This is a genomic window from Rhizobium grahamii CCGE 502, assembly GCF_000298315.2.
In the GTDB taxonomy this organism is placed as follows: Bacteria; Pseudomonadota; Alphaproteobacteria; order Rhizobiales; family Rhizobiaceae; genus Rhizobium; species Rhizobium grahamii.
Genome location: NZ_AEYE02000022.1, coordinates 1 through 115,343 on the forward strand (window position 1 = coordinate 1; position 115,343 = coordinate 115,343).

Annotated in this window: 93 protein-coding genes, 1 tRNA gene and 8 pseudogenes (1 of these 102 running past the window's edge); 44 read left to right on the forward strand and 58 right to left on the reverse strand. The window is 58.0% G+C overall.

The window, feature by feature from the left end; genetic code table 11:
- Nucleotides 1-359: 359 nt before the first annotated feature.
- From RGCCGE502_RS18235 to RGCCGE502_RS18245, 3 genes are all read left to right on the forward strand, one after another.
- On the forward strand, nt 360-1,340 hold the full coding sequence (locus tag RGCCGE502_RS18235; RefSeq protein WP_016555660.1) for a L,D-transpeptidase family protein: 981 nt from the start codon (nt 360-362) through the stop codon (nt 1,338-1,340).
- Nucleotides 1,341-1,625: 285 nt separating this feature from the next.
- Entirely contained in the window at nt 1,626-2,036 is a 411-nt protein-coding gene (locus RGCCGE502_RS18240; RefSeq protein ID WP_016555661.1) for a response regulator, read from the forward strand.
- Nucleotides 2,037-2,059: 23 nt separating this feature from the next.
- Nucleotides 2,060-2,506, forward strand: coding sequence for an NUDIX hydrolase (locus tag RGCCGE502_RS18245; protein WP_016555662.1), 447 nt, complete (start codon nt 2,060-2,062; stop codon nt 2,504-2,506).
- 106 nt (nt 2,507-2,612) lie between these two features.
- Here RGCCGE502_RS18245 and RGCCGE502_RS34590 read toward each other — a convergent pair whose 3' ends face one another.
- On the reverse strand, nt 2,613-2,942 hold the full coding sequence (locus RGCCGE502_RS34590; protein WP_019280121.1) for a helix-turn-helix domain-containing protein: 330 nt from the start codon (nt 2,940-2,942) through the stop codon (nt 2,613-2,615).
- A gap of 236 nt (nt 2,943-3,178) precedes the next feature.
- Nucleotides 3,179-4,714, reverse strand: coding sequence for a cyclic nucleotide-binding domain-containing protein (locus RGCCGE502_RS18255; protein WP_016555664.1), 1,536 nt, complete (start codon nt 4,712-4,714; stop codon nt 3,179-3,181).
- Between the two features lie 231 nt (nt 4,715-4,945).
- On the opposite strand from RGCCGE502_RS18255, the gene RGCCGE502_RS18260 reads away from it, so the two are divergent.
- Nucleotides 4,946-5,470, forward strand: coding sequence for a response regulator (locus RGCCGE502_RS18260; RefSeq protein WP_081647272.1), 525 nt, complete (start codon nt 4,946-4,948; stop codon nt 5,468-5,470).
- A gap of 82 nt (nt 5,471-5,552) precedes the next feature.
- Here the strand turns inward: RGCCGE502_RS18260 and RGCCGE502_RS18265 are convergent, their stop codons facing one another.
- Nucleotides 5,553-6,452, reverse strand: coding sequence for a LysR family transcriptional regulator (locus tag RGCCGE502_RS18265; RefSeq protein WP_016555666.1), 900 nt, complete (start codon nt 6,450-6,452; stop codon nt 5,553-5,555).
- A 113-nt stretch (nt 6,453-6,565) separates the two neighbouring features.
- Here RGCCGE502_RS18265 and RGCCGE502_RS18270 point away from each other — a divergent pair, with 113 nt between their 5' ends.
- The 6 genes from RGCCGE502_RS18270 (at nt 6,566) to RGCCGE502_RS18295 (ending at nt 12,492) form a co-directional block, all read left to right on the forward strand.
- Nucleotides 6,566-7,498, forward strand: coding sequence for a VOC family protein (locus RGCCGE502_RS18270; protein WP_016555667.1), 933 nt, complete (start codon nt 6,566-6,568; stop codon nt 7,496-7,498).
- A gap of 136 nt (nt 7,499-7,634) precedes the next feature.
- The gene (locus tag RGCCGE502_RS18275) at nt 7,635-8,321 is read left to right on the forward strand and encodes a hydrolase (RefSeq protein WP_016555668.1); all 687 of its coding nucleotides are present in this window, start codon (nt 7,635-7,637) and stop codon (nt 8,319-8,321) included.
- Nucleotides 8,322-8,384: 63 nt separating this feature from the next.
- Nucleotides 8,385-8,657 carry a XapX domain-containing protein gene (locus RGCCGE502_RS18280; RefSeq protein WP_019280122.1) on the forward strand — a complete coding sequence of 91 codons (273 nt, stop codon included), beginning with the start codon at nt 8,385-8,387 and terminating at the stop codon, nt 8,655-8,657.
- A gap of 88 nt (nt 8,658-8,745) precedes the next feature.
- Nucleotides 8,746-10,623, forward strand: a complete 1,878-nt coding sequence (locus RGCCGE502_RS18285) for an amidohydrolase (protein ID WP_016555670.1) — start codon at nt 8,746-8,748, stop codon at nt 10,621-10,623.
- Nucleotides 10,624-10,902: 279 nt separating this feature from the next.
- A complete protein-coding gene (locus RGCCGE502_RS18290; protein WP_016555671.1) occupies nt 10,903-11,739 on the forward strand; it encodes an alpha/beta fold hydrolase in 837 nt (278 codons plus the stop codon).
- Nucleotides 11,740-11,820: 81 nt separating this feature from the next.
- Complete coding sequence (locus RGCCGE502_RS18295) at nt 11,821-12,492, forward strand: YoaK family protein (RefSeq protein ID WP_016555672.1); 672 nt, start codon at nt 11,821-11,823, stop codon at nt 12,490-12,492.
- A gap of 94 nt (nt 12,493-12,586) precedes the next feature.
- Here the strand turns inward: RGCCGE502_RS18295 and RGCCGE502_RS18300 are convergent, their stop codons facing one another.
- Nucleotides 12,587-12,892 (reverse strand): BA14K family protein, encoded by a 306-nt coding sequence (locus RGCCGE502_RS18300; protein WP_016555673.1) that lies wholly within the window; start codon nt 12,890-12,892, stop codon nt 12,587-12,589.
- A gap of 465 nt (nt 12,893-13,357) precedes the next feature.
- Here RGCCGE502_RS18300 and RGCCGE502_RS18305 point away from each other — a divergent pair, with 465 nt between their 5' ends.
- The 6 genes from RGCCGE502_RS18305 (at nt 13,358) to RGCCGE502_RS35455 (ending at nt 22,395) form a co-directional block, all read left to right on the forward strand.
- Nucleotides 13,358-14,056 (forward strand): AfsR/SARP family transcriptional regulator, encoded by a 699-nt coding sequence (locus RGCCGE502_RS18305; protein WP_016555674.1) that lies wholly within the window; start codon nt 13,358-13,360, stop codon nt 14,054-14,056.
- A 215-nt stretch (nt 14,057-14,271) separates the two neighbouring features.
- Nucleotides 14,272-16,632 carry a hypothetical protein gene (locus RGCCGE502_RS18310; RefSeq protein ID WP_016555675.1) on the forward strand — a complete coding sequence of 787 codons (2,361 nt, stop codon included), beginning with the start codon at nt 14,272-14,274 and terminating at the stop codon, nt 16,630-16,632.
- On the forward strand, nt 16,613-17,902 hold the full coding sequence (locus RGCCGE502_RS18315) for a hypothetical protein (protein ID WP_016555676.1): 1,290 nt from the start codon (nt 16,613-16,615) through the stop codon (nt 17,900-17,902). Before RGCCGE502_RS18310 ends, RGCCGE502_RS18315 begins: the two co-directional genes overlap by 20 nt.
- Nucleotides 17,895-18,263 carry a hypothetical protein gene (locus RGCCGE502_RS18320; protein ID WP_016555677.1) on the forward strand — a complete coding sequence of 123 codons (369 nt, stop codon included), beginning with the start codon at nt 17,895-17,897 and terminating at the stop codon, nt 18,261-18,263. The genes RGCCGE502_RS18315 and RGCCGE502_RS18320 overlap by 8 nt, the downstream gene beginning before the upstream one ends.
- Before the next feature lie 16 nt (nt 18,264-18,279).
- Nucleotides 18,280-19,419, forward strand: a complete 1,140-nt coding sequence (locus RGCCGE502_RS18325) for a hypothetical protein (protein ID WP_016555678.1) — start codon at nt 18,280-18,282, stop codon at nt 19,417-19,419.
- A 27-nt stretch (nt 19,420-19,446) separates the two neighbouring features.
- Nucleotides 19,447-22,395 (forward strand): peptidoglycan-binding protein, encoded by a 2,949-nt coding sequence (locus RGCCGE502_RS35455; protein WP_016555679.1) that lies wholly within the window; start codon nt 19,447-19,449, stop codon nt 22,393-22,395.
- Nucleotides 22,396-23,236: 841 nt separating this feature from the next.
- Here the strand turns inward: RGCCGE502_RS35455 and RGCCGE502_RS37350 are convergent.
- Both RGCCGE502_RS37350 and RGCCGE502_RS18335 read right to left on the reverse strand, forming a co-directional pair.
- Complete coding sequence (locus RGCCGE502_RS37350; RefSeq protein ID WP_019280124.1) at nt 23,237-23,377, reverse strand: hypothetical protein; 141 nt, start codon at nt 23,375-23,377, stop codon at nt 23,237-23,239.
- 103 nt (nt 23,378-23,480) lie between these two features.
- Nucleotides 23,481-24,017 carry a response regulator gene (locus RGCCGE502_RS18335; protein WP_016555680.1) on the reverse strand — a complete coding sequence of 179 codons (537 nt, stop codon included), beginning with the start codon at nt 24,015-24,017 and terminating at the stop codon, nt 23,481-23,483.
- Between the two features lie 591 nt (nt 24,018-24,608).
- Here RGCCGE502_RS18335 and treZ point away from each other — a divergent pair.
- From treZ to RGCCGE502_RS18380, 11 genes are all read left to right on the forward strand, one after another.
- Nucleotides 24,609-26,384, forward strand: a complete 1,776-nt coding sequence (gene treZ / locus RGCCGE502_RS18340) for a malto-oligosyltrehalose trehalohydrolase (protein ID WP_016555681.1) — start codon at nt 24,609-24,611, stop codon at nt 26,382-26,384.
- Complete coding sequence (gene treY / locus RGCCGE502_RS18345) at nt 26,381-28,831, forward strand: malto-oligosyltrehalose synthase (protein WP_016555682.1); 2,451 nt, start codon at nt 26,381-26,383, stop codon at nt 28,829-28,831. The genes treZ and treY overlap by 4 nt, the downstream gene beginning before the upstream one ends.
- A 200-nt stretch (nt 28,832-29,031) precedes the next feature.
- Nucleotides 29,032-29,178 carry a DUF1127 domain-containing protein gene (locus RGCCGE502_RS34980; RefSeq protein WP_016555683.1) on the forward strand — a complete coding sequence of 49 codons (147 nt, stop codon included), beginning with the start codon at nt 29,032-29,034 and terminating at the stop codon, nt 29,176-29,178.
- Between the two features lie 290 nt (nt 29,179-29,468).
- A complete protein-coding gene (locus tag RGCCGE502_RS18350) occupies nt 29,469-30,467 on the forward strand; it encodes an extracellular catalytic domain type 1 short-chain-length polyhydroxyalkanoate depolymerase (protein WP_016555684.1) in 999 nt (332 codons plus the stop codon).
- Nucleotides 30,468-30,731: 264 nt separating this feature from the next.
- Entirely contained in the window at nt 30,732-31,214 is a 483-nt protein-coding gene (gene msrB, locus RGCCGE502_RS18355; protein ID WP_019280126.1) for a peptide-methionine (R)-S-oxide reductase MsrB, read from the forward strand.
- Between the two features lie 291 nt (nt 31,215-31,505).
- Nucleotides 31,506-32,168 carry a peptide-methionine (S)-S-oxide reductase MsrA gene (gene msrA, locus RGCCGE502_RS18360; RefSeq protein ID WP_016555686.1) on the forward strand — a complete coding sequence of 221 codons (663 nt, stop codon included), beginning with the start codon at nt 31,506-31,508 and terminating at the stop codon, nt 32,166-32,168.
- An 860-nt stretch (nt 32,169-33,028) separates the two neighbouring features.
- Entirely contained in the window at nt 33,029-34,675 is a 1,647-nt protein-coding gene (locus tag RGCCGE502_RS18365) for a phosphoethanolamine transferase (protein WP_019280128.1), read from the forward strand.
- A gap of 46 nt (nt 34,676-34,721) precedes the next feature.
- On the forward strand, nt 34,722-35,075 hold the full coding sequence (locus tag RGCCGE502_RS18370; protein WP_016555688.1) for a response regulator: 354 nt from the start codon (nt 34,722-34,724) through the stop codon (nt 35,073-35,075).
- Nucleotides 35,076-35,200: 125 nt separating this feature from the next.
- Complete coding sequence (locus RGCCGE502_RS38035) at nt 35,201-35,536, forward strand: class I SAM-dependent methyltransferase (RefSeq protein WP_244441739.1); 336 nt, start codon at nt 35,201-35,203, stop codon at nt 35,534-35,536.
- A gap of 133 nt (nt 35,537-35,669) precedes the next feature.
- Nucleotides 35,670-35,960 carry a class I SAM-dependent methyltransferase gene (locus RGCCGE502_RS38040; protein WP_244441740.1) on the forward strand — a complete coding sequence of 97 codons (291 nt, stop codon included), beginning with the start codon at nt 35,670-35,672 and terminating at the stop codon, nt 35,958-35,960.
- An 11-nt stretch (nt 35,961-35,971) separates the two neighbouring features.
- Nucleotides 35,972-36,721, forward strand: a complete 750-nt coding sequence (locus tag RGCCGE502_RS18380) for a methyltransferase family protein (protein ID WP_051158704.1) — start codon at nt 35,972-35,974, stop codon at nt 36,719-36,721.
- A gap of 1,303 nt (nt 36,722-38,024) precedes the next feature.
- Here the strand turns inward: RGCCGE502_RS18380 and RGCCGE502_RS18385 are convergent.
- Nucleotides 38,025-38,141, reverse strand: a complete 117-nt coding sequence (locus tag RGCCGE502_RS18385; protein WP_019280130.1) for an entericidin domain-containing protein — start codon at nt 38,139-38,141, stop codon at nt 38,025-38,027.
- A 1,051-nt stretch (nt 38,142-39,192) separates the two neighbouring features.
- Entirely contained in the window at nt 39,193-39,474 is a 282-nt protein-coding gene (locus RGCCGE502_RS18390; RefSeq protein ID WP_016555691.1) for a DUF982 domain-containing protein, read from the reverse strand.
- A 291-nt stretch (nt 39,475-39,765) separates the two neighbouring features.
- Here RGCCGE502_RS18390 and RGCCGE502_RS18395 point away from each other — a divergent pair, with 291 nt between their 5' ends.
- Together RGCCGE502_RS18395 and RGCCGE502_RS37355 are read left to right on the forward strand one after the other, a co-directional pair.
- Nucleotides 39,766-40,038 carry a BON domain-containing protein gene (locus tag RGCCGE502_RS18395; protein WP_016555692.1) on the forward strand — a complete coding sequence of 91 codons (273 nt, stop codon included), beginning with the start codon at nt 39,766-39,768 and terminating at the stop codon, nt 40,036-40,038.
- A gap of 208 nt (nt 40,039-40,246) precedes the next feature.
- Nucleotides 40,247-40,411 carry a hypothetical protein gene (locus RGCCGE502_RS37355; RefSeq protein WP_019280132.1) on the forward strand — a complete coding sequence of 55 codons (165 nt, stop codon included), beginning with the start codon at nt 40,247-40,249 and terminating at the stop codon, nt 40,409-40,411.
- A 342-nt stretch (nt 40,412-40,753) separates the two neighbouring features.
- Here the strand turns inward: RGCCGE502_RS37355 and RGCCGE502_RS39225 are convergent.
- A pseudogene (locus RGCCGE502_RS39225) lies at nt 40,754-41,001 on the reverse strand (hypothetical protein); the annotation flags it as partial.
- A gap of 85 nt (nt 41,002-41,086) precedes the next feature.
- On the opposite strand from RGCCGE502_RS39225, the pseudogene RGCCGE502_RS39230 reads away from it, so the two are divergent.
- Together RGCCGE502_RS39230 and RGCCGE502_RS18410 are read left to right on the forward strand one after the other, a co-directional pair.
- Nucleotides 41,087-41,288: pseudogene (locus tag RGCCGE502_RS39230) on the forward strand (Nramp family divalent metal transporter); the annotation flags it as partial.
- A 303-nt stretch (nt 41,289-41,591) separates the two neighbouring features.
- Nucleotides 41,592-41,921, forward strand: a complete 330-nt coding sequence (locus RGCCGE502_RS18410; protein ID WP_244441742.1) for a response regulator — start codon at nt 41,592-41,594, stop codon at nt 41,919-41,921.
- A gap of 469 nt (nt 41,922-42,390) precedes the next feature.
- Here RGCCGE502_RS18410 and RGCCGE502_RS18420 read toward each other — a convergent pair whose 3' ends face one another.
- From RGCCGE502_RS18420 to RGCCGE502_RS18435, 4 genes are all read right to left on the reverse strand, one after another.
- Complete coding sequence (locus RGCCGE502_RS18420; RefSeq protein ID WP_016555696.1) at nt 42,391-42,666, reverse strand: hypothetical protein; 276 nt, start codon at nt 42,664-42,666, stop codon at nt 42,391-42,393.
- Nucleotides 42,667-42,736: 70 nt separating this feature from the next.
- A complete protein-coding gene (locus RGCCGE502_RS18425; protein WP_016555697.1) occupies nt 42,737-43,117 on the reverse strand; it encodes a DUF6481 family protein in 381 nt (126 codons plus the stop codon).
- A 31-nt stretch (nt 43,118-43,148) separates the two neighbouring features.
- Nucleotides 43,149-43,373, reverse strand: a complete 225-nt coding sequence (locus RGCCGE502_RS18430; RefSeq protein ID WP_016555698.1) for a hypothetical protein — start codon at nt 43,371-43,373, stop codon at nt 43,149-43,151.
- 121 nt (nt 43,374-43,494) lie between these two features.
- Nucleotides 43,495-43,704 carry a cold-shock protein gene (locus tag RGCCGE502_RS18435; RefSeq protein WP_016555699.1) on the reverse strand — a complete coding sequence of 70 codons (210 nt, stop codon included), beginning with the start codon at nt 43,702-43,704 and terminating at the stop codon, nt 43,495-43,497.
- A 795-nt stretch (nt 43,705-44,499) separates the two neighbouring features.
- Here RGCCGE502_RS18435 and RGCCGE502_RS18445 point away from each other — a divergent pair.
- Nucleotides 44,500-44,691: a hypothetical protein gene (locus RGCCGE502_RS18445; protein WP_016555701.1), complete on the forward strand. Its 192-nt coding sequence runs from the start codon at nt 44,500-44,502 to the stop codon at nt 44,689-44,691.
- Nucleotides 44,692-45,615: 924 nt separating this feature from the next.
- Here the strand turns inward: RGCCGE502_RS18445 and RGCCGE502_RS18450 are convergent.
- The gene (locus RGCCGE502_RS18450; protein WP_019280137.1) at nt 45,616-45,942 is read right to left on the reverse strand and encodes a DsbA family protein; all 327 of its coding nucleotides are present in this window, start codon (nt 45,940-45,942) and stop codon (nt 45,616-45,618) included.
- A 3-nt stretch (nt 45,943-45,945) separates the two neighbouring features.
- Between RGCCGE502_RS18450 and RGCCGE502_RS37370 the strand changes: the two genes are divergently transcribed.
- Nucleotides 45,946-46,806: a sensor domain-containing phosphodiesterase gene (locus RGCCGE502_RS37370; RefSeq protein ID WP_016555703.1), complete on the forward strand. Its 861-nt coding sequence runs from the start codon at nt 45,946-45,948 to the stop codon at nt 46,804-46,806.
- A 374-nt stretch (nt 46,807-47,180) separates the two neighbouring features.
- A pseudogene (locus RGCCGE502_RS18460) lies at nt 47,181-47,717 on the forward strand (IS21 family transposase); the annotation flags it as partial.
- A gap of 240 nt (nt 47,718-47,957) precedes the next feature.
- Here the strand turns inward: RGCCGE502_RS18460 and RGCCGE502_RS18465 are convergent.
- From RGCCGE502_RS18465 to ugpB, 7 genes are all read right to left on the reverse strand, one after another.
- Nucleotides 47,958-48,743 carry an HAD-IIB family hydrolase gene (locus tag RGCCGE502_RS18465; RefSeq protein ID WP_016555705.1) on the reverse strand — a complete coding sequence of 262 codons (786 nt, stop codon included), beginning with the start codon at nt 48,741-48,743 and terminating at the stop codon, nt 47,958-47,960.
- On the reverse strand, nt 48,740-49,513 hold the full coding sequence (locus tag RGCCGE502_RS18470) for a DeoR/GlpR family DNA-binding transcription regulator (RefSeq protein ID WP_040675011.1): 774 nt from the start codon (nt 49,511-49,513) through the stop codon (nt 48,740-48,742). Before RGCCGE502_RS18470 ends, RGCCGE502_RS18465 begins: the two co-directional genes overlap by 4 nt.
- Nucleotides 49,514-49,532: 19 nt before the next feature.
- A complete protein-coding gene (locus tag RGCCGE502_RS18475; RefSeq protein ID WP_016555707.1) occupies nt 49,533-50,282 on the reverse strand; it encodes a glycerophosphodiester phosphodiesterase family protein in 750 nt (249 codons plus the stop codon).
- A 46-nt stretch (nt 50,283-50,328) separates the two neighbouring features.
- Nucleotides 50,329-51,390: a sn-glycerol-3-phosphate import ATP-binding protein UgpC gene (locus tag RGCCGE502_RS18480; RefSeq protein WP_016555708.1), complete on the reverse strand. Its 1,062-nt coding sequence runs from the start codon at nt 51,388-51,390 to the stop codon at nt 50,329-50,331.
- A gap of 2 nt (nt 51,391-51,392) precedes the next feature.
- On the reverse strand, nt 51,393-52,241 hold the full coding sequence (gene ugpE / locus RGCCGE502_RS18485) for a sn-glycerol-3-phosphate ABC transporter permease UgpE (RefSeq protein WP_016555709.1): 849 nt from the start codon (nt 52,239-52,241) through the stop codon (nt 51,393-51,395).
- Nucleotides 52,242-52,253: 12 nt separating this feature from the next.
- Entirely contained in the window at nt 52,254-53,138 is an 885-nt protein-coding gene (ugpA, locus tag RGCCGE502_RS18490; protein WP_016555710.1) for a sn-glycerol-3-phosphate ABC transporter permease UgpA, read from the reverse strand.
- Between the two features lie 66 nt (nt 53,139-53,204).
- Nucleotides 53,205-54,533, reverse strand: a complete 1,329-nt coding sequence (gene ugpB / locus RGCCGE502_RS18495) for a sn-glycerol-3-phosphate ABC transporter substrate-binding protein UgpB (RefSeq protein WP_016555711.1) — start codon at nt 54,531-54,533, stop codon at nt 53,205-53,207.
- A gap of 580 nt (nt 54,534-55,113) precedes the next feature.
- Here ugpB and RGCCGE502_RS18500 point away from each other — a divergent pair.
- Nucleotides 55,114-55,563, forward strand: coding sequence for a hypothetical protein (locus tag RGCCGE502_RS18500; RefSeq protein WP_016555712.1), 450 nt, complete (start codon nt 55,114-55,116; stop codon nt 55,561-55,563).
- Between the two features lie 75 nt (nt 55,564-55,638).
- Here RGCCGE502_RS18500 and RGCCGE502_RS18505 read toward each other — a convergent pair whose 3' ends face one another.
- The 5 genes from RGCCGE502_RS18505 to RGCCGE502_RS18525 form a co-directional block, all read right to left on the reverse strand.
- Nucleotides 55,639-57,273: an FGGY-family carbohydrate kinase gene (locus RGCCGE502_RS18505; RefSeq protein WP_016555713.1), complete on the reverse strand. Its 1,635-nt coding sequence runs from the start codon at nt 57,271-57,273 to the stop codon at nt 55,639-55,641.
- Between the two features lie 55 nt (nt 57,274-57,328).
- On the reverse strand, nt 57,329-58,057 hold the full coding sequence (locus RGCCGE502_RS18510) for an SDR family oxidoreductase (protein ID WP_016555714.1): 729 nt from the start codon (nt 58,055-58,057) through the stop codon (nt 57,329-57,331).
- 20 nt (nt 58,058-58,077) lie between these two features.
- Nucleotides 58,078-59,340 carry a sugar ABC transporter permease gene (locus tag RGCCGE502_RS18515; RefSeq protein WP_016555715.1) on the reverse strand — a complete coding sequence of 421 codons (1,263 nt, stop codon included), beginning with the start codon at nt 59,338-59,340 and terminating at the stop codon, nt 58,078-58,080.
- Complete coding sequence (locus RGCCGE502_RS18520) at nt 59,337-60,158, reverse strand: ATP-binding cassette domain-containing protein (RefSeq protein ID WP_016555716.1); 822 nt, start codon at nt 60,156-60,158, stop codon at nt 59,337-59,339. The genes RGCCGE502_RS18515 and RGCCGE502_RS18520 overlap by 4 nt, the downstream gene beginning before the upstream one ends.
- Nucleotides 60,159-60,227: 69 nt before the next feature.
- Nucleotides 60,228-61,277, reverse strand: coding sequence for an ABC transporter substrate-binding protein (locus RGCCGE502_RS18525; RefSeq protein ID WP_016555717.1), 1,050 nt, complete (start codon nt 61,275-61,277; stop codon nt 60,228-60,230).
- 262 nt (nt 61,278-61,539) lie between these two features.
- Here RGCCGE502_RS18525 and RGCCGE502_RS18530 point away from each other — a divergent pair, with 262 nt between their 5' ends.
- Together RGCCGE502_RS18530 and selD are read left to right on the forward strand one after the other, a co-directional pair.
- Complete coding sequence (locus RGCCGE502_RS18530) at nt 61,540-62,619, forward strand: LacI family DNA-binding transcriptional regulator (protein ID WP_016555718.1); 1,080 nt, start codon at nt 61,540-61,542, stop codon at nt 62,617-62,619.
- Between the two features lie 247 nt (nt 62,620-62,866).
- Nucleotides 62,867-63,916, forward strand: coding sequence for a selenide, water dikinase SelD (selD, locus tag RGCCGE502_RS18535; RefSeq protein ID WP_016555719.1), 1,050 nt, complete (start codon nt 62,867-62,869; stop codon nt 63,914-63,916).
- Between the two features lie 632 nt (nt 63,917-64,548).
- Here selD and RGCCGE502_RS18540 read toward each other — a convergent pair.
- From RGCCGE502_RS18540 to RGCCGE502_RS18630, 19 genes and pseudogenes are all read right to left on the reverse strand, one after another.
- Nucleotides 64,549-66,459, reverse strand: a complete 1,911-nt coding sequence (locus tag RGCCGE502_RS18540; RefSeq protein ID WP_016555720.1) for a hypothetical protein — start codon at nt 66,457-66,459, stop codon at nt 64,549-64,551.
- 2,300 nt (nt 66,460-68,759) lie between these two features.
- Nucleotides 68,760-70,199, reverse strand: coding sequence for a DUF1254 domain-containing protein (locus RGCCGE502_RS18545; protein WP_016555721.1), 1,440 nt, complete (start codon nt 70,197-70,199; stop codon nt 68,760-68,762).
- Between the two features lie 292 nt (nt 70,200-70,491).
- Nucleotides 70,492-70,587: transfer RNA gene (locus RGCCGE502_RS37375), tRNA-Sec, on the reverse strand.
- Nucleotides 70,588-72,528 carry a selenocysteine-specific translation elongation factor gene (gene selB / locus RGCCGE502_RS18550; protein WP_016555722.1) on the reverse strand — a complete coding sequence of 647 codons (1,941 nt, stop codon included), beginning with the start codon at nt 72,526-72,528 and terminating at the stop codon, nt 70,588-70,590. It lies immediately after the preceding tRNA gene.
- Nucleotides 72,525-73,305, reverse strand: a pseudogene (locus RGCCGE502_RS18555) (tetratricopeptide repeat protein). The gene selB and the pseudogene RGCCGE502_RS18555 overlap by 4 nt, the downstream one beginning before the upstream one ends.
- Nucleotides 73,292-74,691 (reverse strand): annotated as a pseudogene (gene selA, locus RGCCGE502_RS18560) (L-seryl-tRNA(Sec) selenium transferase). Before selA ends, RGCCGE502_RS18555 begins: the two co-directional pseudogenes overlap by 14 nt.
- Nucleotides 74,692-74,694: 3 nt before the next feature.
- A complete protein-coding gene (gene fdhE, locus RGCCGE502_RS18565; protein ID WP_016555723.1) occupies nt 74,695-75,612 on the reverse strand; it encodes a formate dehydrogenase accessory protein FdhE in 918 nt (305 codons plus the stop codon).
- A gap of 33 nt (nt 75,613-75,645) precedes the next feature.
- On the reverse strand, nt 75,646-76,338 hold the full coding sequence (locus RGCCGE502_RS18570; protein WP_016555724.1) for a formate dehydrogenase subunit gamma: 693 nt from the start codon (nt 76,336-76,338) through the stop codon (nt 75,646-75,648).
- Nucleotides 76,335-77,306 carry a formate dehydrogenase subunit beta gene (gene fdxH / locus RGCCGE502_RS18575; RefSeq protein ID WP_016555725.1) on the reverse strand — a complete coding sequence of 324 codons (972 nt, stop codon included), beginning with the start codon at nt 77,304-77,306 and terminating at the stop codon, nt 76,335-76,337. Before fdxH ends, RGCCGE502_RS18570 begins: the two co-directional genes overlap by 4 nt.
- On the reverse strand, nt 77,303-80,398 hold the full coding sequence (fdnG, locus tag RGCCGE502_RS18580; protein WP_081647275.1) for a formate dehydrogenase-N subunit alpha: 3,096 nt from the start codon (nt 80,396-80,398) through the stop codon (nt 77,303-77,305). The genes fdxH and fdnG overlap by 4 nt, the downstream gene beginning before the upstream one ends.
- Before the next feature lie 241 nt (nt 80,399-80,639).
- Nucleotides 80,640-81,530, reverse strand: a complete 891-nt coding sequence (locus tag RGCCGE502_RS18590) for an EamA family transporter (protein ID WP_016555728.1) — start codon at nt 81,528-81,530, stop codon at nt 80,640-80,642.
- A 51-nt stretch (nt 81,531-81,581) separates the two neighbouring features.
- Nucleotides 81,582-82,484, reverse strand: a complete 903-nt coding sequence (locus RGCCGE502_RS18595) for a LysR substrate-binding domain-containing protein (protein ID WP_016555729.1) — start codon at nt 82,482-82,484, stop codon at nt 81,582-81,584.
- Between the two features lie 75 nt (nt 82,485-82,559).
- Nucleotides 82,560-83,948 (reverse strand): argininosuccinate lyase, encoded by a 1,389-nt coding sequence (argH, locus tag RGCCGE502_RS18600; RefSeq protein ID WP_016555730.1) that lies wholly within the window; start codon nt 83,946-83,948, stop codon nt 82,560-82,562.
- On the reverse strand, nt 83,945-85,345 hold the full coding sequence (locus RGCCGE502_RS18605) for an MmgE/PrpD family protein (RefSeq protein WP_016555731.1): 1,401 nt from the start codon (nt 85,343-85,345) through the stop codon (nt 83,945-83,947). The genes argH and RGCCGE502_RS18605 overlap by 4 nt, the downstream gene beginning before the upstream one ends.
- Nucleotides 85,335-86,234 (reverse strand): polysaccharide deacetylase family protein, encoded by a 900-nt coding sequence (locus RGCCGE502_RS18610; RefSeq protein ID WP_016555732.1) that lies wholly within the window; start codon nt 86,232-86,234, stop codon nt 85,335-85,337. Before RGCCGE502_RS18610 ends, RGCCGE502_RS18605 begins: the two co-directional genes overlap by 11 nt.
- Nucleotides 86,231-87,124, reverse strand: a complete 894-nt coding sequence (locus RGCCGE502_RS18615; protein WP_244441743.1) for a polysaccharide deacetylase family protein — start codon at nt 87,122-87,124, stop codon at nt 86,231-86,233. The genes RGCCGE502_RS18610 and RGCCGE502_RS18615 overlap by 4 nt, the downstream gene beginning before the upstream one ends.
- Nucleotides 87,125-87,234: 110 nt before the next feature.
- Complete coding sequence (locus tag RGCCGE502_RS18620) at nt 87,235-88,065, reverse strand: ABC transporter substrate-binding protein (protein WP_016555734.1); 831 nt, start codon at nt 88,063-88,065, stop codon at nt 87,235-87,237.
- A 40-nt stretch (nt 88,066-88,105) separates the two neighbouring features.
- Nucleotides 88,106-88,867: an amino acid ABC transporter ATP-binding protein gene (locus RGCCGE502_RS18625; protein ID WP_016555735.1), complete on the reverse strand. Its 762-nt coding sequence runs from the start codon at nt 88,865-88,867 to the stop codon at nt 88,106-88,108.
- The gene (locus tag RGCCGE502_RS18630) at nt 88,867-89,754 is read right to left on the reverse strand and encodes an amino acid ABC transporter permease (protein ID WP_040675054.1); all 888 of its coding nucleotides are present in this window, start codon (nt 89,752-89,754) and stop codon (nt 88,867-88,869) included. Before RGCCGE502_RS18630 ends, RGCCGE502_RS18625 begins: the two co-directional genes overlap by 1 nt.
- An 86-nt stretch (nt 89,755-89,840) precedes the next feature.
- Between RGCCGE502_RS18630 and RGCCGE502_RS38045 the strand changes: the two genes are divergently transcribed.
- The 5 genes and pseudogenes from RGCCGE502_RS38045 (at nt 89,841) to RGCCGE502_RS18655 (ending at nt 92,629) form a co-directional block, all read left to right on the forward strand.
- A complete protein-coding gene (locus tag RGCCGE502_RS38045; protein ID WP_040675014.1) occupies nt 89,841-90,179 on the forward strand; it encodes a hypothetical protein in 339 nt (112 codons plus the stop codon).
- A 184-nt stretch (nt 90,180-90,363) separates the two neighbouring features.
- Nucleotides 90,364-90,645: a type II toxin-antitoxin system TacA family antitoxin gene (locus RGCCGE502_RS18640; protein ID WP_040675056.1), complete on the forward strand. Its 282-nt coding sequence runs from the start codon at nt 90,364-90,366 to the stop codon at nt 90,643-90,645.
- Nucleotides 90,642-91,168: pseudogene (locus RGCCGE502_RS18645) on the forward strand (GNAT family N-acetyltransferase). Before RGCCGE502_RS18640 ends, RGCCGE502_RS18645 begins: the two are co-directional and overlap by 4 nt.
- Before the next feature lie 623 nt (nt 91,169-91,791).
- Complete coding sequence (locus tag RGCCGE502_RS18650) at nt 91,792-92,283, forward strand: Hsp20 family protein (protein ID WP_016555740.1); 492 nt, start codon at nt 91,792-91,794, stop codon at nt 92,281-92,283.
- A gap of 46 nt (nt 92,284-92,329) precedes the next feature.
- Nucleotides 92,330-92,629 carry a DUF982 domain-containing protein gene (locus tag RGCCGE502_RS18655; RefSeq protein ID WP_016555741.1) on the forward strand — a complete coding sequence of 100 codons (300 nt, stop codon included), beginning with the start codon at nt 92,330-92,332 and terminating at the stop codon, nt 92,627-92,629.
- A 1,102-nt stretch (nt 92,630-93,731) separates the two neighbouring features.
- On the opposite strand, the gene RGCCGE502_RS18665 is transcribed toward RGCCGE502_RS18655, so the two are convergent.
- The 8 genes from RGCCGE502_RS18665 to RGCCGE502_RS18700 form a co-directional block, all read right to left on the reverse strand.
- Nucleotides 93,732-95,837 (reverse strand): beta-galactosidase, encoded by a 2,106-nt coding sequence (locus RGCCGE502_RS18665; protein WP_016555743.1) that lies wholly within the window; start codon nt 95,835-95,837, stop codon nt 93,732-93,734.
- A 107-nt stretch (nt 95,838-95,944) separates the two neighbouring features.
- Entirely contained in the window at nt 95,945-96,820 is an 876-nt protein-coding gene (locus tag RGCCGE502_RS18670; RefSeq protein ID WP_016555744.1) for a 2-hydroxy-3-oxopropionate reductase, read from the reverse strand.
- 1 nt (nt 96,821) lies between these two features.
- A complete protein-coding gene (gene otnI, locus RGCCGE502_RS18675) occupies nt 96,822-97,607 on the reverse strand; it encodes a 2-oxo-tetronate isomerase (RefSeq protein WP_016555745.1) in 786 nt (261 codons plus the stop codon).
- Nucleotides 97,608-97,619: 12 nt separating this feature from the next.
- Nucleotides 97,620-99,329 carry an ABC transporter ATP-binding protein gene (locus tag RGCCGE502_RS18680; RefSeq protein ID WP_016555746.1) on the reverse strand — a complete coding sequence of 570 codons (1,710 nt, stop codon included), beginning with the start codon at nt 99,327-99,329 and terminating at the stop codon, nt 97,620-97,622.
- A gap of 10 nt (nt 99,330-99,339) precedes the next feature.
- Nucleotides 99,340-100,530 (reverse strand): ABC transporter permease, encoded by a 1,191-nt coding sequence (locus RGCCGE502_RS18685; RefSeq protein WP_016555747.1) that lies wholly within the window; start codon nt 100,528-100,530, stop codon nt 99,340-99,342.
- Nucleotides 100,531-100,540: 10 nt separating this feature from the next.
- Nucleotides 100,541-101,527: an ABC transporter permease gene (locus RGCCGE502_RS18690; protein ID WP_016555748.1), complete on the reverse strand. Its 987-nt coding sequence runs from the start codon at nt 101,525-101,527 to the stop codon at nt 100,541-100,543.
- Between the two features lie 105 nt (nt 101,528-101,632).
- Nucleotides 101,633-103,741, reverse strand: a complete 2,109-nt coding sequence (locus tag RGCCGE502_RS18695; protein WP_016555749.1) for a family 10 glycosylhydrolase — start codon at nt 103,739-103,741, stop codon at nt 101,633-101,635.
- An 86-nt stretch (nt 103,742-103,827) separates the two neighbouring features.
- Nucleotides 103,828-105,753 carry an ABC transporter substrate-binding protein gene (locus RGCCGE502_RS18700; protein WP_016555750.1) on the reverse strand — a complete coding sequence of 642 codons (1,926 nt, stop codon included), beginning with the start codon at nt 105,751-105,753 and terminating at the stop codon, nt 103,828-103,830.
- Between the two features lie 146 nt (nt 105,754-105,899).
- Here RGCCGE502_RS18700 and RGCCGE502_RS18705 point away from each other — a divergent pair, with 146 nt between their 5' ends.
- Nucleotides 105,900-106,901, forward strand: a complete 1,002-nt coding sequence (locus tag RGCCGE502_RS18705) for a LacI family DNA-binding transcriptional regulator (RefSeq protein ID WP_016555751.1) — start codon at nt 105,900-105,902, stop codon at nt 106,899-106,901.
- 246 nt (nt 106,902-107,147) lie between these two features.
- Here the strand turns inward: RGCCGE502_RS18705 and RGCCGE502_RS18710 are convergent.
- Both RGCCGE502_RS18710 and RGCCGE502_RS18715 read right to left on the reverse strand, forming a co-directional pair.
- Nucleotides 107,148-107,735: pseudogene (locus tag RGCCGE502_RS18710) on the reverse strand (hypothetical protein); the annotation flags it as partial.
- Between the two features lie 204 nt (nt 107,736-107,939).
- Entirely contained in the window at nt 107,940-109,574 is a 1,635-nt protein-coding gene (locus RGCCGE502_RS18715) for an arylsulfatase (RefSeq protein WP_016555753.1), read from the reverse strand.
- Nucleotides 109,575-110,281: 707 nt separating this feature from the next.
- On the opposite strand from RGCCGE502_RS18715, the pseudogene RGCCGE502_RS38050 reads away from it, so the two are divergent.
- A pseudogene (locus tag RGCCGE502_RS38050) lies at nt 110,282-110,395 on the forward strand (porin); the annotation flags it as partial.
- Between the two features lie 225 nt (nt 110,396-110,620).
- Here the strand turns inward: RGCCGE502_RS38050 and RGCCGE502_RS18725 are convergent.
- The 3 genes in view from RGCCGE502_RS18725 to RGCCGE502_RS18735 are tightly spaced (at most 11 nt apart) and all read right to left on the reverse strand, a layout consistent with a single transcriptional unit that may run on beyond the window.
- Nucleotides 110,621-110,938: a hypothetical protein gene (locus RGCCGE502_RS18725; protein ID WP_016555754.1), complete on the reverse strand. Its 318-nt coding sequence runs from the start codon at nt 110,936-110,938 to the stop codon at nt 110,621-110,623.
- Nucleotides 110,939-110,948: 10 nt separating this feature from the next.
- Entirely contained in the window at nt 110,949-114,188 is a 3,240-nt protein-coding gene (locus tag RGCCGE502_RS34605; protein WP_016555755.1) for a DUF6519 domain-containing protein, read from the reverse strand.
- A gap of 11 nt (nt 114,189-114,199) precedes the next feature.
- Nucleotides 114,200-115,343, reverse strand: partial view of a hypothetical protein gene (locus tag RGCCGE502_RS18735; protein WP_016555756.1) — the 3' portion only. The gene runs 1,097 nt beyond the window's last position; only the last 1,144 of its 2,241 coding nucleotides appear in the window; the start codon falls outside the window, past its right edge; the stop codon is at nt 114,200-114,202.

Genomic DNA, 115,343 nt, shown 5'->3' on the forward strand with positions numbered 1-115,343 from the left:
TTTTGCCCCGCTAACCGCCAGGCTGAATACGCCCGTCATTTTGCTATCTCCTCCGGGAAGGGGAGGGAGCTATTCTACCGGTGAGGGTCTGGCCATTCGAGGCGCAACCGCAGGTGCCAGGCGACTGCCCAACGCAAGTGCGATGCGGCTACAGAAACGCTGAAGCAGGTCATGGGAAAGCTATTTGGCGTCGCGAACTCGTCCGCTGTCCAACAAGGCAACGTCGCGGCAAGGCTGACATAGCGTGAGCTTCGTCAAGCCAATCGAGCCAAAAGGCCCTCGTCGTGTTGAGTAGCCAGCGAACGGGATCAATCGCGGCAGGAGTTGGAACAAGTTAGCGCGATGTCGATTTTGAGGTAATGATGAAGACAATCGTTCTCGCCACATCCATTGCTCTCGTATTATTAAGGACCGCGGGTGCCGTGGACCTTACGCAAGAGGCTATAAACTCCGCGTCGCTGCAGGCGATATCGCCTGAGCGCCCCGCCCAGGAAGCCGCGCCTCAACCTGACCCCGCCATTGTCCGCCTGCAAGTTCTTCTTGACCGCGCGGGCTCGTCGCCGGGGGTAATCGACGGCCATTATGGGGAAAACGTTACCAAGGCGGTCGCTGGGTTCGAGCGGTTGCAGAATCTGTCGCCGGACGGAAAGCTCAATCCGGACGTTGTCCAACGCCTTTCAGATACTGCGCCCGCCATCCAGGCTTATCGAATTACTGAGAAGGATGCCGCCGACCTGGTTGACAAAATTCCGAAGGACTACGCCAACCAGGCCAAAATGAAGCACCTCGGCTACACCAGTATCGCCGAAAAACTGTCCGAACGTTTCCACATGGACATAGACCTGCTTAAGGCACTGAATTCTGGCGTAGGATTTTCCGTCGGGGCAACAGTTCTCGTTGCGATGCCGGGTGATCCAAGGACAGGCGCGGTCAAACATATAGAGGTCCATAGAAAGTCTGGACAGGTACTCGCCTTTGCGGCAGATGGGACCCTAATTACTGCATATCCGGCTACCATTGGAAGCGAAGAGACGCCGTCACCTTCTGGAACGCACAAGGTCAAGGGCGTCGCGCGGATGCCGCCCTATATCTATAATCCTAAGATCAATTTCCAGCAGGGCAAGAACAAGAAGATCTTGAAACTGCCGAGCGGGCCCAATGGACCTGTAGGGACGGTATGGATTGACCTGACCGAGCCGACATATGGAATCCACGGTACGCCGGAACCTTCACTTATCGACAAGGTAGGCTCGCACGGCTGCGTTCGGCTGACCAATTGGGATGCGGAGGAACTGGCCGGAATGGTCAAGCCTGGTGTTGTGGTCAAGTTCTCCGACTGATGAACCTGGTTTTGGGTATTTGGTCTATTCTCGCTAATCAGCTGGTAAACGTCGGGAGGGCTTGGGTGCTTCCCTTGCCGCGATTATTCTGTGTGCCGGTATCCGGGTTCCCCACGGCGGTTGCTGCGTTCGAAAGTCCGATTGCCGGCAAGGCGCAAATACAAGCCGAAGGCCATTTCGCTCATTTGTATTTTGTTAAGCATAAATCGAAATACTGGTCGGACTGCCTGTGCCAATTTGATCCACGTTGCGTTTTGCCATCGTCTGACAATGGAGACACCGAGAATGGCAAGAATCCTGGTTGTGGAAGACGAACCCCTGATACGCTTTGCACTCGCCGACGAACTGGCCGATGAAGGCCATGTCGTTATTGAATGCTGTAACGTGCTAGAAGCGGTCGCGGCCCTGGGCATGAATGACTGTATTGACGCTGTCGTCACCGATGTTGACATGCCTGGTGGCTTGAGCGGTGTGGATTTGGCCCGAATGCTGGCCATCGTCAGGCCATCCGTCCCAGTGTGGATGACGTCCGGGCGCGACGTGGACGTTTCAGAATTTGGTGAAACTGTTGTCTTCATGCCGAAGCCCTATGACCTTGCGGCGCTTAGGAACGGAATTTCCACGCGGCTTCGAGCCAATGAGAAACTTAAAGCCCGGACGCTTGCTCTCGTTCGTTCACGCTCCACTTCGTTCTGATGAGCGGCAATATCGTGACGAGAATGGCTGATTTTACCGAGACCCTTCTCTATGGGGAGGCAGCGAAACAGATGGGCGCTATTTGCTACAGGAGGGGTGATTCCGGGGTAGAGGTTCTTTTGATCACCACACGCGAAACTGGGAGATGGACCATTCCAAAGGGATGGCCGATACGGGGTCTGAAGTCACATAAAGCGGCCGAGCAGGAGGCTTGGGAGGAGGCTGGCGTTAAGGGGCGGGCTCGAAGGAAGGTCTTCGGGAAATTTACATACGTTAAAACCCTAGTAACTGGAGTGAACGTCCGTGCAACGGTCGACGTCCACCTCCTGGATGTTCGGCGGACCAGGTCACGCTTTCCGGAGCGCGGCCAGCGGAAGCTCAAGTGGTTCCGTCCGTTGGACGCAGCCTCACGGGTGGACGAGACGGAACTCAAGATCCTGCTATCGAAGGTCGCAAAGAGGTTTTCGTGATTCATAAAAAGCACATGAACGCGCCCAGACTGCCCTAACGTTCGGCAGCTTGCGGAGGTGGGCATTGTCGTGCGGAGGTTTCAGTTTGGCCAAGGCAGACCGTCATCTAACTAACTATCGTCTTGATTTGCCCCAGCCTGTCCTCTGCGTCCTTCAGACGCCTCATGAGCACATCCATGGTGCTGAGACCGTCGACATCATCGAAATAACCGCCTACGAATTCAAGCGGATGAATGTCGAGGGTCCTGCAGATAACGATCAGGCTTGAAACCGACAATCTGCTGATGCCGCGTTCATACTTCTGTATTTGCTGAAAGGTGACGCCTACTGCCGACCCAAGCTCAGTTTGGCTAAGTGCCTTCATTTCCCTCAAGAATCTGAGACGTTCCCCAATCTCCTTGTCTATTTGCCCTGCGCGCCTTGCTGCGTGATTCATCAGCCACCCCGTGGTCCTTGACTTTGAGACTGGGCCCAACCCCGCCAGGAAGGCAAGGCCGCTTTTCGGCGTAGCGGTATGTGTCCTTTCGTACAGTTGCCAACTGTTCAATAACCAGCCCGGCCGCCAGAAAAACAAGATCAGACCTGCACCCGCTGCGGACGAAGGGAAGCGAGAACGTCGGGCGCTCGGATGAACGCAAAAGCACGCCGCGGCCGTCGCCGATTGTGGAATTCTTAGCCGTCCGGAGCGGTCGCCACTTGTTTGTGACGCAGCACATGAGGAATTTCGAAAAGGTGGCGGATCCTTGCCGTCAACGTGGACGGGTGCAGCGAATCGGGAGACATGCCTTCGTGAAAGAGATGTTTCTCGGTTTCGATGCGCCGCGACAGCAGCAGGCCGAGTTCATCAGCCAAGGAAACGCGCTCCTGCATCACACTTGCAAGTTGATCCTTTGCGATTTCATAGGCAACCACGTAGGTCAACGCCCGGATGTTGCCCGGCTCGAGCGCTCCCATAAGAACGCCACGCTCTCCAAATAGATCACCGGGAGCAAGCCGTGTCAGCTCGATCGCTCCTTCACCGGTATGACGCTCGACGACAGCAACGCCGCTCCGCACGACCATGAGCGATGTAAGGGACGTCTCCTGGGCGGCGATCAGTGTTCCCTTGCGAAACGTCAGAGGTTTCATGCCGGAGACCAGGAGCTCTTTTTCGTTTTCAGTCAGCGTGGCAAAGAGCGGCAGGGCATTTATCAGGCGCCAGGCAGATCCTGGATGCTTCGCAGCGTCCTCGGATTGGCCAACGGCAAGATCGACGGGCGAAGATCCAGGGGGAGGCGACAATTGAAGTCCGGCGGCCTTGGTATGTCTGAAGACGAGATCATAAACCTCGTTTTTTGCCTCGGAGATCTTACTGAGCCCAGCGACACGGAACGACAGTTCCGCCTCCACGGCATTGCTGTCCAAGGCAACGATGTTGACCGAAGGTGTCGGCTCCTTAAGGACCACATTGCTGCTTAAAAGCACTTCGCGCATCGTTTCTTCGATCGAGGCCGGTGGAAGTGTCGGTAGCAGACGAATGCTGATCGTCACCCCATGCGCTGCGTCAGGGCTGGTCAGATTTGTCAGGCGCCTCTTTGCCATTGTGCTGTTGGGAACAATGGTGACATCGTTCGAGGCATTGAGCAGATGTGTGGAGCGCCAGTTCGTCTCAATCACCCGGCCCTGGACGTCATCTTCGAGAACGATCCAGTCGCCCACCGTGTAAGGTCTGCCGAGATTCAACGCAATGCCGGAAAATACGTCGTTTAATGTGCTCTGGAGAGCAAGGCCGAGCACGATGGCAAAGACACCAGACGTTGCAATCAGTGTTCCAACGGGAACGCTGAACACGTAGGCGATCACCGAAAGGCTGGCGCCAAGGTAGATGATCGCGACGACCAGGTCTTGAAGGAGGCGACCTTCCCGCGGCTTTCGTTCCAGGATCAGGAACAATCTCACGAAGCTGACAAGCACCATCGCTCCGCCGATCCACCAGACAGCCTTGGCGATACCGACGAAGATGCGCCGGTACAATTCGTCTCGGATGATATCCGGTGCGTAAGGCTGGATGTCATGCGCAAGCAGCACGACGGTCAGCAGCGCGAAGAAAAGCAGGTTCGCAACAAGTCGCAGGCTCGGATTTTTTCCGAAAACCATTCGCGCGGCGGCGCTCAGGACAACGAGGACAACAAACTGGAAAATAGGATTTTTGAGAATTTCGGTCGACATGACCACATTCCTACTCTGCGCACGAGCCTGGACTGTTGCCCAAAACGATCAGCCACCATGCCAATATCGCGGAGCAATGAGGGATTGCAAGTGATCTTGACCTACCGCCGGTGAGCTGCGCGAGGGGCGGTCGAGCACAGTCGGAGATCGCGCCAGGCAAAATCTGACACACGATATCTCACGCCGCAGTCGGACGATCCGCCCGCAGGGCGGTGTTTTGTACGCGACGTCATGTGTCCGGACTCTTTTCGTGCGGAACACACCTCAGCCAGAGGGATTATCCCCCTGCAGGAGAAACAAAAGGAGGGACCTATGTCCTTCAATGTATTAATTGTCGAAGATCAGCCGCTCATCGCGCTTAACTTACAGGACACAATCGAGGGCCTGGGACATCACTCGATCGGCATCGCCAGCAACATGCATCAGGCCTTTACCTTGGCTGATGAAGCAGACATCGCCCTGGTTGACGTGAACCTGGATGACGGCCCGACCGGCCCGATCGTCGGCCAGACCCTCGCCGAGGCAGACGTTGCCGTGCTGTTCATGACCAGCGACCCGGGTGCACTTGGTGGCGGAATTCCTGGCGCCATCGGGGTGATCCAGAAACCAATACCGGACGCCGACCTCATCGACGCAATCCAATATGTCGCCGATCGTCGTGCAGGGCGATACGACATGCCGCCACCGCGCGGCCTCGTTGAGTTCGATGCAGAGGTTGCGACTGCCCAAGGACCGCAGAATGCGCTTGCCCGGTGACGGCAATGATGTGGCTCTGCTCGAGCCAACGGATCGCGCCGGATAGTGCCATCAACGTTTTTCTTCACAAGCTTGCGATTGGCTAGTCCAGTATCACCATGTGGGCGGGCAGTTGCTCTTCGAAGAACTTCGAAAATGTCGCGATGCGTGGCGGTAGGGCTTGATAGGGCGGATAATAAAGCGTGAGCCACAGGTCGGGAGGCGACCAGTCGCGCAGGACATGGATGAGTCGGCCGCTACGGATATGCTCGGCGATATGGAACCCCGGCAGCATTGCGATACCCGCGCCGTCGGCTGCCATATCGGCCAAGACTTCGCCGTTGTTGGCGCTGAATGCTCTGCCTGCCGAAATGGAGACGGTGGAGCCGCCATCGGAAAGGACCCAGGTCTCCCGCCGGCTTTCGCCGCTATAGGCAAGGCAATCGTCCGGGCTGAGCTCACTTGGGTGCTCCATGTCGGCAAATCGGCTTCCGGGCGCTGCCACCAGAATTCTTCGCACGATCCGGATTTTGCGCCAGATCGTGAACTTGTCGGAGGGCGCCGCCGAAATGCGGATCGCAAGATCATAGTCGTCGTCTACGATGTTGACCAAGCCATCCGACAAAGAAACCTCGAAGCTCATCTTCGGGTAGAGCTCCCGGAAGCCTGACAGGATCGGCGGCAGCACCGTCTTGCCGAGCCAGGTCGGCGCACTGATCCTCAAGCGCCCCTGGTCGGCCTTATGAGCGTTTTTGACATCGCGGCGCGCATTCTCAAGCGCTTCGACAGCTGGCTGGATTTGGGCGGCGAAGACGGCACCATCGGTCGTCAAGGAGACCTGTCTCGTCGTGCGCACGAAGAGCTGAACGCCAAGATCTTCTTCGAGCGCGGCGATCGCTCGACTGACACCCGCTGGCGTTATATCCAGTTCGCGTGCGACCTGCGCAAAATTACGCTTCTCCGCGGCCATCAAGAATGTTTTCAGGGCTTTGTAATCGTTCATGCCTATTATTTCAAAAAGCGCAACTCATTCGAGAGAAATATTGCAATTCCGCGACGCAATCAACCTGGTTACCTTCTCCTTATGGAAGCGGACATCATCGAAAGGATTAAGCCGTGATCAAGGATATCAAGGGACTGCACCACGTCACCTCCATGGCATCGGATGCGCAGCGCAACAACGCATTTTTCACGGATACTCTCGGCCTACGCCGCGTGAAGAAGACCGTCAATTTCGATGAGCCTAGCGTCTATCACCTCTATTATGGCGATGAGAGCGGCACACCTGGCACGGTTATGACCTACTTTCCGTTTCCTCATATGATAACGGGCCGCCGCGGCGTTGGAGAGGTCGGCGAAACCCAATTTTCCATTCCTGTAGGTTCACTTGCCTTCTGGAAAGAGCGTCTCCTTGACAAGGGCGTGTCCAAACTTCGCTCCGACGCGGTGTTTGGTGCCAATCGGCTACGTTTTGTTGCCCCGGACGGTGACGAATTCGCACTTGTAGAAACGATTGATGATACTCGTGCTCCGTGGCTCGCAGCTGGCATTTCCGCAGACACTGCCATCCGCGGCTTCGCCGGCGCCCGCTTCGATCTACATGAGACCGCTGCAACCGAGGAGCTTCTCCGGTTCATGGGTTACGAGCGCGCCGAAGCTGAAGGCAACATTACGCGCTTCATCATTCCTGGCGGCAACGGCGCGGACACGATCGATCTGGCAGCTCTTCCGAAAACTCCCTTTGCGCGCCAGGGGGCAGGCTCGGTCCACCATATCGCATTCGCCGTCGAAAATCGTGAAAGGCAGCTCGAGGTTCGCAAGGCGCTGTTGGATACTGGCTACCAGGTTACTCCTGTCATCGACAGGGACTATTTCTGGGCGATCTATTTCCGGACGCCTGGTGGCGTTCTGTTCGAGATCGCAACGAACGAGCCTGGGTTCAATCGCGACGAGGACACGGCCAATCTTGGTCAGGCACTCAAACTTCCAGCTCGCTATGAACCGTTCCGCAGCAAGATCGAGGCTGATCTGGTTCCGCTTGCTGCATAGAGCTGCAAGTGGGATCCTAATGAACCAAACCAATAGATTCTCGCCCACGGCCACCTCCGGCAGGTAGCCGGCCGGCGAAGGCTACCCGATTTTTTATTGTCTCAAATCGTCGTCAAAGACCAAAGGGAGTGCTCAAATGTCCAAGCTTGAAGTCCTTACCCCCGCAAACAGCCAGCTCATCTTCATCGACCAGCAGCCGCAGATGGCCTTCGGCGTGCAGTCGATTGATCGCCAGACGCTGAAGAGCAACGTCGTCGGCCTCGCCAAGGCTGCCAGGATCTTCGACATTCCGACGACAATCACCAGCGTAGAAACAGAATCCTTCTCCGGCCATACCTATCCCGAACTCCTCGCCGTATTCCCGGACAACGACATTCTCGAGCGCACGTCGATGAATTCCTGGGACGACCAGAACGTTCGAGATGAGCTGGCGAAGAATGCTCAAAACGGTCGCAAGAAGATCGTCGTATCCGGCCTCTGGACAGAGGTTTGCAACACCACGTTTGCGCTCTCCGCCCTCAATGATACCGACTACGAAATCTACATGGTCGCCGATGCGTCGGGCGGCACCTCGGTCGATGCCCACAAATATGCAATGGATCGTATGGTGCAATCAGGCGTCATTCCGGTCACGTGGCAGCAGGTCCTGCTGGAGTGGCAACGTGATTGGGCCCGAAGGGAAACCTACAATGCTGTCACAGCGCTCGTTAAGGAGCATTCGGGAGCTTACGGCATGGGCATCGATTACGCCTACACGATGGTTCATAAAGCGGCCGAGCGCGTTACTCACGGCAGGCGGATTGGCCCCAACCCCGCAAAATAGCACTCAACCAGCCGCTTTGGCGCACCGCCGGAGCGGCCACTTAAAAAATTGAGGAGAAGCGTCGTGAGACTTTATCTGATGTCGTTGGCTGCTGGTCTGCTGGTTGGTGTCGTCTACAGCCTTCTGAACGTCCGTTCGCCGGCTCCGCCAGTGATCGCGCTCGTTGGCCTTCTTGGCATCCTCGTTGGCGAACAGGTTGTTCCCTTTGCCAAAAGCCTGTGGAGCAAGGAGCCAACGGCAATCTCCTGGATGAACCAGATCAGGCCGCACATGTTTGGCCACTTGCCAGAGGGAGCGAAGGAACACCGCAGGTCGCCAGGCCCAAGCCAACTCTGATAGCCAATCCGATGGAAGCCCCGTCTGATGTCTTTAGCCGACTAGACGAAATCATATTTCGATCCAACTGAAGCCTGGAGCCGCCCTCATGTTCGCCGACCTCATTCTTCACCATGGCATGTTCACTACACTCGATCGCACAAATCCAATTGTCAGCGCCGTTGCCATCAAGGACGGAAAATTTCTGGCTGTCGGCAGCGACAGGGAGATCATGGATCATGCCGGAACGCAAACCAGGATCGTCGACCTGAAGGGCAAGCGCGTCCTGCCTGGTCTTATCGACAATCACACCCATGTCGTCCGCGGCGGGCTTAATTTCAATATGGAGCTGCGCTGGGACGGCCTGCGCTCACTTGCCGACGCCATGGACATGCTGAAACGGCAGGTAGCGGCAACCCCGGCGCCGCAGTGGGTGCGCGTGGTCGGGGGATTCACCGAACACCAGTTCGTCGAAAGGCGTCTCCCGACAATCGAGGAAATCAACACGATTGCCCCCGACACGCCGGTCTTCCTGCTGCATCTCTATGACCGGGCCTTGCTGAACGGCGCGGCGTTGAGAGCGGTCGGCTACACCTCGGCCACACCCAATCCCCCGGGAGGAGAAATAACGCGTGATGCCAATGGCAATCCGACTGGTCTTCTTCTTGCCAAGCCAAATGCCGGAATACTCTACTCGACGCTTGCTAAGGGACCGAAGCTCCCGCTCGATTATCAGGTCAATTCGACAAGGCATTTCATGAGGGAACTCAATCGCCTTGGCATTACTGGCGTCATCGATGCAGGCGGCGGCTTTCAAAACTACCCCGACGATTACGAGGTAATCCAGAAGCTTGCCGATTCCGGTCAAATGACTGTTCGACTTGCCTATAATCTTTTCACCCAGAAGCCGAAGGCCGAGAAGGAAGACTTCCTGAACTGGACGTCTTCCGTGAAGTACAAGCAAGGCGACGACTATTTCCGCCACAACGGCGCCGGCGAGATGCTCGTCTTCTCCGCCGCTGATTTCGAGGATTTTCGCCAGCCGCGACCTGACATGCCGCCGGAAATGGAGGGTGAACTCGAGGAGGTCGTACGGGTTCTTGCGGAGAACCGATGGCCCTGGCGCATGCACGCCACCTATGACGAGACGATTTCACGCGCGCTCGACGTCTTCGAGACAGTTAACCGGGACATTCCGCTGGACGGCCTGAACTGGTTCTTCGACCACGCTGAGACGATCTCTGAGCGCTCGATCGATCGCATCGCAGCGCTCGGTGGCGGCATAGCGACCCAGCATCGCATGGCATATCAGGGAGAATATTTCGTGGAGCGCTATGGACATGGGGTCGCCGAAGCAACGCCGCCGATCGCGCGCATGCTGGAGAAAGGCGTCAATGTTTCTGCCGGAACGGACGCGACCCGCGTTGCCTCATACAATCCCTGGGTTTCACTTGCCTGGATGGTCACTGGCAAGACCATCGGCGGCATGCAGCTCTACCCACGTGGCAACTGCCTTGATCGCGAAACAGCACTTCGCATGTGGACCGAGAAGGTGACCTGGTTCTCAAATGAAGAAGGTAAGAAAGGCCGGATCAAGTCGGGCCAATTCGCCGATCTCGTTGTTCCGGACAAGGATTATTTCTCCTGCGCCGAGGACGAACTCTCATTTCTTACGTCAGAACTGACGATGGTGGGCGGCAAGATAGTCTACGCGGCCGGAGATTTTAGGACACTGGATCAAAGCGACATTCCGCCAGCCATGCCCGATTGGTCGCCTGTTCGACAATTCGGAGGCTACGCCGCCTGGGGAGAGCCGGACGGTGCAGGAAGGAACTCGCTCCGAAGGACTGCCCTTGCTTCCTGTGGCTGCTCGAGCGATTGCGGCGTCCATGGCCACGATCATGCAGGAGCCTGGACCGCAAAACTTCCGATTTCCGATCTAAGGGGCTTCTTTGGTGCGCTGGGCTGCTCTTGCTGGGCCGTCTAGGCCGCATTCAGACCGCAAGTTCCGTCCTAGCCAATGGCGCTCTTGGCCGGCCGCCGCTTGGACCCCGTGGGAATAGACAACGCGACCTCGGGAACAATTGCGAAAATCACAATTGAATATGGATTATTCTTACAATTGTAAGCCGGTTTTTTTCCGGTCAAATTGCATTCAACAGACACCATTCATCTCCATTAACCACAAGTGACCGTCCGCCAATTCACCGCTTTCAGCTTTTCAAACCCCTTTACCAAACGCCATTCCATTGAAGGAAACAAGACAATGAGCTTTATCACCACGAAAGACGGAACCGAGATTTTCTACAAGGACTGGGGTCGGAAAGACGCTCGGCCGATCATGTTTCACCATGGCTGGCCGCTGTCGTCAGATGACTGGGACGCTCAGATGCTGTTCTTTCTGTCAAACGGCTATCGTGTCGTCGCTCATGACCGCCGCGGTCACGGCCGATCCGCCCAGGTCGCGGATGGCCATGACATGGATCACTATGCCTCGGACGCGTTCGCTGTCGTTGAAGCGCTCAATCTGAGGAATGTCGTTCATATCGGCCATTCGACAGGTGGCGGGGAGGTCGCGCGCTACGTCGCCAAATACGGAGAACCCACTGGCCGCGTTGCCAAGGCGGTTCTGGTTTCGGCCGTACCGCCGCTTATGCTGAAGACCGAAGCCAATCCGGAGGGCCTGTCGATCGAGATTTTCGACGGCTTCCGCACCGCCCTTGCCACAAACCGCGCCCAGTTCTTCCGCGATGTTGCGGCCGGACCGTTTTATGGTTTCAATCGCGATGGCGCTAACGTGCAGGAAGGTATTATCCAGAACTGGTGGCGTCAGGGAATGATGGGTAGTGCCAAGGCGCACTATGACGGGATCAGGGCCTTCTCAGAAACGGACCAGACGGCTGACCTCGAGGCGATTTCTGTCCCGACATTGGTCCTCCATGGCCAGGACGATCAAATCGTACCCATTGCAGACTCCGCCCTGAAATCTGCGAAGCTTCTGAAAAACGGTACGCTCAAGACTTATCCGGGCTTTTCGCATGGCATGCTGACCGTGAATGCCGATGTGCTGAACGCCGACCTTCTTGCCTTCGTGAAAGTTTAACCCAAGATCCGTGGTCTGCCGACGATCCTCCGTCGGCAGACCGGTCTCCCATAAAGACTTCAATTTGATCGGATAGACCAAATGAAACTCCCGACCCTCCCGCTTCTCTTGAGTTTCAATGGCGGCTACGTCGACACGCTCGGCTTCCTCGCTCTTTCGGGCCTCTTTACCGCACATGTGACCGGCAACTTCGTAACCTTTGGCGCGACCGTTGCCCTCGGCACTGCCGGTGCACTTCCTAAGCTCCTCGCATTGCCGGTCTTTTGTGTCGTTGTTTTCTTGACCCGTTTGGCCGGACTTTGCCTCGAACGTCGGAATTTGCCGGTGTTGAAGCCGCTTCTGTCCCTCAAGCTGCTTTTGCTGTCGGCCGTTGCCGCATTTGTACTCTGGCACGGTCCGCTCGTGGTAACCGAGAGCGATGTGATGCTCTGGCTTGGCATGACACTCGTCGCCGCGATGGCGATCCAGAACGCCGTGCACCGAGCACATCTGCCAAAGGCGCCCCCTTCGACGCTGATGACCGGAACAACGACCCAGATCATGCTCGATCTGGCCGACATAGTGGCAGGGGTGAAAGGCGAGCAGACCGCAGCAGCGTCCTCTCGTATCAAGCGAATGGTGGTCGCTGTCATTGTGTTTGCAGCTGGTTGTGGACTTGGAGCACTCGCTTTCGTTGCTGCGCCGGCTGCCGCCTTCGTCCTGCCCGCGATCGTCGCTGCACTCGGGCTGCTTTCTCCCGTCTCTGACGCGTAGCAAAGGTCGAGCGGGCAGGAGGGGAGGGAGGTGTCCGGCGGTCGATCAAGCCATCAGCAGTCTGATCGACTTTATGCCTCACAGCATCAGGAGCTCAGTCCGGCGAGCGACATTCCGCTCGGGCTCCCTCCGGCATCTCGTAGGTATTATCGGTTGCATGGTAAGAAAGATAGCGTTTGGCGCACCACCTGACGTGGGCGATCTCCTTCTTCGACAGCAGAAAGATCTCACCACGTTCACCCTGAGCTCCCGAGGCAAAAGCCGTCATAGCGCCCTGATCATCGGGTTTGACCTGTGCAGCAGGTGCAATGAGGCTGAGAGCCTGCGCTGGTGACAAAGACGATACATGAAGCACGCAAGTAACGCCGAGCACAGACGCCAGTTTGATTGCCTTTAACATCGGGATATTCCGTTTGATCGTTCAGAAGGGCAACGAGTTCTTCATCGATTCTGTTCCGGACACCAGTTTGGACGCAGGGACATCATCCATTATGGCCTCTGACGATCAGGTTCGTGCGATCGAGTGATCTGGAGGCCAAATGTCGGCTAAAGGCTCAACCTTCACGCAAGTCGGTTTCTTCAAGCCGTCGGCACAAGACGCTCTACCGCTTACCAGAGATTGCGCCAAGGACGCTGCGCGCACGTGTGGATTTATTGTCAACCTCTCAAAAACAAGGGACTTTATCTTGAGGGCATGATGCCTTGCCCTGGAAGCTCGCTGTAAGGTTGTGCATCCCGGGCGCAGCTTTCGTTGATTTCATACCTTGGCCCTGGTGCAGCCCTCTGTCCCTGGGCAGCGCTACCAAATCAGCTCGACCCTCAGCCCTGGTGTTGGCGATCGAGCGGCGATCGCTGGGAGAATGGCATGGGGCGAAAGGTGGGAGGATCGACCCCGGAGCTCCGCAAGATCTGCGTTGTCGGCGGTCTCGTCATCGACCCGCCGCTGCAATTGTCGCTCGCGGCACGCCGGGTCGTTGCTTATCTGGTCATCAAGGGCCATCCAGTTTCACGCCCCGTTGCCGCGGCCGAGCTTTGGCCGGATGTAATCGAGAGCGCGGCGCGCGCGAACCTGCGCAGGGCTCTCTGGCGATTACCGCCCGGCTGGGTGAACTGTGTGGGAGACGACTTGACGCTGCACGTTGAATGCGACCTTGCTGAAGCAAATCGCGCATCCAATCTTGCGTTGAACGGCGAGGCTCTGACCCTCGAGCAGATCCAGCTTCTGTCCGGCGACATTCTGCCTGGCTGGCTGGATGACTGGATCCTTCTTGCCCATGAGGGCTTCCGGCTGCTTCGTGTTCAAGCGCTCGAAGCAGCCTGCAGAACAATGATCTCGAAAGGAGCATTCGCTCTTGCTACGCAGGCTGGCGCGGCGGCGTTTGCTGCCGAACCGCTGCGTGAATCGGCAGCCGAGGCATTGATTGAAGCGCATTTGGCGCAGCACAATCGCTATCAGGCCGTCCAGTGCTTCCGCGAGCTCGCCAAACGTCTCTCCGTTGAGCTCGGTGTCGATCCTGACCCGTCTCTCACAGAGCGCTTAAGCGCCTTATCCTTGCAATTGTAGCTCGACCGGACAGGAATGGACGCTGCGGCGACGCCGCAGAGACGGTCGAGCCCTGTAGTGTGAACAATTGGGTTAAGGCGCTCGGACACCACGGGTCCCATTGAGCAACGCCTCAGGAACGCTGCGGCACGATCCGGGTAGACGCCGATGGACGGTCAATGTGGTCTATTGTCCAGACACGCGAACCCGTGAAGCGACAATAATGGAGTCGCCCGATGCAAGACGCGCAATTCCCGCAGGAATGGACCGCCGAACACCTCGAAAGTCCCTTTGCCGAAACCGTGCTGGAACAGAGCACGCCGACCCCTTCAGCGGTCGAGCAACTGAGCGAGACCGTTTCTCCCTTCGCCGAAGCCTTCGCCGACCTGCAGGCCCAGTTCGAAGAGCACGGTGACTTCGAAGACATATTGGGCGAGCTTCACGACGAAACGTTCAACGAGGCGTTGGCCTATCTCGCAGACGAGACAGAACGCGACATTTGCGAGCGTTTTGCCGGTGAGACGGGACAGTTTCAATCCGAGCGGGAACGCTACGGCGAGGCCCGGCTGGCCGAGGTTCGCTACGAAGCCGAACATTACCTGGATACGCTTGCCGAAGCGCTCGCAAATCAGGACCTCGGCTCATTAGGGGAAGACCGGCTTTCTGAAGTGCTGGATCGGTTCGATCCGGCTTTAAGCGAGACCACGCCGGCCGGTGAGGAGTTCATAGGCGCGCTCGTGCGAAAGGCAAAAAAAGTCGTCAAGACCGTCGTCAACACGGCAAAAAAGATCGGATCCCTCGCTAGCCCCCTGCTTGCCCCGGTGCTTGCAAAGCTCCGAGGACTGGTCCAGCCGTTGCTTCGCCGTGTGCTCTCATTCGCAATCGGTCGTCTGCCAGCCCAGCTTCAATCAGCCGCTCGCCAGCTGGCTTCACGTATGAAACTTGAAGCCGAACTGGAAGAGCCGGAAGCCACAACGTCGCCAGCCAACCTGATTGACGTCGAGGCGCTCGCCGAAGGTTTCGATGCAGCCCTGGCGGAGGCGGTGTTCGCGCCGGCCGCCGAAGATAACGAATATGGCGAGATCGACGAAGCAGATCATGGAAACAGCCTCGCCGCGTTGGCTGAAGCCAGGGGGATGCTTATAGACAACCTCCGCGAAGCAGGTGAAAAGGACAACCTTGCTCCGGCAATCGAGCAGTTCGTTCCTGCGCTTCTCGGCGCCCTTCGCCTCGGCATCCGGCTGGTCGGAAGACCGAAGGTCGTCGGCTTTCTGGCGGGTTATCTGTCGAAGTTGATTGGCCGCTGGGTCGAGCCGCGGGCCTCTGGCGCGCTGTCGAGCGCCATTGCCGATGCGGGGCTAAAACTCATGACCCTTGAGGCTGAGGATCGTTCCGCGCAAGAGGCTGCAGACAGGGAAGCAGCGCCCGTCGCTCTCGCGACGGTCGTGGAAGACACCATCCGCCGTCTGGCCGAGCATGAGGAATTCGTGTTCGACAACGAGGACCTGATGCAGCTGGCCGCGGCAGAATCGTTCAGCCAGGCAATTGCCACGCACTTTCCCCCACGATTTGTCCGCGCGGATCTTCAACGAGCACCAACCCTCGATGGGACGTTCCTCGCTCGCCGCCCTCGAAATTTGCGGGCGTATCGCAAGTTCAGCAGGGTGCCGGAAGTCGACGTCACGTCGCAGCTCGCCGATGAGGTGCCAACATTCGGGGGAGCCACCCTTGGTTCGACGCTTCGCGCTGCCGGAGCCACCCTGCCAATGCGTGCGCGCATGCATATTTACCAGGCTGCTCCCGGTACCACGCTCGCCTCCATCGGCCGCCTCGACCGGACACTTGGGAGCATACGGGGAGCTCTTTCGCCAGCAAGCTTCCATCCGTTGACACCGCAGGCGGCAGGACTGCTTCTGCGTGAGCCGAAACTCGGAACATCCGTTTCAAAGGCGTTTCTTCGGACACCAAACCGGATTGGCGCCGGGCAACGCTTCTACGTCCTACAGCCGGCCGACGGTATGTCGGCTCTTCCTGTTGCCGGCAATCCCGGGACATTGCAACGATTAGCGCCGAGCCGCGCCTGGCTCGCATTCAACGGCCGCAAAGGCACTGCCCTCGTTGGAATCTATTTTTCCGAATCCGAAGCCCAGCAGACCGTTAGCGCGATCCGAAAGGGAAATAAGACAGCGGCGCTTCTTCGTGCGATTGTGGACGCCTGCGGAACCATCGGACTTTCGCTTCCGTCCCGCTTGGCCGAGCAGGAACGCGTCGAGGTTCATGAGGAATTCGCTGGCAAGATGGCACGGCTCATTCCGCCCGATCTCAAACACCTCTTTCGGAGGCGTTTGGCTTCGTGGGTGCTTCCTGCGATTTCGAATTGGACCAAGGCGAATGGCGAGACATTCGCCCGTGCGGCGGGGCACCCCGATCCGGGCGTAACCATCAGGATCAGAATTGAGGCCCCGCTGTTTGCACAGATCCCGCAGGCCATCAAATCCGGCGGTCTGGCAGTGCTGTTGCGGGGTGCGCGGGCAACGCCATCGATTTCCATTTCGGTCACTCCGGGAAGGCGGCGAAATGACAGTCTCAGCAATTGAAAATCCGGCACTCGTCGACGATCTTGAGCGCCAACTCGCCCATTGGCTCGCCGCCGCGAGGACATTTCGTGATGCCGAGGAATTCGCCTCGAGCGAGGCATGGCGTTCGGTGGAACGCCAGATTGGTGCCCCCTTGCGTCAGCAACTGAACACGATCGTAGAGGAACTTATCTCGCTTGGGGAAGCTGCCGGGCGATTGATCGCGGTGTCCCGCAGCGATCCTGGACAGGTCGCAAAGGCACAGTCTGCGGTGCAGACGTTTCGCCGCCGTTATATCCAGGTTGACACGACCCTCGACTACATAGGCGATGCCGTCAATTCTCGGACCAGCCCGCTCCTGCGCATCGCGCTCTCGAACCTCGACCGGCTTGCGGTGGACAGCATGACGTCGGTGCTGGCGCGCGCCGGCAAACCGATCCCGCGGGTTCTGGTCTATCAGGACAAGGGCACTGGCGCATCCATTCTGAGAGCCGGCGTGCGCCTGTGGGTCCCAGGCGCTGTAATGCCTGTGGCCGCTATCAAGATCGTCAGGCACAATCTCTATCGACCAACGTCGCTGTTCCATGAAACTGGTCATCAGGTGGCACACTTGACGAACTGGGTTCCATCAGTGCGCAAATGCCTGGAAAGTGCATTAGCCGGAGACCGCGAATTACAGACCATGTGGACAGCCTGGGCACCGGAAATTGCTGCCGATGTCTACGCATTCCTGCACACCGGTTACGCCTCTGTCGCGGCGCTCTATGACGTCGTGGGCGACATCAATACGATTCTGCGCTGGCCAGTCGGCGATCCGCATCCTGTCGGATGGCTCAGAACGGCGCTGGGCTGCGCATTTTCTGCCTTCTGTTTTGGGACCAAGGGACCGTGGGTCTCGCTGATGGGTGCAATGAGGGCCCATCATCCACTGGAGCGCGCCGAGCCAACCTTGCAGCCGCTGCTGGCCAGGTCGATGGAGGCGATCGAAAGGATTGCCGCAGCTTGCCTGACGGCTCCCGTGCCGGCATTGGACGGCAGGCCGATGACGTCGGTCCTTGCTCCAGCGCGCGTGTCGCCTGCCGCATTGAAGGACCTCGAACGAACTGCCGGACCAGCTCTTTGGACGTCGGCGCACTGGCGAATGACGGAAGGCATAAGGATCGTCGCGCTTGCGGGATTGCGCGAGGCTGAACGACCGGCGACCGCGACCGATTGGATCAATCGCGCACGAACCTGGCTCACAATGGAGCCGCAGCATCAGCGCACTCTCAGGGAGCTCAGCAATGCCTAGTAAACAGGGAGACGACAAGGCTACCGGCGCCGACAAGCAGCCGGAAAGCACGGTTCCAAGTGAGGCCGCCATCATGGACGCGCTCATTGTTCAGCACATGGAACGGCGCGATAGCCTGCTTCAGCGCGAAATCAATCAGCTTCGGAGCCTCGTGGAACAGGTTGCCGGAGCGAATGCGCTGCAATGCGTGATCGAAAACGGAATCGCCGAAGTGGTGGACAAGCTCAGCGGGTTGACGGGTCGCACAGCAGAACTCGGGCCGGAACAGATCGAAATCCTCAACAGGATAGAACGGGAACTTCGTCGACCACCTGATACCGACCTCTTCATGGTCGCAACTCAAGGCCGGCCAACTTACTAGCAAAAGGGAGCGTCCCATGATTCCGCAGCTCGTTGAACGCATCCGTGTCGGCGCGCCGCTGCCGATCGACCAGGCTCGGGAAGCCGTTCTCACCGCCGATCCGCTCGACATCGTGCTCCATCTGGAGCAGGTCTGGGCATCCTACGATCCGGCGGCGATCGGCCCCCTGCCCATTGCTCCGGCGCGTCGAACGTTGATGATGTCGGGCCAGTTTGCACCCTTTGCGCCGGGCGCGAACGAACGGGCATGGGATCATCTCGGGTCAAGTTATGTTCTGGAAAACACACGAGGCGTGCAAATCTTCAAGCGCATCGTGCGTGAATACAGATCAGGGGTCGCACTTGGAATTCCGTCTCCGGCGACCTTGCGCTGGCTGGATGCCACAGAAGCGCTGCTCTTCGGCGCAGCCAATCCATTTTCCGGCTGGCTAAGCACCAGTCCGACGGGTGCGGACGGAGAGATGGTGCGTCGTCGCTCCTATTGGCAGCTCTTTGGGCTCGACCTCGCCTTCGGCACTGACGACAATCGCCCACCTGTTTACGACAAGGGCACGGCTGCCAACACCGGCTTCGTCGGCGTGTTTGAAGAGCTTCTGTTCGAACTCTGGCAAGCGATTACAAATCTCAAGAACTTCTCAGGGGTCAACAGCTCGGATGACGACAGGATCTTCAGACTGACGGAGGCGTTGATGTTCATGCTTCGAGCACGCCGGCAGGGACCGCTCAACACCGCGGGGACCGTCCTTCTGAGAGAAGAACTCGCAGCCGCCACGGTCCTTGGCTGGATTGACCTTACATTGAGCAGCAACAGTTCGCTCGTGATGGACGCGGGAGCCCAGGCGACAAGCGCGGCCGGTCGCCTGTCCAACCTTGGCGCGAAGGTGGGCCTCGCTGCGCATAGCCGCTCGACGTCTCTTTTTGAAATGGCTGCCGAGCTGTCGAAGATTCTCAGGGTTATCGAGTCGGGCGTCGTAAGCGGACCGGAATACTCCTACATCCTTTACCGCGAGACCCCCCCGGTTCCCGGTGTGAAGGTCTATGGCGCCGAAGCGCGCCGGGTCATCACCGAATGGGCAGCCGCAACTGGCAAGGATATTAAAGCGCGAGGCAAGCCGGTGGAAACGGCGCGCAGGGCAAGGCTGGTTGCCGTCCAGTAATACTCCGCCAGAGCGGAAGGCGCGGTTATGGAAAAGATAGAGCAGGTGCGTACTAGTGGTTTCGATCCACTCGGGCTGGAGTTGGCTTTTCAGCCGCCGCCGGACCGGGAGTATTTTGAGAACGCGGTTCAATCATCCGCGTTCGAGTTGCTCGATGATCCTTTCGCGAAAGACCACGATTGGGAAACGATGGCCGAGAACCTTGAAACGGAAGCCGGCTCGGCGCATTCGTTCAAGGGCTGCACCGCGTCAGAAAAGAACATCCTGATCGATGCGGCAGACAGGTCGCTGCATGCCGTACGACATGCGGCATCCTTCATAGGAAGTGCGTATGGACGGCCGGACAGAATGTCGGCCGATACGAAGCGGCTGCTCCTCGAGCATTTTCACACGGTGAAACACGACGATCTCAGATTTATCCTTACCCGGCTAATGCGAATAGCGAAGGCTATCGAGCATGGCATCGCCTTCAAAGCTGAGCGAAGCTGCCCCGCAACTCCATCCGGAATGGAGTGCGGCTATGCGAACACATCCATGTGGTTTGGAGGCAGCGGGGATGTCAGGCTCTGCTTCGATACACGGCCAGGCCATTGCAACTTCGCCTCCTCGGCCGCCCCGCGGCAGGAACGGATCCTCATTCACGAGGTCTCACATCGTTACGTCGGCATAAACGACAAGGCATACCACCATCTCCCCGCCTACAAGACACTGAGCCCGTCACAGGCGATGGACAACGCCGACAGCTATGCCTTCTTCGCGGTCGATGCGAGGGCAACCCTTTCCGAGGCAGAAGATCTGGACATGACCGCAGAGGCCCTCGAAACCCAGGATTTTGACGAGTCGGTCCACAGCGAGGGATCTGACGAGACGCTGGAGGAGAGTGGCCTTCTTGACGAGGAATGGTTCGACGAGGAAGGCGACACATTTTCGCCCCAGCAGGAAGACTTCCGTGACCGGGTGCTTGCTGCTCATATCGCCTCGAAAAAGCGCAAGCCGTTTAGCGACCTTGATCCGGGCCGCCTCGCCAAAATTCCCGGCACCGATGTCGAGACGTTGGCATCGACCGCGGAGGCGGCCGGCCGCATCCTGACGGCAGCCAACGCCGCCCTTCGCGAGGCTCAAGCTCGCGGCGACGCCGACGCCTTGCGCACCCGCCACATCGGGATCAGCAGCGGTTACCGGTCGTTTGCGCACCAACGTCGACGCTGGATGGAGCTCTTCCCAAAATACTATCGCCAGTCCCAAGACTTTCGCCGAACGTTGCCAGGTGGAGAACATTCCGCCGCGGCGGTCGCCTATATGCTGCGTCCGCGCAAGGCCGGTGGTTTTGGCCTGGCTGGAAATATCGGAGCACCGGGCTACAGCAACCACCAAAGCGGCATCGCTGTCGATTTCTTTCAGCACAGGACGCCGGGACATGCGATTTCCAACAGCACGGCCTCCGCGGCGAGAGCAAGGTGGCGGGCGAGCTGGTTTTATCGATGGCTCAAGGAAAACGCGCAGCGGTTCAACTTCAAGCAGCTTGAAACGGAGGAATGGCACTGGGAGTATCAGGGCGGCGCTTTGCCAGCGCAGGCCAACCGCGTCGCTGTCAACTCATCCGAGGCTGGGGGCGCTAAACTTTGGACCTATCAATCGGCTATAATCCGCGCCCCGGTTTCCCTGTTTCTTCCGCCCGCCGCGCTCGGTAGCGGTCAACTGAAAGTATTGCTCTACGTTCATGGCCTACTCGGGCCGTGCCCGAAACTTTCCTCGGTCCCCGACGGCTTCATCAGCGGCGAGCAGTTTGCGCTCGGCAAGATCGTGACCGGGTCCGGACTTCCGATGGCGGTTATCGTCCCGCTCCTTCAGGAGGGGAAGGATCGAAACTGGCAAGCGAGGGGGCTGGACACTCCGGGGCAAATCAATGCTCTGATCGACGAAGGAATGACAGAGATAACCCGGCGCCTCGGTCGACCGGCACGTCTTTCCGATCTCGTCATCGCCGGTCACTCGCGTGGATTTGGAGTGATCTATCCGCTTGCTCGCTCCCGAGATCCGGCGAGAAGGCAGGGGGCTCTAGCACAATTGAGAGGTCTTTGGATGCTCGATGCCAGCTATGGCACAGTTCCGTTGCGCGAACTTTACGCCTTGGCATCCGTTCCCGGTGGACCTGAGGTCAAAATCGTTTATCGCACTGGCTCACCGACAGACAAATTCCAGGGGAAGAAAACCGGGGGAAGGGCACAGCTCATGCCGGTTCCTTCGTCCATAAGTCACTGCGCCCTGCCGGCAAAATTGCTGGGGTCCCTTCTCGCCGGGCTGCCGGTTGTTAAGGGCTCTCCGAGAGCAGAAGAAATCGGAAGATATGGCACATGGGAAAACGAGCCATGGACGGCAACCGAATGGACCGAAGCTGGACTGGACACAGAGAACGAAAATTCTGGTGGGCCTTATGATTTCGTCGAACCGGAAGAAGACGACCGGGAGTCAGATTACGAGATGCAGGGTAGCGATGAAATGGATTGGCTCGACTATGAGGCCGATGCCGGGGAGGCGCACGAGGATGCTGCGTACCAGGAGGCCTTTGCGGGCCAGATGGATGAAACTATGGAGCAAGAGCGACACAAACGCATGTCTTTCATGGGCGAAGAGACCTCGGGAATGGGCGACGAAGTGCTCGATTCCCTCAACCAGTTCCTGGAGCACGAGGCAGGCTCCGACGTCAGCCTTGCGGGCCGGCTGAAGGGATCGGCCAACTTCCTCCTGGGGCCAACCTTGCACCAGGGCGCACGGGGGAACGGGGTGATAGCGCTTCAGCGTGCACTTGTATCGCTCAGTTATCCCGTTGTGATAGACGGGAACTATAGCGCGCAGCTGGAAAAGGCCGTCCGCCAGTTTCAGTTACGCACCGCTCTTTCGGCAGATGGTGTCGTTGGACCGAAGACCAAAGCTGCAATCGCAGCGGCGTTGGCAAGGCAATGGAGACGAACGTGATTTTTTATCAGCTGGATGCGATTGCCCCGATCTGGATGGTCGGGACGGCCAAGCCAATCGGTGCTTGCACGTGCCATGTCATATATTGTCGGCCAGGCTCGGGCTGACAACAATGACGGTTCGCTTTGAATCGGCTCGGCCTAAACCCGGCTATCCTGGATTTCGCCTCGACTTCGCGTACCGTTCCTGACCGATCGGAAGGGCCCCGGTCCGCTGTGACATCCGGCGCCTGCCTTGCAGCGCCCAACAACACCCGATTTGACTCGAATAAGGGTCTCGTTCGGCATTTTAATCGTCCGCTGGTAAGCGGTTATACTTCTATTGAGGTAAGTGCATGCGTCGGCTGGTTGTGCTTATATGAACCCGGCCACAACTGGCCTCTTCTGTGATAGTGCTCAGGGTCCGCATGAACACCCCTCGCGGACCCGCACTTTTCCTCCCGCCTCATCAAATTGATAAGCCAATCATCCAAACGACTGGGTCACGTTTCGGCCACAAAAGGTTATGCTAGGGGGGTTCCAGGTTTCCTCTGCGAGCAGGGCCTGCGCCAGGCCCGACATGCCCCAGTCGGTTCTGTCACATCTCTGTCTACAGCCAGGCCGCTGCATGTGCTGCGGCCTCGGCTTTTTAGGCGTTCCATCAAGCTTCCCTCGCGGATCAACATTCCCGGGCCAGCCGTTGAATTCCTGCCTCCGAAGACGGTGCCGCTTGACAGACAGTCAGCCCGCATCGCGCGGTGATATGGGTTACGGCATCATTTTGAGGCAGCGGCCATCAGGACAGGGAACCCTGAGCTATCTGGTGAAGGAACCGGAAGCGGCAGGCGCGTGCCCGCGTACTATCAGCCGTCAATCATGCTCCACCAGCCGTAGACTGAGGCGCTGGCGTTAAGGATGCATGCACCCGCTGCTGCCCATTTCGTCGGATGCAAGATCACAAGCGCGGCGGAGATCAATGCAATGGCTGAGATAGTGTTGCTCATGGCATCCTCTTTGGTGTTGATACGACACGAGTGGCGAGTGGCCAAGCAGAGAGCGGATCGTGTCTCACCGAGAGCGGTCCGCTTGCAAGGTCACAACGCGCCCTCATGCAATAAGCTTCAAAAGCTCCTCGCTGGCCGCAGGCTTTGCGATAAAGAATACGCCGCTCTCGAGGTCCTGATGAGAGAGTTTTATGAGGCCAGACGTGACGATTAATTTCGTAGACGGCCATTTTGACCGCACGGTCCTGACGAGACCAAGTCCATCCATCGTTCCCGGCATGTCGATATCAGTGAAAAGCGTGGTGACGGGATTTGTCTTAAGAAGGACCATTGCTTCGTCCGCGTTGGCTGCCTCCAGAACCCTGAACCCAGCCTGCTCGAGAACATCGACGGTCTCAAATCGAATGAAATGTTCGTCCTCGACGACAAGAACGCTGGGACTGCTCGTGCCCCGCGAACGGGACGACAGAACATGGTCCATGACGTCCTGGCCGTCGGTAGACGCGCGCGTCTGCTCCAGGAGATCGCGCTCGAGCACTGCCTGCTCCCAGTGAGCCTGATCTTGCCATAAGGGTTTTCCCGCATGCTCCCACAACGCATAGGCCCGCGCCGCGATCCACTCATTCCGGTTGTCGTTCATGAGAGCCTCCAATGAAAGAACACAATGGGAAAACACCTCCGGTCGCCGGCTTTTCCTCGGGTTCGGTTACGCTTTCGACCGGCTTTCGTACCGGTCGGCTAAGCCGTGCTTGCCATAGGACAGATCGCGTTGCTGTCCTCGGCTCTAAACATTCTTCAATGTGTGACCTTTGCCTGTGGCTCCGGTCACAGGGCGGTGTGCACCTCCCGGTTTCCTAACCGTTGATTGAGTGCAGCCCAACTGCCGGGCTCGCCGGGCGATCATCAGGATATCCTCCGCGCCTTCCTCTTCGTTAGTGCGGCTGTAGCTCTCATGCCAGCTCCTATCCCTACAGTGGGCTCCGACCGGGAAAACGAGCTCGACAGTTTGCAATTGACCGCGCTCTGAAACGACAAATCGGCGCTTCGGTTCCTAGCCGAGACAAAAATTTCGCACGCCCCATTCCTCGGGAACCAATCCGCCGCAGCGACATTAGAATGGCTCTCCTTGAGACGAAGGGGCATGTCGCCAAAATGCGGCAATGATAGGCGGTTTCAAAGCTGGTATCGCTCGGTGTACATCGACCGGGCAAGCCACCACCAGGAGGCAGATTTGAGGGAGCTTGATTTTGGGCCTTCCATCCGTGGTGGCGGGTCGGTTGTCTTTCGGCTATGGGCGCCACTGCAGGACGTCGTCCGATTGGATGTGAAGGCGAGGGATTGCGTCGAGATGGCGCGGCGGGAGGATGGTTGGCACGAATGCGAGGTTGCCGACGTTCTGCCCGGCTCACGCTATTCGTTCATCCTGTCCGACGGACTTGCCGTCCCCGATCCCGCGTCACGTTTTCAGCCGCATGACGTTCATGAGGCAAGCGAGGTGGTCGACCTCACATCCTACCGGTGGACCGCAGACGACTGGCATGGTCGACCATGGGAGGAGATCGTACTTTACGAGCTTCATATCGGAACGTTCACGGAAGAAGGAACATTCCTTGCTGCGATCGATCGGCTCGACCATCTGAGAGAGCTTGGCATTACCGCGATCCAGATCATGCCGGTCAGCGATTTTCCCGGTCGGTGGGGATGGGGCTACGATGGCGTGCTGCCCTATGCTCCAGACAGCAGCTATGGTCGGCCCGAGGAACTACAAAAACTCGTCGATGAAGCTCATCGACGTGGTCTCGCAGTCATTCTCGATGTCGTCTACAACCATTTCGGCCCCGACGGAAATTACCAGGCCGAATACGCGCCGCTGTTTACGGACCACCATCAGACCCCCTGGGGCGACGGCATCAACTATGATGGAGAAAAATCGCGGCCGATCAGGGAGTTCGTGATTCAGAATGCCATCTACTGGATTACACGCTTCAGGCTTGATGGTCTGCGTCTCGACGCTGTCCACGCGATCCAGGATGACTCTGACGGACACATCCTTGCAGAATTGGCGCGCAGGGTCCGATCAGCTGTCGTCGAGCGACACATTCACTTGATCGTGGAAAATGAGAACAATGACAGCGATCTGTTGGTGCGCGACAGCGACGGGCGGGCTTCCATCTTCACCGCGCAATGGAACGACGACATTCATCACGTGCTGCATTCTGCAGCGACCGGCGAAGCGTTCGGTTACTATGCGGATTACGCCGGTGACCCGCAAAAGATCGGCAGGGCGCTCGCAGAAGGCTTTGTCTATCAGGGAGAGTTCATGCCCTTTCACGGGGAACCGAGAGGCAAGTCGGCTTCAGGATTACCTCCAACCGCCTTCATCTCGTTCATTCAAAACCACGATCAGATTGGTAACAGGGCCGGAGGCGACAGGAAAATCGCCTCGCTCCCCGACGATGTTCTCAAGGCTATCGCGGCGATCTATCTGCTTGCTCCTCAAGTCCCGATGCTGTTCATGGGGGAGGAATGGCGGGCTGGTGAGCCATTTCCCTACTTTTGCGACTTCAATGACGATCTGAACGAGAAAGTCACGGTTGGGCGCAGAAACGAGCTTTCGAGACTGCCTGGATTCGATACCAAGGACCTTCCGCATCCGACGGCAGAATCGACCTTCAGGTCTGCAAAGATCGATTGGTCGATGCTTTCCGCGCCATCATCGATCTCGTGGCTCTCTTTCTACAAGCGTCTCCTCAAAGCCAGGCAAGAACATGTCATTCCTCGTCTAAGGAGGATTTCGAAGAGTGGGACCTTCCGGACACTCTCCGACGATGCTCTTTCGGTCGAATGGCGCGTTTCAGATAGTGAGAAACTGAAGCTCCTCTGCAACCTGAATGACAAAAGCGTATTCCTCGGCGACGTGGGGCAGGACCCTACCTTCTTTTCAACCGGATCGCTGACGTCCGGCTTGCTCACGCCCTGGTCCGTCCTCTGGAGCATTGGTCAATGATCGTTCCTACCTCTACCTACCGAATACAGTTTCGCAACGGTATGACGTTTGACCGGGTGGTCAAAGCAGTGCCCTGTCTTCGCGATCTCGGTGTGAGCCATCTCTATGCCTCTCCGATTTTCACCGCGGTGAAAGGCTCGTCTCACGGCTACGATGTCACGAACTGCAACGAGATCGATCCGGATCTTGGCGGGAGACAAGGCTTCGAACGCCTCTCGGAAGCGCTGAAACATGAAGGCATGGGTCTTATCCTCGATGTCGTCCCAAACCACATGGCTGCCTCGGTCGAAAATCCCTGGTGGACGCACGTGCTTAAATTCGGAGGGAGCAGCCGCTACAGCAACTATTTCGATATCGACTGGAGCGAGCGGCTCACTCTTCCCGTTCTCGGCAAAGCTTTCGACCAGGCACTCGCGGACGGAGAGATTGTCCTGCGGCCGGACCAATCGACCAGCGAATGGCACCTCGCCTACTTCGATACTCTCTTGCCGCTCAACCCGGCGAGCGTCACGTCCGTTGCCGACCCGGCTGACCCTCGAGAAATTGCAAACGTTCACAATGCCCAGGCTTGGCGGCTGATCCATTGGAAGGACGCAGCCTCTCATCTCAGCTACCGCCGGTTCTTCGAAGTGACGGGTCTCGTCGGGTTGAGGGTGGAGGAAGATGATGTATTCGACGCGAGCCACGCTTTGATCCTCGACCTCGTACGCTCTCGCCAGGTTCAGGGTCTGCGGCTTGATCATATCGACGGGTTGACCGATCCGACATCTTACCTTCGTCGGCTTCGAAAGAAGATAGGGCCTGATGTCTTTCTCGTGGTGGAAAAAATCCTCGGGAAGGCTGAGACCCTGCCGTTTGACTGGCCAGTTCAGGGAACGACCGGCTACGAATTCATCACGGCTCTTTCAAATCTCTTCATTGAACCTGAGGGAGCGGGCGCGATTGGCGAGAGCTATGCCAGCATTGCCGGCGCATCGTCAAACTACAGGCAGGGTTTGCGCGAGGCCAAAAGCCTAATGGTGGAACAGAATTTCAGGGGTGAGACGCGGCGATTGATAAGGCTCGCCAGGAGTTCGCGCACTGATCTGTCGGAAGACGAAATTGGAAAGGCTATCAAGGAAATCCTGGTGGCTTTCCCGGTCTACCGCACATACGGACAACAGGGTGCGCTCGACCAACAGGATGCGGCCGTTCTCCAAAGGGTGCTCGTCGAAGCCGCCCAACATCTGGAACACCACGATGCCCTGGATTGGATAGGATCCGTACTCCTCGACGGGAGCCAACCGGAGTTTCGTGCCCGTCTTCAGCAGTTGAGCGGGCCCATCATGGCCAAGGCTGTCGAGGACACTTTATTCTACAGGTTCAACCGGCTTCTCGCCGCCAATGAGGTGGGCGGTGATCCGGGTTCCGATCCAGGAGGGATCGAGGCGTTTCATGAGCTGATGATGGAGAGGCAAAAGCGCCAACCGACAGGATTGTCGGCGACCTCCACCCACGATACCAAAAGAGGCGAGGATGCCCGCGCTCTGTTGTATACTCTGAGCGAAGACCCGGATGACTGGACGGCAGCTGTCGCGCGCTGGCGTAGCTTGAACGCAAGATACCTGACCGATCTATCCGGCAGGACCGTGCCGGAGCCTGATGTCGAGTGGATGCTTTATCAGGCTTTAGCCGGTATGTGGCCAGGCAATGGCCCCGATGCGGAGAACACTACGCGGCGATTTACCGAATACGTTGAGAAGGCGGTCCGGGAGGCGAAGCTCGCCACAAGCTGGACCAATGTGGACGAAGCATATGAAAACGCCGTCAAGGCTTACGCCGCCGCCCTGGTATCGACTGAAAATGCATCCTTCCGGCGGGACCTCATCGAGACAATCGGTCCGTTTGTCGCGGCCGGCGCCGTGAATTCCTTGTCCCAAACACTTATAAAGCTCACCGCGCCCGGGATCCCCGACATCTACCAGGGGAGCGAGGCATCCGACTTCAGCCTGGTCGATCCTGACAACAGGCGCCGCGTCGACTTTGAACGACTTTCCCGAACCGCTCGTGGGGGTCGCGAAGAGCGCGGCGACGATTTTCAACGTCGAAAGCACCAGATGATCAGGACGGTCTTGCATTTGCGACGAAACCATCCGGATCTCTTTGAGGAGGGCTCCTATCTGCCGATTTTGGCAAAGGGTCGTCGTGAGCGAAATGTTGTCGCTTATGCGCGGTGTCTAGGCAGTCTCACGCTCATCGTCGTCGCATCCCGTATAATGCTTGGCGATATCACGACGGGGACATTCAGCGCTGGTGCCGGCTTCTGGGAAAACACGGTTCTTGAATCCCCCTCTATCAACGGTCCGTTCACTGAACTCTTGACCGGACGAGAAGTCCACCAGGACAGTCTTGGCCTTGGGGAATTGCTCGGCCATGAGCCTGTAGCCCTCCTGATGACGCGACGTTGACCGCCGGTGGAATAGAGAGGTGGAAACATGGCTTCGGCGGCGCGTACCGAAAGTCAGTCGCTATGCATTGCAAACATGGCTGGGACCACTCCTTAGCGCTGCACATTCTCAGCTGGAATCACTACATAGAGATAATCAAAGCGAACGAAGCGCCACGGTCTGGCAGCTGAGCTTTGAAAGCCCAGGAAAGGCGATTTATCATGAACGTAGCACGCACTTTCAACAATTGGCGCAAGTACCGACAGACGGTCTCCGAGCTTGGCCGTATGAGCAATCGTGAACTCCATGATCTCGGTATCGATCGCGCGGATATTCTTAGCGTCGCGAAGGCAGCTTCGGCTCGTTAATCGTCGCCGTCCAGGCATGGAAATTCCTGAGCGCTCGTCACATGTGACGGGCGCTTTTTCGTGCCTGCATCGGCAGGAGAAGCCATTGCACACGCGCATGGCGTCTGGTTTGGACCTTTATTTCCTGCCTACGTGTGAGGCAGTTTTCGGCGGCTTTGCGCTTAGATCGACGAGTTTTTTCTTGTGCCGCTTGGAGAGCAGTCATCATCGCCTAGTTAAACTGGCGAAAGGTCTATCGATGGCGGCGTGCCGCGGGAGAAGTGTCGAAGACGATAAAACGGGACCCGCCAATGTCGCTCAAGTTGTCCAAATCTTTTTCACGATTCCTGAAAAACCAAAAGAAAGTTCGGCGTCTCATCGAGACGTCGTTTCTGCGCATTCCCAAGCAGAAGTTTGGACGTCGTCGCAGGGTCGTCATCCCGAAGCCCGCTCTGGGCGAAGTTGCGGATTTCGGCTCGAACCCCGGCCGTCTGAGGATGAAGATCTTCGTGCCCAAAAGGGTTCCTCCGAGGCCGGCGCTCGTTCTATTCCTACACGGCTGCAGGCAAACACCTGAGAGCTTCGATCTTGCGAGTGGGTTTTCAAAACTGGCAGCTCAGCGCGGATTTATTCTTCTTTATCCCGAGCAGAGAGAAGCCAACAACTCACAGCGCTGTTTCAACTGGTTTCGGCCAAGCGCCATCGCCCGTGACCGAGGCGAGCTAATGTCGATCAAGCAAATGATCAATCATGCTTGCAGACAACACCACGTCGATCGCAGCCGCGTGTATGTAGCGGGGCTTTCCGCAGGTGGCGCGATGACCTCGGCTCTCCTCGTCACCTACCCCGATCTGTTTGCTGGCGGTGCGATCTTTGCTGGCATGCCCTATGGCGCGGCGCGGGATGCAATCTCGGCACTTCGTGTGATGAAATCCGGTCCTACTCGCTCGCCGCGCGAATGGGGCGATCTTGTTCGGACGGCCTCACCGGAGCGGAAGAGATGGCCGACCATATCCATCTGGCAGGGAAGCGGCGATCGCACGGTCCATCCCGACAACGCCATCGCAGCCACCTCTCAATGGCTCGATGTCGCTGGTATCGACACGGCAACGGCGAAGCAATTGCATAAGCCTTGGGGGAACCTAGTGCGTTGGGATGGGTTCCAAAAGGCGCAAGTGTCGGTCTACACACTCCGAGGTTTCGGACACGGGTTGCCGGTCAAACAGAATCTCAAGTCAGATCCATTCGTCATCGAAGCTGGAATTTCGGCTCCGCTCGAACTTTTGAGACTTTGGGGTCTGCGAAGGTAAGCTTCCCAAGAAAATCCTCAGGGAATTCAACCCGCCGCAGGCCTCTGGAGCGTTGACCCACTACTTCCAGCCAGATCGTCCGCAGCCTTGCGAGGAGAAGGCAATCGGTTCCCGGATTCTGGCGTTGCTCGGCCGGGGAGGAGCATCGTTCACATTTCGGTGTTGCCACTGGCATGTCTGTAACAAAGACAGATCTTCTTCCGTATCTGATACCGAAACCGCACGCCCGCGGACCGCTGGCCGGGAATCGAGGAGGAAATGGCGATGTCGAGCAGGCGTGAAATTTTGCTGGGCGCAGCTCTTGGCGCCCTGGGGATTTGCTTCAGCAGACAACCCGCGATCGCTCGTGAAGTCTTTGCGGTATCGCATACCGATGCTGAATGGAAGACGCTGCTCACCCCCGATCAATACGCGGTCCTCAGAAGAGAAGGCACAGAGCGTCCTTTCTCGAGTTCGTTGCTGAAGGAGCATGGAAGGGGCAGCTTCGCCTGCGCTGGGTGCGACCAGAATGCCTTCTCTTCCACCACGAAATTTGACAGCGGTACAGGGTGGCCGAGCTTCTGGGCGCCGTTGGATGGCGCTGTCGGAACCTCCAAAGATGCGTCACTTGGAATGGTGCGCACCGAAGTCCATTGCAGCCGTTGCGGCGGCCATCTGGGCCATGTCTTTGATGACGGTCCAAAGCCGACAGGGCTTCGATATTGTCTTAACGGCGTCGCCATGAAATTCCACCCGCTCTCGGCCTAAAGATCAGGTACATTTGCATGACGCTGTCTCTGCTTGCGCACCTTGGCGGCCTACTGACCAGTCATTCGGACGGTCTGACAGGTCCTGGATTTCGTCTTCCCCCGTAGGCCAGCGGAACGGTGACGGCCCAGCGTTTCTACCAGCTTGTATGCGAGGGGGACCGATCGGCGACCGTAAGTTCCCAATCACGTTCCGGCACCTTGGGGCCCAGACCCCTGGGTCCACATCAGGCAAAAGGAGATCGAGATGAGGTGTAAACGCAGTCTTTTGACGAAAATGCCAACCTTGGCAATGGCCTTGGCGGCCGCGGTCATGTTCCAAACTGCGGGCAGCGCCGCCGAGGAGCCGCATGTCATCCCGGCGCCGATTCAGGATATGCCGTCAGGAGCAGGGCTTGAAACTGCCGTCCTTGCCGGCGGCTGCTTCTGGGGTGTGCAGGGGGTCTTCCAACATGTTGATGGCGTCGTCAGCGCAACATCTGGCTACACTGGAGGCGGCAAGACGACGGCTCAATACGAAGCGGTCGGCACTGGCACGACGGGCCACGCCGAGTCGGTTCAGGTCGTCTTCGACCCGAGGAAGGTGAGCTACGGCCATCTGCTCCAGATCTATTTTTCAGTCGCACATGATCCCACGGAGCTCAATCGGCAAGGCCCTGACACCGGGACCCAATACCGCTCGGCAATTTTTCCTATGAACGACATGCAGGCCAAGGTTGCAAATGCCTATATCGGCCAATTAAAGCAGGCGCGGGTCTACGACGCGGCGATCGTTACGAAAATAGAACCTGGCAAGACGTTCTACCCAGCAGAAGGTTATCATCAGAACTTTTTGACGAACAACCCGACATATCCCTATATCGTGATCAACGACCTGCCGAAGATCAAAAACCTGAGGCGGCTGTTCCCCAAGGACTACAGATCGGAAGCGGTGCTGGTCTCTGCGGTCCGGTGAACGCGTAATTGAAAGGCAATCGTCCAGCTTACGGGATCGGTTACTCGATCCCAGTCCTCCGAACCGCGGACCCAAGTGGTGATCAACGCATTTGTTGGTGGACGTGACGGTTCGGTCATCCGAATGCTTGTCATCGGACGAAAAGGCGGCCGGTACGATAGATCTCATTTTGCAGGGGGAACGGATGGCACTCTCCTTCGCCCGCAAATTCGAACACCACGCCTTCGCCAACAATAAACCGGTCGTTGGTATCGGTCGGGGCATCAAAGCAAACGCCCTCTCCGCGGCGCGATGTATTCCATGCCGTACCGTTCCCCCTGGGAGGGGCCGATAGCGCTTATCAACGCAGGGCAGTAGGGCTCAGGAGCAGGTCGAAGCGTCAGGCAAATGCCTGACGCCACAGGAGCGCCCATTGCCGCGAAGGCTGCGCGGATCGCTGCCCTGGCAGTACGTCATGCAGAACTCGGACAAACCGCTCAATCCTGAGGGTAGCGTGGTTCCGTTTCGAAACGCTGCTGACCTACAACCTTGCCTTCCTCGGCAGAAGCGTCGTGAAGGTCGATCCAGGATAACACCTCTGTGACCTGCGCAATGCGGGTCAACAGACGAGGGAAACCGCGAAAACCAAGCAAAGTTCCTATGGCTCTTTTTGCGGACACGAACACAACGCCGACGTCAATGGGCTGTCAACCTCCTGCGGGCCGGACACGGCCATCGACGACAGCCGAGAAATCCGGCAGGTGCCGATAACATCAAAGAGCGGTCTAGCCCCCGAAATTCCCCTCCTCTAGGATGCTTCAGGGGTGGACTTCAGGCCCGTGTCAGCAATCATCTTCAAAAGGCGCGTTTGCGTCGGAGAGATGAAGTTGAGGAAAAAGCCTGGAAACCTAAGCGCGCTTCGGCCCGCTATCGGCAGTATTCCCCTGTGCATTCTTGTGAGCTGTTATATTCTTGCCTTCTGCAACGACACATTTTGGCATAAAGCCGCCGACTATCTCGGAAGCGGGACTGGACCGCTGTGGACGCTCGTTCTTGCAATGGTTGCTCTGTACGTTGCCGCGGCCACGCCCTTTTCCACTAAGTATATCATAAAGCCGTTCTTGATCTTCCTCGTCATCGTTGCTGCCGTCGCGAGCCATTTTACAGACAGCTTCGGGGTGGTCATCGACAGCGATATGATTCGCAATGCGATTGAGACCACGCCAGCCGAAGCACAACACTTGGTCACCCGGGACCTCGCAGTGCACCTCGCGATTTTCGGTATTCTGCCGTCCTTGCTCATAGCCTGGACGAAAGTCGATCACCGACCATTCGTCAGCAAGGTCGTGTGGAATTCGGCCACGATCGTAATTTCCCTCGCAATTGTCGCGGTTTGCGGCATCACCTATTCTAAAGAGTATACTGCCGCTGTCCGAGAACGCCGAGACATCACCAAAAGCCTCAATCCCATCACACCTGTTGTAAGTACGGCTCGCTATTTCCTCAGCGCGGGAAGGGAAGCTTCCATTGTCGTTCAGCCGGTTGGTACCGACGCTTCTGTGAGGGCATCTGCAGGCCAAATGAACAAGCCGCGAGTGACAATTATCGTTGCTGGCGAGACCGCCCGTGCCGAGAGCTTCTCGCTCGGCGGTTATCGCCGAGAGACCAACCCGCAGCTTAAAGCTCGAAACGTCGTCTATTTCACGAATACAACAAGCTGTGGCACGGCTACCGCAACGTCAATTCCCTGCATGTTCTCGCGGTTCACGCGCGAGGAATTCACTCACGCAAAGGCCCGCGCCAACGAAAACCTCTTAGACGTGTTGGCCCATGCTGGAGTCGATGTTGCGTGGTTCGACAACAACACCGGCAGCAAGGGTGTTGCGGACCGGATCCTATACGTTGACCTGGCGAATTCAAAGGACCCGCGGTTCTGCCAGCAAGGGGAATGCCTGGATGGCATGTTGCTGGAAAAGCTTGACGACTGGCTGGACCACGTCAAGGGCGACAGCGTCCTTGTGCTCCACCAGTTGGGTAGTCACGGCCCCGCTTACTATCTTCGATACCCTGAACATATGGGCAAGTTTTTTCCGGACTGTCGAACGTCGGAGCTAGGACGGTGCTCGGCAGGGGAGGTCACCAACGCTTACGACAATTCGATCCTCTATACCGACTACTTCCTGTCGGCCGTCATCGATCACCTCAAGGCCAGGTCCAGCCACATGGCAGCCGGCCTCATCTATATGTCAGATCACGGAGAGTCCCTGGGCGAGAAGGGGTTGTATTTACACGGTACGCCGTATCTTTTTGCTCCATCGCAGCAGACGCACGTGCCTTTTCTTACGTGGTTTGACGACGACTTCACGCAATCGATGAACCTGGACACCGCCTGTCTTCGCCAGTCGGCAACCGGTCCAACCTCCCACGACAACCTCTTTCACAGTGTGCTCGGCATGATGAATGTCCGGACGTCTGTTTACCAGCCGGAGCTGGATGTATTTTCGAAGTGCAGGCCTGGAAATTCTTGATGGCCAAAACCGCCCACGGCCCCCGCAGGACAGGGAGCCCTATCCTGTGAACGTTCTTGTCGTTGAAGACACTGTCGAGATCGGTGATGCGGTAACAGCCCATATGCTTGATGAGGGGCACAGTGTCGATTGGTGCAGGAACTTGAAGGAAGCCTTCGGTTGGTTGGGCGGAACCAATTACGATCTGGTGCTGCTCGATCTGCGTCTGCCGGATGGGAATGGCCTGTCCCTCCTGCGCGACATTCGCGCGGCAAATAATTCGGTTTCGGTTATAATCATGACTGCGCAGGACCAATTCAGTGATCGACTAGCAGGGATAAAGGGAGGGGCGGATGACTTTCTCATTAAGCCGTTCAGTTTGAGTGAGCTTTCAGCAAGAATGAAGCTCATCCGACGATGAGGACTTGGTAGGTTCCGGCGGTCGGGTTCAGGTTAATGTCAGGAATATATGGCCAAATCGCTATGCGCGTGTGTGCTTCGGGGAATAAGAAGCCGCCATCCACATTGATGTGTAATGGAGCGGATATGAGCGATCAGTCGAACAGACTTATCCTGCATACGAATTTGCGTGACGAAGTTTTTGCCGACGAACGTGACGCGGTTGCAGACTTTTCATTCAACTCCACCGTCGCAAATGTTTTCGATGACATGGTCAGTCGATCGGTCCCGTTCTACGGCGAGATGCAGCGAATGGTCTGCGAGCTGGCAAGGGATTTCGCACAACCTCAGTCTAATCTCTACGACATCGGCTGCTCGACAGCCACAACCCTGCTTGCGCTGGATCCCTTCATCGACAATCACGTGGATTTTGTCGGAATCGACAATGCCCCGGAAATGCTAAAGAAGGCCGCCGAAGATTGAAGCGTCGGGAACAAACCGCTCGATTGATCTGGTCACAGGCGATCTTCATCGCGGCTTCTCGGTTGCAAATGCGAGCGTCGTTACCATGCTCCTGACGCTGCAATTTGTGCGACCGCTGTTTCGCGAACGGGTTATGAAGACGATCTACGACGGTTTGAACGAACATGGCTGTCTGCTGCTCATCGAAAAGCTGACCAGCGAGGACACGACATTCAACCGGCTCTTCATCGACCACTACTACGACTTCAAGCGACGCAACGGATACTCGTCGATCGAGATCTCGAAAAAACGGGAAGCGTTGGAGAACGTCCTCATTCCTTACCGATTGGAAGAGAATGTCCAGCTGTTGCGGGAGGTCGGATACAAGAGCACGGAAGTGTTTTTCCGTTGGTATAATTTCTGCGGCATTGTCGCGATCAAGTGAGACCGGCCACTATGAAGACCCTAATGCTGAAGATCGGAACGTTCTTCTTCAAGTATCGAAACCAGGCATTTCCGCTGATCATTGCTGCCCTGTTCATCTCCACGCCGCCGACCACAACGGTGTTGGGCAGTGAAGCGCTTGAGGCGTGGAAGAACAGTCTCGCACTTCTCGTCATACTCATCGGCTTGCTGTTGCGTGCAACAGTTATCGGTTACGCATATATCAAGCGCGGTGGTCTGAACAAGCGCGTCTACGCCAATGATCTGGTCACGGAAGGTATGTTCGGGGTCTGCCGCAATCCCCTGTATGTCGGAAACATGCTCGTTTACTCGGGACTTTTCCTATTCCATGGAAGCCCGATGGTTGTGGTCGTAGGATGCCTGTTATTCGCCTTTATCTACCAGTGCATCATCTATGCCGAAGAGGAGTTTCTCGCCAACAAGTTCGGCGAGGGGTATAGCGCCTACTGCCGGGACGTCCCGAGATGGGGTCTCAAGCTTAGCGCGTTTTCGTCCTCCACAGAGGGGATGGCGTTTAACTGGAAACGAGTGATCGCGAAGGACTATTCAACAATGTCGTCGACGCTTATCGCGGTCTTGGTAACGGAGTTTTATCGCGTCGCTGCGGACTCCGTTGCCGACCAGGACTCTTCATACGCGATTGTGCTGGCCGCGCTTCTCGGGATCGTTGTTGCCCTTACTGGTCTCGTTAGCTCCCTCAAGAAGCGTGGGGTCTTCGACAAGATGACCACTGCCCATTGACGGACGAAGCCAAATTGGGCTCCCATCGATATTGAGTGCACGCCGGGAGACCGATACGTCGCCGCGGCACCTCGTGCGTCCCTTCCACTAGCTCGATGTTCAAGAACTTCTTCAAGATCCTCCCAGCTCTCGTCCATCGCATGCTGCTGAGAGACCTGAGATGCCAACGTGTCCGAAGTAGAACTCGAGATGTCTTCGAGCGACTTTACCAAGTCACGGGTACGGAGACGGCAGCGGTCTGGGCCTGGCCATTGTGCGGGAAGTCGTAGAGGGGTGGGTGGTTCTGTTTGTCTGGGTGCCGCAACCGTTGGCGGCCTTCTTGGTCACAGTTCAGTTGCGAATTCGGAAACTTCTGTAGGCAAGCGTTGAAAATAAAAACGGGAACAGAGCCTCACCGCGCCATACGACACTGTACGATAACGTACAAAATACTCGTTCATCTTGCTCTCGGACCAAAGTCCAGTTGCCGCGGGAATTCTCCGACCTAATCTCTATCTGATTCTTCCGTCCGGGGGAAGGATATGGAGGCCACAAGGTGTCGCGGAAACCCCCTTGTGGCCTCCCATTACCTCTGAAAAAACAGAGCGCGCCGTACTGGCACAGCCGCCCGTCACGAGAGATGCACGGGAGCGGGAATCACTGGGCGGTTCAGCCGATCGCAAGCTTGTTTCGCGCATCGCCTGGCCGATGTGTCGTGTCTACGATCTTGCAATTGATATGGAATTTGTGGCTGGCCCCAGGGCATTTTAGTTGATCCCCCGCCAGCTCCTCCTCGTCGCAAATTCTAGCGAGGGACTGACTCCGACGGTGGCTCCATGGAGAGTAGAGTGGCGATGTCTTTCGACTTGCCGCCTTCTCAAATTCCCACATCGATAGTTCCTGATTTGCCCGAGCTTCAGCCGGTGTGCCAGAGCGGCTCTGGATTTGGCACGGCGGACGTGAGGGGTTTTCGGGCGCTTCGAGGTAGTCGGGGCCCTTCGTGGAGCAGATAATCCGAAGGCGCGACTATAGCGGAAAGCCCGCATGCGCGGGTTATTGTTGTTGCCCGTCGCCATTATGTTCATCAGCTTTCGCGCTGGCGGCTGCAAAGGACTCGGGTCCTTCGACGTTAGCAAAGGCCGTTTGAGCCTGCCTTTGTAGCCTTGAAGATTCTTTGATGAGGGGCAGAGGGACGACTGTCTTCACATTTGAGGTAAAGCGCCCCCATCACCTTGAAGTGGAAGAGCCGCGACCGTTTCTACCACCGCCATAGGGTGGTTATCGAACACGCTTGCACATCGCTAATCTTGGAGAACGTGTATTACTAGTTCCGGGCGGCGTTGCCGACGCGGTTCCCGGCGTTCTGCGTCGCATTGACGGTATTGGCGGCGTCGCGGCCGACACCTTTGATGGTGTTTGCGCATGAGGCGAGGCTGAGCATAAGCAGGCACGTAGCGGTGAGGGCTGAAATGTACTTCATATCGAACGTCCTTGTGTGTGGAACGATGACGCAAAACGAGCAGGCGTCTGCTTCTGCATCTAATGAACTTGGAACAGTTTTGTTCCAGCAGCTCTCAGTTGAGAACGACACTTAAAAAGGCCCGGTGCTGAAAGCACCGAGCCCTTTGCGCGCTGGTTTCTGTGAGGGACTGACACCAGCTGACAATGCCGCTGTGAAAGCATTGTCGAGAGCAAACAGTTCAGCTCGACTAAAGTTCCCGGGTACCTGTTGGGCACAATAATATGAATGAAAAGCCCGGCGGATCAGTGACCAGCGCCGGGCCTTGAGCGGACCAGCACAGGGCGATGCTGATCCCGCAGCGTCCTAAGACATCGCTGCATCCTACCAACAAGGGAGGTCTGAAAAAGTTCCCGACCGTTCATTTGATCGGCCGCGATATTGATACTGCTTGATAAAGATATCGAGCCGAGCTTGCCGAAAAGCCCGGCGGCGCTCGCGTCTAAAGCGTGTTGGGAGATTGCCAAAAGGGGAAGCGCCAAGGCAAGGGCCTTGATGGACGAATTCAAGACAGCAGGCGCACTCGATCCAGGAACAGTATTGGATTATCCAGGAACAAATGATGGACAGCATTTCACCTCGGCAACTTGAGTTCCTTCCGGGTGCACACACAGGTCCTGGCCCCGCGTGGGCGTGGCCCCTTTAACTTTATGCGAGCCCCTGACCATGAGGCAGTCTCGGATCCAACGTCGCCTGTGTTCTCAACAAGCTAGAATTCGAGAAGCCGAACGGAAAGCATCTACCGGATTAACCAAAGGCGCAGCGCCAACCGTGCATGCTATCCGAAAGACGGTCTTTCCGTGCCAGTTGGTTCCTATTGCCAATCAGATGATGATTTATGCCTCTAATCGATTAGCCGGTTTGCGACGGCACCGGATGCTCGATATCGCCGAAGAGTTGGGAATCTTTCAGACAGAGCGCGGACGCTGCAGGCGGGGTGGCGACATTGAATGCGAGCTTGGCGAGCAAACCATCACGGAATGACACCAATCACCAGTATGCCAGCTTCCTCTGCCGCTCTAATGAGGGCGGCACGTGCATCTTTGACCGGACGATTACCGTATAGAGCATCCAAGCACGTCTTCACAGCGACAATGTATTCCTCACCGTCGTCTGACGGCCAGGCAAGCATCAGCGCCTCGGCCATATCATGAAGTGATCTGACGAGCCTGTTCTTTTTCTGTCCGCTCATAACAAGCATCAGAGGAGCGAACTCTTCGCTTCTGTGCCGTTTCATTACACTGACCCCTTGCATGGCTCGCCAATTCCTTCACCATGCAAGAACCTCTCCTGAAACCGATCCGGCTCCGCCGTCCGATGCGGGCCGGCTGGCCGCTACATTGGGGAGGGACTGTCGAGAGTTCCTCAACAACGACGAAACCTCCCTAATGGCCTTTTGTGAATAAGCTTGGAACGATGTAGGCCCGATGGCTCCGAGGGGAAGTGGGACCAAAGTCCGACTGGTAAGTCTTGGTCCCGCTATTCATATTAGAAGGATGTCAAAAAACGAGGTTCCTTTGAGGGAAGGAACGGGAGGAGTGATGATATGAAATTTGGTTCTGACAGCTTCAGCCACGAACAAAGCTGCGCGCAAGGTCACAGTTCTGCGTCTACCATCGCGACAATTCAGTCCGCGCTGTCAGCTGATCCAGACATCGACAGCAGCGCAATTACGATCCAAATGCTAGGATCCGTAGTCATCCTGGAAGGCTATATCACGAACGCGGGGGACCGAGACAAGGCGATCTCGATAGCTGCGATGATCGTCGGCTTTGAGAATGTTCATGACCGTATGTTGAGCCGCTTTTCAACGCAATAGGTCGTAGTGACACCTCCCGCCCCTTAACCGAGCTAGTGGTCTTAATCACGTCGCATTCGCGCGGAGACTGCTGCCGTCTTCCTCCTGCTTCAACGCGCTACCGGGGTGCGATTCAAAGGCGAGCCCCGGATGTCCGCCGGTTCGGGGCGAGGAGCGAGCTAGGTCAGCACCTTAGACCAAGAGGAATGCATCACCGGGGGGAGGGGCATTGTCCAATCATGCATATCAAGGAACCCGGAAAATCACCGGCCGTGTCGCGCATACGGATCTCGGCAAAAATCGCGATGACGTCATCCGGCAGGCCGATGCGATCGGCGATTTTTATGGCCTCGATCTAGAGAGATCGTTCAGAAAGGAGCGTCGCCTGAGCTGAACATCTGAGATGCGCGCGAAGTAGAAACTACAATCTCATTGTGCTTGGCGTCAGTCGTCGCGTTGGCGACGAACTGTCGTACGGTGATAATTCGCATAGGTTGCTCGCTGCAGCGGATCGCTCTTTGATCCTGATCGAAACTAAGCTTTCGGTGAAAGTGTCCATAGAATGGGGGTGAAAGTGTCAATAGATGTTTGGAACCAGTGTCCTGCAGGTGCTCTCGAGCAATCGCAAAGTTGTCTATCGATTGCGGTGCGGATCCCGTCGCCGGTCGGCAGACTGACTCAACAAAATATTGTTCGCCGGCCCAAAAATCTCGCACTCCGATCGTTGGCGCGGGTTAATCCCCGACCCGTCGAGTCCCCCGCATCCTCGCCTTTCGCAGGATAAGGGCATCGAGGTGCGAGTTCGGTTCGGTGAAGGCGTCCGCATCTAACACTTTAATTCTCGGTCGGCATATTCGACGATCCGGCCGGGCGATGAATCAGAAGCGCGCCATCACTCCCCGCGAACTGGTCGCCATGCGACCAATAAGCGAGATTGACCTCTGCCGCCCCTTGTGAGGAGCAACTGATCTTGGCGCCAGCCATCTGGTTCTTCCATCATTTGTCCTCCGCCTTCGCTGGGCGCAAGTGTTGCCTCGTCTGGCCTTCGATCAGGTTTACCGCGCGGATTAGTCATCGGCTACGATCGAGCTTGCTCAGGCATGCAGGTACTGGCACTGGCTGCTATCCGATAAAGGTGTGCTGCCGAATAACCGCAACGCTCGCCGGTCAGATCGTCATGGAAGGGCTTCCTGAAAATCAGACTCCAGCCACGGGTCCGTGCGATCGCCATCATTCCAGCCGCCTTCGTCACCATCTGGTACGGCGACAAGAACCATTCAGCCGATTTGGCGGTTGGGGAGGCGTTAAGACGTGGGGGCGGAAAACCCGCTTTTGCCTTACATTGATCGAAGAGAGCGTTGTCATCGTGCTTCCCGCAGCTGTCCGCAGAAATGGGCAGCGCTGTGAATTTGTCGAGGGCATGCCGAACCAGTTCGAGGCCAAGACGTTACACATTGGAGGCGGACGGCGTGCATCCTATGGTCCGATCCTAGAGTCGATCGACACACCGGAGCTTACAGATGCCTGTGGAACGCTTTCGTAATCGAAGGATCCTTGTCGTCGAGGACGAATACATGCTCGCCACCGATCTCCAACGCGAGCTGGAAGCGATGGGGGCTATCGTCATTGGGCCTGCGGGACAGCTAGATGCCGCATTGGACCTCGTCCAGGGGGAGGATGCCATCGAGGCGGCGATACTGGACATCAACTTGGGAGGTGAAGAAGCCTATTCTGTCGCGGACCTTCTGATAAGCCGGAAGATTCCCTTCGTCTTTGCCACAGGGTACGAGCGCTCAACCATTCCAGCCAGGTTCAAGGCAGTGCCGATTTGCGAGAAGCCGATCAACCTTGAGAAAATCGTGGCAACAATATTCGCCGTGGCCCGAGAAGGAAGTTTGGAGTGATGAGGATACCACGCCCGCTGCTGTGGAGTGAACTAGGGACGACGGATCCGGAGACGAAACGCCGAACCATCAACATGACCCTACTACCACGAACTTCAATCGACGAGAGGAGCCAGGCAAATGCCGGCAGAACCAAGAGAATTCTTCATGAGCTCGAACGGCGACAGGTGGTTTCTTGACGACGATCAAGCTAGCCCCGATCCCATCGTTATCCATCGCGCAAACTTGTCTTCAGGCGGCGCCGAGACGACGTGGTCCATATCGAGCTTTCTCAAGATCGCAGCGGATCATCCGCAAGGACGGGCTCTTCGTGAATTCCTCCAAGACCATCCAACCCCGGACCGCCAGTCGAATAATGAAAGCTCTCCCTCGCGCCCGAAGGATTCGAATCCATATCCTTGGGCTCGCAAGAGCGAGCGGGATGACTGAGTGATCTCAGGTGTAGGTCAGGATAGCTTCACGCGCCGGGTCAGGCTCGGTCGTAAGTGAACGATGTCAGCAGGGTCGTCACGAAATTGCTCGCCCGTTCCTTGACAAGCACCTCGGTCCACTCGTCGGTTCCTCGAAGTCGCAGATCGGAATAGATGCTGTCGACGGCGGCTTCTTCGATGCGCTTGATATGTGCCTTGAAGTTTGCCTCGCCGCCGGCGTGGTACATGTCGCGGACGACCATGCGCAGGATTTCCTGGATTGCGATTTGCCACGACGTGTTGATCGCCTGGAGTTCGTTCGTATCCTGTCCCATGGGGCTCCTTTCATTTGGCCGGACCCCCAGCATGACGCCTGCTGTCGGGTCGGCACGGTACGGGCTAAGGCTAGGCTTGTCTTGCCTTGCGGTTGGCGTAGCGCCGGTCGCGTTCGGCCTTTCGCGCAGCCTCATCTTCGATCACCCGCGCTATTCGCGCTTTTTCGGCGCTCTCCCGCGCTTCGATTTCGGCGACTGCTGCCGCTTCAACGGCTGCCTGCCGCTCAGCCGCCTCGGTCGCGATACGCTCTTGCTCCTCAAGCTTCACGCGCTCGCGTTCAAGACGTCGCTCTTCACGAGCGGCTACAATGGCAGCGCGCTCGGCCTGCCGTGCCATCCGAGCCGGTTCTCCGGCAGTCATCGCCGCCCGGTAGGTATTGAGGAGAGCTGCTTTAGCGTCAGCGGATGCGGTGCGGCGGTCGGCGACTTCGTTGTTTCTGGCTTTTTTCATTTCTTATCCCGATAATGAGTGCAGACGCAGTTTAGCGCGTCTTGGCGCGTTTGGCGATGAGTTTGGATGTTCCCGACATGCGGTCGGCTAGCTCCTTGGCTTGCCGTGCCGCTCGCAGCCTGAGCGTCTTGGCATCCCGGGCCTGAGCGACGGATTCCAGCTCTTCAACCGCGTTATTCTTGGCAAAGAACTGCGCCTGGGTGTCGCCGAACGCGATCTCTGCCTGCTGGCAGGATTCGCTGTGTGCTTTTGTCATTGGAACCTTACCTAGTCGGGCCAACGCCCCGAAACGGAAAAGGCCAGGCAAAATGCCTGGCCTTGATGATAGCTTCCGACAGTGCCAGTACATCCGTGGTCAAAGGGAAGCAGATATCAATTTATGCGGACTGCAGATTGGTAGCCGACATCTTGCCCGACTTATTGTCGCGCTCCAGCTCGAAGCCGACCTTCTGACCTTCGACGAGTTCGCGCATCCCAGCACGCTCGACCGCGGAAATGTGAACGAACGCGTCGGCGCCGCCATTGTCAGGCTGGATGAAGCCGAAGCCTTTGGTGGAATTAAACCATTTTACTGTGCCGGTGGTCATGATGAACCCTTTCAAAGCATAGAGTGAAGGACCGCGCAGCCAATGCTACGCAGATAGGAACCGACTATTTTTGAAAGGGAAGTTCGCTTAAAGCGCGGTGCCAATCGCGCGGTAGACAAAGCTCGGCAAGCAAAAGATCGATGACGCATCTATAGGGAATTAAGGTTGATCCGTCAACGGTTAGTTTTCTCGCGACGGCACTTTCACTCGGAGGTTGTATTTCTCTAAGATAATAGGGGATAGCGCCCGCGCCATGGCGACTCCTGCGAACGGAATTTCCATGGTTGATGAGTCATCCCCGGATACAGACATATCAAACTGAAACAGGAGATGGCATGAAAGAGGCCACGCCGGTTGAGAGAATGGATCACGGAGATGCAAGTGATGATAGAGGGACAGTTACACTTCCAGCCTTTCGGCCTACTTTTTGGGGTTCACAGATCTCAACAAGGGAGTTGGAAGCATGACTGCCTCTTATGATTATCATATCGGCGTCGACTACGAAAATCCTACTGGTGGTGCAGGACAGCAGCGGCAAGCGAGCCCGGCAGGTCTGGGCTGCGCTCCTGCAGGAGAACCGGAAACCGGGAGCCGAACGCCATTCTGTGACCGAAGCCACGGGCATCAGGGTCACTTATTGGTGCATGGTTCAAGAACCGACGGACGGAAACCCTGTCCAGCGGACGGAAAAGATTTGACGATCGGTCAAAACGCCGGTCAAACCATAACCGAACCCAAGGAAAAGCCGGCAAATGGCGGTGTTTTGTCCCTTGTGTTCTTCATTGGAGAGCGACGATGAGTTGGAAGGCGCCCAAGATCGAGTACGTAAACGGCTACAAGATTGTGGAGATCGACGGGCCTGTTTTCAAAGTTTACGATGGCACGCTTCAGATTGGTGACGATTTTCCCTACCCCGGCGAAGCCGCTGCTTTTGCAAGGTCCCTCCCAAGGCGAGGCGCCCCCACCGGGGTAAGCAGGCAAGACTGAGATCCATCATGGTCGAAAAGAGGAAGACTGATGCCGTCCGAGGACTTTTTGGCAGCGTATGACCAGGCTTGGGATCAATTTGTCACTCCGAAGAAGGGTCTAGTCAGTCGGGTAACTCAAAGTCATTCCTTCACGCCCGGCGTAGCCGTGTCCAATATGTAGTCCTATAGCGACAGCTTCAGGTGGCTGCGGTTGGCCGACGCCACCTCCGCAGAAACAGGCAGGGTTTCTAACTCGCTCGGCCGGAGCTTGACTCGGTTGAGTCTTCCCCGCCACACACCGCGCAAAAATGTCTCCCTATAGCGCGACGATCAGGATGAGACGGCGTATTGCCGCCGCGCAGTCTCCCAAAGCGATTATAGATATACTTCACTATCGTCAGACAGGGTCGACGCAGTCATTCTGATAGCGAACATCATAGGCTACCCAAGGAGAAGGAATGCGGCGAGATCTTCTGACCGTTCCGGAGACACGAAAAAAGGTCTCCGATCCATATCATGTTGGATACTTGCAAATAAGCACGGAATAAGCGTCGAGGATGCGCGCCGGATTATCAACTTACATCGCTCGTCAGACCGGGCCGCATATCATCTGAAAAGCACGCTCTGACCACCTGTCGTCGTTCTCGCAGGTCATCGGCGAGTGAGGCCTGGTCTTCGAAACCCTTGCGAGTTCTTACTCGTGAACGCAAGACCCAAACACGAACAGGGCAACACTTCGTCGACGTGCGGGTTATGTTGGACGGGCTCATAGCAACAGCTTGGGCAGGGACATCATTACCGTCAAACAATCAACGGCGTCGACCTGCCAGATATCGTAACGTTTGGACAGTTGCACCTGCGGGAGCGAAGCAGGCTCAAGGGCGTCCGATAATCTCGTCCTATCTTCAGGCATTAAGGACCGTCGCCCCTGGGAGAGCGTAGCTCAAGCGGCGGCGAGGATAGCCTGATTGATCGCCAATGAAAGTGCGCCGTATGGTCCGTCGTGCCGTACTCCGTTGACGAAAAACGTCGGTGTTCCGTTGACGCCGCCTCGGACGACGCCAATGAAGTCCTCCCGGACTTTCTCTACAAACGTACCGGACGCAAGGGCATCGCGCAGCGCGATTGGCGAGAGCTTGAGTTCTGAGGCGAGCGCGATGAGAAGCGAGACGCTTAATCGGTGCTGATTAGCGAAGATGGAACGGTTTATCTGCCAGAAGAGCCCGCGACTGCCGGCATATTCTGACACTTCAGCGGCCGTACTGGCCAAGGGATGCACCTCAACCAACGGGAAAGCTCTTCGCTGGACGAGGTGGCTCGCCTCAAACGTCTGAGGGAACTTGCCATCTTTTCAGCCGGTCCGGATCCGGTGCTAGATGCGCTGGTCGACGCTGCCTGCCGCGCGGCCGGCACGCCGATCGGCCTTGTCACATTGCTTGATGGCCAACGCCAATGGTTCAAGTCGAAACGAGGTATTGAAGGCGAAAGTTCTTCCAGAGCGGACGCCTTTTGCGACTACACAATTCGATCGTCGAAGCTTTTTATCGTACCAGACGCTCTTCGCGATGTACGCTTTGTCGATAATCCCTTCGTCATTGGAAGTGACAAGATCCGCTTCTATGCCGGCGTCCCCCTAGAGATAGAACCGGGGCTTCGGCTCGGCTTACTCTGCGTTCTCGATCGGGTGCCCAGGCGCCTTGGAGTCGAGGTACGCGGCTTACTGGATCGGCTGGCGCGCTGCGCCGTGGAACGTCTCCTGCAATTTGAAGACCGTTATTTGTTGTCTCGGATCGACTCTGGTCGCCTGGATCGGGCGTATGCCGATAAAGCGGCGCTGGCGCTTGCGGAGGAGGGGCTCGCAAACGGCCTTTTCGTGCTCCACTATCAGCCTAAGATTACGCTTGATACGGGAAGGCGCTTTGGTTTCGAAGCACTGTTGAGGCTTCAGAAAGCCGATGGATCGGCAATCGGTCCCGCGGTCTTTTCCGCGGCACTCGACCAGCCCATGTTGTCCAGGCGCATCGGGAGCCATGTACTACGGTGCGCCGTCGCACAAGCCAGTTCAGGCCTTCGAAGCTGCCGGCGATCGCAGCAGATCGATGAAGATCCAGCTGGCGTTCTAGCGAAAGGATAGCAGAGATTTGGGCGGCCGTGTTCTTTGCGGTGCGCCCGCCGTAGAAGTTGGGAAGCGGATGACCGAAGAGGTTACGCTGCTAAGCAATGGCGTAGGGATACCCGAGATCACAGGAAAATGCACGACGCGACAAATTAGGGGCTTCTACCAACGAGCGTCGTGCTTGCCGTCGCCATCAAGCTGCAAATTTCGAGGCAATCCGCCCCCTGATTCCGAAATGATGTCGCCCCCCAATTCCGAGAAATAGTCGCCCCCTTATTCCGAGATGATGCCGCCCCCTTTGGCGGGCATCTGGCAAGGGTGTTCTGCAGGTGTGAAGTTCCTTCCGTCGATGGTGACATGGAAGGACCGGTATGCCTGCGGAGAGACTGGAGATGCGGCGTGTCCGCGAGATATTGAGATATCGCTTTGAGCAAGGACTTGGGCACAAGTCGATTGCGGTGCGGGTTGGGACTGCGCCGTCGACGGTGCGCGAGACGCTACGGCGGGCAGCGGTTGCCGGGTTGTCGTGGCCTTTGGGCGACGACGTCAGCGATACGGTCCTGGAGGCAGCGCTTTATAAGGCGGCCGGAACGAAGATAGGACACCGCCGCGCACCGGAGCCAGATTGGGCGCAGGTCCATCGCGAGCTGAAGCGCAAGCATATGACGCTGCAGATCCTGTGGGACGAATACATCGGTCTTCATCCGGATGGATATCGTTACAATCGCTACTGTGACCTGTACCGGGGCTGGGCGTTGAAGCTGCCTGTGACGATGCGCCAGGATCATGCGGCCGGCGACAAACTGTTCGTCGATTATGCCGGCGACACCGTTACCCTCGTAGTCGACCGATTGTCCGGCAAGACACGACAGGCGCACCTGTTCGTGGCGGTTATGGGCGCGTCGAGCCTTTCATATGCACATGCGCGCTGATGCCTTCCTTATCGCAGATTAGGCTCGCGCCTATCGGCGGCGGCCCCCATCTGCTGCAAGGCACACATACATTTCGCTCAAAGCGGGGGTGGTCGTCGGAAAGATCATAAGGGATTGATAGTGAGAAACCTTCTCGAGCTCATTCCGGTGACGCTGTAGGGATAAATCAACGCCATCATGTAAAGGATGTCGGCTCGTCAATCGGAGCTAACTGCTCAGTGTTGGCGACGCTACATCCTATGCCTTTGCTCGCAACAGTGCGGCCGCAATATCGACGAATCCAAGGCCAGCGGGTTGCGATGAAACCCATCGAGGGCGGTGCGGAAGCTTGTCCAGGACGGACATAATGTTCCTCACGCCAAAGGAATTAGGGATGTAGCCGAACATGGGCGCATCGTTGCGTGAATCACCAACGAAAGCTGTTAGTGAAGGCGTAGCAAGGCAATCAACTGCGAAGACATCACCGATTAGGCGCTCGCTCATGGCCCTCTTGTCATAGCTTCCGATCCACGTATTGATATGAATGGAGCTGATGGCGACGGTCGCGCCCATTTCCCGGATCTGATCGGCTAGGCTATCGACCTGTTGGACGGGCACGCCACCAATGTCGATTGCAACGTCCGCCAGTCGGAAGGGCTGATCATGGGCGATCCGGAATCGGGAGCGGGTGGATCTAATAATCTTCTCGATTGCGTCGAGATGTTCACGCTGGCGTCGCGCCTGCAGTGCGCCGTTTTCCCAGAAGTCGAACGCGATCTGGCCATCTCGCCGGAAAACAGCAAAGGCTCCGCTCTCGCCGATGACCGCGGCCACCGGCCAAGCTCGAACGATATGTTCGCACCAACCAGCCGACCCTCCCGTAACAGGAATGATTGAAATCCCGGCGCGGTAGAGATCCCAGAGGGCTTGGTAAGTCTGCGGTAACAGCTGACCTTCTGTCGTCAGGGTGTCGTCAATATCGGTGAACAGGTAACGCACGTCGCGTAGGTCCGCCGGCGATGGGGCAGCGCCTATGAATGTCATGAATGCTCCTCGCCGCACAACACGATGTCCGTGCTGCTTGCTGCGCACGCGGCAACAACACCTTCGTCGTCAGGCAGTCGGTCGGTGTAGAACCGGGTCAGTTTGTTGAAGGGAGCGACGCGCACCGAAGCATTGCGCATCCACTTGCTGGCATCAGCTACCAGAAAACAGCTCTTTGAATTTTCGATAATGGCGTTGGTGATCTGCGCTTCACTGTAGCTGAAGTCCATCAGTCCGTGAATGGGACTGAGAGCACCGGCTCCGACAATGGCGTGCGTGGCATAGAACTTTTCGAAAAACCGTATGACGTCGGCGCCGACGACGTCCCGGTCGTCATGACGTAATAGGCCACCGGTCAGGTGCACCTCGATACTTGAGGCGTCGCAAAGGATGAGAGCGACGTGTATATTGTTGGTGACGACCGTGAGGTCTTGGTGATTCCGCAGCGACTCGGCGACAAATTGGACGCTGCTGCCGATCCCAAGGAAGACCGTGGAGTCCGGACCGATATCGCCTGCGACGCGTCTTGCGATGCGCCGTTTTGCAGCACTGTTCAACTGGGCCCGGGCATTGACAGAGATGTTCCTCCCTTCGACTGGCACATCGACGCCGCCATGGAACCGCCTGGCATAGCCAAGGTCGCAAAGCGCGTTTATATCGCGCCGGATCGTCTGCGTCGTCAGGCCGAAACGTCGAGCCAAATCCTCAATGAACTGCGTCCCCTCATTCTCGATGAGCGCGAGCATGTCGCGTTGTCTGCTTGATATCATTCCGGCCCCCTGCACGCCTTCAAGTCAGAAAGAGACTTGGGTTATCAGTAATGACACCTGCCAAGCCAGCGCCCCAGAAAGGAACGAGAAGATGCGGTGCATTGCATGTCCATGCCCTCACCTTGATCCCGCGATGGCTCGCCTCTTCGAGCAAGCCGAAGCTCAAGGCCTTGTAGTTTAGATGGATCGTGGTTGCCGGAATAGAGGTCAGAATTTCGGCCCAGTCACCGGGCAATTCGCTCCACAGCATGGCGAGCTCGTAGCTCGGATCGAGGCGATGCATTGCTTTCAGCGCTTCGACGTCGAAGCTCGAAATAATGATTTCAGTATGACGTGCACGTTGGCGGAGGTGAGAATGAACGGTTTCTGTCAATTGCGCGAGCGATGTGTGGTGCGCGTGCTGTTTGATCTCGACGTTGACGTTGAGTCCGAGCTCGCCGAGCCTGTCGATGGCAAGTGCGAGCGTTGGTAGCGCTTCCCCCCGGAAGGCTTCTGAAAACCATGAGCCTCCATCGATCCCTGCAAGATCGGCGGCTACCATGTCACCAAGCTTGCCGCGCGAGGAAGAGCATCGATCAATAGATGCGTCGTGGATGACGACAGCCGTTCCGTCCTTCAGTAGAGCGACATCGAGCTCGACCCATTTGCAGCCCTGTTCGGCTGCAGCCCGAAAGGCGGCAATCGTATTTTCTGGAGCAACAGCGGAGGCGCCCCGGTGTGCCTGGACCTCGTTGCGCGCTGGACCGGTGCGTGGGAGGGGAATTGTCATGTCGTTCTGGCTTTCATTTGGCTGTAATGAAGTGTCTACATTCGAGTTATGGTACCGATGCGACATCTGTTCGTTTGCCGGTCTCGCGGTTGAACGGATGCATGGCGCTTAGGGGTGCGTAGACCCGAAATTTCGCAGCTTCAGCGACGTTAGGACGCCCGGGGACACTGAGGATGGCAGTATGGCCGCTATCGCCAAAGCGGACATGGAGATGGCTTTCTCCACCGATCGGCTCCAAAAGCTCGGCAGTCGCGTCCAGGCGGATTGACTGTTCGGAGGGTTCGACCAGCGACAACTGATCTGGGCGTACGCCGACGATGTCGGTCCCCATGGGAAGCTTAAGGGTGCTTCGGTCGTTGGAGCCGGCGATGACCTCGATCGGCATCAGGTTCATCGGTGGAGATCCGATGAAACCAGCAACAAACAGGCTAGCAGGTCGGTCGTAGACCTCCACAGGCGAGCCTATCTGTTCGACCAGGCCGCCGTTCATCACCACCAGCCGGTCAGCGAGCGTCATCGCCTCGAGCTGATCGTGGGTGACGTAGATGCTCGTCGTTTTCAGCCGACGCTGGAGCCGGCGGATTTCCACACGCATCTGTACCCGTAGCTTCGCATCAAGGTTCGAAAGCGGTTCATCGAACAGGAACGCTGCAGGCTCGCGTACGATCGCCCTGCCCATCGCAACGCGTTGGCGTTGACCTCCCGACAGCTCGCGCGGTTTGCGCTCAAGCATCGGCCCGATCTCGAGAATCTCGGCCGCCTCATGCACACGCCGGTCAATTTCGGCCCGCGGTGTTCTCCGGTTTTTCAGCCCGTATTCCAAGTTGCCGCGGACCGTCATATGCGGATAGAGCGCATAGTTCTGGAACACCATGGCAATGTCGCGTTCTGCAGGCTCGGCATTGTTGACGTTACGCCCAGCGATTTCGATTTTCCCGTCGCTGACGGTCTCCAACCCGGCAACCATCCGAAGCAACGTAGACTTGCCACAGCCTGATGGGCCGACAAGCACGATCAGTTCGCCATCGGCAACAGAGAGGTTCACCCCTTTGACGGCCGGTACGGAGCCATAGTTCTTCTTCAGGTCGACGATTTCGATCGTGGCCATTCTTACTTCTCCGTTTCAACCAGGCCTTTGACGAAAAGGCGTTGCATGGCGAGGATGACGAGGACGGGTGGCAGGGCAGCGAGGATGACCGCCGCCATCACGAGGTTCCAGCGCGGCTCCGCATCTGCAACAGCCGCCATACGCTGGATGCCCATGACCACTGTATAGAGGCTCGGATCAGTAGTGACCAAAAGTGGCCAGAGGTACTGGTTCCAACCAAGCACGAACAGAATGATGAAGAGCGCTGCGATATTGGTCACGGAGAGAGGCAGGAGGATATCCCGAAAGAACTTCATCGGCCCGGCCCCATCGACGCGCGCCGCCTCCATCAGTTCTTCCGGCACCGTCAAAAAGAACTGACGGAAAAGGAAAGTCGCTGTTGCCGAAGCAATCAACGGAATGATCAGACCACCGTAATTGTTTAGGAGCCCGAGATCGGCAACAACCTTGAAAGTCGGGACGATGCGCACCTCGACCGGAAGCATCAAGGTGATGAAGATCATCCAGAAGGCGGCAGTTCGGAATGGGAAGCGGAAATAGACGATCGCAAACGCCGACAGGATGGAGATGGCGATCTTTCCGACTGCAACGCCAATCGCCATGACCAGCGAGTTGATCATCATTGGTCCGATTGGCGGCGCACCCGAACTCGTCATCCCGGCCGAAAGCATTGTTGCATAGTTCTCGACGAGATGGGGACCTGGAACCAGCGGAACCACGCCGGAGAGAAAATCAGTGCCGCTATGGGTGGACGCGATGAAAGCGACATAGACGGGAAAGACAACGATGGCGACACCGACAATCAGCACGAGGTGGGCCAGGAGGTTCAGGAATGGACGGTTTTCAACCACAGCGAAACCTCTTCAATACTGGACACGCCGCTCGATAAAGCGGAACTGGACTGCGGTGAGGCCAATGACAATCAGCATAAGGATCACGGACTGTGCGGCCGAGGATCCAAGATTAAGACCGATGAAGCCGTCGAAATAGACCTTGTAGACGAGGATTTCCGTCGCGCGTGCCGGCCCCCCCTGTGTCGTTGCATGGATGATGCCGAAGGTATCGAACATTGCGTAGACGATGTTGATGACCATCAGATAGAAGGTTGTTGGAGAAATTAGTGGGAACACGATCGTCCAGAAGCGCTTGACGGGACCGGCTCCGTCGATTGCGCCAGCCTCCTGCAGCGATCGCGGAACTGACTGCAGGCCCGCAAGGAAAAACAGGAAGTTGTAGGAGATCTGCTTCCATGTCGCCGCGATGACGATAAGCGTCATTGCATCGGTGGCATTGACGAGATGGTTCCAGTTAACCCCGATTGCGCGCAGCATGTAGGCCACGATGCCAATCGATGGATTAAACATGAACCACCATAAGATGCCGGCAATGGCAGGGGCGACCGCATACGGCCAGACCAGCAGCGTGGAGTAAATCCGCGATCCCCGCATGACCCTCATTGCCGCAACAGCCAGCAGAAGCGAGATTGACAGGGAAAGGAAGGTGACGAGCACGGCAAACACAATCGTATTGCCGAAGGCGCTTATGTAGATCGGATCCGCAAACAGCTTCCGGTAATTCGCGAACCAGACAAAAGTGGTCTTGAAGCCAAAAGCGTCATTACGCAAAAATGATTGCCAGAACGCCGTTCCAGCCGGCCAAAGGAAAAAAACAATTGTCACCACCATCTGCGGCGCGATCAACAGATAAGGCAACAACTTGTTCGGGAAGACGGTTCGCTTGGTCTGCATGGTCCCCTCACGCAAGAATAGATGGCAAGGAGAGAGCCGGCGCGGCCGGCTCTCTGACGTCGGGGACTATTGGTTGGCCGATTGGAAATCGCGAAGTTGCTCGTTGCCACGAGTAACCACAGAATCTAGCGCATCCTTGGCGGATTTCTTACCTCCAAGCAAGGCTGCAAACTCGTCATCGATAATGCCGCGTACCTGCACGTAGTTGCCAAAACGAATGCCCTTGGAGTTTTCCGTCGGCGCGACCCGTGTCAATTGCTTGATGCCAACCTCCGAGCCAGGGTTCTTTTCGTAATAGCCTTGGTCCTGGCCAAGCTTGTAGGCTGCTTCGGTAATTGGAAGATAGCCGGAGAACTGGTGCCAGTCGGCCTGGACTTCCGGTTTCTGGAGGTAGGTGTAGAACTTTGCCACTCCCTTATACTCTTCTGCCGGTCTGCCCTGCAGTGTCCAGAGCGTTGCGCCGCCGATGATGGAGTTCATCGGCTCCTTGATAACGTCGTCGTAATACGGCAGGGGCGCAAAGCCGACCTTGAAGCTCTTGGCATTGTTGATGACGCCCGCGCGGCCTGCTGAAGAGTTCATGTACATGGCGCAATCCTGCGAGTAGAACATCGGGGGAGCGTTGTCGCCACCACCCGGTCCTCCATATTTGAAAAGCCCCTCATCCTGCCACTTCTTCAGATTGGCCCAGTGGCGTACCGTGAGGTCATTGTTGAAAGTGAATTCGGCGTCAATGCCGCCGAATCCGTTGGCCTTGGTCGAATACGGTTTGTCATGCAGGGCGTTCAGATTTTCTGTCTGAATCCATGAGATCCACGCGCTCGTGAAACCGCACTTCGCAGCGCCTGACGTGACTATCTTTCGCGAGAAGGAGTCTACGTCTGCCCAGGTTTTTGGTGGCGTCTCTGGATCGAGCCCGGCTTTTTGAAAGACATCCTTGTTGTAGTACATGATTGGCGTCGAGGAGTTGAAAGGCAGGGACAGCACGTTCCCCTCGGTATCGGAGTAATAGCCCACTACGGGAGTGATAAACTTGCTCTGGTCCCACGCTTCGCCCTGATCCTTCATCAACTGGTAGATCGGGTAGATGGCACCTTTTGCGGCCATCATCGTGCCGGTCCCAACTTCATAGACCTGTACGATTGCGGGTTGCTGGTTGGCTCTGAAAGCCGCAATCGCGCCGGTGAGCGTTTCATCATATGTGCCTTTGAAGACGGGTACGATTTCATAGTCGCTCTGCGACGCATTGAACTTCTTGGCGATCTCTTCGAGCTTGGCGCCGTTTTCGCCTCCCATGGCGTGCCACCACTGGATCTTGGTCGCCGCAGACGCAGCCTGCGACGCGAGGAGAACTGCCGCTACACCTGCGGACAGGAACAAAGCCGTCTTTTTCATGCTCACTCCCTTTTTGGTTCAGAGCCTCCCGCTCCAAACTTGTCCGGGACCGTATCAGGCAAAGTTCATTTTGCAAGTGGTATATGTTCAAATGAACATTCGGCAGCCATGATCGGGCGCGGTCTACCTCCGCGCAGTGTTCATCTGAAATCAAACAAGATGCAATCCGCGCGCAGTGATCGCAGTCTGTGCGCAAGCATGCCACGAGGGAACTCGCTCGCGATCAAGGATACGCGGCTTGAGGATTAAAGCCCTGGCTCACCTGGTTCAGATGCTCTCTGACTGGTGCCCACCGTAAACTATATCACCTGCTATCCGAGCAGTCGGCAGTCGTCGGCAGCGTTCAAGGTCGTCCTCGATGCCCTTAGGGCAAAAGTCACATTGCCAATCAACACTTCCTCATTTACCCGACACGGATCCAGGCGCAATCGGCACGCCAAGTGACTATGAATTAGGAAGAGCTAATTAACTATAAAACAAATAGAGAACGTCACTGGAACATTAAAAGTTGAATTCGCTGCAGCCACGTTGCAACTTAATCGCTGTGATATCTTCCTCGAAGGTGGAGCGCGTGAGGTACATGTTCTACAGCCATGTTCGCACCTCTCTCCTTGCCGTTGTTCTCTACGGCGCGGTTGGTATTGCTCTTATCCAGCCGGACCTGTCGACCGAAGCGAAAGCACTTATTGCGCTGGTGGTGCTTGCGGCATTGCTGGCCCTTGTCGTGCTGACGATGGAACCCGCTCTGGTCAACCCCACTCAATCCTCTGAACCACCGCCGGCCGCGACGCTGACTCCAAATGAAATTGCCACTCTTCTATGGTTGATGCGACGGGGCAAACAGCGTTTTACGGAAACCTCCGAGAGCATATGGCTGATGCATCAAAAAGGCGTGGTCGTCCGCCCGTGGCAGCAATGTGACGCATGGATGATCAGTGGCAAGATGTGGGACAAGCGGGACGCCTTCATGTCGTCGAGGCTGTTGCTCTACACGCCGGATAAATTCCCTGCGAACGGCGCGTTCCTGTGAGCGATTTACTGGCCGGCTCTTGTCTGATTGAACAAAGCTTGTTTCGGGTCGCTGATATCCAGCAAGCCGTGATGATCAGAAGTCCCGGAGACCTTGTGCCAAACGTTGTAACTCCTTGAAAGCCCCATAACGCATTGCGTGGATGTCAGAGACTCTTCCGACCGAAGGAATGAATGTCTTTTCAACCATTGTCAGCCTATTCATCGCTTCACGAACATCGGCAAAACATCCCCCTGCCACGGCCCCGATGATTGCAGCACCCAAGAGGACTGGCTCTTCAGCCTTTGTCGCCACGACGGGCTTGCCGCATGCGTCGGCCAGGAGCTGGCGCACAAAGTCCTGCTGGCCGGCGCCGCCGCTGATGACAACATTTTCGCACTTAACACCAGCATCTGCCTGGGCATCGATGATCTGGCGCAGTCCGTACCCAATGCCGTAGAGGCCCGCAACGTAGAACTGGACAAGATTGTCGATGTCACGATCCATTCCTAGTCCTGTTATGACCGCACGCGCATGGGGGTCAGCGAGTGGCGCCCGGTTTCCAAGAAACTCGGGCACGACATGGATGCCGGTCACAAGTGAGACCGCATCGAAGGACACTGCGGCTTTTTGTGCGGCAAGTTCGGCAAGCATGACCGGAAGCGCCACCTTCCTGGATTTGGCAAGATCGAATGCCTCAGCTGAGGCCGGGTGGAAGGAAAGGAGCTGATCGATCGCTGCTCCGGCGGCACTCTGCCCACCTTCATTCAACCACAGTCCGGGGACCATCGCCGAGTAGTAGGGGCCCCACACCCCCTGTACGAAGGCTCGCTCGTTCGTCGATGTCATAGTGCAGGATGAGGTCCCAAAGACATAAGCGAGGTTCGACGTCGGTCCGCCACCGAACCCGACCGTTCCGATCCCGCCGGCATGGGCATCGATCAGACCGGCAGCGACCGCCGTGCCAGGGACGAGCCCCAGTTCTTCCGCCGCTTTTGGCGTCAGTCCATTGCCTAAAGCTGTTCCAGGCTCAACAATCGCCTGGCCGATGCGAGAAAATCCTTCCTCCGCAAGCGACCCCAGGCCGATCTGCTGGAAGTAGCTGGGATCCCAACGGTTTTCGTGAGCGAGATAGGTCCACTTGCAGGTGACCGTGCAGGTGGATCGGGAGAGATCACCGGTCGCGCGCCAGGTTAGGAAATCCGCGAGGTCGAAGAACTGCCACGCCGCGTCGAAGACTTGCGGCCTGTTTTCCTTCAGCCAGAGCAGCTTTGGTGTTTCCATTTCGGGCGAGATGCGGCCGCCAACGTAACGCAATACCTCGTGCCCAAGGTCGTTGATGCGTTCGGCCTGTGGCACTGCCCGGTGATCCATCCAGACAATGATGTTTCGATCCGAATCCTCGGAAGGACCGACGGGCAGCGGCGCGCCACCATCTCCGAGCACAACGAGCGAACAGGTCGCGTCAAAACCCACACCAACGACATTGCTCGGGTCGATAGCTGCGGTGCGAACGGCCTCCCGAACGCAGTAGCAAACAGCCAGCCATATCTCGCTGCTTGACTGCTCGACAATTGAGCCGGCTTCACGGTAGAGGGTGATGTCCCGTTTGGCGGAGGAAAGCATTCGTCCTGAAAGATCGAATACGCCTGCGCGAGCGCTTCCGGTGCCAACGTCAACGCCGATGACGTAGCTGGCGCCGGTTGGCGGTATTTGGGTTACGTCGCTCATGTTCTCGTTCTCCGGGCATGGATGGCTGACCTCCGCTTGCTGACGGAGATCTGCCTTAAAGGTCGACGCTATTTGGCAGGATGACCAGATCGCGTATGGTCACGTTGCGCGGTCTGGAAAGCATGAACAGCACGCAGTCGGCGACTTCCTTCGGCTGCATGAGGCTTCCATTGGCGAGCGCCTCTTCCATTTTCGCCTTCGGCCAATCATCGAGAAGGGCGGTGACCACAGGACCGGGGAGGACAGCGCCAACCCTCACGCCATGCTGGGCAACCTGACGACGTGTGGAATGCACGAAGGCCTGGACCGCGAACTTCGACGCCGTATAAATTGGCTCCCATACAACCGGGACCATGCCGGCGATCGAGCTGGTGAACAGGATGTCTCCGGATTTTTGCGCAATCATATGGGGCAGAACCGCGTGAACCGAGCGGAAGGCCGCGTTGATGTTCAGATTGAGCATTCGGTCCCAGGCATCCGGGTCGCCTTCGGCCACCGGTCCGCCAATATAGGCACCGGCATTGGCATGGAAAATGTCGAGCCCGCCAGCAATCTCAAGAATCCGGGGCAATATCCCCGACAACTGCTTGCCGTCGAGAAGGTCGACGACGAGCGGGAAGGCGCGTTCGCCGAACTCCGCGCAGATCGCGTCAAGCTTGTCCTTGGCGCGGTCAATCAGAACGACGGTGGCACCCTCGGCATGAAGCGTGCGGGCACACTCCAGCCCGATGCCGGACGCCGAGCCGGTGATGGCAGCGACTTTGCCCTTCATGAGGTCGGTCATGGTTTTACTCCTGAATGATGTTAAGCGCGTCCATGGCTGACGCGGGAACGACGCGCTAGCGAGTCAACGATCACGGCAATCGCCAGGACGGCTCCAGTGATCATGTAACGCAGCGACGAGCTGAGGTTGAGCAGCGTGAGGCCGTTGGAAATTGCCTGGATGACGATGATCCCAAGCAGTGCCGAGTAGGCGCTGCCACGGCCGCCGAAGAGGCTGGTTCCGCCAATGACGGCGGCAGCGATGGCGTTCAAGTTCACATCGCCGGTACCCGCCTGCTGGCTGGAGGATGCCAGACGCGACGCGGACAGGATTCCGCCGATCGTCGCAAGTGTCGAGCAGAGCACGAAGGCACTCAGGTAGATGCGGCGGACGTTGATGCCGGCGCGCCTGGCTGCTTCGCGATTGCCGCCGACCGCAAACATCGAACGGCCCCACTTTGTCCGGGTCAGCGCATAGTTGAGGACCACCGCAATCGCAACGAACAGGCCGAACATCCACGGGATGCCTCTGCCGAGATTGAGATAGTAAGTCGCAAATTCGAGCGCGGCCGTCAGAACGATGGCCTTGATGACGGTCGCCGCGAAGGGTTGCGTTGACAGGTTCACCGCTGCGCGCTGTTTGCGCGTTCTGATGCCTTTCACGACGATGGCAGCGCCGGGGATCAGGGCGAGCAGATAGGACAGCCAGGCAGGCATCACCAGGATCTGGCCAAAGCGGACGAGCGATGACGCGTAAGGAAGGTTGATGCTGCCAGTCGGGCCGAGGATATAAAGCTGCATTCCGAGGAGCGCCAACAGACCAGCCAGGGTTGCGACGAAACTCGGCATGCCGAGCCGGTTGAACAGCACGGCGTAGATGGTTCCGACCAGAGCGCCAGCGGCGATGGCGGCAATGATCGCAACGGCGAACGGCAAGCCGTTGTTCACCCAAAGGACACCGAGAATGGCAGACGACAGACCGCTCATCGATCCGACCGACAGATCGATCTCTCCGAGCATCAGGACGCAGACAATGCCGAGCGAGATAACGCCGACGGTCGCACAGTCAAATAGCAGGTTTACCAGGTTGTTCGGCGCCAGGAAGATCGGATTCAACACCGAAAAGACAAGGGAGATGGCGATCAGTCCGACCGCAACGGGGAGCATGCCCAAGTCACCGGACTTAACGCGGTCAATGAAGGCACCGACCATCGCCATGACGCTATCGTCATGCCGGACACGCTCATCGCTTCGGTCGAGTGCAGCAGCCGGCGTGTTGACGGGGTTGATTGGTTTCTGGCTCATGCCGGTCTCCCGCTGGTTTCCTGGGCTCCACCGGATTTCCGCTCGATGCGGCGGGAGACGGAATTTTCTGTCGCGCCGGTTATGGCAGCGACGAGTTCATGATTGGACGCGTCGGGTGTAAACACGCCATTGTTCCTGCCGAGCCGCAGCACGACGATCCGGTCGGCGACGGCGCGGACATCCTCCATGTTGTGGCTGATGATGATGACGCCCAAGCCACGGTCGCGGACCCGCTCAATGAGATTGAGCACCTCAGCGGTTTGCGCCACGCCCAATGCCGCAGTCGGTTCGTCGAGCATGATGATCTTTGGATTGAGGAGGAGCGATCGCGCGATCGCCACCGTCTGGCGCTGGCCACCTGACAGCGAAGCTATCGGCTCTCTCACGGAAGGAATGCGTGCCGCAAGCTCCCTGAGCAAGGTCCAGGCGCGGACTTCCATCGCCACCTCGTCGAGCCCCCAGGGTGAAACTTCATGGCCAAGGAAGAGATTTGCAACGACATCGAGGTTCTCGCAAAGAGCAAGGTCCTGGAATACGGTCGCAATGCCGAGTTCAAGCGCAGTGCCGGGGCTGTCGAGCGTCACGCTCTGTCCGCAGAACTCGATTGATCCGGTAGAGGGCTGATGAACCCCGGCAAGGACCTTGACCAGCGTCGACTTGCCAGCGCCGTTGTCGCCAACAAGTGCGACGACCTCTCCGGCTTTCACTTCCAGTTCGATGTCGGTCAGCGCCGACACGGCACCAAAGTGTTTCGACACGTTGGTGAGCCGGAGGATGGGTTGTCCTCGCTCCGGCATATTGCTTGCTGTGGCGCTCATGGCTGAAGCCCTTTGTGCTTCCTGAAGGGTCCGGCCGCATGAGGTGCGGCCGGAATGACAAAGTGATCCTTACTTGAGGATGCCGAGCTTCTTGCAGCCTTCGGCATATTCGCCGGTGCAAATCTGCTCGGGCGTCTGGATATTCTTGTCAAAGATCTCGGCCTTGATGTTCTCGGCGGTTACGACTGCCGGGATGAAAAGCTGAGACGGCGTTTTGTAAAGCGTCGTCTTGGCTTCCGGCTTTTCGCCCTTGAGCATCTGGACCGCTACGTTGGCGGCTGCCGCGGCAACCACCTCGGAAGGCTTGGAGATCGTGTTGTACTGGTCACCGGAGATGATGAGCTGCAGCGCTGCGATCGTCGCATCGTTGCCAGTCACCGGCGGCACGGGGTTAACGCCTGCCGCCTTGAAAGCCGCAATAGCGCCGCCGGCGGTGCCGTCATTGGCTGCCACTACACCCTTGATGTCGCCGCCGAAGCGGGTGATCTGCCCTGCGGCCCATTCCTGGGCCTTCGGCGGAGCCCATTCCGGTGTGTCGTACTCGGCAAGTGTCTTGTAGGCAGATTCCTTCAGGCCACGGTGAATACCGTCGCGGATCAGGCCTGCAGCGGCGTCGGTCGGCGACCCGTTGATTTCAAGGACGCCCGCGCCGTCTGCGACGCCGGCGGCCTTCAGATGCGCGACGAGGGACTTGGCAATTGCATAGCCAATGCCTTCGTTGTCGAAGGAGACGTAGAAGTCGGCCGGCTTGTCGGGAACCGGGCGATCGTAAGCGATCACCTTGACCCCCTGGGACTGGGCGAGCTCGACAAGGCCAGCAGCCGCGGCGGAATCGACCGGGTCAAGAACGACGACCTTGGCTCCCTGGGCAATCACCGAGTTGAACTGCTGCTGCTGCAGCGACGCGTCGGCGTTGGCATTCTGATAGACGACCGTGCACTTTGGGCAAAGCTTCTCCATCTCTGCCTTGAAGCCCGGGAAATCGTGCTGTTCGTAGCGTGTCGACGCCTGGTCCGGCATCAGGAACGCCACTGTTGAGGCTTCCTGCGCCGACGCTGCTGCAGCGGCCGTGCTAATGGCAAGGGCGGCCGAGGCCACAAGCAAATTAAAAGATTTCATTCTCTCCTCCTACGTTCAAAAGACGACAAAAACAGGCTGAGGCATTGTCGACGGTCGCCGCGAATTCAGCGTGGGGCGCATGGCAGGCCATAAACGCCGAAATCACGAGAATCGATGTTGCGGCTTCTTTAGAGTCATACCCTCCCGCGCCGGACTCCCACCGGCTTGCTTCATCGATGGCACCACTTTGCTCAATCGATGAAGCAAGAATTGCCACCTCTTCATAAAGGTGTCAAGGTGGTGTCGAAGTGGAGATATAAATTTGACTCGCTCCAAGCAGGCCAGGCGCACCACCATCTACGATCTTGCGAGCCTCGCAGGAACGTCGGCTAGCGCTGTGAGTGCGGTCCTGAACGGGAACTGGAAGAAGCGACGAATTAGTAGTCAGCTCGCCGAAAAAATCACGCGCCTAGCCGAAGAGCAGGGCTACGCGACCAACATGCAGGCAAGTCTTCTCCGTCGCGAGAAGTCGCACATCATTGGAATGATCGTTCCCAAGTACGACAACCGGTACTTCGGGTCGATCGTCGAACGATTCGAGGACATGGCACGCGCACGCGGCCTGTTTCCGATCATTACCTGCACCCGGCGAGATCCGCAGCTCGAGATCGAGGCAGCGCGCACTATGCTTTCCTATCAGGTGGACTGCCTGATTTCGACGGGCGCGACGGATCCAGACCGGATCACCGAGATGTGTTCGGCGGCGGGTGTTCGCAGCATCAACCTCGACCTCCCCGGTACTCTGGCCCCATCCGTGATCTCCGACAATTTTGAAGGCGCTAGGGAACTGACCCGGAAAATACTGCTGAACTGCGAGCGCCAGCTCCACGAGAAAAACCCACTCCTGTTCATCGGTGGCCGCGGCAGTGATCACAATACAGCCGAGCGCATCAGGGGCTTCCGCCAGGCCCATTCCGAGCTGAACGTTTCCATCGGCGAGGAGAATATTCTGCCTTGCGGTTATGCACCCGAGAAGGCGGAAAAGGCGCTTGACGAGCTGGTCGCTCGCGGTGTTTCTCCGGCTAAGGGCATGTTCGTGAACTCGACGATTTCCCTCGAAGGGGTGATGCGGTGGCTGAGGCGGGCCGGTCCGATCGACAGCCAGGATGTCGTCATCGGCTGTTTCGACTGGGACCCGTTTGCAGCCCTTCTCGGGCATCACATTGAAATGGTGCGGCAGAATGTTCCGGCCATGCTCGAAAAAATGTTCGAGATGATCGAATCAGGGCAAACGAAGCCAGTTGTGGTGCAAGTGCCGCCGATCATGCCGGACGAAGAGGGGTTGCTGATTTCGCGGGAAGGCGAGTTGAAGGCGGAGACGGCCTACAGGAACGCTGGGTAACGCCACAGATTTGGATTGATCCGCACCTTTGAGAACGGCATCCCCCGGTCGATCCTACTGCTGACGAGGCCAGATCGCCCGTGGAGATGCAGATCGCTACAAGGTCGGAGAAACACAAAAAAGGCCGACTGGGGTTTTCGTTCCGTTTTTGGCGCTATGTCCTTTTACGTGGGGACAAGATTACCCTGATCAACACGCTGCCGTGCATTGTCCAAGTGACACAAGCCCGCCTTCGAGAGACCGAGCGATGACAGAGAACAGTTTCCGCCTGACAGAACTTGCGCATGGTGGTGGGTGCGGCTGTAAGCTTGCGCCGTCGGTTTTGCAGAACCTTCTCGCTAGCCAACCCGCCGCGCAGCCATTTGCCCAGCTCCTGGTCGGCACCGAGATGGCGGATGATGCTGCCGTATGGCAGGTCGACGAGAACACCTGCATTATCGCGACCACCGATTTCTTCATGCCTGTCGTCGATGATCCATACGATTTCGGACGCATCGCGGCGACGAACGCCATCTCCGACGTCTACGCCATGGGGGGCAAGCCCATCCTCGCATTGGCCATCCTCGGCATGCCCATCAGCAAGCTCGCCCCGGAAAAGATTGCCAAGGTGCTGGAGGGAGGGGCAGCGATCTGCGCCGAAGCAGGAATTCCCGTCGCTGGCGGCCATTCCATCGATTCCGTAGAACCAATCTATGGCCTTGCTGTCATTGGCCTTTGCCGCCCCGAACATGTCCGTCGCAACAGCGGCGCAGAGGCAGGCGATGCGATCATCCTGACAAAGGGAATCGGCATTGGGATCTACTCGGCAGCGATCAAGAAAAACGCGCTGCCGGCCGGTTGCTACGACGAAATGATCGCATCAACTACTCTTTTGAACCGTATTGGGACCGAACTTGCCCGTGATGCCGATGTCCATGCGATCACCGATGTCACGGGGTTTGGCATTCTGGGCCACGGTCTCGAAATGGCTCGCGCTTCAGGCGTGTCGCTGACCATTAACGTCAAAGATATTCCTTTCCTGTCCGTGGCTGAAAGCCTTGCCCAGGAAGGGTTCATCACAGGCGCCTCCAACCGGAACTGGGCAAGTTACGGTGAGGACGTCATCTTGCCGGAGACAATGGCGGACTGGCGGCGGCTGCTTCTTGCCGATCCCCAGACGTCGGGCGGGCTTCTCGTTTCTTGCGCTCCCGCAAAGGCACACTCCCTTGTGCAGGCAATACGAGCCGCCGGCTATCCCCTGGCATCGGCTATCGGAAACGTGAAGGAAGGACCGGCGCGGATTGTTGTTCGTGACTGATCTGAACTGATCGGGGAACGTTCCTTGCTATTCGGAACAGCGCCTTATCTGGTGCGTTGAAGGGCGTTAGTGGAGGATGTCATGCGTTATCGGCAAGCTGCCCCTGGTTCACGACCCGCAGCGACCCGTGTTGTCGCTGCATTGCTTGTCGCGGCAAACGTCGCGACCATCCAACCGGTCCTTGCGCAGACACAGCCAAACTGCCCCGCGCCTTCGGCGGCGCAGGCGAGAAGCAAGGCCGAGCCTGCCACGCAGCCCAACACGACCGCAGGGGATGGCACCTCACCCGGCAACAGTGGCTCCACGGGCTGGACAGGAGGCACGGGTGGGGCATTCATTGGCACCAATCCGCAAGGTGCAACCAGGAACTCAACTACATGGCAGCCACCTACCGCCCGCGGGCTAGATCTTGCTAAGGCGCCTCCACCGGAATGCTGATCTTGCTGGTGCGAGCTGACGTCCTGGATGAAGTGCCGCAGAAAGAAGACGGTAGCAGTCTGCGAATGCGGCGTGATCAGAACCGGAAGCTAGATTAAGATTAGGTCCTTCAGGGCGGGGGGGACGCCGTCATCGCCGACGTCAGAACGGGTAACACTACCACGCATCGTGCAACTGCCAATTCAGGTTTGCTATTAGAATCCTGCTTTCTTCAGGCCGTCACGATAAAGGTCCTTGTGCCATTGCTCCTTGCTCGGAACGGCAGAAAGCCACCGGTCGACGTCGAAGTCCGGATTGGCTTCGCGAAATCTGCGGACGTAGAACCGCGCTTTTTCCTGGTTGTCCAACAGCGCCCAGCTTGCGGCTGAAAGCCTGTCAGCCAAACTGGGGTCGGCCATTTGCCCGATGTAATCCAGTGCCCCTTTGAAATCGGCAAGTGCATAGCTCGCCCCTGCAGCCGTCCATAGGTACGTGTCAGGGCTTAGAGGGTTGAGTTCGATTGCTCGCTCGATCTTTTGCAACGCCATGGCAGGGAGGGAGCAATGGACGAGGGTGTCGGCGTAGTCGGCGATGACGTCGGCATGGTGTGGACCACAGGCCTCCGCCAACTCCATCGCTTCGGCGCTTTCGTCGAACTGCCCCTTTAACAATCTCGCGACGCCCAGCTCGCGGTAGGCGTCAGCGAAGTCTGAACGCGTCTGGCCTGCTTGCTTTGCCAATGTTTCGGCCGTGTTCAGCAGCTCGATATCGCCTCGCGCTGTCAGCAGCCACTCCTTCGAATAGGTTCGCGCCATCGAACTTAGCGCTGGCGCAAAGTTCGGGGTCACATTCAGCGCTGCTTTCATCTCTGCACGCGCGCGCCGCAAGTTCGGAAGTGTTAACCGGACCATATGTCGCCTGCCGACCAGATACCGATGGTAGGCCACTGGACTGAGATTCTCTTGCAGGGCTTCATATCGTTCTATTTCTCTGCAAACGGACAGCGCCACCTGTCGGGTAACCGTCCTTCTGTCTTTGGCAAGAGCCATCTGGTGGAGGCTGAAGCGGTCCGCCCATATGACCTGATGCTGATCAAAGTAGATTAGCTGGACGAACAGTGTCGCGTCGTCTGTGTCGCCGCTGGTGCTGGTTTCAAGGACGTAATTCACGCGATGTCGCGTACAGAAATCTGACTGCGTCCTTATGTCCTTGCCCACTTGAGCCGCTGAATAAGGCGCAATCACCTGAACGCTATCAAACGCGCAGAAACCGATAGTAATGTCCTCGATGAGTGATCCGGCAAGTCGCCACGCACTTGATTGCACGGATTGACTCCGGGGTGGCAACAACATCAGACGGGGAATAGCGGCGACGACGTCTCTGGCCACAGATGTAGCGTCGCCTGAAGGTACGGTCGGTTGAGTTAACGTTAACGGGCCGCCGCCAGCTCTTAGGCGGCTATTTTGCAATGAGAGGGCAATCTGACGACGTTCGACATCCTCCCTTATGGAAGCCACTTCTTGTTCTGCGTTAAGGATCTGCAAAATAAAGCGTTTTGTCTCTGGATTGTGTGGATCCAGCCAAGAGAGTGTCGCCGCGGCTCGTCGCAAGATATCGGTCGCTTTTTTTCCTTGCGGCAGCCTTGAGGCGGCTCTCAATGTCTCTTTGAGAAGGCGTGCATGATAATTCTCCCGCTCGGCGAACCACCTTCTAAATTCCTGGCTCGCACTCTGAGCTGTCCCCAAAAATGGCTGATTGAGAAGTTTCAAAAGGTCCTTGAGGAACGCGACTGGCTCACGGGCTCCTTCATCGGCTTCTAGGAGGAGGTCCGAAGACAAAGCCTGTCGGTTAACCGATAGTACTCCGTCCTGTGCGGAAAGTATCGCGGTGCCCAGTTCGTGCTGGCGCGCCATAATTCTGGAAACCGCCTTTCTCAGTGTCGTGCGCGCGACGTTGTCATCTGCGTCGCCCCATAGAAAGCGTGCTGTTGTCGGACGATCTAGCTCGCCCTGATCGGCCGTCAGCAAGTATGCAAAGAGCAGCAGCCCTTTTTCGGGAAACGGGACTGTCTCGCCGTTTCGGTCGATTAGCTGCAACCGGCCAAAAGTCCTCAAAAAAAACGCCATGCCGACCTTCGATACTGAACCATTTGCTTTGAACAGATTGTCCGAATGTTCTGTGCGGATCAACACGGATCTAGACTTACCTGAAGAGGCTCCTATAGCTCGCAAGCACCTCGTGCATGAGATGGCGGAAGAGGTGTCCGCTGCAGCAGGTTTTTACCGGCGGCCGCGGTCTTGCCTACATCGAGCGTACCCGCAGGGAGTTGACTCGCTGTGGCCAATGGATCCGACAAAAACCACGACCAAACGCGTGGGCATGCGTACCGTCTACCAGTTCGAGAACAAGAATGCCACGCGCTCGACGTGTGCGGTCTCGGCCACTACGGGCCGATCTTCAGCCGCCGCCTTGGCTGCATTCCGTCGCCCACGCAAATATTTGTGAAATTCTCAGAGCACACCGAATGCGCCAAGCGATAGGAGCGCTTGCACGTAGACTACGAGGTCGCCCGAGTAGACAGCCAGTCCCGACCAAAACCTCCATGTGAAAGAGCCCCGCTGTTTCTCCGATGCTGCCAGAAGCAATGAGCGGTGTCGATTGCGCAGTTCATGCGACCAGCCTCAGGAACCCGCGCTGCGTCGCGAATGGTACTTGGTTGAATAAAAAAGGCCCGGCAACTGGGAGTAACCGGGCCGCTGGCTCCAGAGGGTCGGAGGCCAGCTTTGCAATGCGCCTGTCAGAGTTCATTGCCAATTGGAAACTGATGCGGGCAGGAAAGGTTCCAAAAGAAAGGCCCGGCGGGGCGAGGGAAGCCGGCGCCAGGCTTTTTTGGCGGACCTGCGCATATGGGCGATGCCTGGTCCTGCAGCCTGCGTGTTAGTGCTGCGTGCAAGAAACTGGCGCCTGGAAAGAAAGTTCCACCGGGCCATGCCAATGTGACAAAGGGGCCGAGGCAATTGGCGGAAGAGGTGTCAGGCGAATTGGTGTCCGCAACAGTTCGCAAGCGTCCGTTATCGCTTTGAAAATAAGCGGTAATCTGCCTTTAATAGTTCACGCAAATTCGCGATGATTCGCTTGTAACCCGCACAGAAACTGGGGAAACAAGTGGGGATCGGATTGGTGCGCGGTCTCCATAAACTCTCAGCTTCTTTGTTTCGTCAGACAGGTTGAAGGCAGGTCGCCATAGCGATGGCGGGGGCTCTATCTCAATGTGTCAAAGACGGGCGCCAAGTCCTGGGTGTTTATGTGGGTCATCACCGTAAAGCGATACGAAATGGGCCTTGGATCGCCGGAAAATCCGGCAAGGCCGAGACGGTTTCTCTGAAGCAAGACTCGCGAAAAGGCGCGGGAGATCCGCGATATTCTGGGCCGCAAAGGCGACCCCTTCATGGAAGCGTCGGATCGGACCATTGAAACGCAAACTCGTCTCCGTATTCCTGGTAATGGCGTGAACCTCACAGTTTCGATCACCCCGGCAATTTGAGCAAAATGCTTGGATCTTTGTCCGGATCTCGCTTTCGAATGATCACTCTCTCTGACGTTTCATTGGCACGGCGCCCTCGCCGCACGGCGCAGGCTTACCCTTTGCAGATTACCCTCTGCAAGAGCGCTTCAGGAGTCATCGCTATAGGACCTGCATCCTATTGCCTTCGAGCAGCCGGATCACCCCATCGGACTGCAGCGCATACAGCGTGTTTCCGCCGCCTCCAACACGCGAGATTGGGAATCGTGCCAATCAAAGAATGATCACCTGGAAGGAAGGGTCGGGGTACAAGGGGTTCGAGCCTTCTTTCCCATGCCATGCGTTTGTCGATCCATGCAAAAAGAGACCCCGCTCAGTGGGAGGAGCGGGGTTCTGCGGGACAGGAAGAGCTAGGAGAAGACACATCCGTCTCGCGTTCGTGAAACTCTCGCACCCGGATTGGGTTCCACCGCCGATGCCTGAAAAGAAGCCCCGCCTGATGGGCAAGCGGGGCGAGTTGGGGCTTCATACGAAAAGGGAAGAAGGTGCGTGCATCTCCTTCTTCTGGGCGCGAAAACGACGCACTTCGACGTTGGTTCCGTGACCTACCGGACGAATTAGAAAATTCTTAACAAGGCGCTTTGGCTGGCCGGATTGACTACCCGCGTCGAGCTCTTTTCCGGCAAGATGGGCGACGTCAACGGGAAGACAGACCGAACTCTCGATCGCTTGATTTTAGCCAAGGGCCGATTCGACGCAGCCCTTGGCTAAGGGTCAAAGACCCTCCGCCGCGGTCATCAACAGTGCACCACGCCCGAGCACGATGCTCACAGCCGCATCCTCTTGCCTTCCCGCAGCCGATCACGCCGTTGCGCAGCCAAACTGGATCACCGCAACGGGAAGTTACTGCGCCACGACCGCCGGCGGTCGCCAAGTGCCATTCCCAGCCGGTAAAATTGATGGCGCTTCCGTTTTTGGCCAGTACAGACGCATCACCAAATAGATCGTGTCATTCGGCGCCGGTAGCCAATTTGGTTCCTTGTCAGGACCGGGACTGTCTTTCTGGACGTAGAGGGTAAGCGAACCATCCTCATTCTTCTTCATGGCGGGCAACATGGGCGAGTTGATCAGGTACCGATTGATGGGGTTCTTTATCAAGAGCTGACTCTTGCCGTCGTACATCGTCACCGACCAGAAAGAGTTCACCGGTGGGAGTTGCTCTGCCGGGAAGGTGATCGTGTAATTGTGTTTGCTTCCATCGAGCGTCCGACCATCGCTATCTACCCGCGTGTACGGGTAGGTCGCTTCCTCGGGATCGTTGCCGTAAATGCCCGCTTGAGCGGCGACAGCACGCTTCAGCCAGTTGCCGTTGTAATGGGCGCTGTCTCCGGGAAGACCGCTAACCCGCCAGCCATTAATTGCCTTACCAGCATCGGCGACAGCCTTGTCGACTTTCCGCTGGCCGGACTTCATGCCAAGGGCCATCTCCAGCTTATGCTTCACTGGCAGGTCTTTGAAGTTGAAAGTCTTGCCGGGACCAACACCGATGCGGGCCAGCTTGGCGCGGATCTCTTTTTCATTGCTCTGCGCCGGCGCGAATTGCAGAGCGAAATCGAGATAATCGAAGAAGTTGGTCTTCACGAGGTCCTTGTCGATCTTGGGGAAGTCGACGGTTGACGCGCCCGACGGCGGCGTCTGCTCCAGATAGGCTGATAGCATTTGCACCTTATAGCCAGCCTGCACCTCCTTGACGTTATCGAGATCATCCGGGCCAAAAAGCTGGGTGCGATAGCCTGCGAGGGAAAACTCTGTGCTCGAACGGAACACCTGCTTGATGCCCGGCGGGGTGTCACCGTTCCAGTCAGGCCCGACCACCATGTAGTCGCCGGCATCGCTCCCCGTGGCTCGGGTGCCGATATAGCCGTAGTTGTAGGTGTTGCCGTCACAGAGCATGACCGAGAAATAGCGCTTGGAGTCGATCGCCGGCACCGACAGTACTACCGGCTCTGCCCTCAAATCCATCCAGATGAAAGAATAGGGCGTGTCGCTGTTCGGGGTGACGATTGCTGTATCTTTATATGTATAAACGTTTGGCTCGTTCTTGATTTGGTTGAACGGCGCTTTGAACTGCCCTGAATTCCGATCTACCGCGTACTCGTACATGATGGCGTAGTTCATCACCAGGGGCAGACCGTAGATGAAGCCATCCTCTGCGATGTCCTTGGCCTCCATCAGGCTAGGCCATTCGGTATTGTTCCTTGCAGCGACGGAAGTAATACTGGCTGTTGTGGCGGCTATTCCCGCCATCGCGGCGGAGGTGAGCAGATCACGCTTCGTAAGCATCGGAACATCTTCCCGTGTAAGTAGCAGGAAAGGTCGATGATCCTCGCAACCTCAGGAATAACAAGTAATTTACTGTAACATACGGCTAGGACGGGCCTTTAGACGCCCGCACAGCGATATCGGTTCCACATCACCGCGAAAAGAGCCCCGCACGGGCGCTAGCGGGGCGAGGACGAGTGACGTTGAAAGTGAACGGCACGGATGTCAGGACCTACCATCCATTTTACGGAACGTGGCTCGCTCATTTGTTCTTTGAATTTCGCGGCAAAATCAATCGCATAAAACGAAAACTTGGCGGAAGAGGATGGGAGTCGAACCCACCCGAGACAGCCTCGCTGCCCCACCCGGATTTGAAGTCCGGACGCCCCACCGGGGACGGTTCTCTTCCTTAACCGCTGCCCGACCGAGGTTCACCGTACAGGTCGAGCCTGTGCGGGTTGACACGCCGGACGTCACCACGGCGAAACGTGACGCCCTGGCGATCGAAGAATTCGAGAATTTCGATCGCGACCTTTCTACCGTTGTTGACCCGGTCGCGAAAGGCACCAGCGAAAAATTCCCCGTTATCTGCTGATGCGGCGACCTCGCGGATGATCTCCACCATCTCCGCTGTCGTCCTACGGGCAAAGAAGTGGTCGTGCCTGATCTGGTCGACGCGGCCGAGGCGCGCGCATAGCTTGAGGATGCGCCGGACCTCCTTTTCGTCAGCGCCTATCATTTCGCAGAAATCGCGGACCCTTGGCGGCCGGAATCGCTCGTCACCAGTCATGTGCGGAACCAGTTTCGCGTAAAGCGCCTCTTCCTTCTCCGTCAGTCTGACTTCGTGTCCCGGCAATCGAACGAAGGAACCATCCATTACAAGCCGGCCGGCTTCCTGCTCCTCCCGCAACATCACAAGAAAGGCGGGCTTTGGAAGTCGCGGCATCGCCAGCATCCGGAGGCGCTCCCGGCCAATCCCCTGGAGGTCAGGATTGTCACCGTGAAAGGCGGTGAGGGTGCGTTGCAGGTGCTCAGTAAACTCGATGCGTGCCTCTTTCGAGAGAGCATAGCGGCCCTGAGATGTGACAATAACCTCGGCCTTTGCTGTCGTGATTATCCTCGACAGCTCGTCCTTGGCGAGAGCCCGGTCGCGGGCGAAGGCATCGAGATCAACTACGAAGGGCAAGACGGCAAGCAATGCGACCAAGGCCTCCGGTGCGTCTTGCCGTGCCGCGGCATTCAGAAGCTCACGCCTCTCCGCCGTCTTGCGCTTTCTGGCTGGTGCGCGCAGATCGAGGAACTTTCCCCCGCCAATCGTCCGCTGCGCAGAAACATCGCGAATGATGAACCTGTCGCCGATGGCTGCCGCGATCGCCCTGTCCAATACCAGTTGCGCCCTGCCACTCTGTCCGGGAGAGATCGGCAGGCCCAAGGGCACGATGCGCACGCCGACTTCGGTGCTGGCATGGTGCAGCCTTGCAGAAAACCACTCGCCGAGCGGCCTTTTCTCGGACGCGAGAACAGCGAGCTCCGCGTCGATTCTGTCGGCCGGCGCATGCAGCACCGGATCGACGACCATGTCTCCACGGCGGATGGCATCCTTCGACACTCCGTCGCCCGACAGATTGAGAGCACAACGCTCTCCAGCCGAGCCGGACCCCGTCGTTCGGTTTTGTGCATGAATTGACCGTACCCGGGCCGGGAGACCTGAGGGGGACAGTGTGACGAGGTCGCCGAGAGCTACCCGGCCAGAGATCACCGAGCCGGTCACGACCGTCCCGGCACCAGGCAGGATGAAGCATCTATCGACCGCGAGACGGAACCTCCCCGAGGCGCTCATCGTGGTCGCTTCGCGTTCGGCCTCGGCCAGGTGGTGCTTCAGGGCTTCGATCCCTTCCCCGGTCATGGCAGAAACACACATGATCACGACGTCTCGAAGACTGCTCTCTCGAAGCATGGTCCGCACCTCGAGCGTCAACGAAGCACGGCGGATATCGTCGGCGAGATCGGCCTTGGTAAGTGCAACAACGCCCCTGTTGATCCCGAGAAGATTGAGGATGGCGAGATGCTCAAGCGTCTGCGGCATGATCCCGTCATCGGCGGCGACGACAAGAAGCGCATAGTCGATCCCACAGGCGCCTGCCAACATCGTATGTATGAAGCGCTCGTGGCCCGGGACGTCTACGAAGCCGGTTACTGATCCGTTCCCGAAGTTGGAATAGGCAAAGCCAAGCTCGATGGTGATGCCGCGTGCCTTTTCCTCTTTGAGCCTGTCGGTATCGACACCGGTCAGCGCCTTGACCAGTGCCGTCTTTCCGTGGTCGATATGCCCGGCTGTTCCGACGATCATCGCATCTCTCCCGAGATGGGGCCTGCCGCCCGTTGTTCCGCCTCGCCAATCTCCTCGGCCGACAGGCTTGAGCGCACCACCTCGAGAAATGGCTTTGCGAGATCACTCCCACCCATTTCAGCCCGGATCAACCAGGCGAGGGCGCAAACACCATCCGGCTCGATTCCGGACCCCATATGGAGCGCAGCACCGAGCATGGCCTGCGCGTCCGCGTCGCCATTGCGCGCGCCGCGGCCCCACCATCGTGCAGCCATCTCAGGGTCGCGCCTGACACCACGTGCATTATGATAAAGCATTCCAAGCCTGGTCATCGATGAGGCAATACCGGCGGAAGCCGCCTGTTCCGCCCAGTGCCTGGCTTCGACTGGATCAGCGTTCATCACGCTGCCTTCCAGAAGCATCCAGCTTCAACATGTCCTGGGACGGTGCATCCCCCTGTTCTGCGGCGCGGCGGTAGAAGTCAGCCGCGATCTCGAAATCGGCATCCGCTTCGCGCATATGCAAGGCGGCGTAGTTGCGTTGCCCGACGGGATCGCCGGCCTCTGCCGCGAGCTGCAACCAGCGGCGCGCCAGATTCAGATCGACCGTTACGCCAAGGCCTTCGGCGAAGCAGGCGCCGATGTTGTTCTGGGCCCGCGAAAAGCCGGCCTGCGCCAGCGGCTCCCAGATCGCAAGCGCCGCCGCGTAGTCTCCGGCTTTGGCACACGAAAGTGCCACCGCCATGTGATCTGGATTAGCTGCAGGCTTTCGGGGGCGCAGGCGATCAAGCCATCGCATGACCCGTTCCCTCGGCCAGGCTCTCCAGAAACGATTGCTCATCCGCCAGGCACCTGAGATCGAGGAGCATGCAGCCGGACTGGATCCGGCCAATGATCGGGCGGGGCAGGGTCCGGAAGAGAGCCGCCAATTCCTCCAATGCCGTTCCTGACGACGCGGCGATCCTCAGAGCGGCGCTCGGGATCGTGTCGACAGGCAGTGCACCGGAACCAATCTGGCTCAAACACCCACATATATCGACGTCGTAGCCTCTTGATCGAAGCATCGAGGTCACCTTGGGCTGAAGCCTCTCAGCCTGCGCCATGATCTCCGACTGCTTGCGGGTGAGCAACCGAAGCGTCGGGAGGCGGGCCGCCAACCGGTCTGGATCACGATAAAGCTTGAGCGTGGCTTCCAGTGCAGCGATGCGAATTTTGTCTACCCTAAGAGCCCGCTTGAGCGGATTTCGGTTGATCTCGGCAATCAGCTCCCTGCGTCCGACGATGAAACCCGCCTGTGGGCCGCCGAGTAGCTTGTCGCCGGAGAAGGTAACGAGGTCCGCTCCCTCCGCAACTGCTTCGCGCACGGTCGGTTCCCTGGCGAGACCGTAGGATGCCAGATCGACGAGCGTACCCGAACCGAGATCGTTCAAAAGGGCGATGCCGGCATCGTGCGCGATTTTCGCGAGCTGGGACCCGTCGACCTCGGCGGTAAAGCCTTCGATGCGATAGTTCGACGTATGCACCTTGAGGATCAGGCCGGTGTCTGGGCCGATCACCTTTGCGTAGTCCTTCGGATGCGTCCGGTTGGTGGTGCCGACCTCGATGAGCTGGACGCCGGCTCGCTCCATGATGTCTGGCATGCGGAAGGCGCCGCCAATCTCGATCAGTTCGCCCCGCGACACGATCGCCTGGCGGCCTGCGCCGATCGTGTTTAGGCAGATCAGGACCGCGCCGGCATTGTTGTTGACAACAGTCGCATCCTCCGCCCCCGTCAGTTCGCAAAGGAGGGTCCGAAGGTGGCTGTCACGCTCGCCGCGCCGGCCAGTGTCGAGGTCGAATTCGAGCGCGGCGGCATCACGCATGGCATCCATGCCGCAGCGATTGCTTCCTCGGCCAGAAGCGCACGGCCGAGATTGGTATGAAGCACGGTTCCGGTCAGGTTGAACAGCGGCCGCAGATTGGTCCGGCCACGGTATTCCACGCGACTGATCAGAGAAGCCAGCAAATCTTCGGGCCGGGGAACGGCACCGCCCGCCTTCACCTCCGCCCGTATATCGGACAGAACGGCTCTCAGATCCGCCGTCACGGCCCGCCGGCCATGCTTCTCGACAAGAACCGCCACGGCCGGGCTATTCAGCATCTGGTCGACGGAGGGCAAGGCTCTGAGATCGGCGGATCCGTGCATCAATCAATAACCCACTAGGAAGGGGTCGAAGCCCGCGCGTCTGTATTCGGTCTCTTTCATGAGCGTGTCGAGGCCGAGGCTCGCCACATCATCGGCGACCATGTCGAGCGACGGGTTCTTGTTCTGGTAGAGGATCTTTGTCCAGCTGCGGCAATTGTCGCAGACCTCGGCCTTGACCGTTGCATCATCCTCCCCGGTCTCGACAGCGCGATAGCCGACGCCTTTTGTTGACCCGCATGCAAGGCATTTCACCCGGACCTCGTTCCATTGCATGAAGCAGCAGGCGCAGACTGCATAGCGCGCACCCTCCGCTCCCTGGAAGCCGACGACCATCGAGCCAACCGGCCGGCCTCCACAAGCCGGGCATACGCCGATGCCGACCGGCACAAGCGTTCCCTCCTCGAGCGTCGATGCGAGCCTGGTCATGTATATTTGTGCCCCTGCCGCGACAAAGATGTGATGAGCGAGGCTTTCCAGTGGAAGGGTATCTGAAAGGATGTTGCCGATTATCCAGTCGATCGTCTCATCGTCGGCGGCACGCACCTCCGCAAGAGCGCTTGCCGATTGGGGCGGTACAGCAAGGCGTTCCGCCCGCGCGAGAAATCCCGACACGGTCGTCCTGATGCCCGGCGATCCGATCAGGGCATTTCTGTCGATGGGAGGCATTGATACGCTGCGCGCTGTTGCGAGGCGGTCGGCGTCCAGCGGGTCCATGGATGGAGCATCAAGAGTAAATTCCGACTGCAGCCGGGTGACGCAAGCCAGAAACTCAAGATAAGGCGAAAGCCTGCTTCCCTTGGCCAAAACATCGAACCTTGCGGCACGATCGCTGAAGATGCGCGCCGGATTTGGGGGAATGGCGAACCGGGTCTTGGCAATTCCGATCGCAGAAGGATCGGGCTGGATTGACGATATGGACATTTCACCTCGCGGACCGACCGGCCACAGCTTTCGTCATTTGTATTCTGCAGGATCGCTCCGGCGACGTCCAGCCAACTCCTTGAACCATTTGCGATGATGTCGCCACGCCCATCCGCCGGTGACCGTACCGCGGGTCATGGCCCGCAATGTCCCGCGCGTCCAGATCGCCGCATAGACGTGGAGGATGAAGAGCAGAATGATCAGCACCGCGGCCAGGGAATGAAAGAGGAGTGCGACCCGCTTTGTCGATATGGCAGTGTATTCCAGGAAGTATTGGTCCCAGATCGTGATGCCGGTGGCAATCAGGATCAGGATGAAGAAGGTCATGCCCCAGAAGATGAGCTTCTGACCAGCATTGTATTTGCCGAGTTCGGGAAGCTTTTCCTCGTTGCCCCTGACGAGATCACCGATCTGCGCGGTCCATTGCACATCGTCCCGGTTGAGCAGGTTCAGCCGCCAGAGCTGAAAAAAGAAAATGAAGAAACTGAAAAACAGCACCACGCCGATCCACGGATGCAGCATGCGCGTATTTTGGCCGCCACCAAAAAGAGCAGTCAGGAAGAACAGCCACGGATGGAACATGGAGAGACCGGACAGCAACAGCAGGATCAGGCTCGTTGCCGTGATCCAATGGTTGAGTCGCTTGCCAGGTCCGTAGCGGTTGACAGTGATCGGTGGTCCTACATCGATCGAATCTTCTGGATCCTTCTTCACCTCTTCGCTCATGCGTCCTCCTTGCGAGGTTCACCGCTTTGCACGAACGACTCGGCATGCTCCTCGTCTTGACGCTGCACCCGGTTTGGTTTGCCGAAGATGCCGTGCAGGATCGCGCCGGCGGCCGTCAGTCCCATGGCGGCAAGTCCGGCATATTTGGTCACACCCTTCCAGGCCTGAACGACAGGGGAGATCGTCGGATTGTCTGGAAGGTCGGCATAGAGGTGTGGTCTGTCATTATGGTGCAGCACATACATCACGTGTGTGCCGCCGACGCCTGGCGGATCATAGAGGCCGGCATTGGCAAAGCCGCGCGAATTCAGGTCCTTGATCCGCTCGTCCGCGTGTTTTTTCATGTCGTCCTTGGTCCCGAAAACGATCGCCTGGGTCGGACAGGCCTTGGCGCAGGCCGGTCCCTGTCCCATGGCCACGCGGTCGGAGCAAAGCGTGCATTTGTAAGCACGGTGATCGGCCTTCGAGATGCGCGGGATGTCGAACGGACAGCCCTTCACGCAATAACCGCAACCGATGCAGTTCTCATGGATGAAGTCGACGATCCCGTTGGAATACTGGACGATCGCCCCCGGCGAGGGGCATGCCTTGAGACAGCCCGGATCGGCACAATGCATGCAGCCATCCTTGCGGATCAGCCATTCGAGGTTGTCGGTATCGGGGTTCACCCATTCTGTGAACCGCATAAGCGTGAACATGTTCTCGGAAAGGTCATGTGGGTTCGTGTAGACGCCGATGTTCTCGCCAATTTCCGGATTGGTATCGTTCCACTCCACGCAGGCTGCCTGGCAGGCCTTGCAGCCGATGCATTTCGAAACGTCGATCAGCTTGGCGACCGGGGTCAGCTGCCGCTCGGGTGGGGGCAACTCCTGCGTGGCGGAACGCCGGATCAGGTCCCGTTCTGTAAGGTTCGTTTCCATTGGCTGCACCGGCGGGTTGCTGACGGCCGTGCGAGGGCTATCCATCATGCGGATGCCTCCTTGTCCTTAGGTGCGCTAGACGGTTCGATGTTGACCAGGAAGGCCTTTGATTCCGGCGTCTCGATGTTGGCATCACCGACGAAGGCCGCCAGTGAATTCGGACCGAACCCCTTCCTCGCCGACCCGGTAAAGCCCCAATGGAGCGGTACGCCGACCACATGCACCGGCTTTCCATCGCAGATCAGTGGTCGGATCCGCTTGGTGACCAAGGCCTTTGCCTTGACCGACCCGCGCTTCGACCAGACGCGGACCCACCCGCCGTTGTCGATGGCCTTTTCCTTCGCAAGTTCTTCTGAGATTTCCACGAAGAACTCTGGCTGCAGCGCGGCATTGACGCGGTTGTGCTTTGTCCAGAAGTGGAAGTGCTCGGTGAGCCTGTAAGATGTTGCCGCATACGGGAATTCGTCCGACGTGCCCAATCGTTCGAGGTCTGTCTGGAATACGCGGGCGACCGGGTTGCCACGCATCTTTGGATTGAAGACGTTCGCAACAGGCGACTCGAAAGGCTCCATATGTGCCGGGAACGGCCCGTCGCGCAGGAGCCCGCGAGCAAACAGCCGCGCCGTCCCTTCCTGGTTCATGATGAACGGCCCAACGTCTCCAGGCTTGGCGGTCGGCGAAATATCTGGAACATCGTACCCCGACCACTTCGATCCATCCCACTCGATGATCTTGCGGGAGGGATCCCACGGCTTGCCCTCGAGGTTCGCCGAGGCACGATTATACAACGTGCGGCGGTTGAGAGGCCATGCGAAGGTCCATCCGAGGTAGGCACCGGTCTCGTCCGGATCGTGATTGTCTCTCCGGGCCATGTTGTTGCCCTGTTCGTTGAAGCATCCCGAATAGATCCAGCAGCCCGACATGGTCGAGCCATCGTCCTGCAGCTGCGAGAAGTTCACCACTTGCTTGCCTGCAGGGACCAGAACCTTCGTCGGGTCCGTCGGATCTTTTACATCCGTGAGGGCACGTCCGTTGATTTCTCGGGCGAGTTCCTCCGCGGTCGGCTCGTTCGGATCGGCATAATCCCAGGACAGGTTGAGGATGGGATCAGGGAAGGCACCCCCTTCCTTCTTGTAGAGATCCCTCAGCCTGATGAAGATCTGGGCGATGATATAGGTATCGTGTTGAGCCTCTCCTGGTGGCGAACCACCGGCCCAGTGCCATTGAAGCCATCGTCCCGAATTGGTGAGCGAGCCTTCCTCCTCCGCAAAGCAGGTTGTCGGCAGCTGGAACACCTCGGTCTGGATTGACCCGGTTTCTACCGGGTTGAAGTCGCCATGGTTCTCCCAGAACCGGGAAGTCTCCGTGTCCAGGGGATCCATGGTAACCAGCCACTTCAGCTTCGAGAGGGCCTTGGTATTCTTCTCACGGTCGGGGAAGGCAAGAATGGGATTGAAGCCCTGGCAGATATATCCATTGACCTTGCCGTCATACATTAACTCGAACATGCGCAGCACATCATACGCGGGAACATCGAGTTTCGTCAGGTAGTGATAGGCCCAGTCGTTGTCCGCCTGGGCGACGTCACCCCACATGGCCTTCTGAAAGGAAACCATGAACTTCCTGTAGTTCTGCCAGTAGCTGGTCTGCCCCGGCCGAAGCGGCTTGAATTGCCGCGTCGACATGTAGGTGTTGAAGTCGGTTTCCTTCTCGCTCGGCACCGTCAGATAGCCGGTCAAGAGATGGGACATCAGTCCTATGTCGGTAAGCCCCTGGATGTTGGAATGCCCGCGCAGCGCATTCATGCCTCCGCCCCGTACACCAATGTTGCCGAGGATCAGTTGGAGCATGGCCATGGCACGGATGTTCTGCGAGCCGCTGGAATGCTGCGTCCAGCCGAGCGCATACATCGAGGTCATTGTCTTCGTTGGCGTAGAGCACTCCGAGATCATTTCTGCGACCTTCAGGAACTTGTCCTTGGGAGTGCCGCAGATGCGCTCGACCATCTCGGGCGTGTACGGTGCGACGTGTTCCTTCAAAAGGTTCCATACACAACGTGGATGCTGAAGCGTCGGATCGGTCGCAACGAAGCCATCGTCCCCAATGACATAGTCCCAGGTCGACCGGTCATAGTCGCGCTTTTCCTCGTCGTAGCCGGTAAAAAGCCCGTCCTTATAACCGAAGCCGTCCTGGACGATGTAGGAGGCGTTGGTGAAGGCCTTCGTGTAATCCCACTGCACCCTGTCGTTGTCGATGCAGTATTTGATGACGCCATTGAGAAAGGCGATATCGGTTCCCTGGCGGATCGGCGCATAGAAGTCTGCTACGGATGCGGTGCGCGTGTAACGCGGATCGACGACGATCAGCTTAGCACCCCGATGGGCCTTCGCCTCCGTTACCCATTTGAAACCACAGGGATGTGCTTCCGCCGCATTGCCGCCCATGACGACGACGAGGTCGGTGTTCTTGATGTCGGTCCAGGCGTTGGTCATCGCGCCACGGCCAAAAGTTGGGCCCAAACTGGACACCGTTGGGCCGTGTCAGACGCGCGCCTGGTTGTCGAATCCTGCTATTCCGAGGCTCTTGGCGAACTTGAAGGTCGCCCATGCCGTCTCGTTGCTGGTGGCCGAAGCCGCAAGCATGCCCGTGGTCGTCCACCGGTTGACGGGCACGCCCGCCATATTCTCAGCAACGAAGTTTGCGTCCCGGTCGTCCTTCATCAACCGGGCGATGCGATCGAACGCGTCGTTCCAGGAAATCCGCTCGAACGTGTCGGAGCCGGGCTTGCGGTGCATTGGATATTGCAGTCGGGTGGGAGACCGGACGAAGTCCTTGAGCGCCGCGCCCTTGGGGCAGAGTGTGCCGCGATTTGTCGGGTGATCGACATCGCCTTCGATATGGATGATATCGGCTTTCTCGCCTTTGCGCAGATCGCCCTTGGAGTAGATGATGATGCCACAGGCGACAGAGCAATAAGGACAGGTATTGCGCGTTTCGGTGGTGTTGGTCAGCTTGAAAGGTCGCACATGCGCGATCTCCGCAGCCTCGGCCTCGCCGAAGCCCATCGCGCCAAGCGATGTTGCCGCTACACCCGCACCCGCCAGCTTGAGAAAGCTGCGCCGAGAGAGGTCGAGGTTCATGGGGTCTCCTCTTGGCAAGTTTGCGTTCCTGGAGAGCAAGATGTGTAAACATTCCGCGCTCGTCAAGCGTCGGGGCCGCGAGAACGAAGCCAATGCTGAGAGTTCGCCTCGTGAGCGGCCACATCGGGCATACGCGCGACGTGCACGTGCGACGCTGTTGAGGTTGTTCAGACGCTTCCTGTTTCCGACTGAACGCGCCAGTTGTCGCTTGGCACGAAAGACACCGATTTTTCGCCCCTGCCTAGGTGGCGAAGATCACCGCCATTCCCATGAAGACTGTTCCTGCGCCGATCCAGGCTCCGAACGCGGGTCGCTCGCGTGTGACCGCCCATATCATGGGAAGCACGAGGACTGGCGTGGTCGCCGACAGGGTCGAAACAATACCCACGTTTCCACCTGACAAGGCAAACAGCAGCAGCGTCATGCCCAAGGCCATTGAAAGCAGCCCGGAGCATGCGGTCATTGCTACGCTTTGCCAGCTGAATCTTGGGCGCGATCTTGCGGCGAACGGCAGTTGCGAAATGACAGTGAGACAGGCTGCAGATACGCCGACACGAAACAGTGAGGCCAGGACAGGATCCATGCCACCTTGCATCACCGGTCGTGCCAGAATTGATCCTGCCGCTTGCGCAAGAGCCGCCAGGAGACCGAGACCGATGGCGATCCACAGCGGCCCCTGGATTGCTTCCCAAGGATGCTGCTGACTGGATCGTTTTCCATAGAGAATCGCGATCACCACCCCGATCGTCACGAGTGCGATGCCTGTCAGAGCGACTGGAGAGATGGTCTCGCCCAGAAGGGCCCAGCCAAGAACGGCGCTCATTGGCGCATTCATGGCAAACAACACTCCTGTACGCCGTGGCCCCAGACGGATGAGCACGCTATAAAGGATCGTATCTCCGGCAAATATTCCAATCAGTCCCGACAGCAGCAACGGGAAGGCGCCGTTTATATCGAGTTGCCTCCAGCTTCCGGTCACCAGGACCTCGACCAGAAGAACCAGGGAAACAGAAATCAACTTGAGGCTATTGAAGCGCATCGCGCCAAAATGCCGAGCTGGCTTTGCTGAAAAGAGACCGGCCAGCGCCCAGCATACGGCGGCGCCAAATGCCGCAAATTCATAAACTAACATCTGAAATAACCTGATCGTTCTTTGAAAACGCCGAGCCTCGAACGCTTGGGTTTAGCCTTCTGCGCATGACTGTTCGAGCCAATCCGCAAACCCCTTGACCTTCTGTCGGGCGTCCCCCCGGGCGGGCCACAGCGCGTAGTAACCGTAGCCGCTGTCGATGACACGCTCAAAAGGCGTTACCAGTTCCCCGCTCTGGAGCTCCGGGCCGGAGAACGCAAAGTCACCCATCGTGACGCCGTAACCGCTCGCTGCAGCGGTCAGTGCAAAGTCCTGGGTATCGAAGACCTGGTGGCGAGCCGCCTTCAACGAGTAAGCTCCTTCCGCCTGCAGCCACAATGTCCAGTCGCTATGTCGAGGATTGGAGTGCAGCAATACGCAGTCCTGAAGCCTGGAGACCTCTGGTGGGTCTCCAAGCCTTGTCAGAAGTTGAGGGGAGCACATCGGTGTCAGTCGCTCGCGAAGAAGAAGCAGCACATCCATGCCGGGCCAGTTCCCGTTGCCATAAGTGATGAGCATGTCGATATCGCCAACCGAAAAGGTAGGGCGCAAAAACCAGGCCGTGTCGATATTGATGTTCAGATCGCTGTGGTGGCTATGAAGGTCCGGCAGGCGTGGCAGAAACCACTTCCGAGCAAATGTAGGCGGCATGCGCACTGTCAGGGATCGCACCGTGGAGCGTGTTGCTTCGAATGACGTCCTCAGCGACGCGAGCATGCTGTCAACGATTGGAATGAGCGCCATACCCCGCTCCGTCAAGGCGACCTTGCGGGTATGTCGTTCGAACAGACTGCAGCCAAAATAGTGCTCGAGCTGCTGGACCTGCCTGCTGATCGCGCTCTGGCTGAGATTGAGCTCGACAGCCGCCGCTGTGAAGCTTCCGGTTTCCGCGACGACGGAAAAGGTCTGCAGGGTTTGCAGTGGCGGCAACCGGCTTTGATCGAATCTGGGTTCCATTCGCTGTTTTGCGTCCTAGCGGATTTGAAAGGGAACCAGCCTTAAAGCAAGTCGGTCGAATGGCAACAGGCCGGGCTAGGCAATGTTCAGCCGGGCGGCCTGGGCTGCCTCCCTGACACGGCAAGGAGCCGTTCCTCCCTTGTGATTACGACTGGAAACCGACCCTTCCACCGTCAGGATCTCGAAGACGTCATTGCGGACCAAGGGCGCGAGAGCCTGCATTTCGGCAAGCGACAGATCAGAAAGGGTGGTCAGGGCCCGGTCGCGCGCGAGCCCGACGATCGCCGCGACGGCGTGATGCGCATCACGGAACGACATACCCAATCGCACCAGGTAATCGGCAAGATCGGTCGCCGTCGAATAACCGAGCTTTGCGGCCGATAGCATCTTGTCGCGCTTGGCAATGATGCTCGGAATCATTTGCGCGGTCACCCGGACAGCGCCACGCACGGTCTCGAGCGTATCCGTCAGCGGCGGCTTTGATTCCTGCTGGTCCTTGTTGAAGGCCAGAGGCTGGCTTTTCATGAGTGATGCGGAAAATGTCAGGTTTCCGAGTGCTCGCGCTGCTTTGCCTCGCACCAGTTCTGCGAGATCCGGATTGCGCTTCTGCGGCATGATCGAGGATCCGGTGCAAAACTGGTCTCCAATCTCGACGAAGTCGAACATCGGCGTGCACCACAGAATCACCTCTTCGCTGAACCGGGAGAGATGCCCCATGATGATTGCACCGGCGCTACAGATGTCGATGACGTAATCCCGGTCCGACACCGCATCGAGCGAGTTTGCAAATGATGTCGCAAAGCCGAGTTCGGAAGCGCTGTAACCAGGATCGATCGGAAAACCGGTGCCAGCCAGAGCGGCCGCGCCGAGGGGCGAGACGTTCAGGCGCGTGCGGGCAGCTTCGACCCGATCGAGATCGCGCAGGAACATCTCGACATAGGCCATCATGTGGTGACCGAAGGTAACAGGCTGGGCAATCTGCAGATGGGTGAAGCCGGGCATGATCGCATCAGCATGCTTCTCGGCAAGATCGATGAAAGCGTTTATCAACACCTTCAGGTCGAGAGCCAGAAGGTCAAGCTGCTCGCGGGCATAAAGGCGGATGTCCGTCGCGACCTGATCGTTGCGTGACCTGGCGGTATGAAGCTTCTTTCCCGCAGGGCCGACCAGTTCGGTCAGCCGGTTCTCGACATTGGTATGGACGTCCTCTAGCTCCGTCTTCCAATCGAAAGATCCCGCACGCATCTCCTCGGCGATCTGATCGAGACCACCCTGGATCTGGTGGTTTTCATCCGGGCTGATGATCCCTGCTCGAGCGAGCATTCCGGCATGGACCTTGGAGCCGGCGACGTCGTGCAGGGCGATGCGCTTGTCCTGGTCGAGGCACTCATGGAAATCCTGGAAGTCCTTGGACGTCGCTTCCTTGAAGAGGGGTGACCAGGTTGCGTCCTTCTGATTTTTCATCTCGATGCTTCCGTTGGTTGTCGAACGGCAGTTGGTGCCGGTTGTTGGAGTAGCCCGAGCAGGATGCGGGCATCAGCCTGATTCTCGAGGTCCAGAACGACGTCCCGCAAAGACGCGACCTTTTCAGGAGACAGGACACCGTTGGTAAGCGAGACATACTTTTCGATAAGGCGTTCGTCGCTCAATGGATTGCGTGGGCCTCCAAGCGGGAACTCGACGACTAGCCGATGGCGCTCGCCGCTCCGCGTCTGAATGGTGATGGCGGGTTCGTCGTCGTCGTTCATCGCTGGATCGATGCGAACGACGATATGATCGATGATCGATGCGATCTCAGGTGCAGCGAAGGCATCCCGCTCGAGCTCGGAAAGGAAGACCTTGCCGTAACGGAGCCGTGCGGCAAGGGCATAGGGGAGGCTCATCTGTGCCTGGGCGCGAGAATCCAGGATCTTTCCGCCGCACATTCCAAATTGGAAGCGGCTGATGTCGACTTCGAGACCTTCGATCGCGTCGGCTGTGATACGATGGGTTTGCATCAGCATATCCAGGGCATCGATCCCTGCATGCGTGCCACGGCAGGTCGCGTGCGGTTTGATGGAACACCGGTCGAGGCGCCAGTGCTTTCCGAAATCGTGAACCAGAGCTTGAGGATCGCCCCTGTTGCCGCCGAAGGTCGCAAAGAAGCTCCCCCAGCTCGCCGCGTCGAACACGCTGTCCGGTCCCTGAAACCCTCGTTTGGCGAGGTAGGCGGACATCAGTCCACCCTCTGCTGCACGCCCAGCATGAAGCTTCTTGGTAGAGCTGCCATTATGGATAAAAGCCCATGTACCTCCAGCGAAGGAACATGCCGCGCCAAGGGCCGAGGCCATCGCGTCGACGTCGAGATCAAGGATCGTGCCCACCGCGGCCGCGGCACCAAAGACGCCGCAAGTCCCCGTCGAATGCCAGCCGAGCCCATTATGCTCCTCATATCCGCCAACCGCCTCGAGGACACGTCGTCCAACCTCGTAGCCCATGAGGACGCTGCGCAGGAGGTCGCGTCCACTGAAGGCTTCTGTGCGATCGCCGAGTGCGGCAAGTACCGAAGGCAGGACAACAGCACCGGAATGGTCGCATCCGCCGCTGTCGTCGAGTTCGAAGGCGTGTGCCGAAACACCGTTGATGAAGGCGGCAGTCCGTGAGTTCGCCGAAAGTGGTCGCCCCCAGATCGCAGAACGCCCTCCCTCCGCGCCGAGCATATCCAGGACGGAACGGGTCTCCCCCGATGCTGACCCGGCAAGCGCCGCGCCCAGAGTATCGAGGATATGCAGCTTGGCCTTGTGGATTGTCTCCCGCGGGAATGCATCGAAGTCCGTCGATCGCACCTGCTCGGCAAGGCTGCGTGTCAGGTTATCGCTCACCAGCCTGCTCCTCATTGACGTAGGCATCGTAAACGTTGATCGGATGGTCGATCGGCGTTTTCGCGCCCTTTTGCCGATGCCAGCCGGCGACGTCGGCAGCTGTCGCCAGCCACACGTCGTCAAAACCGCTGATGTGGCGAAGAAGCTCTTCGACGATCGCGATCCGGCCGGGCGTTCCAGTCCATTCCGGGCGAAGCTGGATGACGTAGCAAAGTCCATACTGGCGATAGGCGTCGAACTCGGAGATCCAGTTTCCGAGGACAGCCTCGTAGGACGGGATGCGGCTAAGGCCCTTCGGGAAGGCGGGTGTGAAGTTGAACTGGAAGTAAGGCCGGTCTTCCAGCTCGATATGGACCGGGATCTCGACGAGCCCTGAGCAATGGGAATAGGGGAGGTCGTCGCCATTTAACGATGCCGACCAGGAGTAGCCCGCTTGCACCAGGAGTTGGTCGAAATTGCGTGGCCAGTTGCCGGTCGCAAGCCTGAAGCCGGTTGTTGGACGCGACGTGATCGTACCGATCGCTTCGGAGCTGCGCCGAAGCAACTCGACAGAGGCAGCCGGAGCCAGTTCGTCATATCGCTCGAAACTCCAGCCATGGCTCTCGAGCTCGTGACCGCCCGATAAAACGTCACGCATAAGCCGCTCATGCTTTTGCGCAACGACACCGGGAACGAACCAGCTTGTCGGAACCCCGAAGGCCGCAAAGGTGTTGCAAAGGCGTTCGACGCCCCTGGTTGCGCCGTACTGCCAGACCGACAAACTCTTGCTGCGATGTGCGAGATCCGGTGCTTCGCTTATGGCATCAAGTCCGTCGTCGAAAATAACGGATACGACCGCCGCAGATCGTTTGCCTTCCGGCCAATAAGTTTCTGATGGAATGCTGGTCACGCGGATGCCTCGGGATTTTGCTCGATCCACCACTTTGCGATTTCAGAGCAGGTGGCTGTCCAAGCGCTGGCCCCATGCGCGGAGATCGCCTTGAACAGTCCCTCCAGAATTGGTAGGCGGCCGGGTTTGGCGCAGACCTTTGGGTGAAGGATTGTCGTCCAGCACAGGCCCTCGCGATGATAGCCCTCGAATTCGGCGCACCAGTTGCGGCAGACATCAGCGTAACCGGAAATGCGATCGAGACCGATCGGGAAGTCGGGGGCTTCGGTGTAGGCAAGGGCGGTGTAGTCGTCGATGTCCCAACGCCCTGGAATTTCGACAAGACCGCGTCCACGCGGTGTCATGTGGAAATACGGCCGGTCGTCGCCGCGCATGGAACTCGAATAGATCACGCCGAACTCGTGGAGGATTTCAGCGGTCTCCACTCCCCAGTCCCCGGACGGAGTGCGAAATCCGACCGGTGTGACGCCAAGACGCGCGCGAAAGACCGCACGTGAGCGCTCCATGATGTCGATCTGCTGCTGTCGGCTGCAATCGATGAAGACCTCATGGTAGTGGCCATGATAGGCGATCTCGTGCGCCTCCCTCAAAATGCGTTCGCACTGAGACGGCCAATGCTCGACCACCCAGGTTGGCACGAAGAAGGTCGCTCGCAGTCCGTATGCGGAAAGCAGGTCCAGAAGACGCGGCAGCGCCCGGAAGGGGCCATAGGCGCCCTGGGTGAAATAGCGAGGATTGGACAGCAGTGATCCATCAAGCATGGCATCGCCTGTCGGGCCATCGACGTCGAAAGCAAGCGCAACCGCCGACTGCCGACCCTTCGGCCATCGCGGCTTCTGCTCAACAAAGGTGGTTGAAGGCTTGGCAGTCATGGAGGTCGTATTTCTCATGTTAGAAGGTCGCAACAATCCGCCCCGGGGCGCCAACGGCGCCCGGCTTCAATCAGTGCTTCACTGGAAGTCGGAGGTGCCGCACCGTTAACGCGGCACTTCCAAACGAGTTACTTGACGCCGTTCACGACAGCTTTCGGGACAGCGTTATGGACGAGCCCCCATTTCTTGAGGAGCTCGTCGTAGGTACCGTCCTTGATGAGGGCGTCGAGCGCGCTGGCGACGGCATCGCGCAGGCCGGTGTTGTCCTTCTTGAAGGCCATTCCGAACACATCGTTGCTTAGCAGCGGGTCGCCGACAAGCGTGTAGGTGTTTGGTTCGATCTTCATTTGGTAAGCGATCGTTTCGATACCCTGGACAACAGCATCGTAACGGCCTTGCTTCATGCCGAGGCGGGCGGCGTTTGAATCTTCCGTGCCGTCAAACTTGATCGCCGGCTTTCCCTTCGCTTCGCAGTTCGCTGCGCTCCAGTCCTTGACGTTTTCGCCGAAGGTCGTGCTGCGGCTGCCGGCGACGGACTTCCCGCAAAGGTCAGTCGCCACCTTGTACTTGTCGGCGCTGGCATTGACCGTGAACAGGATCGGGCCGCTGGTCAGATAGTCGACGAAGTCCATGCTGGCCTGACGCTTCGTGTTGTCGCTCATGCCGGAAATGATCATATCCGCGCGACCGGTCTGCAGCCCGCTTTGCAGCTGTTGGAATGCTGCCGGGACAAAGACGGTGGTAAGGTTCAGTTTCTTGGCGATTGCGTTGGCAAGGTCGACATCGAAACCATCGATCACGCCGGTTTCCGGATTGACGTATTCCATCGGCGGGTAGATCGGGTTGCTGAGGATACGAATTTCTCCGTCCTTGAGCAGCTTCAGGTTTGATTCTGCGGACGCCGCCGTTGCGACAAGCGACAGAAGCGCAGCCGAGATGACGAGATGCATGCGTTTCATGAGTTTCTCCTCCAATGAGTTCTTCACGGTTTGACTGTTGTTAGAGCACCGCAGAGATGAAATTCCTCACTCTGGGATTTTTGGGATCTTCGAGAATTTCGGCAGGCGTACCTGTGTCGACGATCATCCCCGCGTCCATGAAGAGGACACGGTCAGCCACTTCTCTGCAGAAGCCGATCTCATGAGTGACCACGATCATTGTCGTGCCCGCTGCCGCGAGTTCTTGCATGACGGCGAGCACCTCGCCGACGAGTTCGGGATCAAGCGCTGATGTCGGTTCGTCGAAGAGCATCGCCTTCGGCTTCATGGCGAGCGCTCTTGCGATTGCAATCCGTTGCTGCTGACCGCCGGACAGTTCGCCGGGATAGGACTCTGCCTTGTCCGCCAGGCCGACCCGTTTGAGAAGCGCGCGTGCTTCTGCCACGCAGTCCTGCCGAGGGCGCTTCTGGACGCCAACAGGGCCCTCGATGATGTTTTGAAGGACAGTTCTGTGTGGAAAGAGATGGAATTTCTGGAAGACCATCCCTACGGCCTGCCGCTGCCGGGCAATCTCATGGTCGGGAAGAGGAAACAGGCGGTTGCCCTCCCGGCGATATCCGGCAATCTCCCCGTCGATTGCAATATACCCGGCATCGATCTGCTCGAGTTGGTTTATGCAGCGCAGGAAGGTGCTTTTTCCGGAGCCGGAAGGTCCGATGATACAGACGACCTCACCCTTCTTGATCTCGAACTCTATGTTCTTCAAAACGTGGAACGTGCCGAAATATTTCTGAACGCCACGGGCCTTGATGATCGCGTCCATCAGCTTGCCTCCCCGGCCAGAGCCTGAGTGTCCGCCTGCTGGGCGGTCGGGGCACGTCTGCCCCAGCCCTTCGAAAAGTAACGCTCGATGTAAAACTGACCGACGCTGAGGACCGTCACGACAATCAGGTACCATACCGTTGCGACAATCAGCAGTTCGATGACGCGCGAATTCGCATAGTAGACGTCTTCGACACTCCTCAGCACCTCGGAATACTGGATGACGCTCGCGAGAGACGTAAGCTTCACCATGCCGATCGTTTCGTTGCCGATCGGCGGTACGATGACACGCATAGCCTGTGGAAGAACGATTTTAAGCGTCGCACGCAGCTTCGTCATGCCGATGGACTGGGCCGCCTCCATCTGGCCCTTGTCGATCGACAGAATACCGGCTCGCACGACCTCTGCCGTATACGCGCCCTGCTGGATGCCAAGGCCGAGGACCGCCGCGACAAACGGTGTCATCACGTCGACTGTTTGGACCGAAAACACACCGGGTATGCCGAGCGTCGGAAATATGAGGGCGAGATTGAACCACAGCAAAAGCTGCAGAAGGGCGGGCGTTCCCCGAAAAAACCATACATAGCCGATGGCGATGTTGCGCAGGACGGCATTGTCTGACATCCGCATGATGGCGGCCAGAACCCCGAGCATAATGCCGACAAACATTGCGCAAAACGTCATGATGATCGTGTTGCCTACGCCGGAAAGGATTGCGCTCGCAAACAGGTATTCCGAGACCACGCTCCAGGCGATGTCACCCTGCCAGAAGGCTTTGGCCAACAGCAGCAGCAGGATAATGCTGACACCGGCCATGATCTTGGTGCCGATTTTCTTGGGCCTTACGATCTCCAGCGAATCCGCGTCCAGAGACGGTGATGTGTTCATATCCGATCCCCTGAGCTGTTCGTAAGCTTCGATTTCTGTCTCGCAGATAAGGTTGTTTTGAAAGTTTCCGCAAACGACAATCAAACATGCAATTCATGCGAAAAACGCATAATAAGGCGGCCAATGCAGGGTTCGAGAAGGCCAAGGATTATCTGGTTCCTCGACACTTTGATCCGCAGATAAGAGCAGAGTCGGAGCGCGCCTTGGCTGATCCCAACGGGATGGGCGCAGCACAAAATGGCAAGAAGACAGATCGACATGGAAGGCGAGGGAGCCAAATCAAAGGAGGCGTTGAGGCGGCTTGCGATTTTCGATCGAGCTGGATCACCCTTGGCGAAACGATCAACTGGTGTCATTCAAGGCTCGGCTTATCCGCAGACTTTGCGCCGTGCTGCGTGGCAATTCGCAAGATCGGGTGCCTGTAGCTCCTGAGGGCGTTCGTATGGTCTGCAAATTGCTGAGCAGCTGACGGGTGATCCCAATGTCCTGCAGACCCTAAGGCAATCCCAGAAGCTATAGAACCGCGCGCGGTTTGAGGTGTACGCCTTGAAGGCGCACGACATTGACGCCCGGGGGGTCTTTTGCTTCCATTCAGAGATGGAGGCTGACATGCCGAGCATAGCGAACGAGAACAACAATGAGCGTATGAGTTTGAGGGTGCCTGCCACGGCCAAGGCCAAACTCCGGCGCGCTGCGGCGCTTCGCAATACCGATCTGACGAGTTTCGTGACCCAATCCGCCCTGCGAGAAGCAGAGGCTGTGATAGAAGAGGCCGAGACGATCAGGGTGTCGCGGCGCGATCATCTTCGCATTCTTGAGCTTTTGGAAAATCCGCCCAAACCCAACGCCAAGCTACGCGCCGCGATTGTCGGTTTGCCTGACGCCCTATGACCTTACCTGCATGGCATGAGGAACCGATCGCCAAGTCCCACGGTCGGGCAGCCTTCGATTGCGGCGACGTTCAGATGAATGAGTTTCTGGTCCGCTTGCCCGACAGAGCCATGAGCAAAATGCCTCGAAGACCTTCTGTGCTATCGACGACGCAGTGCCCAACCGTATTCTTGGGTTCTATACGATCGCGCCTTCGGCAGTCGAGCATGCAACAGTGCCCGATGCAATGACACGCGGGTTTGCCCGCCATGATGTGCCGGGCTTTAAGCTTGCGCGACTGGCTACCGACCGCGCGGTTGTCGGGCAGGGACTGGGAGGCCAACTCCTTGCCGCCGCAGCGCTGCGCTGCTTGCGACTTGCGGGGGAAGGCGGGGGACTGTTGCTGATCATCGATGCCAAAGGCGAGCGCGCCGCCAACTGGTACGCTTCTTATGGCGCCGAACCGCTGAAGGACAAACCGCTAACTCTCGTAATGCCGCTCATCACCTCCGCGGCCGACCTGCGTGGCAAAGGTCTCCTCTGATCCTGCAAGGCGGGCGGACACGGTATTTTTCATCGAGAATCGAACAGTCGCCTCTGAGAGATGGCGATCCTGAAGCAAACTCTATCATCTGGTCAATCCGAGAGCTGGGCAACTGCAGAAGCCTAGCTTGGAAAGGGCCGAAAAAGGGGCAAAGCGACCGCCGTACACGCATCAGCGCCTCATCGGGCCAAAAGAGTGGCGGCGCGTCGAAAGTGAGTTCAGGCTGAATTGAGTTGGTAACAGCGCTCGGGACGCCGTTCCTGCTCGCCAGGAATGTCGTGCATCGTATGTGGTCGACTGCCTTTTCTACATCTGAGTGTTCCGCTACTCTCGGCGATTTTCGACCTCTCCGCGGCGTGGCATGAGGGTGGAGCAGACGAAGCTGGAAGATCGCTAACACGAGCTACCGTGCAACGCGAAGTGCCTTCGAGGTGACTACTAGCGCCGGCCTATTTCTCGACTGCCCCCGTCATTGCCATCCGAGGATTTTTTTACTCATCATCTCTTGAAAACGGCATTTGTGAAAACCAGATCGTTGCCGCCAGCCGCTAGATCAGGGCTGGCTTGGCTGGGAGCGCTGCTTTCGGCGCTCCATGCCATGTTGCTTCAAGGAGGATATGGCTATGGCAACATCGAACCATTATGCACCGCTCTTCAGGTCGAGCGTCGGTTTTGATCGTGTCTTCAATCTCCTGGACAATGCTCAGCGTGCACGCTCGGTTAATGACTGGCCACCCTATGACATCGTCAAGAGCAGCGATGATACCTATCGAATTTCGATCGCTGTCGCGGGCTTTGCGCGCCGCGATATCGACATCACCTTCCAATCGAATTTGCTGACCGTGACCGGCAAGAAGCAGGACGCGACAGCGGAGGGCTATCTGCATCGCGGCATTGCGTCCCGCCCATTCGAACATCGCTTTGAGCTCGCGGATCATGTGAGGGTTGACAGGGCAGACCTGGGGAACGGTCTCTTGGCGATCGATCTCGTTCGCGAGATTCCTGAAGCGCTGAAGCCGCGGAGGATCCACATTCAGGTCGATCCGGCGCTGCCAACTGCGGCCTCTCCAGCCCAGATCGAAGGAACGAAAGCCGCAGTATCAAACAATGAGTAAAACGGGCGCCGCCCGCGGCGCCCAACGGGTCGGAAAGGAGAGACGTATGAAACCGGATATGTTCAGGAAACCTGTAGCTATTCTTGTCGGTCTAGGGTATCCGGCCGAAATAAGGTCTGTCATGGACGCCTACCGGCATCTCGTTGAATGGCCAGTCTCGACAAGGGACACCTCCCATTCGATTGCTCTCAATGCCTGCGGAGCTGCGTTACGAGGTGAAATAGAAGCCGAGACCGCCCGTGGCTTATTTGCGGCGTTCGCCGAGAAGCACGATCTGCTCGCACCGACGATAGATCCCATCGCGGCGCTGCGATCCCGTCCCGATCGAGATCCTCACATTCGCTGAGGTTCGATGGATGCTGGACGAAATTTTCTAAAGGTCGTCAGCGATGCGGTGGCGAAGAGCGTGGATTGCGTCTCCGGACCATCCTCTGGCGGGTGGGCCTCATCCGCCCGGACCTTCGCGAGGCCATATCCAGCCTATTTTTTGACTGCCAGGTCTCCGCTCACTCAGGGTCACGAGTTCGTCTTTGTCGGAAACCACACCTGGCGCCTTGCCGATCATGGCGCCAGGCACATGCTGCTCAAGGAAGGTATTGGCTGGTGTAACATGCCGGAACCTATGGTGCGCAAGCAGGGCACCTGATGCAGCTTGATCTTTCCGATTGCAAAGGCGACCCCTATCGACTTCAGGCCGTTTATTGCACCGACACGCGCCCCCTGGTCCCGCCGCTCGCTTCCTGATCGACCATCGAGCCAGGATGTCGACGATCCAATTGCAGCGCGATTGGGCGCGTGCGGATAGCGCTGTCAAGATAGCCGAGATTAACCTCCAGCGCGGAACTACCAGAACCAGCCTGGCATGAGAGGTGCAATTGCGCACTGGTCCGCACGGCGCAGACGCGCAACCATTGGCCTAAAGCCCTGAGGCGCACCGGCGGGTATTTTCTGCCGGTGTCTATGGCGTCAGTTCGCGATCTGGAAGCGGCGCCTATCGGCTGTCGTAAGCCGGCCGTACACTCGGTCGACGGTCTGCGCAAGTCGTCCCTGCTAGCTGCGAGTTACCCAAATGCCCGGAGGCACCTCCACAACAGGCACATGGCCGCCATCAACCGCTGCTCCACAGCTTCACGCAGCTATGCCGTCTGTTTCGACACTGCGGCCTGCGCGTTGAAGGTGCGGAGCGATTGTCGACATTTAACAAAACGAGGCCGAACAGCTTTGACGCTGTCCGGGTGTCGGTCATCTATTTGGCGCCCCGCAGCGGCTGCTGCATCGTTGCCACCTTAAACCCTCGTCCGCGTCGGAGCAGGAGCGGCGTCACGGGTATCGATCGCCTCCCCAACACGGCGTCGGATGAGATCGACTGATAAGGCAGCTCCTATTCCCCCGGCGAACTCGCAACTCACTTTCATGTATAGGCGATGATCCAAGGCGTCAGCCGATGGCTAGCCGATCTGCAGGATGACAACGTCACGGGCCGGGACGTCGACCTTGCCGCCCTGGTAGTGGTGCCCGAGTGGCCAGGAAGCGGCCTTCCCGGCTTGAATGCACCCATGGGCCTCGGCAAGCTTGACCTCCGTCATTTGTGTTTCCCGCGTGGGATTGACGAGCCATAGGAAGCTGCCGTTGTCACTCTTGTGCAGCCGGGCGAAAAGCGCAGTATTGGACAATGCGGCGTGACGCTCAATACCGCTCCAGTCAACCAGCGCCCCGAAGAACGCCCGGTTGGTTTTTCCGTTGGTGTTGAAAAATCCGACCGACGGGTTTGTACCCATCAGAAGTGTCCGCCCTTTGCCATAGCCGTTCTCGACCACCGCCAGGCGGCCATCGTCGAACGTCCCGCGTGCTGTTCCCCTGGTTAGCTCATAGGACTGGAGCATGCCCCCGCCCTGAACCTCTCGACCGTAGAAACTGAAGCGGATCCGGTCACCGATGTCGGGCATATATTCGACATCCACCTGACGCGCGCCGAACATCACATCGAGGCCGAGATTCGGCTGTTGCTGACCGACATGTCCTCGGTCGCCGAAATATCCGGGGCATGCCTCGCAGATCAGCGTTCCGCCGTTCTCGACCCAGGTCTTCAACCGGTCCGCCTGTTCCGACGTGAACATGATCGGGTAGGGAAAGTAGAGCACGGGGTAGCTGTCAATGTCGTCAATATGCACCCAGTCAGGCTGAACACCCTGGTCGAGGAACGCCCGGTAAGCACCCCACATGGCCGCCTTGTAGGGTTTCTCCTGGCGGTCGTGGTTGAGAAGGTAGTCCCACTCCTGCGTCTCGCGAACGACAATGATCCCGATCTCTCCGCGAACGGGCTTTGCCGCCCAAAGGCTTGCCTGGGCTGGATCATTGGCCCACTTGCCAAGTGCAGCCTGCATCTCGGATCGCGGCGTGCGTGAGCCATCCATGCCGTAGGCACCAAAGGCTCCAAACAGCGGGCCGTCGAGCAATGGCCTGTAGCGCAGGTTCATCATGCCGCGCGCGCCTCCGGCAAGCGACGTCATGCTCCAGATCCGGATGTCTTCCGGCTCGGCGATACGTCCGTCTTCCTTGTCGCGTCCGATCACCTGAGGCTGCAGCCAAAGAGGGCCGGCCTGACGTTCTGCATGCCAGAATGGTTTTCCGCGTGCTGCAGCGCGATTGATATCGACCCCGTACCAGGTTTTCCACGGCTCTGTCCCCTTGCGCGCCTGGATCCAGGTGTAGCCGTAGAGTTCCACCTTCGACGCGGCCAGCCAATCGTCGCAGCCATGCGAGGCCATGTCAGGGATAGCACCCGAGACGCCATGGGCAGCAATCAGGCACGTGCTGTCGATCGACCGGACCGTATCGATACGCCATTGCATCTGCTCGTAGAAGTTGTCGCGCTTGAACTGCAGCCAGTCGATGCATTCAGGATAGGCCGCCATCTGGACGGGGGGCTCGATATCGTCCCACTCTGCATAACTGTACCGGTACCAGGCCTTGGCCAGCGCCTTGAGACTTCCGTATTTCGCCTGGAGCCATGTCCTGAAGGCAGCCTTCGTATAGCTGCTGTAGTCGACGTCCTCGGCGTAGTTGCATTCGTTCCAGATATCGTAACCGTAAAGGGCCGGATGATCCTTGTAGCGCTTGGCCATCGCCGTCAGAAACCGGCCGGCCGCCTCACGGACCTCCGGGCAGTTTAGGGTCAGAACGCCGCCACCGTTCTTGCCAAACCCGCCTGTCGCTGATGACACACCCATGTTTGAACTGAGCTTCCTGCCATCCGAGGTGATCTGAACAGCATGGGCATATTTGCGTACCGCCCAGTCAGGAACGGTCTGTGTCATCTCGGCAATGATCGTTTTTATTCCGTTTTTCGCAGCAAGATCGAGCTGCCGATCATATTCCTCCCAGTCGTAGACGCCGGGTGCCGTCTCTATCGCGCCCCACATGAACCAGTGGCGGAAAACGTTCAGGCCGTCTTCGGCCGCGACGCCATAATCGCGGTCCCAATGGTTCTGCGGGGGATTTGACTTTCGGAAGTATACAGCCCCGTAGGGAAACTGGATGTCGTCACGTAACATTCTATGATCCTCCAAGATTTACGAAATGCTTGACATAGCTTCGCCGCCCGATGCTTTCCGAGTCGGTCGCCGAGGCCTCAATGAGAGCCGAGCGTCAAGGGATAGGGCTAGCGAGCGCCTCCGCAGAGCCGCTCGAGCGTTTTGATCAGCGCGGAATGGTCACGATCGCCGTCTCCCGAGGCCACCGCGGCATTCATGAGCTGCTGGGTCGCCGCAGTGTTGGGCAGAGCGATATCCAGCGCACGTGCAGCGTCCACCGCCAGCGTCATGTCCTTTCGGTGCAGCCGCATCCGAAAGCCCGGATCGAACGTCTCCTTCACCATGCGCTCGCCGAGAACTTCAAGGATCCGGGACGCCGCGAAGCCGCCCATCAGGGCTTGGCGCACCTTCGCGGGATCGGCGCCTGCCCGTTTCGAAAACAGAAGGGCTTCCGACACGGCCTCAATTGTCAGTCCGACAATGATCTGATTGGCAACCTTTGTGGTTTGCCCGTCACCGACGCCACCAACGAGGGTGATGTTCTTGCCCATCTTCTCAAAAAGCGGCTTTGCCCGTTCGAAGGCGCGTTCCATGCCGCCGACCATGATCGTCAACGAGGCTGCCCTGGCGCCAACTTCGCCTCCGGAGACCGGCGCGTCCAGATAGTCACAGTCAAGCGCCTCAATGCGCGCTGCAAAATGCTTCGTAGCAACCGGCGAAATCGAACTCATGTCGATGACCAGCTTACCCGCGGATAGACCCGAGGCGACGCCATTCTCTCCAAAAAGGACGGCGTCGACATCCGGCGTGTCCGGCAACATCAGGATGATGATGTCCGAGGTCTCCGCCACGACCTTTGCGCTGTCTATGGCTTTGCCGCCCTTGGTGACGAGATATCCCGAGACATCCTTCACACGGCTCAGGTTCAGCTGATGGCCTGCGTCAATCAGATGTTCCGCCATCGGGCGCCCCATGACGCCCAATCCGATAAAACCAATGTTCATGTCACGCTCGCTTCCGATAGGGGTTCATCCAGCCAAGGCCTTCGCTGGTGCCGGATTTCGGTTTGTATTCGCAGCCGACCCAACCGTCGTAGCCAAGCCGGTCAAGCTCGGCGAAGATGAAGGGATAGTTGATCTCGCCAGTGCCAGGCTCGTTTCGTCCTGGATTGTCTGCGATCTGGACATGGGCGATCCGGTCCTTCAGTCGGGCGAAGGTCGGGATCAGGTCACCCTGCATGATCTGCATGTGGTAGAAGTCGTACTGGATGTAGAGATTGTCTGACCCGACCCTGTCGAGGATTCTTTCGGCGTGGTCCGTCCTCGACAGGAAGAAGCCAGGGATGTCGCGCAGATTGATCGGCTCGATCAGTAGCCGGATCCCGGCATCTGCACATCGAACGGAGGCGTATTTGAGATTTCCGACAAGAACCTCCTCCAGGATATCGAAGTCGGCGCCAGCAGGGACGAGGCCCGAAATGACATTGAGCTGACGGCAGGAGAGCGCCGTCGCATAGTCGATCGCCTGGGCGACACCTGCCCGAAATTCCTCGACGCGATCTGGCAAGCATGCAATCCCACGTTCCCCGCCCGCCCAATCGCCGGAAGGCGTATTGAAGAGCGCCTGTTTCAGTCCGCTGGACGTCAGCGCCTCCGCTATCTTCTCCTTGGGTTCGGCATAGGGGCCGAGATATTCGAGTGCTCCGAAACCGTCCTTTGCCGCGGCCACGAACCGATCGAGGAATGGCAAGTCCTGGTATAGAAATGAAAGATTGGCAGAGAATTTTGGCACGTGGTTTCCTTCCTATGCATTGGCCGGCGCAACGAAACGCTGACGGTGCATGAGACGCTTGTCACGCGGATCGGGGTTGGGAACGGCTGAGATCAGGCTCCGGGTGTAGGCCTCGCGCGGTGCCGTGCAGATCTGGGTGGCTTCGCCGAGCTCGACGATCTTGCCACGATGCATGACCGCAACCCGGTCGCAGAAATAGCGGACCACCGAGATGTCGTGCGAGATGAAAAGGAAGCTCAGGCCAAGACGTTGGCGGATGTCGAGCAGGAGATCGAGTATCTGGCTGCGGATCGACACGTCGAGTGCTGCGGTCGCCTCGTCGGCAATGATGATCTGCGGATCAAGCGCCAGCGCCCGGGCGATGCAGATCCTCTGACGCTGTCCGCCCGAAAACGCATGCGGATAGCGTTCCATCGCCAGGGGATCGAGGCCGACGAGGCGCATCAGTTCGGCAACGCGCTCTTCCAGCGCCTTGCCCTTTGCCAGGCCATTGACGACGAGCGGATCGCCGATCACCTCTTTTACGGTCATGCGCGGATTGAGGGATGCAAACGGGTCCTGGAAGACCAGTCGTACTTCGCGATGGAAGGTGCGAAGATCCTTTTTTCCGAGTGTCGTGACATCCATTTCCTGGCCGTCTTTTCCACGGAAGATCACCGAACCCGTCGTTGGCTCCACCGTCCTCAGGATCAGCCGTCCGAGCGTCGTCTTGCCAGAGCCACTTTCGCCGACGATCCCTAAGTTTTCCCCGGGGTAGAGGTCGAAGCTCGCGTCGTCGACGGCCTTCAGTGTATTCGTCGTTCCATGCCAGCCGAAGACCTTGCTCAGATTGCGCACGGAAAGCACCGGCGCGGGCGACGCCTTGGAGGCGGCCGCAGCTGGCACGACCAATTCGGCGTGATGCGTGAGCTTGACCGTCGAAGCAAGAAGCTGGCGCGTATAGGAATGCTGCGGATCATGAAAGATCGCATCGACCGTGCCCGCCTCTACAATCCGGCCGAAGCGCATGACGGCGACCTCGTCGGCAACTTCGGCCACAACGCCCATGTCGTGCGTGATAAGAAGCATTGCCATTCCACGTTCGACCTGAAGGCGCTTGATGAGGTCGAGAATCTCCGCCTGGGTGGTCACGTCAAGCGCAGTCGTCGGCTCATCCGCAATCAGGATGTCCGGGTTTGCCGCCAGCGCCATTGCTATCATCGCACGCTGTCGCATGCCCCCGGAGAATTCGAAGGTGTAGCGATCGCCCATGGTCTCCGGATTGGGAATTTCCACCTGGCGCAAAAGATCGATCATGCGCACTCGCGCCGCCTTCCTGTCGAGACCGCTGTGCAGTTTGATCGCCTCCACAATCTGCGAGCCGATGGTGTGCACTGGCGACAGGGAACTCATCGGCTCCTGGAAGATCAGGCCGATACGCTTGCCACGAATGGCCCGCATTGCCCGGCTGGTCGGCGTAAGCGAGGCAATATCCGTCTCGCCACCTGCCTCCTTGAGGACGATGCGACCCGCGACTACGCGGCCGGGCCGGTCGACAATCTGGAGGAGCGACCGGGCCGTCACGCTCTTGCCCGAACCGCTTTCTCCGACAAGGCACAGTGTTTTGCCGCGACGCAGCTGAAAGCTGACCTTTTCGACGGCATGCAGGATGTGGGTGCGAAGACTGAAATCGATCGACAGGTTTTCGACGGTGAGGACGACGTCATCGGTTGGGTCGGACATGGTTTCCTCCTCAATTGTCGTAGGGATCGGCGGCATCGCGCAGGCCATCGCCGAAGAAGTTGAACGAAAGAACGGCCACCACCACCGCCATCGAAGGCCAGATCAACAGCCAGGGAGCGGTCGCAACCGTGCGGATGTTCTGTGCATCCTGGAGCAGGACACCCCAACTGACGACCGGCGCCTTCAGGCCGATGCCGAGAAATGAGAGGGACGTCTCGGCAACGATCATCGTTGGCACTGCAAGCGTGACGACAGCAAGGATGTGGCTCGTCAGCGACGGAAGGATATGCCGGAAGATCAACCGCATTTCGCTGGAGCCGTCGAGCTTGGCCGCCGTGACGAAGTCCTCGCTTCGAAGCGCCAGAAAGCGACCACGCACCTCGCGGGCAAGGGATGTCCAGCCGAGCAGGGAGACGATGACTGTGATGACGAAGTAGACGCTGACGGGGGACCATGTCAGGGGGATTGCAGCAGCAAGTCCGAGCCATAAAGGGATGGTTGGCATCGCGCTGATGACCTCGATCACCCGCTGGATCGCCGTGTCTACCCAGCCGCCGTAAAAGCCGGATATCGAACCGATGACCACCCCGAGGATGAGGGACATTGCGACGCCGACGAGACCAATCGACATTGAGATACGCGTGCCGTAGACGAGCCGGGTGAAAACATCCCGGCCGAGCCGGTCCGCTCCCAGCAGATACATCGGATCGTTCGGATTGATCGGTCCGATGAAATGGGTCGTGGAAGGAATGAGGTTCCAGAGCTTATAGGCAGGGCCTTTCACAAAGAAACCGATCGGGACGACTTTTGCATCATCTGTCACAAAGGTGCGACGCAGCGCGACCTTGTCGATCTCGACCTTGTAGCCCTTTACGTGGAGTTTGAAATCAGAGGTGCCGTCGGGATTGGTAACGAAGAACCTGATCGCCTGCGGTGGAGCATAGGTGTACTGGGGCTTTGCGGTCGTCGGCAGGGCCGGTGCCAGAAACTCTGCAAAGACGGCCACCAGATAGAGGAGCGCAATGATCGCACCCGCGACCATGGCAACCTTCTGACGAACCAGTTTGCCGAAGACGAGCCGCCATGGACCGACAGCCGCGGTCGACACGGTGCGCCCCTGTTTGAGCGGGCTGATCGAGGGGCCATCCAGTGCTGCCTGCGAGTGAACGTCGTTCACGGACATGTTGTTGTTCGCTGTCATGGCATCCTCCTCAGTTGAACCGGATGCGTGGGTCGAGGAGAGCAAGCAGCAGGTCAGAAAGCAGGACGCCCACCAAAGTCAGCGCAGACAGGAGCAATATGAAGCTGCCTGCCAGATACATGTCCTGCGAGACAAGGGCCCGAAACAGGAGCGGGCCCGCAGTCGGCAAGTTGAGCACGATCGCAATGATCGTGACGCCGGAGACAAGATGCGGCAGGATCCATCCGATTGCCGAGACGAACGGGTTCAACGCGATGCGCACTGGATACTTCAGAATGACCTTGTATTCGGGCAGTCCCTTGGCACGCGCCGTCACGACGTAGGGCTTGTGCAACTCGTCGGTCAGGTTTGCACGCAGGATACGGATCAGGGCTGCAGTACCGGAGGCGCCGATGATGATAATCGGAATCCACAGGTGGTGCAGGAAATCGATGGCCTTTGCGAAAGACCACGGAGCCTCGGCAAATTCAGGGGAGTTCAGGCCGCCGACACTCTGGCCGAGAAAACGGTAAGCGACGTACATCAACGCCAGTGCAAGGATGAAGTTGGGGATCGCCAGCCCAATGAAGCCGAGAAACGTGAAGACATGATCGCCGACAGAATGACGGCGGACAGCCGAATATATTCCGATTGGCAAGGCAACGATCCAGACAAACACGAGGCTCAGCAGCGAAATCACCAGGGTTGACCCCATGCGCGCCCAAATCAGTCCGGAAACGGGCTGGTTCCATTCGAAGGACCATCCGAAGTCGCCGCGGCTCACGATACCCCACATCCACTTGAGGTACTGGATGTAGAATGGGTCATCGAAACCGTAGATTTCCTTCAACCTGGCGATCTGGGCCGGATCGACGGCCTGGCCGCTCTCGCTCATGGTGGCGATCATCGAGGTCAGGTAGTCGCCGGGCGGTAGCTGGATGATCATGAAGGAGATCAGCGACATGCCGATCAAGGTCGGGATCATGTAAAGGATACGCTTCAGGATGTAGGCAAGCATGAGATGGTGTCTCCTCCCTCGAGACAGGCGTCCCGCGGGCGCCTGTTGCCAGGTCATGTCTCCGCCCCGGCTTCCTCCAAGCCGCGGTGGAGACTGTTATTGCCACTATTTCCAGGTGACGTGCAGCACCTCTAGCCGGTCGATAGAATCAACCGCGATTTCTGCACGACCATCCTTGACGTTGAAGGATGCAGCTCGATCAGAAAGGACCAGCCACGCTTTCGATACGGACTTTCCGTCAGGAATCTCCAACGAAACCGTCTGTGCCGGAAGCGGATAATTCTCGCGAACCGGCCCCTTCATCATCATCGGATTTGTCAGATTAAGCATCGACAGCGCCACGCCTTCAGCGTTTTCTCTGAGCGCGAGATCGAGGATACCTGGACCTTCCACCGTGATGCGCGGGGCCTTGCCGAGCGCCCAGCGAACGGCATTTGCGATCAGCCGGCCGTGATCAGCAGCCATGACCTCCCAGAAGATTTCGCCAATATTCCATGGGACGTAAACCGCGCGGCCTCCCTTGCCGGTCTCACGTGCGACGACGCCGGCACCTTTCGGTTCCTGCCTGGGATAAACCTCCTCCATCGGAAGGTCCGGGAAATCAGGCACATAGAGGAAGGGGGTAACGGCATCACCTTTGACATCGACATCGATCAGACGCGTTCCGCCCATGATCCGTTCGGCGCCATCGTAGCCTTCGTTAAGCGGGTGGCTCCCAGAAAGTGCGATGTAGGTGTTCTTGACGATACCGCGTGGACCGGAAACCAATGTCGCGCCGAACACGTCCGACAGTCCGAAATTCTTTCGCAGCTTTCCATTCTCGTCCCTGAGCGAGGTTTCAAAGGTGCCAACGATGCTCCCACCGCGATCGACGTATTGCCTGATAGCCTCGACCTGCGCATCGGACAGGCATGCGGCGTTGGCGAGCACAATCACCTTGAAGCGATCAAGGTTCTCCCTGGTCAGGACCTGGTCGGACAAAAGTTCAAACGGAAGGCGCGCCTCGACAAGCGCGTGGTAGAATCCGAGATCGTGCTTCTCGCCATTGTTCCGCTCTTCGGGCGCCCAGTGGCGAAGCGTCGTCGACGGGTCGATGACCGCGATCTCGGCGGTTGGTGCGGTTGCCTCCAAAACAGGCTCGACGGCAGCCTGGAGGTGGAACGAGTCGGCAATCGGGTCCACCCAGCGCTTGTCAGGCACGACGCCGTTGAACTTGGTGAACCAGGCGTAGAGCCCGTGCGCGGTACCGTCGTTGACCCAGAGCTGCATTTCCTCCGGTGCTGTCACGGCATCCTTCCAGCGGTATTCTTCCTCCGGTCCGATCGAAGTGATGAGGACGACCGGACGATCGGGGAACGTTGCGCGGATCCGCTTGCCGTTGCGGCCGGCCGACCATCCAAGTTCAACGCCACGGCGTCCCTGGTGGTCGACGACGAGGAACGGGCAATGCTTCTTGATGACGTCGAGATCGAATTCCATCAGTGATGATCCCGCCATGTTCGGAATGAAGCTCGCATGGGGCTTGATCGCCTTCACTGCATCGTCCCACTGGGCGATGATATCCGTCAGGACACGTCTACGCCATTGCAGCCAGGCCTGCCAGGCCGGATCCCCAGCGTCGGCTTTGACGGGCAGGTCATGGCCAAACATGTTCTTGAAGCGGCGGGCACTGTCCTCGCTGTAATCGACGCCATGTCCCTGCCAGCGATTGGCGAAGATCGCGTCGATATCATATTTGCTGACAATCTCCTTGACGACTTCGGGCATGAAGACAGTGTTGTATTCGCCGTAGGCATTGGTGACCCAGATACCCGGATAGGCCCAGTGCTCGCGTGGTGTTCCATCGGCGTTGACCATCACCCATTCCGGATGCGCCTTGGCCGCGTCAGCGTGGATTGCGTGCGGATCGACGCGGGCCATCACATGCATGTCGAGCTTGCGGGCAGCATCGACAAGGGCACCAAAAATGTCCCTGTCGCCGAGGTGCTGGGAGACATAGTGGTATGGAATATCGCTTGGATAAAAGGCAATGTATCCGCCGGCACTGAGGCACACCGCATTGGACTTGGTCCGCTTGAACACGTCGATCCAGAATGCCGGGTCGTAACGGACGGGATCGTCTTCAACGAAGGTCAACTGCGTCCAGCGCGTTGCGGTCTTGTACCACTCCGGCGTCCTCAGAGTGTCTGCGTTCTGTCGTCTTGCTTCAAGCATATCGGTAATCCGAATTGTTGACAAAGAGGTAGCGCTCGGCGCCTGCCCCTTGCAGGCGCCTCGGCAAATCTGTCTGTGGTGGCCCCTCAGGCTTTGTAGAACTGTTCCGGCATCGTCGGTGCCGGGGTCGGCCAGCCAAACGAGCTCGGCATGATCTTCGTGATGTTCTTCATCTCGTTCTTAACGATCCCGTAGCTGTCCGGAGGTTGCGAGACCCCGAAGACGTAAAAGTTCTCGGCCGCGCCTTGAAGGAGCTGCTTCATGATTTCCTGCTGGCCAGCCTTGTCTGCCTTCGCCTTCAGCTGGTTGTAAAGTTCCAGCTGTTTCTTGGTCTCCTCGGGGGGCTCTTCCGCATTGGCATTCGTCGGGTCGACATACCAGAGCGCCCATGCCGGCGCATAAAACGCGTTGCTGTCGGTCGGCGCATAGTAGCGCGGGTCGAGCATGGCGGCGACACCGCCGTTTGCACCGAACTGGTGCGCCGTCGCGTCGAAGCTGCGTCCCTGCCTGACCCGTGTTTCCCACAGGGATCTGTCCATCGTGCGCATTTGCGCGTCGATACCAACGGCCTGGAACATGGGGATCACAAGCTGGAACAGATCGAGGAAGATCGCGCGCGCCTGGTCTATCTCGAAGATGACAGTGAGGCGGCGGCCCTTGTCGTCCAGCCGGAAGTTCTGATCATCCCGTTTCGGGATGATCTCGTCGAGCATGGCATTTGCCTTATCGACATCGTAGCCGGTGAACTGGGTGGCAAGCTGCTCGTTATACAGGGGGTCGCCTTGTTTGACGGAGGGCTGCGCCGGCGCGCCTTGCCCAACCAGGACCGCATCGATCAATGTCTGGCGATCGAGTGCGGTTGACATTGCCGCACGGAAATTCCTGTTGCGGAAGAGCGCCCGTTTGGTCTCGTCCTCGTGATTGAGATTGAAGATGAACGTCATCACGTTGGCCTCGGTCGAGGTCAGCGTGTAGAAGTCGTAGCCGCCCTGCTGGCGCGCATCATAAAGGACCGCCTTGTTGTTTGGCGTCGCAATGTAGAGGTCCATCATGTCGATCTCGCCCTGCATCGTCTTCAGTAGCAAGACCTGCGGGTCCGCAACCATCTGGTATACGATGCGGTCCATGTAAGGGAGCTGGTTTCCTTCCGTGTCGACCTTGAAGTAGTACGGATTGCGCTCTGCCACCGCCCGTTCCGTGTTCTCTCCGGGCGCTGTCTTGAATTTCCAGGCAAAGAGACAGGGTTTCGCCGACGAGTTCAGGAAGAAGGAATTGTCGTCCTGGAAACCGGCCATCGACTGGAACGCAGCGATCCAGCTCTGGAAGCCGCGCTGTCTGGCGACCTCGTCTGCCTTTGGATTATAGTCGATGTGAAACTGCTCGAGATAATGCCTGGGGCAGCGGGTGGTGTGGTCGTTGTTCGACCAGGCCATTTGAAGAGGGAACAGGCCGTTTGACCTCGGGAATGTCACCTTGAACGTCTGCTCGTCGACAATATCGAGCTTTGCCGGCTTGCCGTCGGTTTTCCAGTGACCTTGCCCGGTAATGGCAACGCGCTTGTCGGTCAGCACTGTGTCGTACCAGAATTTGACGTCGGCCGTCGTATAGGGCTGGCCGTCCGACCACTTCATGCCCTTGCGAAGGCGGATAGTGTAAACTGTTGCATCCTCGTTGGCATCAAATGCCTCGGCAACGTTCAGAGTGATGCCAGACCAATCAGGAGTGTAGCGCACCAGAGGCTCATACGCCTGATAGCGGAAGAGGTGTGACAGGGAGCCGCCGCCGACCAGAGCGAGTTTCCAGTCGCCACCGTATTTGCCAACGCTCTCTACCGGCTTGATGACGAGCGGGTTCTCAGGCAACCGGTTTGTCACAGGCGGCAACGCGCCTTTCGCTGCCTGCTCCTTGAGGCTTGCGGCCTCGTTGTAGCCGCCGGCGAAGCTCGGCAGGACCGGAAGAATGAAAACGGCCGAAGTCCCGGCCAGAAACGCACGGCGTTTCAGCTTAAGCATGGGTATCTCCTCCTAAAGATGTCCATAAGTTTTGTTGTTGTTTGGACGATTGGGAGGTTTACATATGAGTTTTGTTAGGTAAAGCGTTATGTCAGATAATTTTCCGCCATGCCACTGCAGTGGCTGCCGCGAAAAAAGAGGCGGTTATGCAAACAAAGACGAAAGTGACTATCCAAGTCATCGCCGACGAGGTTGGGCTCTCTAAGTATGCCGTTTCGCGATCTCTCGCCGGCAAGTCTGGTGTCAGCGAAGAAACGCGCCGGCGAATTTCAAAAGTCGCCGAACGACTTGGTTATACGAAGTCGGTTACCCGTAACAGGGCATCCGATACCGAGGAGATCGCTGTCGTCTTTTATGACATCGACCCCGTCAATAGCGAACTCAATGTCCAGATCCAGACCGGAGTACAGCAGGAGGCCGAGAGGCTTGGCGTTGGCATCCGAATCCGCTGGACACACAGCGATCTAGCGCTGGAGGAACTCAGCGCAAATTTCGCAGGGCTTATTCTTGTCGGACCCCACACGCCGGAAGCCATAGCGCGGGCCGCGGCTGGCGGCGCCACCATCGTGCGTCTCGGCTGGACCGATCCCCTCCAGCAGATCGACAGTGTGAGCGGGTCAGACCATGAGGCCGGCCAAGCGGTGGCGCGATATTTGACCAGCCTTGGGCACAGGTCGATTGCATATGTTTACGGCCTGCCCATCTATCGTGGTCGTCACGAACGCTATTACGGCATGCGCGAGATCCTGGAACAAAACAGTGAATTTCAACTGCATGTCATGCAGTTCGAGGAGCAGTCGGGGTTTGCGACAGCACTCGGCGAACTGCAAGAAAGGGGTGTGCATCCGACTGCCTTCTTCTGCGCTCACGATGGACTTGCCGTGACCGTCGTTTCCGAACTGCTTGGGCAAGGCTTTCGTATTCCGGACGATGTTTCGGTTGTCGGCTTCGGCGACTTTTCCGCAGCGATGCAAATTTCGCCAGCACTGACAACGGTCAGGCAGGAGGGGCGAGAAACCGGCGCCGCGGCACTGCAACTGCTTCTCGACCGCATCCGACGGCCGCGGTTGCCCGATCAGCCGCCACGCAGCATCCGTGTGGTGTCCCGGATTGTCGAGCGACGTTCTGCCGGGCCTGTAAAAAGTTAAGGCCGGTTCCGGACACTACTGGTCCTTATCCACGGCTGACGCGTCGAGGAATTGGCTAGATCCGGGGATCAGGACGTGAGGGCAGGGACAGTGTCGGCAAAGGCGCTTCGTCCCATGAACAATAAAATCAGAACGACCGACAACCCCGTTACCCACGCGGTGACGATCGAATGTTATCGCGCAACTGCACCAAACGTTGCTCTTGTGAAATGTGACGCCGCCTTGGCGGCGTGACGACGGCTGGCATCAGTAGCACGGCGGGAAGGGATAGTAGCCGCACTGCTGATTGTTGTAGTAGTTGTTATAGTAGTAAGGGCGTGTTGCTGCCGCCCCGATAGCCGCGCCCGCTACGACGCCGGTGGCGACAGGGGCGCCGCGGTACCAGGCTCCGTGGTAGACGGGCGCCTGCCAGTAGGTGCCACCCACCCGGTTGATGTTGGTATCGCCGATATGAACGTCGTTGTCTCGGAAACCTCCACGGAAATCGCCCCCGGCAAAGTCTCTTCCGCCAAAACTTCCTCCGCCGAAGTCGCCTCCACGGAAGCCACCGCCGCCAAAACGTCCTCCGCCAAAACCGCCTCCGCCGAATCCACCCCCACCTCCGAAGTGATCAATGAAGAGCGCGGCCGGTCCCGTCGCTCCGTCAAGGTTTCCCTCAAGAATGGTGACGTCGAATGTCAGGGTCGTGCCACCAAGTTTCGGGGTCTTCAATGTCACGACGGCGTCGCTGACATCAGATCCGTCGCCACCGAGTACAGAGACCGTTGCGTTCGGTGGATCGACCGCGAAATTGTCCTTGCCATCGTCCCATTGCATGATGAACTGATCCGTCAACCAGTGATCGAGGCTACGTGGAGGTGTCCCGGTCATATGCATCTTCACGTTCGGCATCGGTATGATGGACGAGCATGCCAACGGATCGACTTCAGCTAAGATCAGAGCCACACTGTCATCGCACTCGGTTGTTCGAGAGCGAGGTTGTCTTGTCCTTTGCCTGCAGGCAGTCTCGTGAGACCGCCTGCAGGTAGATCAGCTCCATCAGTTGCCTGTACCCTTTGCCGCCGCAGCAGCCTGAGCCATACGGGTTTGCATCTCTGCCTTAACGGCGTCCAGATTGAAGCTGGCGCCCCGCTGCATTGGGGGAAAGTCAAGGAAGGTCTGGAGTTCCTTTCCGACCAACTGCTGAACGAATACGAAACGCCAGAATTGATATTTAAACCAGTCGAAGTACTGCTGCCCGCCTTCTTTCGTTCCGTTGTTGGGCCAACCAGTCCGCTCGAACGGGTCCAGTCGCAGGTTGGTGATATACGGAACGTCAGGATGGGTCTTTTCGCCAAGCCAGCCCTGGGGCTGATCGATGAAACGGAACTTGTAGTCGTCGATGCGCACTGCGCCGACCGTGCTTTCACCAAGGTAGAAGATCTCGTGACGTGCAGACGTTCCCTTGCCGGTGATAGCCGCCGTCTGATCGTAGCCATCAAGATGGTTCTTGTAGGTCCGGTCTCCTATCGTTTTGCCTTGCAGCAATTCGTTGGTGATGTTCGGATTGCCGGCTGCCGCAACAAAGGTCGGCAGCCAGTCCAAACCGGAGAAAATGCCGTTCTGCACGACGTCCGCCGGCACATGACCAGGCCAGCGTAGAATTGCAGGGACGCGAAATCCACCTTCCAGAACGGTGCCCTTGGACTGCGCAAAGGGTGTCTGCCCCCCATCGGGCCAAGTGAATACTTCTGTTCCATTGTCGGTGGTGAACAGGACGATTGTGTTGTCGTCCTCACCAAGGTCTTTGATTTTCTGCATGACGAGCCCCACGTCGTCGTCGAGTTGTGCCATGCCGGCTTCCTCTTCCGACCAGCCGTTCTCAGCGTTTCGCATCGCCTCGTACTTGGGAGAGAGATGGGTGACAATGTGCATTCGCGTAGGGTTCAGCCAGACGAAGAACGGCTTGTTGTCCTGCTTGGCCTTTGCCATGAAGCTTGTTGCGAAGTCGCGAATCTCGTCGTCTACCGTTTCCATGCGCTTGGGATAGAGAGTGCCGGCGTCCTCGATCCTCTGCTTGCCGATTTTGCCCCAGCGCGGCATCTCGGTTGGATCATCCGTGTCGGTTGCCCAACTGTGAACCATGTTGCGTGGTCCGACCACGTTCAGTAGATCCTGCGGATAGTTCGGATGAGCCGGATCCTCCATCGCGTCGAGATGGTAGAGGTAGCCGAAGAACTCATCGAAGCCGTGAACGGTCGGCAGAAACTCGTTCTTGTCACCGAGATGGTTCTTGCCGAATTGGCCGGTAGCGTAGCCCATTGACTTCAGAACAGTGGCCAATGTGACCGCTTCCGCCGGCAGACCCGTCGCGGCGCCAGCCTGCCCAACAGTCGTCATGCCGGTCCGGATCGGCAGCTCGCCAGTGATGAAATTTGCGCGACCCGCCGTACAACTAGCCTCGGCATAATAGTCCGTGAACAGCATGCCTTCCTGGGCGATCTTGTCCAGATTTGGGGTGCGGCCGGCCATTAGGCCGCGATGATAGGCTCCGATGTTCCACATGCCGATATCGTCGCCCATGATGACGAGGATATTGGGCTTCGATTGCTCCTGAGCCCGTGCGGGTGCTTGCCCGCCGAACAACAGCGCACTGCCACATAGCAGCACAGTCGTCAGAATGCCCTGTCTCATTGAATTTCTCCCTCTCGGGTTCCGTCGCCCGTCTGACATAAGGCTTTGTTTTCTCGTCGCACCCCGGGACGTGCAACAATAGAACAGACCGATCGCGCGGAGGCCATTCGCGAAACTGTGAGGAATTCGCGACGCGTGGCCTCCATTTCAACATCCTCTTGAATTGCTGATGCCGAGCGGATCTGGGCAAATACTACTCGATGCGGGAATCCGTCGAAATTGCCCTTTAGGGAATCCGATAGATCAGGGCAATCAACAGTAGAGCTTCGGCAGGTAACACCAAGGATGTGTTATTGTTTGCCCCCTTGGGGGGCGGACGAATGTGTTGGGCCACGCAAAGGTTCGATCTCGGTATGCTGGGCTGCGGCGATTGTTCGTCGCTTCCAACTGATTTGCTGCCGCCTGAGAAACTAGCTGTTGCCGGCCAGGTGCCACATTGTCTACCCGTAGACGTCGTAACCTCGCCACGCACCAGACGATCCGTCTTAACCAGGTCGATTTGCTCTGCGGCATTTCCGACAATGTCGCCGAGACCATGGCCGCCAATTGCGGCTTTTGGATTTTGGCCGCTACTGCCCTGCCGGACAAGCTCCTATCCCGCCTCATGAAATCAATGATTTAGCATCAAGTCCCCTGAATTTCTAACGGCAGTGGTTCGTTTCCTACTCAAGGCGAAGAACTTAACCTTGTCCGCCCCTTCCTCGTAGCAGGTCGGCCCGACCGTTGACTACCAGATCGTCGACAACCTCTATGCCAATGCGTCGCTTCAATATCTCGACCCGGACCAGGGCCACGATGTGACGACAGGCTCCTTCGGCCTCCTTTGCGCGGCGCAACATAGCCTATGGTCGCTCGACCCCGATCAGTTGCTAGCGGCGGCGGCAGGCTTCAGGCCCGCCGCTCCTCGGGCGCGATGTCGTTCCCTTAACGTGATCGCATAATCCAGCTTTGACACTCCTGAGCGTAAGCGCAGCCTAACATGTTCCGGGACGACAAGAAGAGCCTCGAGCATCGACAAACAACCCACGGTGGTCTGCCGAAGCGGCCTATTTCTTACGCGGCCTTGTCTTCGGCACGGTCGGTTTTCCTGACGTCGTCGGGGGAGCACTTCTCGGACGATTTGACTGAATGTCGGAGATGGTTTTGCGAGCGTCCTCGATGGCTGTGTCGAATGCCTTCACCGTTGCTTCCCGACGCGTCTCCAGACTTCTGATCCGGATCTCCAGATCGCGTATTGAGCGGTCCTGTTCCAGGCCGGCTTCGTCGGGCGTGGTGCCGCCTCCACGTCGGGTGATTTCCATTGCCATCTCGACAGCTCGGTCGACAAAGGTCGATTGCTGTTTGAGCAATTCTTCGATGTCCATTGCCTTCTCCTCAAAGATCTATGTTGGTTGCGAGCATCGCAACAGGGATCGGTGCGGGGCTCACGGGACCCCGAACGAAATAGTTGGCAACAAAGACTGGCCGCGTAATCTGCTGGAAGTCGACACAGGCCGGTTGCCCAGGAAAAGCTCGAAAGGCATTGGCCGACACAAGAGCATGACGTCCCTTCAATAGCAGCGTAACGGCCAACTCGGTGTCGCGGGGCACGCGATGCATGCAGTCGTTATTTGCAAAACTTACCCGCTCGAAGCGTAGAAGCGGATCGTTGCCGTCGCGTTCCAGGAACTGTATGAGCGCAGAAAAGCCAATGCCTTCGAAGCGGTTTCCCTGCACCAGGGCGGGATAGCCAGTAACGCCATCGGTCTGCAGGATGCTGGCCAGGCTCATCCCCTGCATCAGAAGGGCCCGGTCTTCGACGGTGAGGCCGCGTCTCTCCACGATGCCGTCCCAGCCGCCACTGTAGTTGACAATATTGTCCCTGATCGCCGCCTCGAGACAGAGGATGGCAGCAATACCGACGGCAACCCCCGGAGAGGCGTTGAGATCCGCGTCGATGCCCGTGTCGATCACCTGGTTTCGCTCGACACTTGCCTGCCCGGATACGCCCAGCAGAAAGATACCGATCTTGGGAAGCTCATTGGTCCTGGTCCCGGTTCTGGCGACGCTGTTGTCGTGAACGACCAAGCGGCCTCGGCTATCGAAGCAGAACATGCCGAAACGTTCCTGCGCACGAATATCATTCGAAGACAGGGACGCATCGATCTCACGGCCCATCCCGAGCCCGACAATACCGCCCGCAACGATGTTGCGCTCGATGCTGTTGTTTTCGCCCGAGGTTGCAACGATACCGAAGCTCGCGCCCTCGATCCGGTTATCGTTAAACGAGTTGCCATGTGCATTGAAGATCAGGATGCCGGCTGTCAGCGATGCGCGTTCCCGAACACGATAGCTGATCACATTGCCAGTCAGCGAACTGGATTGTGTCGCCTCCGAAAAAAGCCCGACCTCGGCATCCCTGACCTTATTGCCCGCGACCAGCCCGTCGACCGTGATGACGTTTGCCTGTTCGCCGTTCCACCCGAAATGGATGCCGATGCTTGGCGGGCCGCTGCCGCGCGGCGTCGTGATGCTGACGTCATTGTCCTCAATCCTGAGGCCGAGGCCACCAACGGCAATCGCGGTCACCGGCGCAAATTCCGGCGATCGCTGCATGGTGACCGAATTGCAGGAGACGATGCTCCCCTCCGCCATCAAGCCGATGCCCATGTTGCGTGCGGAAAGGACCGGTCGAAACGCGACACATTCGATCCTGTTGCCCCTAATGGTTAGCCTGTCGAGCGGAACGTCCATCTGCCTCTCCAGGCAGACGATGCCGTTTGCAGTTCCACCGATGACGCAGTCTTCGATGCGGCTGAGATCTCCGCCGTTCTGCAGGAGTATCCCCGCTGTACCGGGTAGGGGCCCATCCTCCTCACCATCGCGCCTGATGCCGGCGAGGAAGCAATCGGTAATGGCAAGCAGCCGCGCACGGCTGCCCGTGATGTGCACATTCACGTCAGTACCAGAGACCGTGCAGCGCCTGATATCGACGCGTTGGGCGTCGGCAATCGCAATGCCGATGCCACCATCTTCTCTGCCGCCGCCCGAAACGAGGCAATCGTCAAGGATGCAATCCTCTGCGCGCACGAAGGTTACCATGGCAGGGCCGCCGCGCTGCCGACGGAACTGAAGCTCGTGGATCCTGTGGCGACGCCCGGATACCGTCAGAAGCGGGCCTTCGCCGGTCTCGATAATTGCTCCGGTGCTTTCGCCATGGAGACTGACATCATTGCGGCCGATAAAGAGCGGCGCCCGAAGCCTGTGGATCCCGGTCTTGAGGCAGACGCATCCCCCCGAAGGTGGCAGTTGGTCGATCGCAAGCTGGATATCGTCGCCGGGGTTGAGGACGAACGTGCAGCATCCCTGGCTGGTTACGGGTTGCGGCCGGCAATCGTTGACATCAGGACCGTTTACCGCGGCAAGCTGCATGTAGGAATGGATGATACCGCGCGGCGGAGCTGCGGTGAATTCCTCCACCGATGCGTCCGCGGTGCGTGCTGCAAAGAGCCAGTAGTCACCAACGTGGAAGCCTTCACTTCCCACCATCGAGAAGCTGATCTCGATCCCCTCTTCGATTGCGATCGGTCCTGTCGCAGTCAGGATCGTGCCGTCGGCACCGACGAGGGGATCGGAGGAGGACTGATCCCATTTTTGGACACGGGTGTGGCGCGCTGAAAGGTCCGCGGGTGCGGTTGCGAATGGCCTTCCTGTTGCGCCGATCGCTCGGTCAAGTCTAAGGATGGCGTTGGCCTCATCTATGTCGTCGATCCGCGCCATATCGCCGGATTCACCATGAAGGTCCCGGTGATCGTCCGTGACAGACACCCAGTCGCCGATCGCAAAGCGTGTCACGCGATCGCGTCCGATCCGATGAACGGTAAGCGACGACTTACCGGCCGCGGTCGCAATCTCGCTGACCGTCGTAACAAGGGAACCATTGTCCCTGGACCAGGTGAACGATGCGGTGCCAAGCGGGCCTGCTGCCTGGATCTCGATCCGGTAAAGCCGGTTCTCGAGGCCGCGATAGCCGCTCAGTGGTGGCACGATGCACGGGTCCTCCGGCGCAGGTGGCGCAACCGCGGAAACCGACATGCGTCCGCCCGAAGGAGGAGTTCCGGTAAACGTACCACACGCAGCAGGCGTCTGTGCGGCGGCTGGTACGGTCTTAACCTGCCATACCTGTTGGACACGCGTTGCCGTATCCACACCGCCAAGCGCCTTGTCGAGGAGGTCGTTGTCCTCGATATAGGTGACTTCCCTCTCCCAGAGATCAAGGTAGACATTGTAGTTGGCGCCGCCAATCGCTGGCGGGTCCGGAAGGAACGGCTGCGTCTGGTATGTAACGGACTCTCCTGGCAAAATCTCGGCGAGGTGACCATCGACATACAGTCGCCCCTCGCCAAGGCTGAAATCGTCTGCAACCGGTGCCGTCACCTTGAATGCATCGGGGGTCGTGGCATGTGGCACGCCGACGGGCCCAAAGGTGTCGAGCGCCTGAACTCGAAGCCTTTCCCTCGCAATGTCAGCTGCCTCGTTCCAGTCGGAATCGAGCTGCACGCGGCCCTGCTGGATGAGCACACTCGAAAAGCGCTTTCTGGCATCGTGCGTAAACCGTGAATAGTCGCCGGACATAGTCACTCTCCTCAGGTCACGTAGATGATGCCGTAGTCGAGGCCGAAGGGCAGGTATTCTTCCAGGCGCGTACTGAGATTGCGCTCGCGTTGCGGCTGTTTGAGATGGCAGTAGGCCCCCATCTCCGACCCGTCTTCGGCGCCCGTTGCAATTTCCGGCGGCCCATCCAGCGCCAGCTGCAGGTATGCGGGCTGACCGTAAGGTTCGGCGGTATATTCGGGCTTCAGTCGCAATCGAACGCGATCACGGATCTGTTGACGCTCAGCCGCGGTGAGCACAGTCGTCGTCTCGGCGATCTCGATTTCGAGGGCTTCGGCGAGATCGGGTTGGCAACGATAGCGACGAGGCACACGCGAAAGTGGATGAACGTAGGAAAACCGGACACAGCCCTTCTGGACACGCTCGCAGGTAACCAGGTTCTCAAATATGGAGGTTGAGGCGTACTCGATACCGCGCAGGTTTGCCGTCCCCCGCACAGTGCTGCGCTCGGAATAGAGCATTGGACCGGAGGTATCGGGGTCCAGATCATCAGGCGCTGGCAAAAGCGCACCGTCGACGATGCTGTCGAGGAGGATCAGATGGCGGGCAAGGCGGGGCAGCGCGATCGCCCCGCTGATCGAAAAGGCGAGCTCGACCGAGAGCCCTACGTTGAGAGGGGTCGCGGTGGATCCAGCCAGTGCCACTATGCTGGGTTCACCAGCCGGCGCCGATCCGTCGACGATCCCAAGACCGGGGACCAGGGTGCTATGGACAAGGCGAAGCCGGGAAATGGTGTCTTCCACGCGGACCTGACCTTCGATCAGCAGCCCTGCGAGCGTCAGGACAAAGTCAGGACGACTGCCCGTCACTGTCATCGCTCCGGTCAGCTGAAGATGCGGACGCATTCCGTCCGCCGCTTCAATTGCCAGGAACTCGCCCCGCTGCGACACGTCAAGCTCGATGTTTATGGCTTCAACATAGCTTCGGTTGTCGCTGATGCGGATCAGGGAACGCGGACGGTCGTCATCCTTCCATTGCTGCAGGGCCGCACCGATCGTGGAAAAGGTGCCAGGCAGGCCGCTGCCATTCACCAGGTAGGTTGCGGTAAGCTCCGCCCTGACGGGATCCGTCAGCCATGCCTGGCGCTGGTACGGCCCGCCGCCAAGGTCGGCTGGA

Bases quoted from the DNA above. Each gene is read 5' to 3' on its own strand.
- RGCCGE502_RS18235 (WP_016555660.1), top strand. From the start codon at position 360: ATGATGAAGACAATCGTTCTCGCCACATCCATTGCTCTCGTATTATTA.
- RGCCGE502_RS18240 (WP_016555661.1), top strand. From the start codon at position 1,626: ATGGCAAGAATCCTGGTTGTGGAAGACGAACCCCTGATACGCTTTGCA.
- RGCCGE502_RS18245 (WP_016555662.1), top strand. From the start codon at position 2,060: ATGGCTGATTTTACCGAGACCCTTCTCTATGGGGAGGCAGCGAAACAG.
- RGCCGE502_RS34590 (WP_019280121.1), bottom strand. From the start codon at position 2,942: ATGAATCACGCAGCAAGGCGCGCAGGGCAAATAGACAAGGAGATTGGG.
- RGCCGE502_RS18255 (WP_016555664.1), bottom strand. From the start codon at position 4,714: ATGTCGACCGAAATTCTCAAAAATCCTATTTTCCAGTTTGTTGTCCTC.
- RGCCGE502_RS18260 (WP_081647272.1), top strand. From the start codon at position 4,946: ATGTGTCCGGACTCTTTTCGTGCGGAACACACCTCAGCCAGAGGGATT.
- RGCCGE502_RS18265 (WP_016555666.1), bottom strand. From the start codon at position 6,452: ATGAACGATTACAAAGCCCTGAAAACATTCTTGATGGCCGCGGAGAAG.
- RGCCGE502_RS18275 (WP_016555668.1), top strand. From the start codon at position 7,635: ATGTCCAAGCTTGAAGTCCTTACCCCCGCAAACAGCCAGCTCATCTTC.
- RGCCGE502_RS18285 (WP_016555670.1), top strand. From the start codon at position 8,746: ATGTTCGCCGACCTCATTCTTCACCATGGCATGTTCACTACACTCGAT.
- RGCCGE502_RS18290 (WP_016555671.1), top strand. From the start codon at position 10,903: ATGAGCTTTATCACCACGAAAGACGGAACCGAGATTTTCTACAAGGAC.
- RGCCGE502_RS18295 (WP_016555672.1), top strand. From the start codon at position 11,821: ATGAAACTCCCGACCCTCCCGCTTCTCTTGAGTTTCAATGGCGGCTAC.
- RGCCGE502_RS18300 (WP_016555673.1), bottom strand. From the start codon at position 12,892: ATGTTAAAGGCAATCAAACTGGCGTCTGTGCTCGGCGTTACTTGCGTG.
- RGCCGE502_RS18305 (WP_016555674.1), top strand. From the start codon at position 13,358: ATGGGGCGAAAGGTGGGAGGATCGACCCCGGAGCTCCGCAAGATCTGC.
- RGCCGE502_RS18310 (WP_016555675.1), top strand. From the start codon at position 14,272: ATGCAAGACGCGCAATTCCCGCAGGAATGGACCGCCGAACACCTCGAA.
- RGCCGE502_RS18315 (WP_016555676.1), top strand. From the start codon at position 16,613: ATGACAGTCTCAGCAATTGAAAATCCGGCACTCGTCGACGATCTTGAG.
- RGCCGE502_RS18320 (WP_016555677.1), top strand. From the start codon at position 17,895: ATGCCTAGTAAACAGGGAGACGACAAGGCTACCGGCGCCGACAAGCAG.
- RGCCGE502_RS18325 (WP_016555678.1), top strand. From the start codon at position 18,280: ATGATTCCGCAGCTCGTTGAACGCATCCGTGTCGGCGCGCCGCTGCCG.
- RGCCGE502_RS35455 (WP_016555679.1), top strand. From the start codon at position 19,447: ATGGAAAAGATAGAGCAGGTGCGTACTAGTGGTTTCGATCCACTCGGG.
- RGCCGE502_RS37350 (WP_019280124.1), bottom strand. From the start codon at position 23,377: ATGAGCAACACTATCTCAGCCATTGCATTGATCTCCGCCGCGCTTGTG.
- RGCCGE502_RS18335 (WP_016555680.1), bottom strand. From the start codon at position 24,017: ATGAACGACAACCGGAATGAGTGGATCGCGGCGCGGGCCTATGCGTTG.
- treY (WP_016555682.1), top strand. From the start codon at position 26,381: ATGATCGTTCCTACCTCTACCTACCGAATACAGTTTCGCAACGGTATG.
- RGCCGE502_RS34980 (WP_016555683.1), top strand. From the start codon at position 29,032: ATGAACGTAGCACGCACTTTCAACAATTGGCGCAAGTACCGACAGACG.
- RGCCGE502_RS18350 (WP_016555684.1), top strand. From the start codon at position 29,469: ATGTCGCTCAAGTTGTCCAAATCTTTTTCACGATTCCTGAAAAACCAA.
- msrB (WP_019280126.1), top strand. From the start codon at position 30,732: ATGTCGAGCAGGCGTGAAATTTTGCTGGGCGCAGCTCTTGGCGCCCTG.
- msrA (WP_016555686.1), top strand. From the start codon at position 31,506: ATGGCCTTGGCGGCCGCGGTCATGTTCCAAACTGCGGGCAGCGCCGCC.
- RGCCGE502_RS18365 (WP_019280128.1), top strand. From the start codon at position 33,029: ATGAAGTTGAGGAAAAAGCCTGGAAACCTAAGCGCGCTTCGGCCCGCT.
- RGCCGE502_RS38035 (WP_244441739.1), top strand. From the start codon at position 35,201: ATGAGCGATCAGTCGAACAGACTTATCCTGCATACGAATTTGCGTGAC.
- RGCCGE502_RS38040 (WP_244441740.1), top strand. From the start codon at position 35,670: ATGAAGACGATCTACGACGGTTTGAACGAACATGGCTGTCTGCTGCTC.
- RGCCGE502_RS18380 (WP_051158704.1), top strand. From the start codon at position 35,972: ATGAAGACCCTAATGCTGAAGATCGGAACGTTCTTCTTCAAGTATCGA.
- RGCCGE502_RS18385 (WP_019280130.1), bottom strand. From the start codon at position 38,141: ATGCTCAGCCTCGCCTCATGCGCAAACACCATCAAAGGTGTCGGCCGC.
- RGCCGE502_RS18390 (WP_016555691.1), bottom strand. From the start codon at position 39,474: ATGCAAGGGGTCAGTGTAATGAAACGGCACAGAAGCGAAGAGTTCGCT.
- RGCCGE502_RS18395 (WP_016555692.1), top strand. From the start codon at position 39,766: ATGAAATTTGGTTCTGACAGCTTCAGCCACGAACAAAGCTGCGCGCAA.
- RGCCGE502_RS18410 (WP_244441742.1), top strand. From the start codon at position 41,592: ATGCTCGCCACCGATCTCCAACGCGAGCTGGAAGCGATGGGGGCTATC.
- RGCCGE502_RS18420 (WP_016555696.1), bottom strand. From the start codon at position 42,666: ATGGGACAGGATACGAACGAACTCCAGGCGATCAACACGTCGTGGCAA.
- RGCCGE502_RS18425 (WP_016555697.1), bottom strand. From the start codon at position 43,117: ATGAAAAAAGCCAGAAACAACGAAGTCGCCGACCGCCGCACCGCATCC.
- RGCCGE502_RS18430 (WP_016555698.1), bottom strand. From the start codon at position 43,373: ATGACAAAAGCACACAGCGAATCCTGCCAGCAGGCAGAGATCGCGTTC.
- RGCCGE502_RS18435 (WP_016555699.1), bottom strand. From the start codon at position 43,704: ATGACCACCGGCACAGTAAAATGGTTTAATTCCACCAAAGGCTTCGGC.
- RGCCGE502_RS18445 (WP_016555701.1), top strand. From the start codon at position 44,500: ATGAGTTGGAAGGCGCCCAAGATCGAGTACGTAAACGGCTACAAGATT.
- RGCCGE502_RS37370 (WP_016555703.1), top strand. From the start codon at position 45,946: ATGCACCTCAACCAACGGGAAAGCTCTTCGCTGGACGAGGTGGCTCGC.
- RGCCGE502_RS18465 (WP_016555705.1), bottom strand. From the start codon at position 48,743: ATGACATTCATAGGCGCTGCCCCATCGCCGGCGGACCTACGCGACGTG.
- RGCCGE502_RS18470 (WP_040675011.1), bottom strand. From the start codon at position 49,513: ATGATATCAAGCAGACAACGCGACATGCTCGCGCTCATCGAGAATGAG.
- RGCCGE502_RS18475 (WP_016555707.1), bottom strand. From the start codon at position 50,282: ATGACAATTCCCCTCCCACGCACCGGTCCAGCGCGCAACGAGGTCCAG.
- RGCCGE502_RS18480 (WP_016555708.1), bottom strand. From the start codon at position 51,390: ATGGCCACGATCGAAATCGTCGACCTGAAGAAGAACTATGGCTCCGTA.
- ugpA (WP_016555710.1), bottom strand. From the start codon at position 53,138: ATGCAGACCAAGCGAACCGTCTTCCCGAACAAGTTGTTGCCTTATCTG.
- ugpB (WP_016555711.1), bottom strand. From the start codon at position 54,533: ATGAAAAAGACGGCTTTGTTCCTGTCCGCAGGTGTAGCGGCAGTTCTC.
- RGCCGE502_RS18500 (WP_016555712.1), top strand. From the start codon at position 55,114: ATGTTCTACAGCCATGTTCGCACCTCTCTCCTTGCCGTTGTTCTCTAC.
- RGCCGE502_RS18505 (WP_016555713.1), bottom strand. From the start codon at position 57,273: ATGAGCGACGTAACCCAAATACCGCCAACCGGCGCCAGCTACGTCATC.
- RGCCGE502_RS18510 (WP_016555714.1), bottom strand. From the start codon at position 58,057: ATGACCGACCTCATGAAGGGCAAAGTCGCTGCCATCACCGGCTCGGCG.
- RGCCGE502_RS18515 (WP_016555715.1), bottom strand. From the start codon at position 59,340: ATGAGCCAGAAACCAATCAACCCCGTCAACACGCCGGCTGCTGCACTC.
- RGCCGE502_RS18520 (WP_016555716.1), bottom strand. From the start codon at position 60,158: ATGAGCGCCACAGCAAGCAATATGCCGGAGCGAGGACAACCCATCCTC.
- RGCCGE502_RS18525 (WP_016555717.1), bottom strand. From the start codon at position 61,277: ATGAAATCTTTTAATTTGCTTGTGGCCTCGGCCGCCCTTGCCATTAGC.
- selD (WP_016555719.1), top strand. From the start codon at position 62,867: ATGACAGAGAACAGTTTCCGCCTGACAGAACTTGCGCATGGTGGTGGG.
- RGCCGE502_RS18540 (WP_016555720.1), bottom strand. From the start codon at position 66,459: ATGGCGTTTTTTTTGAGGACTTTTGGCCGGTTGCAGCTAATCGACCGA.
- RGCCGE502_RS18545 (WP_016555721.1), bottom strand. From the start codon at position 70,199: ATGCTTACGAAGCGTGATCTGCTCACCTCCGCCGCGATGGCGGGAATA.
- selB (WP_016555722.1), bottom strand. From the start codon at position 72,528: ATGATCGTCGGAACAGCCGGGCATATCGACCACGGAAAGACGGCACTG.
- fdhE (WP_016555723.1), bottom strand. From the start codon at position 75,612: ATGTCCATATCGTCAATCCAGCCCGATCCTTCTGCGATCGGAATTGCC.
- RGCCGE502_RS18570 (WP_016555724.1), bottom strand. From the start codon at position 76,338: ATGAGCGAAGAGGTGAAGAAGGATCCAGAAGATTCGATCGATGTAGGA.
- fdxH (WP_016555725.1), bottom strand. From the start codon at position 77,306: ATGATGGATAGCCCTCGCACGGCCGTCAGCAACCCGCCGGTGCAGCCA.
- RGCCGE502_RS18590 (WP_016555728.1), bottom strand. From the start codon at position 81,530: ATGTTAGTTTATGAATTTGCGGCATTTGGCGCCGCCGTATGCTGGGCG.
- RGCCGE502_RS18595 (WP_016555729.1), bottom strand. From the start codon at position 82,484: ATGGAACCCAGATTCGATCAAAGCCGGTTGCCGCCACTGCAAACCCTG.
- argH (WP_016555730.1), bottom strand. From the start codon at position 83,948: ATGAAAAATCAGAAGGACGCAACCTGGTCACCCCTCTTCAAGGAAGCG.
- RGCCGE502_RS18615 (WP_244441743.1), bottom strand. From the start codon at position 87,124: ATGAGAAATACGACCTCCATGACTGCCAAGCCTTCAACCACCTTTGTT.
- RGCCGE502_RS18620 (WP_016555734.1), bottom strand. From the start codon at position 88,065: ATGAAACGCATGCATCTCGTCATCTCGGCTGCGCTTCTGTCGCTTGTC.
- RGCCGE502_RS18625 (WP_016555735.1), bottom strand. From the start codon at position 88,867: ATGGACGCGATCATCAAGGCCCGTGGCGTTCAGAAATATTTCGGCACG.
- RGCCGE502_RS18630 (WP_040675054.1), bottom strand. From the start codon at position 89,754: ATGAACACATCACCGTCTCTGGACGCGGATTCGCTGGAGATCGTAAGG.
- RGCCGE502_RS38045 (WP_040675014.1), top strand. From the start codon at position 89,841: ATGCAATTCATGCGAAAAACGCATAATAAGGCGGCCAATGCAGGGTTC.
- RGCCGE502_RS18640 (WP_040675056.1), top strand. From the start codon at position 90,364: ATGCCGAGCATAGCGAACGAGAACAACAATGAGCGTATGAGTTTGAGG.
- RGCCGE502_RS18650 (WP_016555740.1), top strand. From the start codon at position 91,792: ATGGCAACATCGAACCATTATGCACCGCTCTTCAGGTCGAGCGTCGGT.
- RGCCGE502_RS18655 (WP_016555741.1), top strand. From the start codon at position 92,330: ATGAAACCGGATATGTTCAGGAAACCTGTAGCTATTCTTGTCGGTCTA.
- RGCCGE502_RS18665 (WP_016555743.1), bottom strand. From the start codon at position 95,837: ATGTTACGTGACGACATCCAGTTTCCCTACGGGGCTGTATACTTCCGA.
- RGCCGE502_RS18670 (WP_016555744.1), bottom strand. From the start codon at position 96,820: ATGAACATTGGTTTTATCGGATTGGGCGTCATGGGGCGCCCGATGGCG.
- RGCCGE502_RS18680 (WP_016555746.1), bottom strand. From the start codon at position 99,329: ATGTCCGACCCAACCGATGACGTCGTCCTCACCGTCGAAAACCTGTCG.
- RGCCGE502_RS18685 (WP_016555747.1), bottom strand. From the start codon at position 100,530: ATGACAGCGAACAACAACATGTCCGTGAACGACGTTCACTCGCAGGCA.
- RGCCGE502_RS18690 (WP_016555748.1), bottom strand. From the start codon at position 101,527: ATGCTTGCCTACATCCTGAAGCGTATCCTTTACATGATCCCGACCTTG.
- RGCCGE502_RS18695 (WP_016555749.1), bottom strand. From the start codon at position 103,741: ATGCTTGAAGCAAGACGACAGAACGCAGACACTCTGAGGACGCCGGAG.
- RGCCGE502_RS18700 (WP_016555750.1), bottom strand. From the start codon at position 105,753: ATGCTTAAGCTGAAACGCCGTGCGTTTCTGGCCGGGACTTCGGCCGTT.
- RGCCGE502_RS18705 (WP_016555751.1), top strand. From the start codon at position 105,900: ATGCAAACAAAGACGAAAGTGACTATCCAAGTCATCGCCGACGAGGTT.
- RGCCGE502_RS18715 (WP_016555753.1), bottom strand. From the start codon at position 109,574: ATGAGACAGGGCATTCTGACGACTGTGCTGCTATGTGGCAGTGCGCTG.
- RGCCGE502_RS18725 (WP_016555754.1), bottom strand. From the start codon at position 110,938: ATGGACATCGAAGAATTGCTCAAACAGCAATCGACCTTTGTCGACCGA.
- RGCCGE502_RS34605 (WP_016555755.1), bottom strand. From the start codon at position 114,188: ATGTCCGGCGACTATTCACGGTTTACGCACGATGCCAGAAAGCGCTTT.